Here is a 115,343-nt window from a genome sequence, read left to right as displayed (position 1 = left end):
TCCCATTCTTGCAAATGTTCAGGGAAACATTTTTTTATTACTTCTAGCATCACATGTACTGCAGTAGAAGCCCCTGGGGAAGCACCTAGTAAAGCTGCCACGGACCCATCCTCACCACAAACAACTTCTGTTCCAAATTGCAGTGTACCTTTGCCTCCATCTTCTGTATCTTTAATTACTTGGACACGCTGGCCAGCTATAACCACATCCCAATCTTTACTTTGTGCATTTGGAATAAACTCCCTCAATTCTTCCATACGCTTTTCATTAGATAAGACAACTTGTTGAACAAGGTATTTTGTTAGCGGCAATTCCTTCATTCCAGCAGAAAGCATGGTAAAAAGGTTATCCGACTTAACAGAATGTATTAAATCAAATAAGGACCCTGTTTTTAGAAACTTTGGCGAAAAACCTGCAAAAGGGCCAAATAGTAATGATTTTTCCCCTTCAATAAACCGCGTATCGAGATGCGGAACAGACATTGGCGGTGCCCCCACTTTAGCTTTACCATAGACCTTAGCATGGTGCTGCTCGATTACGTCGGGATTATTACATACCATAAATAATCCACTAACTGGGAAGCCTCCGATATGCTTGGATTCTTTAATACCCGTTTTTTGAAGTAATGGTAAACTTCCTCCTCCAGCACCGATAAAGACGAATTTAGCAGTATGATATTCAATCTTTTCATCCTTCATATCATGAACTTTTACTTCCCATAACCCTTCACTATTTCGTTTAATATCTTCTACACTATGATTGTAATTCACATCAATTTCTGTTCGATCTAATTCTTGAAACAAAAGACGTGTTAGAGCACCGAAATTAACATCCGTTCCAGAATCAATTTTTGTCGCTGCAATAGGTTCATTTGTGTCTCGATCATTCATAATCAGTGGCATCCACTCTTTTAGCATTTCTTTATCATCTGTGAACTCCATCCCTTTAAATAATGGATGATTCACCAGCGCTTTGAAGCGCTTTCTAAGGAAATTCACATTATTCTCACCTTGTACTAAGCTTATATGTGGTAATGCTCTGATAAACTCTTCAGGATTGCGTATCAACTTACGGTTTACAAGATAAGACCAAAACTGTCTCGAAAGTTGAAACTGTTCATTGATGTTCACCGCTTTATTGATATCGATGGATCCATCTTTTTTTTCGGAAGTATAGTTAAGCTCACATAATGCCGAATGCCCTGTACCAGCATTATTCCATTCATTGGAGCTTTCTTCTCCAGGATTTTCGAGCTTCTCAAATACTCTAATTTCTAAATCTGGTGATAGTTCTTTCAGAAGAGATCCTAATGTAGCACTCATAATTCCAGCACCAATTAAGATAACGTCTGCTTGCGTATGTTTGTTACTCATTTTATCCGTCCTTATCCCCCAAAATTTTAAAACTTAAATAAAACATTAACCCCTTATACCTCCATTATAAACCTATTATTAAAATTTTTTAATATATATGGAGTAAATATAATATTCAGATTTATAAGAATGAATAAAATCCCCTTGTCTACCGTAAAAATTCTAATTTCACTTTCATTAGTAAATAATTTTTTGGACAAAACTCACGAATTTAAAAAGCCCCTAGAAAACAACTAATGTTAAGTGTTTTCCGGGACTTCTAAGTTAATAGTTTTCCCATGCCTTTTCATATATTTGAATCAAGTGTGGATCAATTAGTGTATTTGCTTTTAACTCAAAATTCGGTATCTCTTGATCTTCATCCTTGCCAAACGCAGTTAGTGCTGACATCATATCATTAGTTAGGAAACTTGTAGAAACGGGTATTTCCATTGTATCTAAATCAATTTCCTCACGACTTGCCATGACAAATCCCCAGTTTCCAAAACTCGGTACATCTATATGCAAATTCTCCGTATTCAAATCAGTTGAACTAATCGTCTCTGAAATCGTCCAATATACTTCTCTAGCGAAGACTGGACTTGTCGCTTGAACCATAATCATTCCCTCAGGTTTTAAGTGATTGCGTACTAAGGAGTAAAATTCCTTTGTGTACAACTTATTTAGACTTTCATTATTTGGATCAGGCAAATCAACAAGAATAACATCATACCATTCCGATGTATCTTCTAAAAATTGAAAGGCGTCCATGTTTTTCACTTGTACATTTTCATCCATTAAAGCCCCTTCATTAATCTTTAACAAATGTCGATTTGTATTTGCCAACTCCACAACTGCTGGATCTAAGTCAACGAGAGTTATCTGTTTCACATCTTCATACTTTAAAACTTCCTTAGCCGCAATCCCATCGCCACCACCAAGGATAAGGACATTCTCTGGATTATCTACATTTGCCATTGCCGGATGGACGAGTACTTCATGGTAGCGATGTTGATCGACCGAGCTAAATTGCAAAGATCCATCCAAATAAAGTCGGATATCTTCTTCATCATGTGTAACTGTGATTTTTTGATAACTACTCTCTTCCATATGAATAATTGGATCTTGGTACAATTTTTGTTCAAAAGTAAACGCCATTTCTTCACCGAAGAACAACCCTACAATTAACAACACACCAATACCCACTCCAATTACAGCATGTACGATAAAATGCCGAATCTCTTTTCTGAACAGCCATAAGACGATTAATGCAACTGTTAAATTAATCAACCCAACTAAAAATGCTGTTTTGACCATACCAAAATAAGGACGGAATAAGAAGACAAATAATACCCCTCCAATTAAGCCTCCAGCATAATCAGAAAATAACACACGAGCCGTACTTTTATTTAATGTCACACCAATTTCATTTGCTTTACGAATTAAAATGGGTAATTCAACACCTGTTAAGGCACCGACAATTAACGTTATAGAATATAAGTAAAAAGCATCCGTTCCGGCTGGCGCAAAGGCGGTAATACCAAACATAATAAAACTAGAAAAACCACCAATGAGGGCTACACAAAATTCAATCCAAATAAATTTAATGATTAAGTTCCGCATAAACTTCTCACTTAAACTAGCACCTATTCCCATACCAGTTAAGAATAAGGAAATAGTTAGTGTATATTGTTTAACACCATCGCCTAAAATGTACGAACCTAACGCTCCAAATAAAACCTCGAAAATAATACCACAAATGGAAACAATTCCCGAGGACCAATAAATAATCTTACTTTGTCTAACTGCTTTCTCATTCAACATTCATCCACTCCACACCAGAAAAACAATAAAATAATAAACAGCCAAGCAAATACCTGGCTGCGATTTTTCTTATTTTTATGTAATCGATGCCCCGATTACAAACGCTAAGCCAATAGATACTCCTACTGACATAACTCCAACGGCAATATTGTTCTTCTTTAGCTCTTCTTCTACTGAGAAATTTCTTGTGAATAGATCGAATAGCCAATATGCTATCATTTGTAGTACCACACCAACAATACCCCAAATGATCGTATCGGTAAATCTACCACTATTATAGATTGCAAATGATAGAATAATACAGATTCCTACAATCTTTCCAATAACAGATAACGCAACTGCTATATTTCCATTTTTTACTTCTTCCATGTCCTTATATTTACGGGTCATGTTCTCAAATATAAATAAACCAGCTAAAACAATAATTATTGCGATAACAAAATAAACTAATGTAGATATGAACAATTCCATATAATCACCTTCCTTTTATTTACCTGTTCCTGGTCCGCCACCTCTAAATGTCGTATTTCCACGGCCAATGCCTCCAGAACCTCCATAGCTTCCCATACCAGAATAGTCCCCATTCGAACTACGATTCCAATTGTTTCCGAACATACTATCTAACAAGCGGATGGAAAAATATGTACCTAAAAAGCTTGGAGAATAATTTCTCCTTACAAATTCCTCACCAGCGACTTCAATTAACAATACTTCTTGGTCCGCTTCGTTTTTACGTAAGGTCACAAAGAAATCATTAAAAATAATGATCTGCTGATCATCCTTCACTTCACTAATCTCTTCCGTTTGGAACGCATTAGAAAGTAGAAGACTTAGCTCTGACAAAGTAAACCTGGTTGTTGCATAAACTTCCGAATTACTCGAGTCACCTTCTATAGTTGTCATCAGCGGAAATGCGTCTTCAATAACATCGTCAATTTCAACATTTTCGTTAGCAGCATTTTCAATTATTTGCTTGATTTCTTGTTTCTGTGGTTCTTCTGGGATATCCGCTGCCATGATTGTCTCATCCTCTGAAGAACACGCTGCTAACAGGATTAACAATAATATCCCTATACATAACACCCATCTTTTACACAAATCAATCCCCCTCCACCTTTAAGAAAGGGCAGCTATTAAAGCACTGCCCTTTTCTAGAACAACTTACTCTTTATTCATTTTGGCTTTTAATGCTGCTAACTCATCGTCAACACCATTCTGTTTATTTAATTCCTCAAACTCATCATCCAAGGATCGGCTTTGGTAAGACATTGCATCACTTGTCTCCGCTTCAGCCTCATAACGCATAACTTTCTCTTCCATTCGTTCAAATCCTTGTTTAGAACTATCACTACCAATAGAAGACATTGTACGATTAATTTTTGTTCTAGTTTTAGCTGATTCTGCACGCGCTTTTAAAGAATCCTTTTTCAATTGCATTTCTTGGTATTCCTTTTTCATTTCATCTAACTTGGATTTAAGAACTTCAGAATCATTTTTCGCTGTTGTCCAAGACTCATTCAAGCTAGTTGCAGTTGCTTCATGCTCTTTCTTATCTTGAAGCGCACGTCGAGCTAAATCATCATTTCCCGCTTCAATTGCTTGCTCAGCTTGTTTCTGACGTTTTTCCATCATAGACTTCGCATCATCAGCTTTGCGCTTCAACATTTTTTCATTGGATATTTGTTTTGCAACAGCAGTTTCTACTTCACGTATATCCTCTGCCATATCACGCATGTATTGATCCAACATTTTCACCGGGTCTTCTGCTTTATCAAGAGCAGAATTCAACTCTGAACTTACCACTGTCTTTACTCGATTAAAAAACTTAAACATATTACTCTCTCCTTCAAATTATATTCAATTTGTATTCATTTTTGTAGTCGTTATGCTATACGAAATAACTCATCGTTATGTTTCATTTATTTTACAATGAACCAGCCATAATTTTAATTTCATAGGATTCGATTGGATAGCCTACGCTTACTTCTACTTCAGATCCCCATACTTCTAAACTGATAAAATTTTCTTCATCTGCATCTGTATACTCTGCATATTCTACTTCAGATCCTTGTAAATTAGCACTTCTTCCTTCACCGATTATTCTAGCAGTACCAGCTTCATCAAAATAGTATTTATTCCCATCATGGCTAAGCTCTTTTGGAAATGGCTTAGAAACAGGCAACGTAACTTTTTTATAAATTCCTAATTCCAATTCATCATCCATTTCTGCTGCTAACCAAATTGTATTCTTTCCTTCTAGTAGTTGATAACTATACCATTCATAATTTCCAGATCGATATGTTATTTTCCCAACAACTTCATAATCGACTAAATCATAAGTTACAATGTCTCCAACTTTTATCGTCAATACATCTCTTTCTTTTGGTGCAGGTTCATTTTTCTTGCTTTTAGAAAAAATCCTCGAGAATATCCCCACATTTTCACCCCACATATCTATTCATTATCACTATTTATAAAAATTATATGAACTTTAATCCTATTATAATTCTAACTGATTGACCTAAAAAATAAAAATTTAAAGATACCTGTAGATCAAATTACTTATATTCAATCCCGTGTTTATCCTTCTTTATTCCTCCACAACTTAACCTGGAAAAATTGCATAAACAAAATAATCGGTTTATACTCATCTATATACTGGTCGTAAAATAATTATGTAAGGGGAAATTCATCACATGGATGTACTGGGAAGACATATCATTGCTGAATTGTGGGAGTGCAATTTAGATAAATTAAACAATATCGATTTTATTCGAGATACATTTATAAAGGCAGCAGTCATAGCCGGTGCAGAAATACGTGAAGTTGTATTTCATCCATTCGCACCATATGGGATAAGCGGTGTTGTTATTATCTCTGAATCCCATTTAACCATCCATAGTTTCCCAGAACATGGTTATGCAAGTATTGATGTCTATACATGCGGAGATAAAGTAGATCCGAATATTGCAGTAAAATATATTGCAGATGCTCTTGAATCGAGTTTAGGGGAATTTAGAGAAATTCCACGAGGGATGGGGCCAGTGAAGCCGAAACCAGTACAAAAAATAAAGTGAAAATAAGTAATACGGCTTCTGTACTTCCCCACATTAAACGAGCCTTATAACCCAATATATCCTTGTTTTATTGCTACCGATACGGCTTCTGATCGTGAATTAACACCTAATTTATTATAAATATTTGTTAAGCGCGACTTCACTGTTCTTTCCGCTATACCTAACTCAAAAGCAATTTCTTTGTTTCTATATCCCTTAGCAACTTTAGTGATTATATAAATTTCCTTTTTTGATAATTGTTGATTATTCATTGTGTCATTATTAATACTAAATGAAGCATCATTTATATGCAGTAATTTTTCCATAATCTCTGGTTGGATTAATGTTTCACCTCTAACTGCTGATTCTATCGTTCTATATAAATTATATCTATCCGTATCCTTTAATAAGTATCCTCTAGCGCCTGCCTTCAATCCTTTAATCATTAAATTATCCTCATTATATGTAGTTAATATAATAATCGGAATCTCAAGCTTTCTTGTTTTAATTTGATCCATGGTTTCCAATCCACTCATAATTGGCATTTTTAAATCTAGTAAAATAACATCTGGCAATTCATATTCTAAAAAATCTAAAGCTTTCTTCCCATTTTGCGCTTCTCCTATAACTTCAAATGATTCATTTGCTTCAAGAATTAATTTCAATCCTTCTCTCACTAGAAGATGATCATCAACGATAAGTAACTTAGTCTTCATTCTCTGCTCCTTTTTCAACAGGTACCTCTATCTTTAAACTCGTGCCATTTTTTGGTTCACTATTGATTCGTATAGATCCATTTAAAATACGTACACGCTCTCTTATTCCAATTAAACCATAATGGCCATTAATTTCTCCAATAGAATGAACATTAAATCCTCTACCATTATCTGATATGTTGACAAACAATACTTTATCTCTTAAAGCAACTTCTATTTCTACTTTACTTGCTTGTGCATGTTTCGCAATATTTATTAGGCATTCACTTAAAATATAAGATAAATGTTGTTTTATCAAAGAAGATAGCGCAGGAAGTACTTCAATCTTTTTATGTACTTGTATAGATGTTGCTTGTTCAAATCGAATGATTTCTTCTTCTACATCCATGACAAAGGTTGATTCTGAAATAGAATTAGTACGTAAATCATCAATTACTTCCCTTGCATCCTTTAAGGTTAATCTAGCTTCCTTCATGGATCCTTTTATTATGTAATGACATTTTTCATAATTCCCATTTTCTAAATGTATATCAACTGCTTCAAGTTTCATGATTAACCCAACAAGGCCTTGAGCTAAAGTATCATGCAAATCTCTAGCCACTCTTTTTCTTTCATTTTTTATGCTTAGTTCTTCAATAGTTTGATTAGCAGTCTCCAATTCTTGTATATAATATTCCATGCGCATCCAAGCTTTCTCTTCTTTTATATAAAGTATCGCATAAAATACTGTAATACCAACAATCGAAAATAAAATTGGGATGAAAATTACCAATTCTTGTATACCATAATTAATAATGATAGCTACTGTAAACGGTATATATAACAATAAAACCAGTAAAAACACTTTAAATGACTGCCCAAAAAAGATAATACTTTCAGCGATTAATAGCGGTAATAACCCAATTAAAATAACGGGGGATCCATGTGGCATTATAGATGCAGTAATAAAGATAATAGAGGATTGCAATAGAAAGTAATATGCACTTTTCTTATATTTAAATCGATATGAAAATCTATATAATACAATATGTAGGACAATTAATAATATGGAAACTATGGATGCAACAACCGAGACATTCTCTAAAAATTGTAACAAGGTAGCAGCAATAAAAACAAATACAATCCAAAATACCATTCTAATTCGATAAACATGTAGATTAACCATATGTTCTTCTTTATAAGGAATACGGTTACTTCTCAGTCTTAACAATGCAGAACCTCCCAGAAGTTTAAGTGTACAGAAGATAAGTCAATAATATAGCAAGTTTATCAAAAACCTAAAGGATAGTATATTTTAATAAATAAAATAACCCTACAAAATGATGTAAGGTTATTTATTCTGAAATAATTACTTCTTTTATGAGTTATCTTCACTCTCGTCAGATATAATAGGTTGACTTGATATTTTTATAGATTCAGATGGACATTCTTCATAAGCATCTTCTAAATCGTCTACTAGTTCATCTGGGATTTGACATATTCCTTTGTTTTCATCTAAGAAAACATATGCAACGCCTTCCTCATCAAAATCAAAAATTTCTGGAGCAACTTCACCGCAAGCCCCACAAGCTAAACATGTCTCTTGATTCACCTTTGTGTATTTTGCTGTCATAATCTCCTCCTAAAAATTAAGATATTGATCCCATTAAACTTGTACTGTGTTTTGGTTGGACACGAGATTTTGGATCTAAACATACTTTAGCATTACTTACTGCAGTTGCTACTTCTCCAAACCCAGTAGCTATTAAATTTATTTTTCCATCATAAGTACATATATCTCCAGCCGCATATATTCCTTCCAAATTTGTTTCAAATTTAGAATTTACTACAATTGAATTTTTTTCTATTTCAAGGTTCCACTGTTTAATAGGGCCTAGTTTTGATATAAATCCATAATTAACTAGAACATCATCCACTTCTACTTCCACAGTACTACTACCTTTTGTTTCTTCGAGAATCACCTTTTCTAAAGATTGTTGCCCTTTAAATTCTAATGGAATATACGGTGTAACTAACTCTACACTTGATTCATATAATTTTTTCACACTGTGTTCATGTGCACGAAATTCATTACGGCGATGAACGAGCGTCACATTACTAGCAATGGATTCGAGCATTAACGCCCAGTCAACAGCTGAATCACCACCACCAAAAATCATCACCTTTTTATTTAAGAAGCGATTCATGTCTTTTACAAAATAATGAATATTTTTGTTTTCTTCATACGTTGCCACATCAACTGGCAATTTTCTAGGCTCAAAAGCACCGTTTCCAGCAGTAATGATAATAGATTTAGTATAATGAGTCTCTGTATCTGTTTGGATGACTATAACTCCATCTTTTTTTTGTACTTGTAACACAGTTTGTCCTAAACAAATTTCAACTTTATCTTGAAAAATATTCATTTGTTCTTCTAAGTTATCGACTAGTTTTTGACCTGATACTTTCGGAAATCCTGCAATATCATAAATATACTTCTCGGGATATAGTGCAGCGAGCTGTCCTCCTATTTGAGGTAAGCTCTCGATTACTTTCACATTAATATCTCTCATACCTGCATAAAATGCACCAAACATTCCAACAGGTCCACCGCCAATAATTGTCATATCAACTACTTCGTTATTCATGTCTGTCCTCCTGTATTTCCAATAAAGGGAATATACTTTTATCTACTGTTATAAATTAGCCTTTTGCTTAATATTTAATACAATTTAAAAAGATATTGGTAAGGAGGACAATCCTTGTGCTGCCAACTTAAATTGCCATTGCACATTCTCACGAGGAACATTTAATTTCATGTCTGGCAATCGTTTTAATAAAGTAGTAAAAGCAATATCTCCCTCAATACGTGCAAGAGGTGCTCCTAAACACATATGAACTCCATGTCCAAATGCTACATGTCGTTTGATATCACGTGTGACATTTAGATCTTCAGAACTTGAAAAGACTTTCTCATCACGATTCGCTGATTTCAACAACGGAAAGACAATATCTCCCTTTTTAATATTTTGTCCACCAAGTACTGTATCTTTAATAACATATCTTGGGCCAGCAGTAGTAGAAGGACCATGAAAACGTAATAATTCCTCTACAGCTTTAGGCACGAGACTAAGGTCATTTTTTAAGATTTCTAGTTGTTTAGGATTATCCAATAACATCAATGTACCTGTAGAAATTAAATTTGAGGTAGTTTCATGCCCTGCAAATATTAATAATTGAACCAACGATAGAAGTTCTTTTTCGTGTAGTTTATCTCCACCATCTTCTATTGCTACTAGTTCACTTATCAAATCATCTTTAGGTTGTTTACGCCTTTCTTCAATTAATTGTTTAAAATAATCACCAAAGTCATCTAAGCTTTTTGATACTTCTTCATCTAATCTTCCTAATCCAAGACCATTAGCTATAGACTCAGACCAATGATAAATTTGTTCTTGATCAGAATTTGGAACCCCAATCATTTCCGAAATAACAATAATCGGAAGTTTATAAGCAAAATCTTGAACAATATCCATTTCACTTTTTTCTTGTACTTCATCAATTAAGTCATCAGCAATTCCTTGTACCTTTGGTCGTAAACTTTCCATATATCTAGGTGTAAATCCCTTTGAAACTAATCTACGTAGACGACGATGGTCTGGTTCATCTATTGCATTTAAAGAATTTGCAAGGAATAAATTTGAGTTTGGGTTATCGGAACTATTTGTCAATTCACTTCTTGTGTTACTACCTTTATTAATCGTAGATGGGTCTACACAGAAGGTATCTTGATCTTTTAAAACGGTTTTCACTTCATCCATTTGAGTCGCAATCCAAGTTTGATTATCAGTATTTCCAATTTGCATTGGAATCGGCCTTACTGGTCCATTTTCTCGCAATTCGTTAAAAACGAGAAAAGGATCTTTTTCACTTTTTCCACTTAATACTTTTAAAATCTCTTGTTCAGGAATTGCTTCTTGTGAATACATTAAATATCATCCTTTCATAAATATAGAAAGTATCTTTAACATATTAGATTTTATCAACTATACTAGCAATATAAAACGTACAAACGGGCATAATTATCATTGCCTTTAATACCTAATTTTTTCCATAAAAAAATCTATATCTAGTATATTTTAGCTATTATTAATTGAACCTTTGAGATTAATCAGCAATTCAAATAGGATATTTAAAGTTAATTGAGTAGGAGGCCAGTCATTAATTTGACTAGCCTCCCCCTCTCTCACCACAACAGCGTACGGTTTCGTACTGGGCGGTTCAGTAAATACAGTCTTGAAACTGCTTATATTTGCTTCGTTTACCCGTCCAGCTATGCTCTCTAAATTTATTCGTTTGATTTCGCATCTCTACTTGAATATAATATAAGCGATACTCTTATTTTCTGCACTATGCTTTCACGACTACTTCTAAGTTCAGACAGATATCTATTTACTGTTCAGTCCTTCTTTTTTGCTCTCACAAACTGTCTTCACTACTACGACTTCTGCTGACTTCTTACAATTCATCCTATTGTCACCAATAGAATTGTAAAGGTTTGTTTTCATTCAACTCGCACATCATCCTTATAAGACCTCCCACGGTAAAGCGTAACAACTTTCACTCCATGTCACCTCTTGATTTACAACACACACTTTTGGACAGTTTTTAGGCTTTGATTAGTTTTGCAATCTTATCCGTATGTGTTGCCTTTTATCAAGTTTCTTTTCGTAGGTGCAGAGCTTTGCTTTAGGCTTCCTTAAGATTCCTTGTCACCAAGGACATCCTTGCCATCAGCTAACACTTCTCACTGTCTAGCGTGTAGTGGACTGCACCACCTAGTTGCTACCCATGCAGGGCGCACAAAAAAACCGTTTCCCACAAATGTGAAGAACTGTTCATATTACGGTTTATTCACTTAAATTACTAATAATCTCAAGATACCCCGGTGGTCAGGGTATAAAAATCTGTATAAACCTTGTCATTATAAGGATTTTCACTTTACTTGTGTAAAAAATGTGTAAAAATTTCTAGATTGATCCTTATTTTTCACTACTTACTAAAACCATTTTTATAACTTTCAAGCTCTGATATAGAATCATATTTACCAAATATGTCTTAATTGACTTAATTAGACTGAACTATAATAGCATCAAAGGTTTTATTTAAGATGTAGAATAACTTATTTATTCTTAATCATAATTATCTTTATAAAGATCAATATATTTAAGAGCGAAGTTAAACTATTATCCTACCAATAGAAGTTCCAAGTCCTGTTTCCCAAAAGAAAGGTAGTATGACCATTACAACAAGCCAAGATATTCTCCAAATTTTATTGTTAAAACGTGCAAATTGAAGAAAGTAAAATAATCCCCATATTACAAATGAAGCTATTACCGCAAACCAAGTAACAAAATCAATCTCACCTTCACTCATACCCACCGAATAACACTAATAAATAGCTCTTAAAGAAGCTTTGATATAAAATCTAATTATTATAAAATAGTAACGATACACCACTGATTAGAATCGCTTATTCAGACAATAAATTTTAGAGGTGATTTTATTGAAATCAAAACTAGTTATTGGTTGTATAGGCTGCCTACAAAAAGCTAAGAAAAAGGTTGGATATACCATAAATTCTAATGGTTATTTAAGGACTCCAATTCCGACAACATTTGCTTATACTGAAACTTATATTCATGAATTATTCTTTGACAATTTCACCTGTCCCTATTGTTCTAGGTCCTTAACCTTCACACCTGAAATGATGGCGTTTGTTACAGATTTTCTTAAGAAACAATATCATATTGATTTTCAAACGAAACAGATTATTATAATAAACAACAAAGAGCAGACATTTAAAATCCCCAAAAACAAATCACTAATTCATGATGATATAAATGGATTGCAACTAGAGCCTCAAGAAATCTCTTGTCTCCTTAACGTCGCTAACGATATTGATAGTAAGAAGTGGACATTTTGGATTGACTCTGCTTCTTTAAATAGTCGCTATTATAGGAAAAGTAAACCTAATACAAAAGAAAAGGATATTTAAAATGGGAAAATTTATTAACTTATATGTAGATGATCTGAGAGACTGCCCAGAAGGATTTACCATAGCTCGAAATATAGATGAAGCTCTGCATTATTTAAATAATTTCAATGTTAATATACTATCACTTGATCATGATTTAGGTGAGGATAGTAAAGGAACTTGTTACCTACTGGTTATGATTTAGTAAAGATTTTTTGTGAAAAGGGACTAAGAGCTAATAAAATTTTTTTGCATACAGATAATGGAGTTGGGCGTGAGAATATGTATCATACACTAAAAGGCGCACAAAGAAGGGGATTTATAGATAAAGAATATTCTAGCAGTAATTATTTAATAAATTCCTGTAATTTACCCTATTACACTCTCACTTGTATTTTAAAACATACTCAAAGAGAGTAGTTTTATTGCTAGGAACGTTGTTATATAGGCATTTTATAAATTACTAATATTGAAAACGGGCTAATATATTTAGGATTAGATATTTTATATAATTATAATATAAAAGATTCATAATACTAATGTTTTTTTGGTAATAAATGATATAATATTACTAACTTTTACAAAAAAGGAGGTGTAAATATGAGAATAAGTGAGTACTTTAGCCTAGGTGTAAGTCAAAACGGATTAGATTTTGTCGATGTTAACTTCACTAAAGACGTTGAATTATTTATTGATCCATGTTGGATTCACACTAATGATGATGAATGGTGTATTGATGCTTCTGAAACTATTACTGACTTTTTTAATCATATACTAGAATTATATGAAAATGGTAATGATCAAGAAGCACGGGAGTTGTTTGATTATGCTCATGAACCTAATGAGATTTGCTTTGGGCTGTCTTCTAGCCAACCTGAAGGAACTGGCGCTTCTCGGGAGATGTTGAGTGAATTATTTGATGATATTCGTGAGAATAATATGATTGAAAATGGTTTAATTCAAAGGTTAGAAGATGTACATGTATTTGTAGATGGTTTTGGGCAGGATAGATTATCAGATTTGGTTACTAACATAATTAGAAAGCATTTAGTTGATTTTACAATTTATCAATGTGGGTTATGGGGTATAGAGACCAATACTGAGGAAAGACAACTCGCACATTATTGGAACCGTGAGAACCATACGTGGGAAGAATGTAATGAAAGCCCACTAGTTATCGACGGAAAAGATATTCTCCTCGTCCCTAAGTCAATAGTTGTCAAAAATTACAGGTATACTGCTGGACAATATTGCACTCATTTTGTTTTAGAACGAAGGAAACAATACCACTTAGAAAATAACACACACCTAGTAGAACGTACCCCCCGTAGAGATGGAACAATTGTTCCTAAAGTTTACAAAAAAGCAATCAGAAAAGAAGAAATAACTGATTCAGGACTAAATGAAAAGCAATACGTTAGAAGTATGACCGAAAGAAACAGAAACTTAATTCAATTATTTAGAGATGAAATCTCCAATAGGTTACTTAACCCAGAAACAACTAACAAATTAAACGATGAAACCCTTGAGGAGTATCTTGATCTTTAAATTCCACCTCTCTTTTAGAGAGGGTTTTTCTTTTTCTTAAACCAATCTCTATATGGAAGTTTCATAAGCATAGTTTCATTACTTACATATTAATAAAACAAACATTTAACTAGTAATGTTGTTTTATCAAGGATTCTATATTAAATTTTGGAAACGAAATATCTACTTTGTTTCCCATGTAAAGCGTCAAAACTTATAAGTTATGACACTGATTTGCGAGAGTTGGTATATCAATATTTTAGTTGATGTCATAACTTAGTGTCATTATTTATACTGTACTTTATCCGATCTAGAATATAATAATTCATAAAAAACGTTACTTAAATGCGTAGTATTTTTGTACTGTGCAGCGAATGATTTGTTGTTCTCTCGTTTGTCTTCTTTGAAATCATCATCCGGTAATTTTATACTATAAATATGAAAATACCTTCAATGCTGTTTTTTAACTGTCTAATCATTGTTTAAACTTAGATAAAATAAACTTCCAAAAGTAGCGGTGGAGTTCCATACTCAGTCATTCCTCCATATCTTAGTTACTTTATATGCAGACGATGTTGATCATTAAATTGTTTATCAATTTCTTGAGTTATTATACCTATACTCCTGACCGATGGATCTTCTTTATTTATATTCTTTCCTAAAAGATTAAAAGATATTGGTATTATACAAATAGTTATGTTTTTATTGACCTTAAATATTTTTGAGAATCTAATCAGTAATCCTATAAATCGAGCCTGTATAATAAAAAATCCTAGATTTTCTTTGTTTCGGTATTTTAAGGATAAATATATTGCCGAAAAAACATCTGTAATTACAATATCTAAATCGGACGATAACTTTACTTCATTAATATTTTTGTATTCACATAATTCCGTTTGAAAATGACTCGAGATATCTTTTGATATAAAATCGTAATAACCATATTTTTTAAAATAAATTATTCTTGTAGTAGACGACATAACACCTTTCTTTCTTTCCTGAAAAGAAAGAAAGGAATTTAAAGTACCACCGGAATTATATTTCTTTTGATACTCAATTGCTTTTTCTGAATTATCAATGATAGATTTTCTTTCGTAATAATGGATATTTGTATTTTTAACGGCAAAGTAGATTTTTTGTAATTCATAAATATATTCATATGTATTTGACATATAATTAAAATCATACTTATCCGTATACAACTCTATTAGTTTAGAGTTTTTTAATTTTGTTAAATACTCGAAGAATCTAGTGTCGTTGACAAAATAGCTTTCGTAGGAAAAAATTACATTTAAGCTTGCTTCTATGTTTCTAAGAGAACTACGAACAACCTCATTTAAGTTGCTTGGTTGCATGACAGGATCTGGAATGTAATAATTATTGCTAACTTTACATTTTTTATTCTTAAACGATCTTTCATACATAATAAACTGATAAGATGTTGTATCCCTTTTGTTGAACATAACCTTCCAGTCCCTTAATACTATTTCATCGAGTTCTTTATCAATTGAGAAAAAGTCTCTATTTATACTCAATATAGTTTCTATATTTGCTATAACTTTCGAAAGCTCTGCTTGAATTAGTTTAAAACCCATCCGTTTTTTTCTTTTCTCAGGGATGTAATCCACAATAAAGTAAATAATAAGGGCCAATAATATACCCATTGATGTATCATATAAAAGCTTATTATTATCTATTACCCCTCCACACCATAATTTGAGTATGGCAATAACACAACCTATAGCGATAAAGAATAACAAGTAGTTAATTTTCTCTTTCACAATAACATCCTCACATTTCTTACCGGGGACAGCCCGACTTCTAATCTTCAAACTAAATCTAAAACAGTAATAATGTATACACTTTAGTTCATTTTAGCACAAATTAACGTGATAGATTCAGACTTTGTATTGGAATTTATACTCATTTACATTAAGATTATTTAAAAGGGAAGAAGATTCTTGTTGCGCAGTAAGAGTCTACTGTGCAGTAATTGGTGCTGTTTTATAGTATATTTCTTGTTCCAAATTAGCCCCGTATAATAGAAGTAGGTTTGTTCTGTAACCTTGAATATATCATTGGTAGACTAAAGGTTGAAATGGAAGTACCCGAATACCAAATTGAATTTATTCAATCTATAGACAAGTGTAAGGAGTTTGCTGCCGAACAGAAAGAATTGAGAAAGGAGAATAGAGAATTGATCACTTAACTGTTTAAGAAAATCTGATCAAGCAATTTATAGAATATTTTAACAGTTTACTGTAAGATTATTTATAAAATTTTTTTGGAGATGAAATCATGTATGAAAAGATATTAGAACTCTTGGATGCAGGTGGAGAAACAAGAAATATTGAATTTAAAAAAAGTTATGATTGGGGAAATCCTCAACATAAAGCCAAGATAGTAAAATGTATTCTTGCTATGAGCAACACCAAAGATGGCGGTTATCTAGTATTGGGTATTGACGATGACAAACAAGGATTAGAAAAACTTTGTGGAATGGATTTAGAGCATTATCATAAAGTAAATTATGACCATATCGTGGTCGAAGTTAATAAGTTTGCTGATCCTCCTATTTCATTTCAAATGTATATGATTGAAGAGAATGATAAAAATTTTGTCTTATTTCGCATACCAGAATTTGCAGAATTACCAATACTTTGTAAAAAAAGTGGTGAACAAGGGTTAAAAGAAGGAGCAGTGTACTCTCGATCTAAGTCAAAGCCAGAATCTGCAATTATTAGATCTCAGTCTGAGATGAGAGAATTGATTGATATGGCTATAAATAAAGGAATCAAAGAATTCTATACTAGAGTCAGAGATTCTGGATTGCAAATAGCAGATGATAATTCTTCAGATAAGTATGCAGTTGAATTAGATGAAATTGAGAACCAAAATATATTTGACTCCATCAAACAAGGTGGATACTGGAGAATCGTTGTCAAACCAACACATTACAAAGAAAACAGAATAGAATCTTTATCAAAGTGTAAAGAGAGATTGTACCATAGTAAGTTAAGTTTAAGAGGATGGGATTTCCCACATTTCCGAGATTTAGAGAGTGGAAATGGATTCATACAGTCATCTGAAGATTTTGCTCAATATAAAGAGTTATTTAGATTCTTTAAAAGTGGTCAATTTATTTATTATAAAGCAATGTATGAAGAGCATATAGATGCCTCTTATAAGCAAAAAGTAAATGGAAAAGAGTTAGAAATATTAAGCACACTTCTATTATTCACTGAGATATTTGAGTTTGCTTCACGACTCTTCCAGCAGGAGGACATGGGAGATAAGGTAACTGTTCTTATTGAAGGCTTTGATCTTAAAGGACGTAAATTATTCTTTTATGATCCAGCTAGGACACTTTTCCGAGATTATATTTCCAACATCGAAGACAAAGCTAAAATAGAGGTAGAAGTAGACATTGAGAGGCTATTTTCAGAAAGTGGGAAATTGGCAATCAAAGCCGTAAATGAGCTATTTGAAAGGTTTGGTTGGGATACTGATGCCGTACAAGGACTTTTCAAAGAACAGCAGCAAAAGCTTCTAACAAGAAGAATTTGACCAATAGAGATATTTTTTGCATATTTTTGCCCCTTTCAAGCATTCAGTCATTTTGAAGGTAGCATAATTGTCTTAACAGAAACAAATGTGATACAACAAATGGATGCAAGGTGAAGCTCAGGTGTGAAAAAAGGAAAAGTAACAAAGTGTGGAACCTTTACTTTACTTGATACATACTACAGATGTAGTGGAAGTAACATGAGACTGTTTAGTCATAGGAATTAAATAAAGACCTAATTTGAATTTAATAGATTTCTACGTAAAATAAAATTAAAACAACGAAATATAAAATCCATTTTAATCTACTGGGAATCATACATAGTTGAAGTATAAGTAAAGTAATGTTATATTGATTATTAATAAATGACTCTCATTCAGTTGGAGTGCGAGTTTACTCTTAAGAGCAGCTCATTCATTTTGAATGCGTTGCTTTTTTCTATTATTTGAATATAAAAAGGAAAAAGCCATCCTAATTGTAATATCAATTAAAATGGCTTTTTCATAATGCTGATCCCCTTTGAAAGATCAATAGTACTCTATTTTAAAGATTCAAAAATATCAATCCCAGTTAGCATTAGTAAAGTGCATTTCCTTTGAGCAAATTAATTGTTGTGAACACCTTCAATTTGATCAAATTTCCGGTCATTAAAAAACTCACATAACCTCATATCAAATGCCTCAGCGACCATATAAAGAGTATTTATTTGAGGGGACTTGGTCCTTTTTTGCAATATTTCATTTAAAGTACTTTGAATGTTAAACTCATATTTCCTCTCAATTTTCTTAGCTAGGCCATAAATTGTAAGGTTATTCTGTTGACACAAATCCTTAATCCTAAATGTTATTGCTTCTGCACCATTAAAATATATAAATCTCTCATAGTTGCCTATTCCTGTTTCAAAATTAAATTCCTTTAATTCCATGGAAGGCGTATAACATCTAGAAAAGCCATTCTTTTGAGCAAAATTAATTCCCTCATCTGAAATGACTTGTTCTAATACCACTCTTTCAAACCCAACCTTTTTAGCATAACTCATTAACTCTTCTAATATTATGCTGCCAATTCCTTTTCCAGGTGGACTAACTTTTATTTTTACTACAACCAACGTATGGACTGGAGCATTATCTGATCATAATATTAGTTCAAATTCATTACTAATGAAATGCACTTTATGTTGAAGCGTTGAATTGTATATAACTTCTATTTCTGGATCATATTTTTTTATTAAACTCTCTAACGGATTTAACATACCTCTTTCAATTTTGATCCTGGTTCGTTTTCCTTCTCTCTTATAATAATTCATTAAATCGAAATAACAGTTTTTACTTTCTTCCAAATTCATTTCAATTCCTCCTTTAGTGTTTTACAACAGCTTTTTATTTTATAATCCTGTTATAACTGTTTACAGTTATATAAAATAAAAAGCTCCTCACAGATATTTCTGTGAAGAGCTTTTTTTGATAAACTAAATAAAATCAATTTCATGGTCATTACCTTCATTCTCAGTATTAGAAAAATCAGAACTATATATTTTGATTTGTATCTAAATACAAATTCTACTAAAATATTTTACCAGAATATATATTAAACTTCTATTTAATTGTTTGTTTACTTAAGCAAATATCAATCATTAAACAAAACAAATTTCATCAATTTCTTTCCCTGTTAGAGTTTGTAAATCAACGTTTGGTAATTTTTCAATGGATAAATTCATTTTAGTAGGAATGCTTAACGTAACAACAATAATATCACGTTTTTCCCAATTACGGCTTGAGATGGACCGTGCATAACTTGTTACATTCTGATATTTTAATAAATCAGAATCGGTTAAGTCTACAAGATAATATTCTTTACCATTTCTTTCAACAATGTAGGGGAATGATTGTCTCTCCCCTTCTTTTATTTTTGTACTTTTTAAAGTTAATTGGTAATAATAACACAATCGCTGCATCCATTCTACTTCTGTATGAAAGGAATTTGCAATCGCATAAAACACCTTACTTAAGAAAATCTTAATTGAGTGTCCAGTTGACAATAGTTCATTTGATTGCCCATTACTATGATTTATTGCATAATCAATAAAATCCTTATATGCATTTAAACCTTGTGAAATAATCATATAATCTTGTAATAACAAAGGAGAGTGTGCACTTATCTCAGATTTAATTTTGCCTATTGTTTTAGGTGTAGTATTTTTTCCCATAACATATAACCCATATTTCTTTTTTTCTGGTGAAATTAATAACCCTTGTATATTCATCCATTTGTCAAAGTTAAATACTTTTTTCACTTTCCTACTATCCCATATTTCCCAGTCAGTATTTGATAGTTCAGTTACAATATTATTCGCTAATAAAATATAAGGCACTTGGGATGGTTTTACATAATGATTAAACTCTCCCTCAACATTCGTATCGTGCTTTATCAAGCACTCCAATCCTGTTTCGGTCAACCGATGATACGAATATCCTTTTTTATGTTCTCTACTATTCTTAAGAATTCTCGATTTAATATATCCATTCTTACGCAATTTCCACAAGACCTTATTTACATACGTTCCTGAATTATTAAAGTGACGTTTCTTAATCTGCTCTGTTGTCATTACACGATAGTAATATAGATCTAACAAAATCGCTTGTTCAGTATTTGTTAATTTCGTGGTATAGTCATCAAGTAACACCTTAAGCTCTCCTTTCCTACATCCCTATAAAGGCTGTTTAGCGTTACGCTTTCCATTTTTTCAGAAAGCTAACACTAAACTAACCTCTAACAGACAAGTTATAAATTATCCATTACTAGATAGAAAAACATTGATACAACCAAATTCTTTTTAGTATTTATCAGAAAAAATCGTTGTAAAAATTAAGGTAAATATATCAGATTTCTAATTTAAAGATTTTTACTATAACAACCATTGAAAAAATTAAAGTAAAAATATATTTCTATTCAAAGAATTCTAATGCAATTCGCTCTCTTTCAAGTTTTTCTCTTACAGATTGAATCTTAGTTTTTTTATAAAACAAATGATCCAATTCTATTTTCAAAAATTCAATATAGTATTGATACGGAACTACATATAAATCAATTAACTCTTCGGAAGTTTCTACACCAATATTAGTAATACTTGATTCCTCCCATGTATCATCATCAATTACTTTTAATTTTCGGATTGTATCAATAAAAGGTTTATACGTATAATTATCCAAATCCCTGATAGCTTTACATTCTGCAAAACCGTGTACAATCACAAACATAACTTTATCAAAGACCACATAATTGGAATTAAAATCAAATTGCCTTGTTGTCTCTTTAGCAATATATTCAGGTAAATACATTCCTTCTTCGAGTACATATTCTCTTTTGTAACGTTTATTCCTTGTCTTTAAAACTTTAGTGAAAGGATATTTATATGTGAACTTATAATAAGGGATTGTTTTTCCATCATGTGCTTCAAAACAAAATTGTATGTCCATTTTTCCCCTCCTAATGTAAACACTCAAAACACTTAATATTACTGATCTTTTCTATAGATTTAAGTTAAAATGTAATCAACTTTTTCCCATAGAAAGGTTCATGTTTACAATATTTAATTGATTTATATTTTATCTTTAGAATGACTACGTTCTTTCTGTAAACATATTTCCTTTATCCGTAAACACCATTTCGTTATATGTGCATTTATTTAAGAAATCTGTTAGCATTTTACTGTAAACATAGGTCTTCTCAAATATTAATTTCATGCTATAATAATATTTAGATAGAATTTTTCGTTATCCTTACAAAGTTGAGAGCTTCTTTGTGAGGCTTTTTTATTATCTCAGGATTTATATAAACCGTCTTTCTTCGACCATTTTTAATCACTTTTAAAAGATGATGATCTTCTAGCTTTTCAAGCATCACTTCCCTATCTGCCCTATTTATTCGTTTTATATAATTATTTATTTCTGTTGATGATATTTTTCCATTTAAATGATGATCTTTATTAATTTCTAATAATCTACGAAAGAAAAATTGCAAATCAGCTTCCTTTACCGAATAATAATCTGTTTCAGCTACTCTTCTAAAATGTGTATAATAATATTTATACAACGTATGTGCCTTTGCTATATCTTTATCATTTAAAGCAATATTATCTAACCGATTATTGCCAATAACCTCCTCCACTATCTTAATTAAACATATAACTTTAATAACATTCCCGAATATTTTCATTAACCATTGCTGTGTTGTATAAGAAACATCTTCATAAGATTCATACAGTATTTCTTTGTAGAGATTATTAAAGTTATTCCAAGCATTTGGATCAACTGTTACAGTTCTAGCTGTATTTTCTACGTTTAACTCGAATAACTTTTTAATATTTTTATCAAATGTATCAGCTAAGCTTGGATACATTGTATTTTCCAAAGAAATTTTTTCTTTAGGATATCGATCTGGAACCACTACTAAGAATCGTTGCAACAACCCTCTTCCATCATGTTTTCTTAATCTAGTTATCTCTTGTGGTTGAGTAAACAAACATAAATTTAGAAGTGGATGTTCTAAATAAATATCATTTGTAGAACTTCTTAACTTTGAATAATTTGTACCTTCCCAGGCTTTTAAGTAAATATCTATACTATCTGCTTTATACCTTCCTTCTAAGTGATCAAACATCTCAGACGCTTCGGATGTTGCAATGGTTAAAGTTTCTTCATTTCTTTTTAATAACTCAGTTATTTTTTCCTGAGTAACATCTCCACTTATTATAAAAAAGCTTTTGTTTAATTCTGATTCAATACGCATGATGTCTTCTTTTAATTTTTTAAGCTCTTCATTTTTTGGTGAACTGTTCTTGCCTAAAGAGCTTTTACTTGAAATTAATTCTTCATATTGGCTTTTCTTCATATCTAATTCACTTAATAACTCTGGTTCTTGACTGATTGCTTTATCTATTAAATTTTTTTGATAATCTAGTAATACCTTAAATATTCTATTAATAACTGCATCTTTTTTAGATCCAGGATCACTCCCTAGTAACTGGTAGATGTTTAGATTTAGCACCCAATTTAAATTTTCGTATCTAAATTGGTATTTTTTCATAAGAAGGACTGAAAAGACAGATAATACTGCAGTTGCCGGTAAATCAATTTGAGTATTTTATTCCTTGGACAGTCCTTCCATATAATCCTTTGTCCAATCTGGAAATATATGAGTGGGGAAACTTGGCATAGTTCCTAAAGTTATAGGAACTGGATCTTTCCAATTTATTGTCACAATGAATCACCTCTATTAAGTTTTATTAAGAATCGAACTTCTTAATATAAACTATTGATACAACTAGACTTAACTTTAATTAAGAAAATTAAGAAGCTTTTTGTTTTCCAAAAATACGATAGAAATTCTCATCCAAAAACTTAGACATTTTTACTGCTTGAAACGTCCAAGTCTCGCCCTTCTTCTTTGGGTAGTAAACAAAACCATTATTCTCTACATCCAAAATTTTTCTGAACTGTGAAGGATATAAAATGTTCTCTTTTATCCATTCACTCTTTTTGTTAATTCTTTTCTCTAAATCTTTCATAGTCCAATACACTCCCTCTAATTCCTTTCTTCTTAACTCCTCAAGTTCAACTTGAGAAATTAATACTTGATCCTCTGGGATTGGAATAGATAGTTTTACATTAAGTTGTTGCATAATACTCCTCCTTTAAAGTTGAATACAAAAGTTGTAAGATATAAAACACTATCCTACAACTTTTGTGTTATGAAAATATAATAAAACACATAATTTGTGTTGTCAACTACAATCGTATTTTATAACACTGTTTTTGTGTTATATATTGATTTACAGCTTACAATCGTTTAAAATGAAAACAACATTAAATCAAAGGACGTGTATTAAATGACAACTAATAATGAATTGGGCAATTATATTAAGAAATTTAGAGGTAAGCATTCAATTAGAGAGGCCGCATCCATTGCCAATATTAGTCATAGTTATTGGTCAGATTTAGAGAGAGGTTATAGTAGGGCTTCTGGAAAACCCATAAATCCCAGTGTAGATACTATTACAAAAGTGGCTGATACACTTTATGAATTCAATAAAGATAATTTTAGTAGAAATGATTTTCTAGTAGATCTTTTAGAATTTATCGGTATTCCAGGTGATGTGAATAATCAGGAATTATATGATAATGATGAATATACTTTAATATACAGTGATAACACAGATTCTACTTTAAAAGCTGAAAGATTCAATTACCCTATTAATGATATAAAATACCATTTGATGGATGATCACTTTAATACAAAATTTTTCAATGGCATCCCTCTCAACCATGAAGAATTATTAAATTTAAAATCATTAATAGAAACTTATCTAAGGTCTTACACTAGAATTCCTTTAAATGCTTATGAAAAAATCACTTCATTAGCTGGTAGAAAAAGTGTTAAAGAAATTGAAAGAATCTATAATGTTTTAAGAGTTGCTTATTTAAATAAAAATCATATTACTTCTTTTGATTCTTTTATTCAAAATGCACTGATTGAAGAGACTGGAATTGATAACATTGATTCTAAAAAAGCATACGAAATTGCTGAATCATTATTTGAAGAATGAACTACTGAAATCATAGGTGATTTTTATGGCAAGTTTTCAGAAGCGAGGTAAAACATGGCAATACACCATTAGTAGAATGGTTAAGGGAAAGTCAAAGCCAATACGTAAAGGTGGATTTAAAACTAAAAAAGAGGCACAAATAGCAGCATCAGAAATGGAATTAGAATTACAAAAAGGCGTTACACCTAAATTAAAACCAATTTCTCTATATGATTATTTTGAGAATTGGTATAGGGTGTTTAAGTTTGATGTTACTAATAGTACGAAGACTCATTATGTTTATACTTTAAATATAATAGAGAAATATTTTGGACATACTCCTATCCAACAAATAACAAAAGAAGAATATCAAAAGTTTTTAAATTGGTTCGGGGAAACTCATGCAAAAGAAACAGCAGATAAAATAAATATTCATATTCGAGGGGCTGTAAGAGAAGCAATAGATGAAGGTATCATTCGAATTGATTTTACTAGAAATGCAAAAGTTATTGGGAAAGTACCTGCAAAAAAGAAAAGTGAAAAACACCTGAACTATCATGAAAGTCAACTTTTAATAAGCGAGCTTATAGAAAATTTATCAAACGGACTGGGATATTATTTATTACTACTAGCTATTACTACGGGGCTTCGTTATGGAGAACTGGTAGGATTAACTCATGAAGATTTTAATTTTGATAACAATACACTTCGGATTAATAAAACATGGGGTTATAGTCGTAAGATGCACATAGGTTTTGAACCAACTAAAAACCCACAGTCAGAAAGAGTAATTAGGGTTGATCATGTAACAATGAACTTATACCAAGATTTACTCAGTCGTTTGCCTAAAAATGAGTATGATTTAATTTTCTATAGCCATACTTCAAAATATAAAGTTATAAGCAATACCAATGCAAATAAATTACTTAGAAAGGTATTATTAAGCTTAGATATAAAACCTATTACAGTCCATGGTCTACGCCATACACATGCCAGCCTTTTATTATACAAAAGGAATTCTATATATTATGTAAGCGAAAGACTGGGACATGCAGATATTGAAACTACTCTTAGGGATTACGCTCATGTAATCAAAGAATTGAGAGAAGAGGATGAGTCATTGATGACAAATGCCTTTATTGAAATGTATAATTCCACATCTAGTAGTGATGCATTAACCACTATAAATAATTAATGAGAATCCATTTTGACAAATACAAAATGGATTCTTTTAATAAGTTAATTTTTCACTAATAATAACAATCACTTTATTCAACTTTTTTATGTATCATTTAAGTTAAATTTCTTTACTTCAATTTGTTTATCTCTTAAGTCTATAATTTCATCTTTAAAATATCTATTACTTATTAACTTCTTCACAACAAAAACTAAACTGTATTTTGCACGGGTAACACCCACAAAATATTTATGCGGACTGCTTAATTTTTTATTGGTGTCTTTCAAAAACTTTATTAATGGACCATTAGGGAAAATGACTACTCGTTCCATAGTCATCCCTTTACTAACACCAAAATTTAAAGCTGCATAACCTGATGTTGCAGTCCTTTTATCAAACCTTAAAACATTTGGTTGAAAAAAGCTTATATAGTCGTCTATATCTTTTTCCTTTACTTGATACACTCCCATATAATCATGTGAACCTTCTTTAATACTAATTATAGGATCTTCTGGATAGACAAGGTTTGCAAAATCAGCAATTTCTTGTATAAATCTCTTCGATTTATTACTCTTCATTATCTCCAAATTATGTGAGTCTTCTAAGGTTTCTAGATACTTAAAAATATGCTCTCCAGACTTTTTCTTGTTAGCTTTTGAGTTATGTGTTTTTAAAGTAGACTGTTTATAGTCGCCAACACAGTATACTCTAATGTTTGATTTTAAAAGAAGCTCTAATAGTTCAATGTCCCTTCCTGTTAAATCCTGTAATTCATCGATATAGATATGTGAATAAATTTCTTCAAGTCTCTTTATCACTGAACCATTTGACTTTGCATTTAAATAAACTGCGAACTCTGAAGCTTTATTAGCTTTAACATCACTATTTTTATTAAGGAAATATGACAAAGTATTTTTTTTCGAAAAATCTTTAATGCCGTACATATTTGTAAAGTCAAAAGACCTTATTCTGTTTATCTCTTTAAGAAAATAACTTTGATAAGGTTTAATTAATTCCTTTAAGAGAAATTGATACCAGGTAAGGATTTTTAAATGTTTATCAATTACTCCAACATTCTGTTTTTCATATTCTCTTTTTAGAGACTCCACTCCTTTGTTTGTAAAAGATACCATTAAAGCTTTTTTGGTTTGAAATGAGATCCCTAATGCATCTTGACAAATTCCCCACGTTTTACCAGAACCTGCACATGCCATAATTATTTTATTTTTTGATTGCATTATTAATGTAATCAGGGAATTCAACCTTCTCCTTGAAATCGAACACCCTTAACCCCCATTCAGCTTTATTGTTTTCCATAAATTTAATAACCTCTTCTCTTGATTTGTCCCTCATAGAACCACTCTTTGAGATAGCTTCCTTAAACCTTTTCAGAGTTTCTTGATCTTTTTCATTTACATCATACATACTAGGTTCTAAACTGTATAAAGATTCATTCTTTTCATAAAATACTTGGATAAAGTCGTACTTGTTTAGATAATCTCTATACTTTTGGTGAATGTTTTCTTCTATATCCCCATCATTATCAGTTACTATATTAATACTCTTTCCTACAAGAATAGCTAAATCACAGTAACGTTTAAAAGCCAAAGAATCGACAGTAATAATATCAGTTCCATCCTCAATTGGGAGCTTGCCATATCTATCAAAATATGCCCTCTGGACTATCAATTCATCAGTTGGTCCTTCAACCAATATAACCTTTTCAGCCAATAAGAATCTCACAGTATTATAACCTGGTAATTTCATAAAGAAATCCATCGTCTCTTGGTTCACTTGGTTTAGAGGTGTAATATTTCCTTCATGCAAAAGAATGATATTTTGAAGACCTATTTTATTTGCTACGAAACTACTATGTGTAGAAATGAAAACTTGTTTAGATTCTTCATTCTTGATTTTAGAGATTAATTTAGACATATTACTAAAAGATAAGTTATTTTCCGGTTCTTCAAATAAAATAAAATTAGATTTTTGAGATTCCTCATTTAACACTAGTTCCATCTTAATAAGATTTTGACTACCAAATCCTATGTCTTCAAAAGGTATTGCTTCGACATCTATAGAAACTTCATTTTTCCAAGCATCTAATACTTCTTCTTTAATTCCAAGTTTAATTTTTTTATCGTCTAAACGAACGTTTTTTTCTATTCTATCATTTAAGTTTTTTACACTTTCATTTGAATTAAAATCAAATTTCATTTTCCGATAATTTCTTGCCAAACTAGCTTTCTCTTCATCAGTCAAGTGCTCTGCTACACTTGAATTTACAAATCTATTTACTGAGTTACTGTAATCTTTCTTAGTGGTATCCAAAAGAGATACTTTAAAAGGTAAAGTTCTAAATACAACAGGATCTCCTGAAAAGTCTGTCCACTTAACTTCATAAAATTCAACTGGAATATCATATATTTCTTCAGCATCTAGCATTGTTTTAAATGCATCTGCATAAATTGAGTTAAAATTTACTGACATACGTATTCCAGGGCAATCTTCACCTAATGAATTGTTTGTCCCTTTTAATTCCGAATTAATTCCATCATCATTTAAGTATACTTCAACTATTATTTTGGGAAGTTCGTCGATGTTTTTTTGATCAAGTTTTTTTCTAAACTCATCTCTTATTTGCTGATTAAAACAAGAAGCCTTAAGCTGACGTTCGAAGGAATAGTTATTTAGTTTTCCACTTATCACTGTTTGAATTGCTTCTAACAGAGTACTCTTACCAGAGTCGTTATTACCGACAAAAATATTATAATCCGGATTTACGTGTATTACTTCGTCTTTAAACAATTTGTAATTATGTAAAAGAATCTTACTTATTTTCACGATCCACCACTCTTTCATTATGAATAGAATTTTTAAAATATATGTGAATTGGAAAAGCACGATTTAATAAAAAATCTTTGTGTAAAAAATGTGTAAAAAAAATATAAAACTAATCCTTTTCACTTGATTTCATCAAAATAAAAAAACACCCAAAAACATTGATATAGCAACGCTCATGGGTGTTTGAAGTTTCTTCAATTTTGTTCTACAAAAAGCTAAAAATACCGGTGGTCGGGGTCGAACCGACACTCCGTAAGGAACACGATTTTGAGTCGTGCGCGTCTGCCAATTCCGCCACACCGGCATATTGGAGGCGGTAACCGGATTTGAACCGGTGATAAAGGTTTTGCAGACCTCTGCCTTACCACTTGGCTATACCGCCACTACCTCTGGAGCGGAAGACGGGATTCGAACCCGCGACCCCCACCTTGGCAAGGTGGTGTTCTACCACTGAACTACTTCCGCAATGGCTGGGCCACCAGGATTCGAACCTGGGGTACACGGGATCAAAACCCGATGCCTTACCGCTTGGCTATGGCCCAATCACTATATTGAAATTTAAAAAAGGGCGACCGGTGGGGATTGAACCCACGAATGCCGGAGCCACAATCCGGTGCGTTAACCACTTCGCCACGACCGCCATATTGGCAGGGGTAGTAGGAATCGAACCCACATCAAAGGTTTTGGAGACCTTCGTTTTACCATTAAACTATACCCCTAAATATTTATTAAAAATGGTGGAGGGGGGCAGATTCGAACTGCCGAACCCGAAGGAGCGGATTTACAGTCCGCCGCGTTTAGCCACTTCGCTACCCCTCCGTAAAAATAAAAAAGTGGCTCGGGACGGAATCGAACCGCCGACACAAGGATTTTCAGTCCTCTGCTCTACCGACTGAGCTACCAAGCCATATGTTGTTTCTATAAACCAATTAATTTAGATGGCGGTCCGGACGGGACTCGAACCCGCGACCTCCTGCGTGACAGGCAGGCATTCTAACCAACTGAACTACCGGACCATTATTATTTGGTTGCGGGGGCAGGATTTGAACCTGCGACCTTTGGGTTATGAGCCCAACGAGCTACCAGACTGCTCCACCCCGCGATATGAGGAATACTATACTTTATATATGGTGGAGGATGCAGGGCTCGAACCTGCGACCCCCTGCTTGTAAGGCAGGTGCTCTCCCAGCTGAGCTAATCCTCCACATTATTATTGGTGACCCGTACGGGATTCGAACCCGTGTTACCGCCGTGAAAGGGCGGTGTCTTAACCGCTTGACCAACGGGCCATTGTGTAATGGCGGAGAGCGAGGGATTCGAACCCTCGAAGCCGCGGTAGCGGCTTACACGATTTCCAATCGTGCTCCTTCGGCCTCTCGGACAGCTCTCCATGGCTCCACAGGTAGGATTCGAACCTACGACCGATCGGTTAACAGCCGATTGCTCTACCACTGAGCTACTGTGGAATGATCCATAAATAATGATATTTATCTTTCATCGCTTGTCCTTAAAGGCAAACCCGGAAATAATAATTTAATATCGCCTGGCGGCGTCCTACTCTTGCAGGGGCAAAGCCCCAACTACCATCGGCGCTGAAGAGCTTAACTTCTGTGTTCGGCATGGGAACAGGTGTGGCCTCTTCGCTATCGCTACCAGACTTTCGTATAATATGTAGTCCAAAAAAATAAGGACAAGTTATATTATATGCATTCCTTAGACAAAATGCAACACTTTTTTTAGGATTGTACCCTAAAAACTAAATAAGAGTAACGTGACATCATTCTAAGAACTTAGATAAGTCCTCGATCAATTAGTATCCGTCAGCTGCACGTGTCGCCACGCTTCCACCTCGGACCTATCAACCTCATCGTCTCTGAGGGATCTTACTCACTCGAAGTGATGGGAAGTTTCATCTTGAGGGGGGCTTCATGCTTAGATGCTTTCAGCACTTATCCTTTCCACACGTAGCTACCCAGCCATGCTCCTGGCGGAACAACTGGTACACCAGCGGTGTGTCCATCCCGGTCCTCTCGTACTAAGGACAGCTCCTCTCAAACTTCCAACGCCCACGACGGATAGGGACCGAACTGTCTCACGACGTTCTGAACCCAGCTCGCGTACCGCTTTAATGGGCGAACAGCCCAACCCTTGGGACCGACTACAGCCCCAGGATGCGATGAGCCGACATCGAGGTGCCAAACCTCCCCGTCGATGTGAACTCTTGGGGGAGATAAGCCTGTTATCCCCGGGGTAGCTTTTATCCGTTGAGCGATGGCCCTTCCATGCGGAACCACCGGATCACTAAGCCCGACTTTCGTCCCTGCTCGACTTGTAGGTCTCGCAGTCAAGCTCCCTTCTGCCTTTACACTCTACGAATGATTTCCAACCATTCTGAGGGAACCTTTGGGCGCCTCCGTTACTCTTTGGGAGGCGACCGCCCCAGTCAAACTGCCCGCCTGACACTGTCTCCGAACCGGATTACGGTCCTGGGTTAGAATGTTCATACAGCGAGGGTGGTATCCCACGGGTGCCTCCACGTAAGCTAGCGCTCACGCTTCAAAGGCTCCCACCTATCCTGTACAAGCTGCACAAACATTCAATATCAGGCTACAGTAAAGCTCCACGGGGTCTTTCCGTCCTGTCGCGGGTAATGCGCATCTTCACGCATAGTATAATTTCACCGGGTCTCTCGTTGAGACAGTGCCCAAGTCGTTGCACCTTTCGTGCGGGTCGGAACTTACCCGACAAGGAATTTCGCTACCTTAGGACCGTTATAGTTACGGCCGCCGTTTACTGGGGCTTCGGTTCAAAGCTTCGCTCCGAAGAGCTAACTCGTCCCCTTAACCTTCCAGCACCGGGCAGGTGTCAGCCCCTATACTTCGCCTTTCGGCTTCGCAGAGACCTGTGTTTTTGCTAAACAGTCGCTTGGGCCTATTCACTGCGGCTCCTCCTTAAAAGGAGCACCCCTTCTCCCGAAGTTACGGGGTCATTTTGCCGAGTTCCTTAACGAGAGTTCTCCCGCTCACCTTAGGATTCTCTCCTCGCCTACCTGTGTCGGTTTGCGGTACGGGCACCTATGATCTAACTAGAGGCTTTTCTTGGCAGTGTGAAATCCGGAACTTCGGTACTTTATTTCCCTCCCCATCACAGCTTGAAATTGCCAGACGGATTTGCCTATCTGACTTTCTCACTGCTTGGGCGCACACATCCATCGGTGCGCATTCCTTATCCTACTGCGTCCCCCCATCGCTCAAACAATCATGAGGTGGTACAGGAATATCTACCTGTTGTCCATCGCCTACGCCTGTCGGCCTCGGCTTAGGTCCCGACTAACCCTGAGAGGACGAGCCTTCCTCAGGAAACCTTAGGCATTCGGTGAAAGAGATTCTCACTCTTTTTTCGCTACTCATACCGGCATTCTCACTTCTAAGCGCTCCACCAGTCCTCACGGTCTGACTTCACAGCACTTAGAACGCTCTCCTACCATTGTTCGTAAGAACAATCCGCAGCTTCGGTGATACGTTTAGCCCCGGTACATTTTCGGCGCAGAGTCACTCGACCAGTGAGCTATTACGCACTCTTTAAATGGTGGCTGCTTCTAAGCCAACATCCTGGTTGTCTGGGCAACTCCACATCCTTTTCCACTTAACGTATACTTTGGGACCTTAGCTGGCGGTCTGGGCTGTTTCCCTTTCGACTATGAACCTTATCACCCATAGTCTGACTCCCAAGTTTAAGTAACTGGCATTCGGAGTTTGACTGAATTCGGTAACCCGGTAGGGGCCCCTAGTCCAATCAGTGCTCTACCTCCAGTACTCATCATCTTGAGGCTAGCCCTAAAGCTATTTCGGAGAGAACCAGCTATCTCCGTGTTCGATTGGCATTTCACCCCTACCCACACCTCATCCCCGCATTTTTCAACATACGTGGGTTCGGGCCTCCAGTCAGTGTTACCTGACCTTCACCCTGGACATGGGTAGATCACACGGTTTCGGGTCTACGACCACATACTATATCGCCCTATTCAGACTCGCTTTCGCTGCGGCTCCGTGTCTTCCACTTAACCTTGCATGGGATCGTAACTCGCCGGTCCATTCTACAAAAGGTACGCCGTCACCCATTAACGGGCTTCGACTACTTGTAGGCACACGGTTTCAGGTTCTATTTCACTCCCCTTCCGGGGTGCTTTTCACCTTTCCCTCACGGTACTGGTTCACTATCGGTCACTAGGGAGTATTTAGCCTTGGGAGATGGTCCTCCCGGATTCCGACGGAATTCCACGTGTTCCGCCGTACTCAGGATACACTCCGGAGGAAATTCTTTTTCAATTACAGGGCTGTTACCTTCTTCGGCTGATCTTTCCAGATCGATTCATTTAAAGAATTTCTTTGTAACTCCAAAGGAGTGTCCTACAACCCCAGAAAGCAAGCTTTCTGGTTTGGGCTCTTTCCGTTTCGCTCGCCGCTACTCAGGAAATCGAGGTTTCTTTCTCTTCCTCCAGGTACTGAGATGTTTCAGTTCCCCGGGTCTGCTCCCTATACCCTATGTATTGAGGTATAGGTACTGCTCCATTACGAACAGTGGGTTTCCCCATTCGGAAATCCCCGGATCAAAGTTTACTTACAACTCCCCGAGGCATATCGGTGTTAGTCCCGTCCTTCTTCAGCTCCTAGTGCCAAGGCATCCACCGTGCGCCCTTATTCACTTAACTAAGTTGTTATTTCAGTAAATAAGCGTGCTAATTTAATAGCCTTGTTTCAAAAAAGTTTCAATCCAGCTTCAGCTCCTAGTGACTAGTGTAACTTCCTTCTCCTCCGTACGATAAGTCAACATCGATTCACATACGTTCATCGTGTTTTCTTTATCTCCTTCGGTTCAGTCCAGTTCATACGTCACTGTACAGTCGCTTCAGCTTTCTACTTTTTGATGTCGTTGTTACTCTTATTTAGTTTTCAAGGTACAAAAATGGAGCCTAGCGGGATCGAACCGCTGACCTCCTGCGTGCAAGGCAGGCGCTCTCCCAGCTGAGCTAAGGCCCCATATATCTATTATGTTAGATGGTGGGCCTGAGTGGACTCGAACCACCGACCTCACGCTTATCAGGCGTGCGCTCTAACCAGCTGAGCTACAGGCCCATCTCATATACAATGTTTAAAGAGAATTACTCTCTCAAAACTGAACCAAACAACCAAGTACGATTCCGTTAATACAGTCTAGTTCCGGCGCCTATCGACTAGCAGATTTCGATTTCCATCCTACGATAAGTCAACATCGAATTACATTCGTGTTTCCTTTATCTCGTCTGGAGATCTCCAATCTGTACATCGATAAGCAAGGCGCCTGCACTTCCTATATATATCCTTAGAAAGGAGGTGATCCAGCCGCACCTTCCGATACGGCTACCTTGTTACGACTTCACCCCAATCATTAGTCCCACCTTCGGCGGCTGGCTCCAAAAGGTTACCTCACCGACTTCGGGTGTTACCAACTCTCGTGGTGTGACGGGCGGTGTGTACAAGGCCCGGGAACGTATTCACCGCGGCATGCTGATCCGCGATTACTAGCGATTCCGGCTTCATGTAGGCGAGTTGCAGCCTACAATCCGAACTGAGAATGGTTTTGTGGGATTTGCTTGACCTCGCGGGTTCGCTTCCCTTTGTTCCATCCATTGTAGCACGTGTGTAGCCCAGGTCATAAGGGGCATGATGATTTGACGTCGTCCCCACCTTCCTCCGGTTTGTCACCGGCAGTCACCTTAGAGTGCCCAACTGAATGCTGGCAACTAAGATCAAGGGTTGCGCTCGTTGCGGGACTTAACCCAACATCTCACGACACGAGCTGACGACAACCATGCACCACCTGTCACTCTGTCCCCGAAGGGAAAACTCTATCTCTAGAGTGTTCAGAGGATGTCAAGACCTGGTAAGGTTCTTCGCGTTGCTTCGAATTAAACCACATGCTCCACCGCTTGTGCGGGCCCCCGTCAATTCTTTTGAGTTTCAGCCTTGCGGCCGTACTCCCCAGGCGGAGTGCTTAATGCGTTAACTTCAGCACTAAGGGGCGGAAACCCCCTAACACCTAGCACTCATCGTTTACGGCGTGGACTACCAGGGTATCTAATCCTGTTCGCTCCCCACGCTTTCGCTCCTCAGCGTCAGTTACAGACCAGAGAGTCGCCTTCGCCACTGGTGTTCCTCCACATCTCTACGCATTTCACCGCTACACGTGGAATTCCACTCTCCTCTTCTGCACTCAAGTTCCCCAGTTTCCAATGCACGTTTACGGTTGAGCCGTAAGATTTCACATCAGACTTAAAGAACCGCCTGCGAGCGCTTTACGCCCAATAATTCCGGACAACGCTTGCCACCTACGTATTACCGCGGCTGCTGGCACGTAGTTAGCCGTGGCTTTCTGGTTAGGTACCGTCAAGGTGCCATCAGTTACTATGGCACTTGTTCTTCCCTAACAACAGAGTTTTACGATCCGAAAACCTTCATCACTCACGCGGCGTTGCTCCGTCAGACTTTCGTCCATTGCGGAAGATTCCCTACTGCTGCCTCCCGTAGGAGTCTGGGCCGTGTCTCAGTCCCAGTGTGGCCGATCACCCTCTCAGGTCGGCTACGCATCGTCGCCTTGGTAAGCCATTACCTTACCAACTAGCTAATGCGCCGCAGGCCCATCTGTAAGTGACAGCAAAAGCCGCCTTTCAACTTCTCATCAGGAGATGAAAAGTGTTATCCGGTATTAGCTCGCGTTTCCACGAGTTATCCCAGTCTTACAGGCAGGTTGCCTACGTGTTACTCACCCGTCCGCCGCTCATTCCATTATCGTCACCTCTAAAAGAGGATCAGATAACTTCCTGCGCTCGACTTGCATGTATTAGGCACGCCGCCAGCGTTCGTCCTGAGCCAAGTTGTTTTGTTCAGTTTTCAAAGAGCAATTTCTGTGTCGCTCTCAAAAAGCGACTTTATTAATTTACCACGCATAAAAAGATGTGTCAACAACTTTTTTCGAGGAATTTCGCAAGGTTTATAGTTAATCTTGTCCTCAATTGGTGGATAACCATTGTAGCATCTATACTTAAAGAAGTCAACCCTGTTTATTTAAAATGTATCACTTAAATAAGCGAACTTTTATACTTTACTATAAATATTATTTTTTTACAAGCTTTTTTAAAAAAAACTATTAAAAACGTTAAATACTACAGTTTTTGCTATTGAGGTAGAAATATAAATATGTTTTCTAAAACTCGAATTTGTTCTAAATATAAAAAGATCCCAATTCTGTTTGGGATCTTTTTATATTAGAACAACACTCATTTGTAAAAACAAACGTTTCTAAAGTTATTTAGAAATTGTTTCACCTTTCCATTCTAGCATTCCACCGCTCATATTTTTCACATTAAAGCCTTGCTCTTGTAAAAATTCAGAAGCGTTATAACTTCTTCTTCCAGAGCGACAAATCATTATATATTCTTTATCTTTACTTAAATTCCCATATTCTTGTGTAATATCACCCAGTTTAATATGCTTAGCATTTTCAATGATTCCTTGCGCAACTTCATCATCTTCACGCACATCAACTAGTACTACATTATTTTCATTTTTTATCTTTTCTACTTCTTCCGGAGAAATTTCTTTAATTTCAGCCATGTTAATCCCATCCTTCTTAAAGTCAAGATTTTCTAATTTTAATATTACTTGGTTTAAGAATAGGATGCAATATCTTTGATTAAAATAAGCCTACTTAATAATTAATAAAAGGCGGTGACCACATGCTGTACTTTTTTTCACTTCTATTAACTCTTTCTATGATAAGTCCTGTAGTTGAACAGCCGACAGATCCGATTTCTATTCATTCATATCATGAAGATGTAACCGGTGATGGTCAGAGCGATACAATTGATTTAAAAGGCGAACTATTTGCTCCTGATGGCCAATATTATCAGCATATATGGGCTGATATTACCGATGTAAATAATCATTCTTGGACAATCCCTTATGGCGGAGGTTATGAACCTTCTTTACAATTCGTTGATTTAAACCATGATAACCAAAATGATATTTTTTATCAGAGTGCTACAGGTGGTAGTGGTGGTTTATATACAAGTAAACTCCATACAATCGAAAATAATCAGTTGATAGAAATTCCATTACCAAACAATCAGTCAATAGAAGGAAAGTTTATTGATAATTTCAAGGCATCAATATCTTTACTTCCTGGAGAAGATCCAATTATTATTGATTTATCTGATCGCAAAAAAGAATATATCCGACTCAATATTTATGATGACAAAGGAAATTTATTAGAACCTACTTCATTAATGATAGACCCAGTTGCTATGTTTGAACCTGTAGATCTCAGTGAAAGAAATGGATATGGTTTAAAAAGTTATCAACAAATTAGTGGAGCTTATCATGCAGATGGAATCGGTGTTGTAGAATCACTATGGTATTACGAAAAAGGAAAATGGAAATTATTAAAAACCACATGGAAATCAGATAACGCAACGGAAGAAATACCAGAGGAAAATAAAAATGAATAATCATTAAGAAAAGAAGCATTGGCCAATTACATGCCAATGCTTCTTTTCTTAATTTGCTACTACATTTACAAGCTTTCCTGGCACAACGATAACTTTACGAATAGTTTTTCCTTCTAACCATTTTTGCATGCTTTCGTCATCTAGTGCTGCTTTCTCAAGAGCGTCCTTGCTAATATCAACAGGAACGTGAATCTTAGATCGAACTTTACCCATAATTTGTAGAACAACTTCCACTTCATCTTCCACTAACTTTGATTCATCATATGCTGGCCATGTAGCCTTACTAATCGATTCAGAATGCCCAAGTTTTTGCCAGATTTCTTCACTTAAATGAGGTGCAACTGGCGATAACAATTTAACAAAGCCTTCCGCATAATTTTTAGGGATTTTATTCGCTTTATAGCACTCATTTATAAATACCATCATTTGCGAAATACCTGTGTTGAAATGCATATTCTCAAAGTCATCTGTCACTTTTTTCACAGTCTCATGATAAATCTTATCTAATTCCGTTGATTCATCATCAATAATTTTATCTGTAAGGGCACCATCATCACCTACATACAATCTCCATACACGATCTAAAAATCTACGTGATCCATCTAATCCATTTGTGGACCAAGCAACCGAAGCATCTAGTGGTCCCATAAACATCTCATATAGACGTAGTGTGTCTGCACCATGAGAATCGATTATATCATCAGGATTTACTACATTTCCTTTTGATTTACTCATTTTCTCGTTGCCTTCACCAAGAATCATTCCTTGATTATATAGCTTCTGGAACGGTTCTTTTGTGGAAACAACACCAATGTCAAATAAGAATTTATGCCAGAAACGAGCATACAGCAGATGGAGTACCGCATGTTCTGCTCCCCCAACATAAATATCAATAGGAAGCCATTCCTCTAATGCTTTTGGATCTGCCAATTGCTCTGTATTATTTGGATCAATGTAGCGTAAGAAATACCAGCAGCTCCCTGCCCATTGTGGCATTGTATTTGTTTCACGGCGACCTTTCATACCAGTCTCCGGGTCAACTACATTCACCCAATCAATATTATTTGCTAATGGCGATTCTCCCGTTCCTGAAGGTTTAATCTCAGAAACCTGAGGAAGTGTCAGTGGCAATTCCTCATCCGGAACTGCCGTCATTGTACCGTCTTCCCAATGAATAATCGGAATCGGTTCCCCCCAATAACGTTGACGAGCAAACAACCAGTCACGTAGACGATAAGTTATTTTCTTCTCGCCACTACCTTCAGTTTCAAGCCAATTAATCATTTTTGTAATTGCTTCTTCTTTGCCCAAGCCATTTAAGAAATCAGAATTAACATGTTCACCATCACCAGTATAAGCTTCTTCATCTACATTACCACCAGTAACTACTTCTTTAATAGGTAAAGCAAATGTATTTGCAAATTCATAATCGCGTTCATCATGTGCAGGAACAGCCATAATTGCACCCGTCCCATAACTCATTAATACATAATCCGCCACCCAGATTGGCATTTCTTCTCCATTTACCGGATTAATTGCATAAGCACCGGTAAATACACCTGTCTTATCTTTAGCTAAGTCTGTTCTTTCCAAATCTGATTTGGTCTGTATTTCATCTAAATAGTTGTGAACTGCTTCTTTTTGATCTGTCGTTGTAATTTCTTTTACTAATGGATGTTCCGGTGCGACAACAGCATATGTTGCTCCAAATAATGTATCAGGACGAGTAGTAAATACAGTAAACGTACCTTCATTTCCTTTAATAGAGAAAGTAACTTCTGCACCTTCTGAACGTCCAATCCAATTTCGTTGCATTTCTTTTAGACTATCTGGCCAATCTAATTCATCCAAATCTTCTAGTAAACGATCTGCGTATGCAGTAATTTTTAGCATCCATTGTTTCATTGGCTTACGGATTACAGGGTGCCCGCCTCGTTCACTCTTGCCATCAATCACTTCTTCATTTGCAAGAACAGTACCAAGGGCTGGACACCAATTCACCGCTACTTCATCCATATAGGCTAGATCGTTTTCATATAATTTTTTAAAGATCCATTGCGTCCATTTATAGTAATTTGGATCAGTTGTATTTATTTCTCTATCCCAGTCGTAAGAGAAACCTAATTCTTTTATCTGACGTTTAAACGTATTGATATTTTGATTTGTAAATTCTGCAGGACTATTACCAGTGTCAATTGCATATTGCTCGGCCGGGAGACCAAATGCATCCCAACCCATTGGGTGCATTACTTCATATCCTTGCATACGTTTCATACGGGCTAAAATATCTGTAGCGGTGTATCCCTCCGGATGTCCTACATGTAATCCTTGCCCTGATGGATAAGGAAACATATCTAATGCATAAAACTTTTCCTTATTGGAGAACGTATCAGTTTTAAATGTTTTATTATCTTCCCAATAATTTTGCCATTTCTTTTCTATTTGACGATGTTGAAAACTCATGTGAACCCTTCCTTTCATAGTTAAACTGTGTACACTATAATCGTAAGTAAACTAAAAAAAGCTACTCATCCCTCATAAATAGGGACGAGAAGCTTTTATTTCCCGCGGTACCACCCAAATTAGTGTCTTATTGGACACTCACTTGACATCGATAACGTTGATGAAACGGCAATAGTTACTTAAGTTCACTACTGCAACATCCAAGGTGAGTTCGTATGATTATCATCAACAGTTTTCACCAACCACTGTCTCTCTTTTCCGATGAGTTACACACTACTAGTCCTTATCATAGTCGTTAATTGATTTAATGGAATTATAATTAAAATAATTTACAATGTCAAGAAACGATCGAAATATAATCATAGTATATACATTTTTCTCAAATTGGAAACCTACTTTTATTTATTTATCAATATTAGGCATGCTAAAATATAAGTATTATCAAAGTAAATGGAGGATAATCTTCTTATGTTAAAAGGGATATTACATTTCGCCCATTATTTATTAGAGGAATCGATCGACGAAGGTGAAGTTGTTATCGATGCCACATGTGGTAATGGTAATGACACGTTATTTTTGAGTCGAGTAGTTGGAAAAAGCGGTCATGTTTATGCATTTGATATTCAACAGCAAGCAATTCAGAATACAAAACAAGAATTGGAGAAATATCATAGAGAGAATGTTACTTTAATACACGGTAGTCACTCGCTAATTGATGATAATGTACAGCAAGATGTTATCGGAGGAGCCATTTTTAATTTGGGGTACTTGCCACGTAGTGACAAATCAATTATAACAAAACCCGATTCAACGATAGAAGCTATACAAAAAATATTAGAAAAGCTGAAGAAGGATGGACTCATTGTAATTGTTGTATATTATGGTCATGATGGTGGTGCTAATGAGAAAGAGGCAGTTTTAAAACATGTGGCTAATTTAGATCAAAAATTATATAACGTCTTACAATATGGATTTGTGAACCAAAAAAACAATCCTCCTTTTATTTTAGCTATACAAAAAAGGTGAGATATCACTTTTTCTTAAGGCAGCTGATGATCTCCTCAGGTTCATAAACTGGAGTCCCAGCTTGCCCTTTTTACTATAGAGGTTCTAACCAAACTTATAATAATTATTATGTTTAATCTCTTTATCTTCTAACTTGTCGTCCCATAAAATAGTAATATAAACAGCAGGTTCATAAAATGACCAACGGTTAGAATTATAAAAAGAAACAAACCAGAAATTAGAACTTTTTTTAGTTGGTTTTTAATTTGTAATACGATACGTAACAATATATAAAATGAAATCAACATAAAGGGTATCGAAAATAAATATCCAAATACAGTTACCCAACTAAATAAAGGATTTTCTGCCACTTTAATAATCGTTTCGCTTTGCTCTATAAACGCTAAGCGCTGATTATATCCTATAATAAAAATGATAGATAATATGCTGTAGTAAGCAAATGAAACTATCTTTAACCATTTCGCTTCATCATTTGTTAATATATATAAACCTATAAAAAATAATATGCCAATAATCAATTGGATCATCATCCAATACCGCTCCACTTCTATATCTTGAATTTCAACTTTTTTATTGTATCATAAAATAAAATTCAAGAAAGAGGAATTTTTCACTACCAAGTCGTTTTTACTTCCTCTAATTCTTCTAAAGTGATGGCTGAACGTTGCATTGAAGGTGGACAAACCGTATTATATTCTTTAATGCGCTTATTAATTTTTTTTAATTCCTTTTCATTACTGACGTTATGAAGTTGTATGGCAATATCTTTTTGAAGCTTTAACCAATAAGGAAGATAACCAGCATCCTTTGCGATCTTCTGGAAGTTCTGAAATAAATTACGTTTCACATAATCCTTCGGCAAAGGTTTCCCCATTCCCTTTAAATCTTTTCTATCCATTTCACCAGAATCCTTTAAAATATCGCCTATCAAGTCATTATATTTTCTATCCATCTCTTAACTCCTTTTTTCGAATTGGCCAATCGAACCATTCACCATGGGGATGAGTATCAATTTTAAGTTCTTCATTCCTGCTACCATTGATATAACTCTCTACATGCAACTGCCCATCCCAAATATTATTATAAATATGAAAAACATCTCGTCTTTTCCCAATTTTAGAAACACTCTCTAATAAAGTGTGACGTTGTTCAATAGTAAGTTGATTCGCAACATGTGTATGAAAGATACAAAGTAAAGATTCAGTATCACATTCTATCGCAAGTTCTTCTAGACAACTCAAGGCATCCGCTTCTATTAACCTTATTGACTCATCCGACTTATTAAATTGAGCAATAGCTTTATCCAACACTTCTATTCTATGCAGATTCTCTGGCCAAACTAATGATTTTAACCATCTTACATCATCTTCTTCTAATAGATTCAATACATGTAAATCAATACCTACCCTATCCTTGATTGGCAATTCTTTCGATAAAAAAGATGGGATATCTCCTTCTCTTACAAGTGATCTTAGTGTCAATTCAGAATTAATATTTCCAACTTTGTTTTTACTATTATTATATGCATATGCATACTGATCACATAATAGTTGCAATCCAGCACTTGTACCAATTTCAATTAAAGACAATCGGGTGCCTATTTTTTCATAAATATAATGCAATACAGGAAATAAATAAGCGCATCTGTTCACTTCATTTGTTTGTACGTAATTTGTAGTTAGCCGTTGGATGACATCTTGTTTATTATTTATTACAAAATCCTTAAAATAAGGGTAAGAATCATGAGGAACTTTCACCTCTTTTGTAAATTCTGGGTAATAGTTTTTTAGTGGATGATTATTTTGTATATAAAGTAAATCTTTAACTGAAGCAAATAATAAATTCGCTACAGGCTGACCCTCGGGGATAACTGAACAGATATCGATCATTTCAGTATCTTCGGCAATTTGTAAAGATAAAATTGAATAAAGTGGGCTTTTATCTTTTACTTCAATTTCACCAAAATGCTTGAATCTATCCTCTAAATTCATTATTCCATACCTCCAATGTGTAAGTTCGATACATTTATATATTCGTCAATAATTCTTTAACACCTCTATTTAACTTTTTTCGTTACATTTTAAATTTGATATACTTTAAAATATTGCTAGTACACAGGAGGTTTTATTGTGATTGAACAGTATAATAATATCTACCCAACGATTCATCCCACAGCATTCATTGCAAAAGATGCTGTAGTTAATGGAGATGTAATGATTGAAGAAAATGTAAGTATTTGGTTCCATACAGTAATACGTGGTGATGTATCAAAAACAACCATTGGAAAGCGTACGAATATTCAAGACCTCTGCATGCTTCATCAGAGTCCAGGGCAACCACTTGTCATTGAAGATGATGTAACAGTAGGACATCAAGTAACACTTCACTCTGCAATTGTTAGAAAAAAAGCTTTAATCGGAATGGGATCAATCGTACTAGATGGAGCAGAAATTGGCGAGAATGCTTTTTTAGGTGCTGGTAGTCTTGTTCCTCCGGGTAAGAAAATTCCTGCCCATACCCTTGCAATGGGAAGACCTGCTAAGTTTGTACGTGAATTGACAGAAGATGATTATAAAGAGATGGCACGTGTCAGAAACTCTTACGTAGAGAAAGGTCAATACTATAAAAAAAATACAAATATGGGGAAATAATAGGCTTTATTCACTAACGAAATAACTGACACTCTTAAGGATACACTCAAAAAACCAAATATCCTTAAGGAGTGTCGCCTATTTTAATCATTCATGATATCTTTTCTCTTATTTTCTCTTCTATTGTAATTCCTGTTTACTCGCAAAGTATTTTAATTTCTTTAAAGCACGGTAAGATAACGACTTTGTGGTACCATATGGAATGTCTAATTGTTCTGAAATTTCCTTGAAACTGAAAGCGTAATAAAATCGGAGCATAATAATGGTTCTTTCTTTTTCATTTAGACGATCTAATAATTGCTCCACTGTTACCTTTAAGGGAATATCCAAATCATAATAAGCTTTAGTAGACACTTTTTCTGGTTCCATCATGATCATTTTTTTATTTTTCCTGATCGTATCAAGTGCACAATTTATGGTTATTTTCGTTATCCAAGTATTGAAATATTTTGGGTTTCTTAACTCTGGTAATTTTTCATACGTTCGATAGGCAGTCTCTTGGATTACATCATATGTATCATTAGAGTTCTTAACATATGTATTTGCAATCCGGTATAAATTTTTCTCACAACTATGAAATAAAGTCATAAATGATTCTTGGTTACCTTTCTGTGCTTCTTCTACAAGTTCAATGATACTACCACCTGCTTTGCAATATATAATATAATATTTGTCATAATATCATATTAAGCAGTTATGAATTTTCATAAATCAGTAAACTTACCAGAAGAATTTAACATAATTTCATATTTTTCAGATAAACATATGAAAATTTTCCTCTATATTAAGACAATATTATAAAATTCTATTAAAAATTGACGTTTAGTTGAAAATTAATTATTTATGACAAATGAACGTCACAATGTTACTCGGTTTGATTGCTAATAAAAAAACTACCATCCTACAAAGAGATGATAGTTTTTTAAATCAATAAATCAATTAATTATTTATTTAGTTAATGCAATAAGCTCTTCCGTTTTATCTGTTTTTTCCCATGGGAATAAAATATCTTTTCGACCAAAGTGACCATATGCTGCAGTATTTTTAAAGATAGGTTTTCTTAAATCGAGCATTCGGATAATTCCCGCTGGACGGAGATCAAACAATTCTCGAACAGCTTCTACTAAACGATCTTCACTAACTTTCCCAGTTCCAAATGTATTAACTGCAATGGATACTGGTTGTGCCACACCTATAGCATAAGCTAACTGAACTTCACAAGATTTAGCAAGTCCTGCGGCAACAATATTCTTAGCAACATAGCGCGCAGCATATGCTGCCGAGCGGTCTACTTTTGTAGCATCTTTACCACTAAAAGCACCCCCACCATGTCTAGCGTAACCACCGTATGTGTCTACAATAATTTTTCTTCCGGTTAGCCCTACATCACCTTGTGGACCTCCAATTACAAATCGACCAGTTGGATTAATAAAGTATTTTGTTTTATCATCTAACAATTCATTAGGAACAACTGCTTGAATTACTTTTTCAATCATATCTCTTTCAATTTGTTCATTTTGAATCTCTGAATGATGTTGTGTAGATATAACGATAGTATCAATACGTACAGGTTTGTCATTCTCATCATATTCAACGGTTACTTGTGTCTTACCATCTGGACGAAGGTAATCCACAATCCCTTCTTTTCTTACATCCGCTAATCTTTTAGATAATTGATGTGCTAATGAGATTGGTAATGGCATTAATTCTTCAGTTTCATCACAAGCATATCCAAACATAAGTCCTTGGTCACCAGCACCAATAGCATCAATTTCTTCTTCACTCATTTTACCTTGTCGAGCTTCAAGTGCCTGATTTACTCCCCCTGCAATATCTGCAGACTGTTCATCAATAGCAGTTAATACCGCACAAGTTTCAAAATCAAAGCCATATTTAGCACGTGTATACCCAATATTTTTTACTGTTTCACGAACAAGTGCAGGTATATCTACATAAGTAGAAGTGGAAATTTCTCCTGATACAAGAACAAGTCCTGTAGTTACTGTTGTTTCACATGCAACCCTTGCATTCGGATCTTTTTTTAAAATTTCATCTAAGATAGCATCTGATATTTGGTCAGACATTTTATCTGGATGTCCCTCAGTTACTGACTCTGAAGTAAATAAACGTCGATTTGCAGCCATAAGGCTAAACTCTCCTTTAATATGTTGTTACGGATCTCTTTATAACTTCTATCCTATTCAAAGTGCCAATAAAAGCACCTCGTCCTTTCAAAAACGTGGTACCAAAAAATATATATTGAAAACAAAAAAACCTTCCCTTCAAAACATGAGGAAAGGAAGAATTATGGCCTTTCGCTCTTATTGTTCAAGGAATTATTATCCTTGCATCAGGTTAGCACCTTTTCACCGTAGTGATGGTTGCTGGGCTTCATCGGGGCTGTCCCTCCACCAACTCTGAATAAGAGTATCCGTTCAAGGTTAAGATTAACGAAAGGTGAGTTATCTGTCAACTAATATAGACCCTGTCACATCGAAAAAAATAATGCATAAAATAAATCTCAATAATAGTATGGACTATTAATTTTAATGTGTTATACTAATAATCAGATTTAGGTATATAAAGACCGTTATGAGTTACAAATTAAAACTACTATCACTAACAATAAGGAGATTATACCATGAAAACCGTTGATAAGTCTTATATGAAAGAACTTCAAACAAACCATATCCACCATAATTTATCGGTAGCACAACTTGTTGAAAAAATTCTTTATAGACAAGAAGGAGTACTTACATCTACAGGAGCAATTCGTGCCACTACAGGAACATACACTGGTCGATCTCCGGAAGATAAGTTTATAGTGAAAGATAAGGTTTCTGATCTACATGTCAATTGGGGTAAAGTAAATAAACCAATTCAAGAAGAAGTGTTTAATCAATTATTATCAAAAGTAATCAATTATTTAAATGAAAAACAAGAAATATTTAAATTTCAAGGGTTTGCTGGATCTGATCACACTTATCGGCTTCCTATTCAGGTTATCAATGAATATGCCTGGCACAATTTATTTTCTAGACAGTTATTCATTACTCCAACAGAAGAGGAATTATCCAAACACCAAGCAGAATTTACAGTTATTTCAGCTCCCGGATTTAAGGCCGACCCAGCTATTGATGGAACAAATTCAGAAACATTTATATTAATTTCTTTTAAAAAACGAATTGTACTTATTGGGGGCACCGAATATGCTGGAGAGATTAAAAAGTCAATCTTTTCTGTGATGAATTATTTATTACCACAGCAAGATGTGCTTTCTATGCATTGTTCTGCTAATGTTGGTCAAGAAGGAGACGTTGCATTATTTTTTGGTTTGTCCGGTACTGGTAAAACAACATTGTCTGCAGACCCTTACCGTAAACTAATTGGTGATGACGAACATGGTTGGAGTCCTAATGGCGTATTCAATATTGAGGGCGGATGTTATGCAAAATGTATCAATCTCTCGCAAGAAAAGGAGCCACAAATTTATAATGCGATCCGATACGGTTCGGTCTTAGAGAACGTAATTTTAGATGATAATAGTAGAGAACCTGATTACGATGATACATCATTAACGGAAAACACACGTGCTGCTTATCCGTTAGAGAATATTGATAACATTATTAACCCTAGTGTTGCAGGACATCCAAATACAATTATTTTCTTAACTGCCGATGCATCTGGCACGTTACCTCCAATTAGTAAGCTAACGAAAGAACAAGCGATGTACCATTTTCTAAGCGGATACACAAGCAAGTTAGCAGGAACAGAACGCGGGGTCACAGAACCAACAGCAACTTTCTCTGCTTGTTTCGGCTCTCCATTCTTACCATTAGCTCCATCTAAATATGCAGAAATGCTTGGTAAGAAAATAGATATGTTTGATACAAACGTATTTTTGATTAATACCGGATGGACTGGAGGATCATATGGAGTAGGTGACCGGATAAAACTTTCTTTCACCAGAGCAATGGTCCACTCTGCTTTAGAAGGAGAATTAAATTCAATAGAAACAATTACCGATGAAATTTTCGGGTTACAGATTCCTGCCCATGTCCCTGGAGTTCCTGATGAATTGTTAGTACCTAAACAGACATGGGGTAACAAGGAAGCATACGTGAAAGAAGCACAATCGCTAGCATTAAAATTTCATGAAAACTTCAAGAAATTCACACTAGCTAGTGACACAATCAAGCAAGCTGGTCCTTTCTATAAAGGATAAGCTAAAAGTGTTTACTCATCCCATTTAAGGATTTATATAATGAGTGAAATATTTGTTCGATACATGCGAACAAACCAGTCTCCACATGAGGCTGGTTTTTTTGATTCGTTTATCTCCGAAGGCTCTGTCCAGTCGGTGTCGCTTATCGGTGAGAAATGCTTTTGACACGGCTAGCATTTCTCACCAGCGACTTCGCAACTTCCCTCCCCTTCCTTCGATAACTCATCATCCTCTATTCTTTCTGTGATTCGTTTATCTTCGAAGGCTCTGTCCAGTTCGGTGTCGCTTATCGGTGAGAAATGCTTTTGACACATATTTATATTTGGGCGCATACACTATTTTGATAAATTTTTTCACATTAGTTGAAGGGAACGGTGGGAATGCGTAAGAAGGGTTTTATAGTTAGTTTTATCGCTGTTCTAATCCTCTTGTCCGCTTGTAATCAAGAAACAACCACAAAAATAAAATTAGCAGAAGTAACAAGATCTATATTCTATGCTCCACAATACGTAGCTTTAGAAAAAGGTTTTTTTGAAGAAGAAGGTTTAGAGGTAGATCTACAAACCACTTGGGGTGGAGATACAACAATGACTGCATTGTTGTCGGATGGGGCTGATATTGCTTTAGTTGGTTCCGAAACATCAATGTATGTATACGCACAAGATTCAAAGGATTATGCAATAAACTTTGCTCAACTTACACAAACAGATGGAACGTTTCTTGTTGCAAAAGAAGCAGATGAAGATTTCTCTTGGGAAGATATAAAGGATAGTACATTTCTTGGCCAACGTGTCGGCGGAATGCCGCAAATGGTAGGAGAATATGTATTAAAAGAGAATGGAATTGATCCCCATGGAGATTTAAACTTAGAACAAAATATTGACTTTGCAAATATTGCTGGAGCATTTGCATCTGGAGATTATGATTATGTACAGTTATTTGAACCTACTGCTAGCGTATTTGAAGCAGAAGGTCAGGGGCACATAGTTGCTTCATTCGGCGAAGAATCTGGAGTTGTACCGTATACCGTATTTATGACCAAACAAAGTTTTATGGAGGAAGAAGATGATGCGATTGAAGCATTTACTAGAGCAATTTATAAGGCACAACAATGGGTAGATGAACATAGCGCTGAAGAAATAGCAGATGTAGTCGCTCCGTATTTTGAAGAAACCGATATTGAAATGTTAGCTTCATCAATCGATCGCTATAAATCACAAGGTTCTTTTGCCACAGATCCAATTCTTGATGAAAAAGAGTGGAATAATTTACAAGAAATTATGGAAAAATCTGGTGAACTACCAGAAAATATTCCGTATGAAGATCTTGTGAATACAGATTATGCAGAGCGTGTCATGTCAGAATAAAGAGGAGGAACTATCTTGTCATTTCTGACACTTGAGCATGTAACCCATTATTATTTTTCAAAAGAATCGTATGTAAAGGCATTAGATAATATCTCTTTTACTATGAAAGAAGGAGAATTTGTATCGTTATTAGGTCCTAGTGGTTGTGGAAAATCAACACTGTTATCCATTATTGCAGGCATTATACCTCAGACACAAGGCCAGGTACGCTTGCAGCAAGAAGAATTAATAAAACAAAACCAAGCGATTGGTTATATGCTTCAACAAGATTATCTTTTTCCTTGGAAAACTATAATTGAAAATGTACTAATCGGACCAAAGATTCACAATAATATAACAGATGAAATAAAACAATATGCAAACACATTACTAAGTGAAGTAGGACTTAAGGATATTGAATCAAAGTACCCTTCTGAATTATCTGGTGGAATGAGGCAACGTGTAGCTTTGGTTCGGACCTTGATTAATGATCCAAAAATCTTATTATTAGATGAACCTTTCTCAGCTTTAGATTATCAAACCAAATTAAAACTAGAAGATCTTGTTTCCAACTTGCTAAAAACCTATAAGAAAACTGCAGTACTCGTTACACATGATATTGGAGAAGCAATCGCAATGAGTGACAGAATCATCTTATTAGATTCCCATCCTGGTTCCATCGCTAAAATATATGATGTTCCATTAGAACTTAGGGATGAAACTCCTTTTAACGTAAGAAAACATCCAAAATACCAATTACTTTTCGATAAAGTTTGGGAGCAACTAGAACAAAAAGATGATTCTTCAACAATAAGGGATGATAATCATGAATGATAAACAACTGTTTTTTAATTACCAACGAGGCTTAAAACGGGAAAGTAAAATCGTATTGACTTGGCAACTATCCATTCTCATTATTTTTATTAGTTTATGGGAAGTTTCAAGCCGATTGTACTGGATAGATCCTTTATTATTTAGTTCCCCTAGTAGAGTTTTTCAATTAATTATTCAACGATTCGCTAATGGTTCACTATTATCTCATATTCAAGTTACCCTGTTAGAAACAATCTTAGGATTTCTAATTGGAACCATAGGAGGAATAGTAATCGCAACCTTATTATGGGCTTCTAGACGCTTTGCAAGAATAATGGATCCTTATCTTGTTATCATGAATGCAATGCCAAAGGTTGCGTTAGGCCCAATTCTCATTGTTGCATTAGGTCCTGGTTACCTTTCCATTATTGCCATGGGATTCATTATTTCCGTTATCGTTACAACACTAGTAGTGTATTCTGCTTTTAATGAGGTCGATCCGAATTATCAAAAAGTAATGCTTAGTTTTGGAGCAACCAGGTGGCAATGCTTTAAAGAAGCTATTTTTCCTTCTGCATTACCCGCAATTATCTCAACGCTTAAAGTAAATGTTGGATTGTCTTGGGTAGGTGTGATTGTAGGGGAATACCTTGTTTCAAAACAAGGGTTAGGTTACCTCATCATCTATGGTTTCCAAGTGTTTGATTTTACTCTAGTGATGTCTAGCTTAGTAATTATCGCTATACTTGCGACGATTATGTATAAATTTGTAGAAAAAATTGAACAGTTACTCATACGAAATAGAAGCGTGTAAGCCATTATGACTTACACGCTTCTATTTATAAAAAGATTGATTTTATCCGCCTCATACAAGTATGAAGTACATCGTCTTTCATAATAAAACTATATCCCTTTCGTTTACGTACATTCTTTGGTATTACTGATAATAAAACTGGACCTTTCGTTTCATAATAAGTCTCCTGTTCAGTTAGCTTATGAATAATAGCAAAATATACATTTTTTATCACTGTATCATTTCTTCCATCCACTTTATATTGGCCAATATAATGTAGTGTTCCTACAGAACCGCCAGTTTCTTCCATAACTTCTCGAACCGCCGCTTGTTCTGCTGTTTCTCCAGGCTCTACCTTTCCACCAGGAAATTCAATCCCTCGTTCCTTATGTGCGGTTAGTAACCACTTATCTTTATAACGACAGATAACCCATACGTGCTTTGGCTCTCTCGAAAATGGATGATCCAAAAATGATAATTGTACTGTATTATTATAGAAATCCTTAAATCTATTCAAATCTTCCACTACTTTCTTTGATTGAAAATTACTGATATGTTACCTTAGAAATTTTCCAATCATGTTGAAACGTGAAATCCACTACCAATGTATATTCTCCCACCATTTCATTATAATTTCGTTGAGTTAATTGGATAGTATTTTCATCTTTTTTAATCATATCATAATCGTTTTCCTCTTGAAACCAAGATGGTGCATCCATGGGAATAATGTACATACCGTCTTGCTTTTCTTCAAAGTAATACGATACAAATTCTGAAGCCAATGTTTCTGTGGTATATTGTTCAAATGCGTGAATAAGTTCATCTTTCGTTTGATAAGCTTGTACTTTATAATTGCTGTCGACTTCTTGTATTAACGTATCCATAAAACCATTCATTTTTTCTGTTATAGTAGAATGATCGAATATTGATGATTCTTTCTCTAATTGAACAGAATTACTATTACTATGATTTTCAGCATTAACTACTTCTTCATGATTAAATGCGGAGAGTATAATTATACCTAAAAATGCAACTACACTAATTGGTAATATATAATACGTTTTTTTGTTCATTTTTTAAATACTCCTCCCATAAGTTAAGTATAAGCACTTAGTAGTCTATACCTTTCTTTCAGATAAGTTAAACCTACAGATTGTTTTTACTGTAGCCCAACTATACGTGGACTACAGTAAAATTTTTTTCTACAAAGTTTTTTGCACATTATAAATGTTTATCTGATAATATTCCCATAGATTGAATATGATTCTTGGTTTTTTCATCACCTAGATCGTATAAAATTTGAAAAGTTTCTGTCATTGTATCGTCGTATATATCATTTGCTTCATCGTTGTGATATGGCATAAAGGGAATATGCGCTCGTTTAAAAGAATCAAAACTTGATTCATGCATATCTTCAAACTTCGATCGTAGTAATGTAATCTCATCTTCTGTTGCATAAATAACAAAATCATCATTATTTTGATAACGAACTTGAGATATTTCACCTTCACCCACACTTATAAAGTATTTTTGTTTATCCAACTCTAACACCTCCTAGTATATAATCTGTGTCTTTTTTGTTTATTCATCCAAATAAAAAAGAGTATCTTACTTATTTAAAGTAAATACTCTCTCACCACTATATATTTCCTAACATTGTCTGGAACTTATTTTCCTAATCTATGGCGCACAAGCTTATTGGTAGCATTTCTAGGAAGTTCATTAATTACATGAATTTCTTTCGGATGTTTATACTTTGCTAAATACTTCTCTAGATGTGTATTAATCACTTTCATATCTATGGGTTTACTACATACAATAAATGCAGCAGGAACCATTCCCCATTCTTCATTCGGAATACCCTTAACCCCTGCTTCTTCAATTCCGTCAATTTGTACTAACACATTTTCTATTTCAGAAGGATAGATATTTTCTCCACCAGAAATAATTAAATCATTTCGCCGATCAACCACATATAAATAACCTTGTTCATCCAAATATCCCATATCTCCAGTGTGCAGCCAATTATTTTCAAATACTTCCTTATTCGTCTCTGTTCGTTTATAGTATCCCTTTGTAACCATTGGACCTTTTACCATAATTTCTCCAATTTGATTTGGTTCGTTTTTATTGTGATCAATTTTAAGCTGAGCGGGAAAAAGTGGTTTGCCCGAAGAACCAATCTTATTTAATGCCTCTTCGGGAGTCAATGTAACGATTTGTGACGATGTTTCTGTCATACCATAGGACTGAAAAACTGGTATGTTTCTTTTCTTTGCTTCTTCTAATAATGACTTAGGAGCTGGACCACCGCCTAGAAGCATACAACGAAAACAATTCGGATAATGATTGTTTCCGAGTCGCTTAACTAAGTGTTGCACCATTACAGTAACAACGGACACAATCGTAACATTGCGATTCATTATGGCATCATGAACCTTTTCTACATCGAACTTTTCTAGTACATAGATTGGCATTCCATAAATCACACTCTTTAACATGGTGGACAAACCACTTACATGAAATAGAGGCAAGGGTATTAACCATTTATCATTCTCATGCAGTCCTAAATTTAGTACAGAACTAGTTGCACTCCACCAATGATTGCCATAAGTTTGCTGAACAGCTTTGGGGAATCCAGTAGTACCAGATGTATACATCATTGTAAATATATCATCTAAACAAATTTCTTCGTTTAAGGTTATACCAATTTGTTTTTCCGATACAGATTCTAAATCTCTATAATTAATTTGTTGAATTGCAAATTCTTTTGACTTGAAAGAACCGGAACTAATAATCATCTTAGCATCAGAATCAAGTAGCTGTTGATTTAGTTCGTTCAATGTCAGCTTAGTATTTAACAAAACGACTACTGTACCCAAGTAACTACATGCATAAACAGCTTGAATCATTTCGACACTATTCGTAGAAAGAATAGCAATGTGATCACCTTTTTGTAAGCCAAGTTTTGCTAACTTTTTCGCATAGGATTGACTTCGATGAAATAATTCAAGGTACGTAATAGAACTCCCATCCTCAAACTCAATCGCCTTTTTATTTGGGGATAGATCTGCTCGTTTTGTTAACCAATGTGGAGTTGTTTCACTCATAACATTCTCTCCAATCTTGTACACTATACGATAAAGAAACCTTTGCTCACAAGGAACAAAGGTTCTTCTAGATACTATTACCTCTTAAGGGAAACGAGGGAATTGTTTAAAGTTAGGTTTTCTTTTTTCTTTAAACGCATCGCGCCCCTCTTTAGCTTCATCCGTTGTATAATACAATAATGTAGCGTCTCCTCCTAGTTGCTGCAGTCCAGCTAGGCCATCTGTATCCGCATTAAATGAAGCTTTTAAGAAACGTAAGGCTGTTGGAGATTTTTCTAGAATTTCCTCACACCATTGGATAGTTTCTTCCTCAAGTTTTTCTAGTGGAACAACCGTATTTACAAGCCCCATTTCATAAGCTTCTTCAGCATTATATTGACGACATAAGTACCAGATTTCACGTGCGCGTTTATGACCAACTAGACGTGCTAAATAACCTGCTCCATATCCCGCATCGAAACTACCCACTTTTGGACCAGTTTGACCAAAAATAGCATTGTCTGCAGCAATTGTTAAGTCACAAACTACATGTAGTACATGCCCTCCGCCAATAGCGTAACCAGATACCATTGCAATTACAGGTTTTGGTATAGTACGAATTAGTCTTTGTAAATCTAAAACATTCAATCGCGGAATCTCGTCCGTACCAACATAACCTCCATGTCCACGTACAGATTGATCTCCACCTGAACAGAAAGCTTTTTCACCTTCACCAGCTAATACAATAACACCGATAGTAGAATCATCACGCGCATCAATAAATGCATCAATCATCTCTTTTACCGTTAATGGTGTAAATGCATTTCGTTTTTCAGGACGATTAATGGTTACTTTTGCAATACCATTATATTTTTCATAAATTATTTCTTCATAGCTATTTACTTTTTGCCATTCTACAGACATATATATGCTCCTTTCAAGCAACAAAATTATGTAGCAATTGGGTTTCTATTTAGAAACTCTTCTACTATTTTACCAAAGATTTGTGGATTTTCCACATGAACTGCATGACCAACATTTTTACATACTGTTAACTCCGCATTTGGAAGTTTTTCTCTCATTTTATTATTAATTTTTACAAATTTAGAATCTTTTTCTCCTACTACTAACAATACCTTCATAATCATTTGTTCTAAATCGTTCCAAAATGAAGGTTGTGCTCCTGTCCCCATAGAATGAAGTGAATGTACTAACCCTTCTGGTTGATGAGAAAGACGTTCATTTCTAATTTGTTGCTGCTTTTCTTCAGAAAGTTCCTTTTGTGATAAAAATAAGGGAATATCTTGCCAATAATTAACAAATTCTTCTATACCATTTTGTAATATATAGTTTGCCAAATTCTTATCATTTTGCTGTCGCTGACTTTGCTCTAATTCAGAGGATAAACCAGGGGAAGCACTTTCTAAAATTAATGATTGTATCATATCAGGAAATTCATTAGCAAAATGAATTGCGGTACGTCCTCCCATAGAATAGCCGACTAAGTGGAATTTCATTATATTCATTTTATTTAGCTGTTTTCTAAGTTGCTTACAACATGCCTTCATCGAGGTCAGAGAATATCCCTTCGAACGACCATGCCCTGGAAGATCAAATAAAATTAATTGATAGTCGCTTAAAAAAGTCTTTAATGATCCCCAAGTATGACGTGTTCCTGTAAACCCATGTAACATCACAATCGGTTCACCATCTCCAACTATTTCATAGTACAATTCATTATCTTCCAAACTCATCTAACCATCCTTTAAAATAGCTTTCTTAATCGATTGCCATTTTGCTTGGTGCCATAGAACATTTTGTTCGCGATCTGTTTTTACCTCAATAATTGATAGACCATCAAGTCGATAACTTTCATATAAAGCTACTTTTAATTCTTCCTCTGTGTTCACATGATTGTAATTTGCATCATACAGTCTCGCCACCTGTTCAAAGGACAAGTTCATTGGAGTACCAAACAAAGCTTCAAAATGTCGCTTATCCTTCGCTTGAGGCAAGAAGGAAAATATCCCACCACCATTATTATTGATTAACACAATTGTAATTGGTAATGTATAATGTTTTGCAGCAAATAACCCATTCATATCGTGAAATAAAGATAAGTCACCAAGTAATAATGTTACCCTTTCATTATCTGCAGAAGCTCCTACTCCACTTGAAACCATACCATCAATACCGTTAGCGCCACGATTCGCTAATATATTTATTGATTTAGGTGAAGTCATATAAAACGTATCTACATCTCGAATTGCCATGCTATTCCCAACATACAAAGTGCTTCCATCTGGGATTACTTCAGCTAAACCTCGAACAGCCTCTCCTTCAGTTATTTGCTCTTCGATACCTTCTAAAAGATAATGCTTAGCAATTTGATTCATCTCTTGCCAAGTCTTTAGCCATTCAATAGATACATCTTGATTCTCAGTCATTTGATTAAGTTGTTCACAAAATATAGTTGGTTCTGCAAATAAAAATGTTCCTTGATTAGACGAATGATCTCGTATTCCCTCCGAAGGCTCGATTACGTACTGCGGTATATCCACATTTTCCATAACATAAAATAAATACGCTTTAGAAACTGGCATAGCTCCAAACCGGATAATATAATCGGGCTTTAGTTTATCTCTAATTTCCGGTTCTCTTAAGAACGCATCGTACCCATCAATTACATTGTCCTTATGATGCTTTCCCGTTCTTATCTGTGATAAAGGGTCAGCAACTACAGGAATCCCCCACTTCCCAGCTAATGAAGTGACTGCATCCGCAAACTTAGCATCTGTCTGTGGTCCACATACAAACAATCCTTTTTTGTTTGGACCGAGCTCCTCTAGTAACCTTTGCAATTGCTTTGTAGTTAATTGTTTTGTTCCCTCTTGCATAATATTTTGTCTAGTATAGCTGTTTGTACTCCAAATAGAATCCAAAGAAAAATTAGGTGTTAGCGGTTCGCGTAATGGGAAGTTTAAATGGACAACTCCAGGATTCCCTTCCTCTGCAACGTGTTTCGCATGAGATGCTTTATTACGAACATAATGCAACATCCTATCTGTTGCTTCCGGCAAAGCCATTTCATGAAACCATTTTGTATAGTCACCATACATTTTAATTTGTTCAATTGTTTGAGGAGCTCCGATATGTCTCAGCTCATGCGGACGATCAGCAGTTAATACAAGAAGTGGTACACGACTATAATGCGCTTCCACAATTGCAGGATAATAGTTTGCTGCTGCTGTTCCTGAAGTACATACTACTACCACTGCACGATTTGATTTCTTCGCTAATCCTAAAGCGAAAAAAGCAGCAGAACGCTCATCGACGATAATCCACTCTTTTATGGATGGATGCTCTGTAAATACAAGAGCAAGTGGTGTAGAACGAGATCCAGGAGAAATCACCACATCCGTCACACCACTTTTTGCTAATTCATCTACAAAATTCGCGACATAGCGCGTTAACTTTTCTGTATAATCCATCGTCTATCCTCCTAAAACAGAGAGCATTGGCATCAATTTAATATTTGTTTCTTCATATTCACTCACTGGATCTGAATCTGATACAATTCCGCAGCCTGCAAAAAGTGACGCCTCAGTTCCTTGAATCATGGCAGAACGTATAGCTACGGCAAACTCACCATTATTATTACTATCTAGCCATCCAATAGGAGCACCGTACCAACCTCTGTCTAACCGTTCATTATTTCTAATAAAAGACATGGATTCTTCCCTAGGTGTTCCACCTAAAGCTGGAGTTGGATGAAGTTCCTCTATAATAGAGAAGATACTATTGCTATTCATTAATTTAGCAGTTACAGGTGTATAAAGATGTTGTAATGTCTTATAGATATACACTTGTGGTTCACTAGGAATATCTACATTAGTACAGTATCTTTCAACTGCTTTTCTAATCATTTGAACAACATAGTCATGCTCTTTTCGATTCTTTGGATCTGTAAAAAGATCCTCAGCAATTTTTTGGTCTTCTTTAGTTGTCTTTCCTCTTGGTGCAGTACCTGCGAGACAAGTAGAAAATAATTTATTTCCTTCCACTTTAACAAGTCGTTCAGGAGTAGCCCCTACAAAACAATCGCCGTCAATCTCATATGCAAAAATATAACTATTCGATTGCGTTTCTAATAGTTTTCTTATAATCGAGGGAATATCTGCTCGTTTATCAAAACGTAAACGAATCTCTCTTGCCAATACAATCTTATTGGTAATGGAAGTTTTCATTTCTTCTGTTGCTTTTTGAACAGTCTGCATCCATTGTTGTGGATTTACTTCTTTCTTTTCAATCATGTTAATATCTTGTTTTAAAAAATTCGATTCTCCTAATAAATAAGACTCCAATTCTTTGTATTCTTCCATTAATTGAAAGCCATGATCATTTGTATGCAAATACATATTGAAAGTTAAATAACATTGATTGTCTACTATTGTAACCATAACTTGAGGTATCGTTAATTGACCAGCTGGAAAATTACGCCACAAGTGTGTTGATTCTTTTTTTGGATCAAATGCAAAACCACCTAGTCCTACAATTCCAGTTCCTTGCTTTTCAAAAGGATTGTGAATAGTGGCTCTTTTCAACAACTCATTCCAATCATTTTCTATTGATCGAAAACGTTGACCTTCCGCTTGTATGGTAACTGCCTGTCCAGCACCAAGAATGGTTACATCGTTCGAATTACTCGACCAGAAACTTCTTGTTAATTTCCTATCTCCTGCTAATTGCAAAAAAGAGTATATGTTAGGATGGTTAATTTTTTTCGTGTAACTAAACAACTTAGCTTGATCTTCAGATAACATTTCATTAATTGCTTTATCAACAAGAATTGCTAGTTGTTTTTCTTCTATTCCAATCATTCCTATGAACCCCCGACATAATATCGTAAATTAATTATATCCTTCCTTATTTTATGCTCTTTTTACGAGTTTCTCAAGAAAAGCCTATTATTTCGAAAAAATTCCTGATTATAACATACATTGACACCTTCTTAACCTTTCCATAAAATTAATATGATATAGACAAATCAGGAGGCTTATTTCAATGCAATCAAAAGATACATCGAATATGAAAAAATTATTAAATGAACGTGAAGGAATTCACGTTTGGTGGCGACTACTTCGACCACACACTTTGACCGCATCATTTGTCCCAGTTTTTGTTGGAACAATGATTGCATTTAATGAAGGTACCATTAACTGGTTGATTTTCATAGCAATGTTAATAGCTTCTTTATTAATTCAATCAGCTACCAATATGTTTAATGAGTATTATGATTTTGTTCGTGGATTAGATAATGATCAATCTGTTGGGATTGGAGGATCTATTGTACGTGATGGGATAGATCCAAAACATATTCGAAATTTAGCATTCCTATTTTATGGAATATCTGTTTTACTGGGAATATACATTTGTGTGATGTCTAGTTGGTGGGTTGCAATAATTGGTTTAATTTGTATGATAATTGGTTATTTATATACTGGAGGCCCTATTCCAATTTCATATACTCCATTTGGAGAATTATTCTCAGGAGTATTGATGGGATCCGTGATAATTGGTATTACTTACTATATTCAAACGGAGACGATAACTTCGGAAATAATTTGGGTTTCAATACCTATTACTATCTTTATCGGTTGTATCAATTTTGCAAACAATATCCGAGATCGCGAAGGGGACAAACGCGGTGGTAGAAAAACTATTGCAGTCTTGATTGGCAAAGAACGATCCGTTGCACTACTTGGGACATTAATGGCGTTGGCGTATATTATGACCTTATTGTATATCTTTATCGGGTTCCTTCCGATTTGGTCCTTTATCACTTTCTTAAGTGTCCCAAAAGCATATGGAGTCATTAAGAAATTCCAAGGTAAGAAAACATCGATTGAAATGATGCCGGCGATGGGCGCTACTGCAAAAACAAACACAATGTATGGAATGTTATTAGGGCTATCACTACTTATAACAGCATTGTTATAACTTTGAAAGGATGGAACTATGACAAATAAATTAAGTAAAGATAAGTTAAATTATTTTAAAAAGAAATTACAGCAAATGAAAGAAGATTTAGAGGATAGACAAGACAATAATACGAGTTCTGATGAACTCACTAATTTTGATAATCATCCAGCGGATTTGGGTACAGAACAATTTGAACAACAACGAGATGCTGGTCTTAATCTGATGCGAGAAGATCAATTACAAGAAATTGAAGATGCATTGCAAAGGATCGAAGATGGTACGTATGGGATTAGTGAAAAATCAGGTGAACCTATTCCAGAAGAACGATTAGAAGTAATGCCCACTGCCCGTCTTTTAGTATCAGAGGAAGAAGAAAACTATTAAAAAGCACTTCGTTTGTGCCAGAAGTAGTTGGTTCTCCACCGCACATAAATTTCAAAATTCCTTATATATCACAAAAAGCTTCGCTACCATTGTGGTTGCGAAGCTTTTTAATTTATTTTAGAGAAAACCTTGTTTGTTGTTGTTGAACCCAGGCTTGTAATTTTATAAATAATGGAATAAACAATACTGCAATAAATACACCTTTTAACATATTAAATGGTAATACACCTGCTATAACAGATATCCATTTAACTTGATTAGACATTTCCCATCCCATAAACCAACCATAAGCCGGTAAAATCAGATAGTAATTCATAACACTCATTCCAATTGCCATCACAAGCGTACCAATAACTAATCCAGTTAGTAATCCTTTCATACCTTTAACTCGGTGATAAATCATAGAAACTGGAACAACTAACATTACGCCTGCAATAAAGTTTGACATAACTCCAATTGGATCTGCAGATCCGGAAACTGCAAGATACAATAAATTCTTAAAACCAACTACTACAATGCCTGCAATTGGGGAGAAAATCAATGAAGCTATCAAAGCAGGTACATCACTAAAGTCTACTTTTAAATATGGTGTCGGTAAAAATGGTAATGGAAAATTAATAAAAAATAATACCAATGAAATTGTACTTAATAACGCAATGATAATTAACTTTAATAAATTGTTTCTTTTCGATTTTTGCATCTGTGTCTCCTCCATCAATTCATTCGACTCCGATCTTGTGATGAAGGACGATTACCTGTTATGTGTTTCATTAATAAAACCCTAGAGCGGAGCCCTAGGGTTTGAATACATCGTCAAATAATGCACACAAAAAATGTGTAACACAAACATGATCGACATCTTCTCCCATCCAGACTATAACTGTCGGTACTGGAATCTAACCAGATCAACCACAATACGTATGCAGCTCGCGGACTTTACCGCCGGTCGGGAATTACACCCTGCCCCGAAGATTGGAATCGAATATTTATTTGTTAGAAACCATTATACCTTCACATTGAATTTTTAGCAAGTATATTACTATCTTTTGATGAAGTAAGTAACAACGCTAACACAATTGCTGAAATACCAGAAGATAACTTTCCTATTATCATCGCAATCACCATGGATGATTCTATACTTGCAACAAAACCTAAATGGCCACCAAATACAAATGCACCACTCACTGCAAAAGCTACATTCATAACCTTTCCACGTTCATTCATTTGCGTTAATAATGCTAGCATAGGAATCACATGAGCTACAGATGCTATAAGCCCTGCCGTAGAAGCTGAATTTATTTGTAATCTATTACCAATCTTTTGTAAATGTTTCGAAGCAAGTTTTGTAATTACTGCAACAAATGGAAAGGCACCAGCTAACACAATTGCGATTAATCCGACTATTTGGATACCATCTTCTAGAGGAGCTAACCCCGGAATAACTGTGATTTCAGTAATGGTTTCAATACCAATCGCTAATAATCCAATTAACGCAATTGTTGTTACTGTTTTACCTAACCAATGAAATAGTATCATCATATTGTCAACAAAAAATAGTAGTCCTATTAAAATACAAATTGAAAACACAATTGGAATTACAAGATTTCGAAACATCATAGACCAGTCAAGTTCAGCATAAAATCCTCCAATTAAGCAACCAATAGGGATCGTACTAATTCCAATCATTATCCCCTTCGCAAAATACGAATGATCTTGTTTTGTAATCATACTAAGTGCAACTGGTATGGTAAATGAAATCGTTGGTCCGAGCATAGTACCTAAAAATACCCAAGCAAATAACGCAGCTTCATTGCTTTCAGCCATTTGTTCTGCAAGTGCTTGTCCACCCATATCTAATGCCAATATTGTATTCGCAAATGTAGATGGGTCTGCCCCAATCCATCTGTAAAAAGGTGTTACGATCGGAGTCAAAATATTAGCAATTACTGGAGCTAAAGAGACTATTCCTACTATTACTAATGCTAACGTCCCCATAGACATAATTCCTTCTTTAAATTTTTCCCCCAAGCCTAAGCGATTACCAGCTAAATAATCAATACCACCAAGTAATAAAAAAGCTGCTAATATCAACATTATAATTTCATTTATATTCATACCTTTCCCCTTATGTATATCCATATAAAAAATGGTTATTCTTAACCCAGCATACACTATATCAAATATAGATTAAACAATACATTAATAGAATTTTTAAAATAGAAAAAAGTCTGTAGGAAAGAAATTTCTTCCTTTTCTACAGACTTTTACTGTAACAAGCTATTACTATTCTTCTAGATTAATAAATAGTTTTCCTTCAGCTTGTTCTCTTGTTTCATTACCGAAGCTATCTTTTGCAATAACTTCAATAACTGCACCATCTGCAACTGCATTACTCGTAGCAGTCCAATAACCAACATACTTACCTTCTGAAACTTCCATCATTGGAAGTTCAGTTGCATTCGTAAGTCCAAGGTTCGTTAATGGCATATGAATAACATAAGTTGCACGTAAACCTGGATCAGCTTCAAACTCAATTTTCACACTTTCTCCCGCACTGAGATGTACATCTTCTGTTGGAGTTACATTTTCAATTTCAGGAGCAGTGTAATCCGCTTCTATAGTGACTGATTCAGTCGTTGTATTTCCAGCCAAGTCAGCGGCAACAACTTCAATTGTATTTTCGCCTTCATCAAGTAAAATACGCTTAGAATAAGCACCATCTTCTACAGATGCTTGCTGCCCATTAACTTCGACATAGTCTAGGTTTTCATCTGCAACAGTACCTTCTACTGTCACTGTTTCACGATTAGTCTTATCCCCATCTGAAGGATTATCAATCGTTAATTCTGGTGATTCAGTATCTAGAGTAACCGTTACAGTATCCGATTCTCCAACAACGACATCTTCCATAATTGTTTGAGCTTGGAGTTCGTTTGCACCTTCCGTTAAATCAACTGGAATAGAGAACTCTCCACTATCTCCAACTTCTGCAGTACCAACATCTTCTCCATTGTTCAACAGTTGTAAGGTTGTTGTAGGTGAAGCAGTTCCTGCAACAGTTAATTCTGATTCATTTGTAATATAATCTTCTGCAGGAGTAATAATAATTGGATCATCTACACCGTAAGCTACTCGAGCACGAATCATATAGTTGCCCTCAACTTCAGGTGATGGAGACCATGCTCCTGCCACACTTTGGTAGCTTCTTCCTGCATTTGGGCCATTCTCATCCGTAGCAAGTCCTGGTACATTAGGATTTACTCCAGTTTGAACATATACCATATAGAAGTCCCCTTCTACTTGGATTGCATGTTCAGATAAATCAACTACAGTCCATTCATCAAGGCTTCGAATTGCTTCTGCTTCTACCGGACCTGCAATAAGTTCACCAGGAGTGCCATCTGGACCAGTCGCATCCCATACTTCAACTGCAAATTCTGTTCCGCCTGGATTTGGCCAGTCTGTACCGTGGAATTGGAACACACCATCAGTAACAATTGCAGATTCTCTACCTTCATCTAAAGACATTTTTACTGCCCATTTGTTTCCTGCATCATAGTAAGCACGAGCATTCTCAGCAGTTCCATCATCATAACCGATTTCTCCACCTGGAACGGTATAGAATGGTTCTAATGAGATATTTACTTCAGCATCTTGACCATCTAAGTCAACTTCAACTTCTGTTGGATGATATCCTTGAGCTAACACTTTTAACGTGTAATTCCCTTCATAAGCAGAAAGTGAGAAGTTACCATCTGCATCAGTTTCAACTGGTGCAATGTTTGCATCTTCTACTAAAATTACCGTAGCACCTTCTACTCCCTCACCGGTATCTTCATCTGTTACAGTACCAGTGATAGTATATTGATCTATTTCTTCTAATGTAAAGTCAGCTGTTGTAGATGCATCATCTTCAATAGATACAGATTGTTCTGCAGAATGAAAGCCATATGCTTCTGCAACTGCAGTATAGTCACCAGCAGCGTGCATAAATGAATAAGAACCGTTTGCTGGATCTGTATTCACTGATCTACCTGATTCTAAAATACTGACTGTCGCATTTATTGGCAATAACGTCGGATTAATTGATTCTTTTTTGTTGTCCTTTTCTACTATTGGCATAGCAGGTGTGATCTTATTCGGATCAACTTTTTCTTTTTTCGTAACATCTTTTTCAACTGCAACGTTAGATTCTTTCTGATCAATTGTTAATGCATTTGATCCTTTCACTTCTTTCAGACCAACTGCATTGGAAACAGAAGCATCAGATAGGCCAACATCATCGATATACCAACCATCACGTGTTACACTTCCATCTGTATCAAGGTTAAATCCAATATATACACGTTGACCACTATACTCTGATAAATCCAACTCTACTTGTTGCCAACCGTCAGATATATTTGTTATACGCAACAATTGAGTCCAGTTCTCTTGGTCTGTAGAAATAAATACATGACCAAAATCCCAGTTATTTTCGATATTAAACCAATGCTGGAACTGTAAATACGATTCACCTTCTGGAAGATCAATAGGCGGCATTAATAATGTGCTATTTTCATTGTTTGTATATTGTCCTTCAGTGTTAGTAGCATACACATAATCTCCAGAGAAAGCTTCTCCAGGTCCAGAAGTCGGTTCTCCTCTGTTCCAGCTAGCATTATCGCCAGATACTAGCCATCCAGATGGATTGGATTCGAAATCAGTGAAGTATCCTACACTAATTCCAGGCAATACATCTAGTGAATATTCATCAGTTGTTACTTCATTTCCTCCAAAATCATTAATAACAAAGTGATAAGAGAATGAATCTCCAGTAATACTATCACCCGGTATAGTTACCGCATACTCTCCAGATTTGTAATCACCAGACACTCGTTCTGCGGATAATGTTTCATCTCCAAATACAACATCTACAGAAGAGACACTGATATTATCTGAAACGTTAATGGTTAATGGTAAATCCATTCCTTCGTACGTTTCTACTGGAGCTTCGTGTTCGTAAGTAGGAGCTTCGTTATCTTCTCCTTCTTTTGTAACTTGTCCTTCAAGTGTACCAAGTCCAGACACTACAGAAGAAACTGCATCATGTGCATTTACAAGACCATATCCATATCCCATATTTGGTGATTCTGGGAAAGCCCCATCAGTAAGTGGCTGTGCTGTATTTATAAGAATTTCCTCTAAATCATCCACTGACAAACTTGGATCTGCTTGTATTAATAAAGCCGCTGCACCTGATACAGCAGGACCAGCCATTGATGTTCCATTCCATCCACCTTCATATCCGCCACCAGGTACAGAGGATCGGATATTTACACCAGGTGCTGAAATGTCAGGTTTAACATCCCCTTCATATGGAGAGGGTCCTTGTAATGAGAAGGATGCTAAGCTATCATTTATATCCGTTGCACCAGTTGCAAATGATTCTGGATAGTTAGCTGGAACTGCAACCGATCCAGGACCACCTGGATTCGTTAACGTAGTATTACCAGCAGAGAATTCAGGGAAGATTTCCGCTGCTCTCCAAGCAATAACAACATCACGATACCATTCATCTAATCCCGGTCCGCCACCCCAAGAATTATTGACAACATCAGGTGCCATTGAAGCATCTCCACCAGGAGCAAGAATCCACTCTGCAGCATCTAGCAAATCAACATCTGTTCCACCAGCTGCAGTAAATGCCTTAACAGCGATCCACTGAGCACCAGGAGCAACACCTACTTGGTTAGCACCATCTGGCTCACTACCAACCATCGTTCCAGTTACATGCGTACCATGGCCTTGGTCGTCATAAGGTATTTCTTGACCAGCAGTGGCATCATACCAACTATACGTATGATCTACTTCACCAGATGCCGAATCATACCCACGATATTTTTCTGCTAATGCAGGGTGATCAAATTGTGCACCAGTATCAATACTAGCTACAACAACACCAGAACCATCAAATCCCATGTTCCATGCAGCTGGAGCACCAACTCTTTCAACGTTCCATTCTACATTAGCCACATCAGATTTTGGTGTTTCTGCATCTTTATCTACAGTCGTATATAATTCACGTGTTTCGTTCGGAAGTACCTTTTCTACTTCAGAAAATGTAGCGATTTTTTCTGCAACCTCTTTCGTTGCTGTTACTGCAATACCATTGACAATATGATAAGATTTGAGATCTTTTGCATTCCCTTTTTCAATTTCTGATTCTAAATATTCAATGACTTCTGCTTGGGAATCAATGGAAGTAGCTTTCAACTCCGAGATTACAGCAGAGCGTTGGATATGTTCCAATTTAGCTGCTGATAAACTCGCTTTTTGTGCAGTACTCCTTGCTTCTTTAGCAACTTTTTTAACGTCTGCCTTCTCATTGAATTTAACAAGGAATGTCACCTTTTCATCATCTTTAAAGTTTTTCATCAATCGTTCACTGACTTTAGCTTCGGTCACTTGATTGGAATCATTTAAAGAAAGACTTGTTTTCCCACTTTCTGCATAAGATAGTCCAGGTGTAATTAGAGATAACGTCATTGCTACTGTAGCAACAAGACTAAATGCTTTTGTCTGACGTTTTTTCTTTTTTCTCAAATCTTTTCCTCCCCTCATTTTTAGAACAAGTTGCATAAAATCGACGGATAATTCTATAAAAAAACAACACTTCCCCCTTTTTCTAAATTGTCGATGATATGCATATTTGTGTAAGTTGTTCTTGCTGTTAATGCAAGTATAGTAAATGAAAGGAATGATTTTTGTCGATTTGAGTCGAATTAAATCAGAATATTCTAAATTGATAGAAATGTAGGATTTTTTCACTGGAAATTACATAGACTTTATAACTACAATTAGGTAGACAAACCTTATTTCACTTATTATCAGAAAATTTTAGATTACAAAAATGAATCAGAGGTACTAAGTAATGTTACAATTAATTGTAATACTTTTCTAAAAAGTAGAAATTTAATCATAAAGTTACAGAAATCACGATGAAATTCATGACATTTTTAATAGATTATAAATTGAAATATAAATTTATAGTTCATTATATTCATAGATAAGAATCAAGGAATATCTTCATATATAGCTATCACATCGCTTTATTTTACAAAACATTACAATTCATTTCTGAAATATATCACTTTTGTTAAAATTTATAAATACTCCCTCACGTATCACTACGAAAAAGAGTATATTGGTTAGTTTAAGTTTTAATCATTTAATGGATTTAAACTCTCTTTCCCTGAAAGATTAGATAACATGGATACCATTAACTGCACTTCTTCTTCCATATCCTGTTTGCTTGCTGTTTCGACAGGTGAATGCATATAACGTAACGGTAAAGAAACCAATGATACAGGAACACCTTTACCAGTAAGTCGCATTCGATCAGCATCCGTTCCTGTCATACGTGGTGTTAGTTCGTATTGAACTTTTATATTTGCTTCCTTAGCTGCATTTTCCAGCCAAAGATTTATTTTTCGATTAATCGGTGCACCCTTTGCTAAAACAGGTCCCCCTTCTAAATAAACTTCACCATATTTTTCTTTATTCACTTTTGGGTAATCTGTTGCAAAAGTAACATCAACAGCAAGTGCCATCGTTGGCTGAATAGCAGCTGCAGCAAAATAGGCTCCTCCCATATTTGTTTCTTCATTAACTGTACTAACTGCATAAACACCGATAGGAAGATTTTTTTCTGATAAGATACGGATCACTTCTGCTACCATAAATGCTCCTGTACGATTGTCTAATCCTCGCCCCGCAATATATCGATTTTGTAATAGCTCTGGCTCCGTTTTATAGACAGCTAAATCACCTATCTGTACATATTTAGTTGCCTCTTGTTTTGAAGTAAAACCACAATCAATAAATAAATCTTCTAGATCAAAATCACCTTTTAACCCCCCATGATGTTGTGCATTGACACCAATTACCCCTGTTATTATTTTTTGATACCCTAATACTTCTAGTTTCATACCAACCGCTGCTTTTGGATTGATTCCCCCCATTTTATCAATGTAGAGAAATCCATTATCATCAATTCGATTTATAACTAATGCAATCTCATCACAATGCCCCGCTAATAAGACCTTGAATTCCGCTTCCGGATTTAATACAGCAACTGCATTTCCGGCATTATCCGTACGTATTTCGTCAGCATAAGGCTTAACATATTCCATCCATTTCATTTGAATATCCATTTCCATACTAGATGGAGATGGAGTTCTTAGTAAATTCATCAAAAAATCGTACTGTAATTTTTCCATTTGTTTGTCCTCCTTAAGTAATGAAAGCACTAATTCCTAGGCACTTTAGTTTACCATCCGTAAATTAATGGGTACACTAACTATATCAAATTATGTAAAAGAGGTGTACATACATGCAATTAAATGACTGGTATAATAAAGGTATGTCAGTAGATGACTATATCGAATCAATGACGATTCATAAGGAAAGTCTCTTACATATCTATGACCATTTTCAGTTACCGGAGAAATTGTCACTTGATAATCAATCCCTTCGTGTCATCGTTTTAACAGAAGATTGGTGTGGCGATGCTATGCTTAATATTCCTGTACTTTTACGTATAGCAGAGAAAAGTGATATGCCCGTACGAATTTTATTACGAGATGATAATCTCGAATTGATGGACCAGTATTTAACAAACGGGAAATCACGTTCTATACCTATCTTTATTTTTATTGATGAAGACGGGAAAGAAGTAGCTAAATGGGGACCTCGTGCAGAAAAAATACAAGAATTTGTAGATAATGCACGAGAACAACTTCCTTCAAGAGAAGCTACTGACTTCGAAGAAAAACAGAAAGAAATGTATCTTTTCCTAACGAAATCTTATAGAGATAATCAAGATATGTGGAATGCTGTCTACAGCAGTATTAAAAATACCTTAGTTTAGAAACTCCCCCACCCCTCACTGTTATTTTAGAATAAGTATCTAACTAAAACGCACATACTAGAACAAAGCGCAAGCGCACGTTTAGAAACGTAGCGAGTAAAAAACAGTGAGGTGGATCCTTTATGAATATCCGCTACATAAAACGTATTTATTTTCGTATACCAATTATATTGAAATTATTAATGATTGTATTAATTACAATGATTTTCTTTGGGATAATTATACATTTTATTGAGCCTTTACAATTCCCCACAGCGTTTGACGGAATTTGGTGGGCTTTTGTTACTGCGGCTACGGTAGGTTACGGTGACTATGTTCCGCTCACTCCTACAGGAAGAATCATCGGCATACTATTAATATTAACAGGTGGTGGGCTTATAGCTTTTTATATTTCTTCATTATCCACTACTACATTAAAAAGAGAGCAAGATCTCGAGAATGGTCGCTTAGCATTTCATGGACATGATCACTTCATATTTGTTGGTTGGAATGAACGCACGAGACAACTTATGAAACTCGTCTTAGAGTATTATCCAGGCAGAAGAATCGTCGTAATAGATAAAACCGTAAACAAATTAACGTATAAAGAATATCCAGTACACTTTATTCAAGGTGACGCTACCGAAGACGACACGATCAAAAAAGCAAACATTGCGAATGCTAACTGTGTACTTATCACTGCAGATATCACTAAAGACGAAAAACAAGCAGATACCTATTCTATTATGACTACTATAGCCATGAGAGGGAATCATATGACTCTTCCTATTGTGACAGAAATTTTATCAAAAAAACAAATCGAGAATGCCATACGTGCAGGTGCTACAACGATTATTCGCTCTAATGATTTTATGAGCAGTCTTTTCTTTCATGAATTAGACCATCTCATGCAGGCTACACCTTTTGAAGATATTGATCAGCTTTTAGTACAGCAGCAATTCTCTCATCAAAAATTACCGCTTGATTTAGAGGAAGAGACATTCAGTAAAGTAGTTAATAATTTCTTACACCAAGGTTATCTAGTACTAGGTCTCATAAGAGATGATGCTTATACCATCCATCCAAAACCAGATTTTATAATGGAAGAGAACGATATTCTTATTACGATTACAAATTGGTGATTTCGTCGCCTTTGCTGATTTTTTTAAAGTATGTTATAGTATTTTATTGTGTTCAAAGAATCGAATATATAAGATATAGGAGTTGTTCAGCATGACTAACAAATTAGAAGCTGGTCAGATTATAGAAGGTAAAGTAACAGGAATTCAACCTTATGGAGCATTTGTTTCTGTAGATGAAGAAACACAAGGTTTAGTTCACATCTCTGAAATTACACATGGATATGTAAAAGACATTAACGAACATTTATCTGTAGGAGATGAAGTTAAAGTAAAAGTTATTAACGTAGATGATGAGAGAAATAAAGTATCTCTTTCTATTCGTGCTACAGAAGAAGCGCCAAAAGCTAATACAGAAAAACCTAAAAAGCAAGCTGCTTCCACACAATCAAATGATTCAGCTGGTTTTAATACGTTAAAAGACAAGCTACAAGAATGGATTAATCAATCCGATAACAAATAATGATTTTTAAAGACTCTACACCAATTATGATGTAGAGTCTTTTTATTTGTAAAGGGCTTGTTCTTGATTTCACAAACGGTATCGCTTAAAGTTAAATTATAGAAATAATTGCTTTAACAGAGGAGGAACTACCATGACACATGTATCCTTTAACTATGAAAAGGCATTGTCATTTTTCGAGAAACAAGAAATTACAAATTTAGAACCATTTGTTCACACTGCACATCAAATGATTCATGAACGTATTGGTGCAGGAAAGGACTTCTTAGGTTGGCTTGACTTACCTAGAAATTATAACCGTGAAGAATATAAACGAATAAAGGCTGCAGCTGATAAGATTAAAAAAGACTCCGACATTTTACTTGTTATTGGAATTGGTGGCTCATATTTAGGCGCTAAAGCAGCACTTGAAATGTTAAATCATTCTTTCCAAAACCTTCTTTCTAAGGACAAACGCCAAGTTCCACAAGTTATTTTTGTTGGTCATCATTTAAGTTCAACCTATATGTCTGAGCTTTTTGATATTCTTAAAGACAAAGATTTCTCCATTAATGTTATCTCAAAGAGTGGAACGACAACGGAGCCTGCAATTGCTTTTCGTATTTTCAAAAAATACCTCGAGGAAAAATATGGTCAAGACGAAGCGAAAAAGCGTATTTATGCAACAACTGACCGTGCCAAAGGTGCTTTAAAAACAACTGCAGATTCTAATGATTTTGAAACGTTTGTAATTCCTGATGATGTTGGAGGGCGATACTCCGTATTAACAGCAGTAGGTTTACTTCCAATCGCTGCTAGTGGCATCAACATCGATGACATGATGGAAGGTGCTAAAGCTGCAATGGAAGACCTTGCTAATCCAGTCGTATCTGAAAATCCAGCATATCAATATGCAGCCGTAAGAAATATTCTTTACCAAAAAGGAAAAGTTACCGAGTTATTAATCAATTATGAGCCGAGCTTACAATACTTCTCTGAATGGTGGAAACAACTATTTGGAGAAAGTGAAGGAAAAGACCAAAAAGGGATTTATCCTTCATCAGCAAACTTTACTACAGATCTTCATTCACTTGGACAATACATTCAAGAGGGACGTCGTAATATATTCGAAACCATCTTACACGTCAATGAACCAAAAAAAGATTTAACATTAGAAAAAGAAGAATCAGATCTAGATGGATTAAATTACTTAGCTGGTAAGTCAATTCATGAAATTAACGATAAAGCTTTCCAGGGAACACTGCTTGCGCATACGGACGGAGATGTACCAAACTTAATCGTAGAAGTTCCTAGATTAGATGCATATACTTTTGGGTATCTTGTCTATTTCTTTGAAAAAGCATGTGCAATAAGCGGATATATTTTAGGTGTTAATCCGTTTGATCAGCCTGGAGTTGAGGCATATAAAAAGAATATGTTTGCTTTACTAGGAAAACCAGGGTTTGAGGATCAAAAAGAAGAATTAGAAAAGCGTTTGTGATAAGAAAAAGCGAAAATTTTGACTCAATGATAAAGAGGCTCTTAAGATGGAGCCTCTTTTGTTTTGGTTCTATCATATATTCTATTTATTAACCAGATACCTTCCTGCTTAATTAACTCAATTGAAATCTGAAAAGTCTCCTCTTCAGTATATATATTAGGAAAAGATATGAAATCATAAACCGCTTTATCTTCTTCATTCTTTAATTCAATAAAATAATAACTATTTCTCCAAATGTCATACCAGTCATAACTCGCTATTTCTAAACCATTCTCCGTCTTTAATTTGTTAACAAGCTTTTCATCTGGCTTCACGGAAGCATACATAAAAAGTGACAATACCTCACTTGCAGACGCATCAGATAGAGCAGTAAGCGACTTATTCTGTTCAATATAATTTTGATAAATGTCATGCGTCGTATCTACAACCGGCCACTTATCCAAAGATAAAAAGCTATCCTCCGTTAAATTTTGATAGGGTTCTACAAAAATATACCAATACTCCCGATGTGCCAATTCCTCTACAGGAATCCAATTATTTCTCTGTAATTCTTGAACTACTTCATTTACTACACCCCAATAGATAGAATCATGATGGTTGTGAACAAAGAATAGCAGCTCTCTTTGATGCTCTTCAGATAACGGATTTGTTGTATCTATTTCATAAGAGCTAAATTTATCTCTTACAAATAAATAATCTATTAACACATACTGACCGATTAAAGCTAATTCTTGTTGAACGAAAATTGTATGACGATCACCTGGATATGTTGTATAAATTTCTTCTATTCGTAAGAGAATATCTTTTAAATTAATAGGTTCTCCATTGTAATAAGAGTCTAAGTCTTCTTGGATGGATATCACATGTACATATGGCTCAGAACCATCAACATCTTGAATATACTGTATAGCCCAACTTTCATCTACAGTCAAACTAAGACTTGTAGCATCCTCTAATTGCTCGATGATATAACCGTTATCTTTAATTGCATCTATAGCTGATACGATATCTTCTGGTACATCTATTTCATCTATACTTTCTTGGTTATTTATAATTTCTTGTTGGAGGTCCTTATCAAGAGAATGTTTTTTAAACAAACTGCTTAAGTAATGTTCTAGTGAGGTGTGATTACTAACTTGTATGGTATAATAATCTGGATGATTTAGAAATATCGTGTTCTCCTTTCTCTGTTCCTCTGCAAGTTGTTTAGGCGTTGTTAAAAGTGTCATAATCATATCTTTGTACCATTGAATGTCATCTACATCAGTATCTTCACCTGTAACTAGCTTATCCCTAAACAGAATAACTACATCTTTTGCTTGTTTCACCTGAATAAAGTTGTCTACACTTTCTACACCAAGGCTTTACTTATATTCTTCTTTTTTCCGCTCAAAATACTGTTCCATTTTTTCTTGTTCGGTTATGGTAGGTTGTTGAAAATCATCAAACATTGGAATTGCAAATAATACAAATAATACTAAACCAAATATTACAACAATCTTCGGGATCCAATTTTTCTTCTTTTTTTCATTTTGCCATTTTACAGCATGAAGAAGTTGTTGTGTAGAAGTCTTTTCTGGAAGTTTCTTATACTCTTCATTTAAGGACTTTAGCCATTTATGTATATCATTCATTTCTGTAGTAAACTTCTTTTTTAATGATTCTCTGCCGAGGTTAATTTTATTTTCTACTGCATCTGGTGATATTTGTAAAATAACAGCAATCTCTTCATATGATTTATCATGAATATAATAAAGAATAAGTGCAAATTTATATTTATCTTCTAATTGTTGTATACATTCATGCAGTAGAACGTGAATTTTGTTTTCGAAATAATCAGTCAAAAATTCGTGTTGCTGTTTTAACTTCTCCTCCGAATTACGTTTTCTTTTTTCTTTACGCTTGTAGTTTTTAACAACATTTAATGTAATCTTATATAGCAAAGTTGATAAGTTTGTATCTTGATCTGGATAATTTTTGAAGCTCTTACTGATTTTTAAAAATGCATCCCGTACAACATCTGAAGTTTTATTAGGATGAACACCTAATTGAAAAACAAATCGTTCTACGATCGAACGATATTTCTCTATGAATAACTCGATTCCTATTTCAAATTTATTATTTAAAAAATAACTTATTATCTGTTGATCTTCCAAACAAATCCCCTTTCTAATGTTTAATATACATATATAACGTTATAAGAACCATTTTTGTTCCAAAATTTCTAAAAAAAATTCTACTTTTCTTGTTTATAATTTTGTACATGGGGTAATACTATAACTGTAAGACTTTCTCGTATTCCCCCTGTAGGCAAGGCGCTCGAACGCTTTGCTTTTTTTTTGCCTTTTTCCCCATACTCTTTGTTATAATAGTAACATTACATTTACATAGGTAGGAGGTTTCTCAATGAGTATTTTTGAAGAAGTATTTGATAGAAAGCAAACCAGATCCGTTAAATGGGATATGGTACAAGAAGTTTTTCAATCCAATGATGTATTGCCAATGTGGGTAGCAGACATGGATTTTAAAGCTCCTGAAGAAGTCAATCAGGCATTAATAGAACGTGCAAAACATGGAATTTATGGTTACACAGCAATTGATAGTGATGTAAGTTCTGCTGTTGTCAATTGGTTACACCGTAGGCATGATTGGTCTATTGATCCATCTTGGTTATCTTATAGTCCTGGGGTAGTGAATAGTCTACATATGGCGGTTCAAGCATTTACTGAACCTGGTGACAATATCTTAATTCAAACACCAGTGTATACACCCTTTTATAATTTGATTAAAGAATTAGATAGAGAAATAGTAAAGAACCCGCTTGTTTATGAAAATCAATATTATACTATTGATTTTCATGATCTAGAGAAAAAATTAGCAGATGGAGTAAAAGCATTTATTCTTTGTTCTCCGCATAATCCAGTTGGTCGAGTATGGAAAAAAGAAGAGTTACAAAAAATGGCGGAATTATGTTTGCAGTATGATGTGATGATTTTTTCCGATGAGATTCATGCAGACCTAGTTTTTCCTGGTCAAAAGCATATACCTATTGCTACGTTATCTGAAGAAGTAGCTGATAATACGATTACATGTATGGCACCTTCAAAGACATTTAATTTAGCTGGTTTAGACGCTTCTTATGTGATTACTTCAAATAAAGAAAACCGTCAAAAGTTAGATAAAGCGTTCCATCGTCAAGGTTTTCATAATATGTTAAATACGATGGGAAATACAGCTATGGAAGCAGCCTATCGCCATGGAGATTCCTGGTTAGATGAGTTAGTACAAGTGTTAGAACAACATGCACATTATGTACGTGAAATGTTCGAAGCACATGCACCTGATTTAAAAGTTACGCATGCGGAAGGCACCTATTTGCTATGGGTGGATTGTTCTTCGCTAGGATTAAATAAGCAGGAATTAAAGAAATTTATGGTTGAACAGGCTCGTGTTGGATTAAACGCTGGACAGGATTATGGCATAGAGGGTGACACGTTCATGCGTATTAACATCGCTTGCCCAAGAGCAACATTAGAAGAGGGCATCAAGCGAATTATTTCTGCCGTTCAATCAATGTAATATAACGTAAAAGTTCATTTAATTAGGGGTATTACTGCGCGTTACATGTGGATTAAAAATTAGGGGCTAGTACAAAAGTATTTATTCAAAAGATAATTCGAATAAATAGCTTTTAAAAAGCCCGCTCTAGAAATATACTCCGCTTTTTGCAGATGGCTGGTGAGCCTCGGGATACTTATGAATCGAGGTCTCACCTAGTCTCCCTCTCCCACAGTTTACATGTATTGCAAAAAGCAACATGCACCACAGAGAATGAAAATGGTTATTTTCATGATAGAAGTCTACGTATATTTCTTACGCTTATTCTAGCTTTCATCCGTCTTTTGACCAAAAACTTATTATTATGTGCCGACTTAATACATTTACTTATTCTTCTTGTTCATCATTTTGCTCCGTTGGATCAGTTGGGGCTTTTTCAGATTCTCCTGATTCCTTTTCTGCATGAATCTCCCCACAAACAATTCTAGTCCCGGAATCTCCACCCGGTTGGCTCATTCCATCGTCTTGACCTTCATGGACAATTAATGCTGTCCCATTATTATTTATTAATGAGTTTTTCCCTTCTTGCAACGTTGCTCCTGAAAGTTCAAGTTCAGCATGTACTAGACCACCAGCATCTGCTTCAATATTTGGCAAATCTCCTAAGTGTGGACCTTCTGGATGCATCATTCCATGTTCCTTACCTTCGGGATTCAGATGATTACCAGCTGTAGTAAAATCTGGGCCTTCGCACCTTCCATATTCATGAACATGTATGGCATGAAATCCTGGTTGAAGCCCTTCTAAGTCCAATTCAATAGCTACAGCATCTTCTTGTTCACTTAATAAAGCTGTTCCTACTCGGTCACCATCTATATTGTACATTTCTACAGTTAGCGATTTCGGATTATGAAGTAAGCACGCAGATAATAACAATGAAAGACTCATTGTTAATCCTAATACTAGAGGACGCATATCATAGACTCCTTTCCTCTTTTATATCAGTATCTGCAATGTTTGATAATCTAAACAAAAATCAGTGAAATGTTTCCATACAATTATTTTGAATGTGATTCTGTCTGTTTCGCTTGTTTTATTTCTTTACTATATTTTTCATTAAACTTCTTTTCATCGTTTCTTGATTTTTTCATCATCAATCGCATGGCAACTACTGCCAAAACAATAAATATCGCTAGAGAAATCACTGCTGGTATATATTCGGTTTTATCTTCTGGAAAATAAAGAAACGGCATTAAAATTATCATTTTCATCAATGTATTCACACCTTTCCCACCTATTATAACAAACATGACTCCGTTTCCAAATATTAGATAACATCGTTCGCATTTTTATCTTATTTTTGGCAAAATGAATAAAGGGAGTGATGTAAATGAGTAACTTTAATAAAGGCGATATTGTCAAAGCACATTATAAATCCGGAACTTATATTGGAATTGTCCAAGAAGATCGTGGACAACAATATCTAGTGGAAGTAAGAGCAGTATTAAAACACCCTCTTCAAGGAGATCTACATAATTATGGTCAAACTGGTGAAGATGTTTTCTTTCATGAGCGGAAAGCACTATCATTTAAAGAAAAAATGAATGTCAAAAAACCAGCTGTTCACGCCTATTCTACAGAAGAAATACCTCATTATGACGAATCATTACAAACAGCAGTTACTACTTATAAAGAAAAGCTAAGCCAAAATCCAACAGCGTTCGATTTACAATGTCTAAGGAAGTTAGAACAACTCGAAGCAACTCATTATAAGAAAAGCCCTCATGACTAAAAGAAACCCTTGTAACGGAATACATCCGTCTACAAGGGTTTTTTTAACATTATATGAAAACAAATTATTCACCAAGATGTTCTTTAATTACTTCTGCTACACCGTTAAGTGCGTCTTCCTCGTCTTTACCATCAGCAGTAACTTCGATTTCTGCGCCTTTTGGAATACCTAAAGACATAACGCCCATTATCGATTTCAAGTTAACTTGCTTGCCTTTGTAAGAAACTTCGATTTCAGAATCGAATTGTCCAGCCTTATTTACTAATAAAGTTGCAGGACGAGCATGAACTCCAGTTTCAGCAGTAATCGTAAATGTTTGTGATTTCATTACATTTCACCCTTCCACACCATATTTTCTCTATGATTGTTTATGCTTGTCTATATACTCAACGTTAAATATTTCACATAAACCTACGTTTATTATATACAAAAATCGTAAAAGATGAAACCGATAACTAAATTTTTATTAATATTGAATTTAATTGTTTTTCAAATACGATTATGATAACTTTAATCTAGAAATAGCAACTATTTCAAGGAGGCAAGAACATGAGTGTACATATTGGAGCAAAACAAGGAGAAATTGCAGATAAAATACTTTTACCAGGAGACCCACTCCGTGCAAAATTTATTGCAGAGACTTTTTTAGAAAAACCAAAATTATATAATGAAGTTCGAGGAATGTATGGCTATACTGGTACCTATAAAGGTGAACGTATATCTGTTCAAGGAACAGGAATGGGCGTACCTTCTATTTCTATCTATGTAAATGAATTAATACAAAGCTATGATGTGAAAAAATTAATTCGAGTAGGTACATGTGGTGCTATTCAGAAGGACGTTAACGTTCGAGACGTCATTTTAGCCCAGGGAGCTACAACAGATTCTCAAATGAACCGACTTATTTTTAACGGAATCGACTATGCACCAATTGCAGATTTTGAACTACTAAAAAATGCATATGACGCCGGAGTAGATAAAGGACTTCAATTACGAGTCGGTAATGTGTTCACAAGCGATACATTCTATCGTGATAATGCACAGCAGGTGAATGAATTACTGGCAAAATATCAAGTACTTGCTATTGAAATGGAATCTACAGCTCTATATACACTAGCAGCTAAATATGGTAGACAAGCACTTTCTGTATTGACGGTTTCCGATCATATTTTAACTGGTGAAGAAACATCTGCAGAAGAAAGACAAACAACATTTAATGAAATGATGGAGATCGCCCTAGACACCATTATAAAATAAACTACTTCGCCCGGCATATGATTGCTGGGTGTTTTTTTACCCAACATTGTCACCCTGAATAAACATAAGGTTGACAAAATTTATGAATCTAACTATAGTAAAACTATCAGAAAGGAGGAACGATAATGCAATCATTTCGAGCGATACATATAACCTATACTTCATTATTTGTATGTCTTATGGTAATTGGTGCCAATATTGCTATTTGGTTTCCATTTTTAACTGTACCAATTGGTGGAGCTTCTGTCCCACTTTCTTTACAAACATTCTTTGCAATTTTAGCTGGTATGATCTTAGGAAAACGACTCGGTGCTTTTGCAATGATTGTATATATATTAATTGGTCTAACCGGATTACCTGTTTTCGCAGGTTTAAAAGGTGGATTCTATCCAATGATTAGCCCAACCGGAGGATTTATTATTTCATTTGTATTTGTCGCTTTTATTGTTGGCTGGATATTAGAAAATAAATCAATCTATTCCACAAAGAACTTGATTGCAGTTGCATGTATTGGATTGGTGATAAACTATACTATAGGTGTTACATATATGTATATAGCTATGAATGAATGGTTAGAGCTTCCAATTTCTTATTTAACTGCATGGATCGGAATGGTTCCTTTTCTAATTAAAGATGGAGTATTAACTATCGCAGCCTCAGTTACAATGATCGCTTTACAAAAACGGATATCTTCCATTCCAGTAATCCAAAACATTTCACGCTAATCGGTTGTTTCTTTATATTCCCAGGTCTGTGTGATAAAATAACAGAAACATTTATACAAATACATGTGCTTTTGCAGGAAGGATGTTTCGTCATACATGACTCTGTTTTCCAACTTCCCTCTTTGGGCTGCTTTATGTGCAATCATTTTTGCACAAGTAATAAAAATACCGATTAAGTTAATTTTCACCAAAGAATTCCAACCCGGTTTGGCATTCAGTACCGGTGGTATGCCTAGTAGTCACTCTGCTGCAGTTACCGCATTAACAACTGCTATTGGCATTACGGAAGGAGTTTCTTCCAGTGTATTTGCTCTAGCTTGTATTTTCAGCGTTATTACAATGTTCGATGCGTCAGGAGTACGAAGACAAGCAGGTGAACAAGCTGTAGTTATTAACCAATTAATTCGAGATTTCCAGTTGATTACAACAAGTGCAAAAGATTGGAATAAAAAAGGTGAATCAGAAAAAATGCAAGAATTAAAAGAACTGTTAGGACATCAACCAATTGAAGTATTTTTTGGAGCTTTAACAGGAATTATTTTAGCTTATTCCATTGCACCATTATTCACCTACTAAAAAATAAGGTTGAGACTTTAGTCTAATCAAAAAATAGATCCAAACTTACTGGTATATTTTGAACAACACTATTTAAAGTCTCAACCTTATTTTATTCTAATTGAACTGTTGACGAAAAGCTTGCATTGATTCTTCTTCATTCAGCTCGATGAGTGTTTCTTCTGTCAATGTTCCATCTCCCAATTCAATAACATACACGTCTACTTCTTTCTTTCCCCATTGTTCATATACATCATCTACAGTGTGATAATATAAATCAATTTTATTTCCCGTTATAGCGCTACCTTTGTCAGCCACAACGCCGAATCCATAATCTGGTATAAATAGAATTGTTCCTATTGGATATACATTTAAATCAGCAGCAATAGTAGAATACAAGTCTCGTTTCACTTGAACACCAGAAAAAGTAATTCCATATTCCGGATGGTCAGCAGTTTTACCTGTTGATTCTATTCCAGCAGTATAACCAGTTGCCATTACCGTATTAACAGGAAATTGTTCTAAATCAATCGCTTCATCTATAGACGAAGGACCTTCAATTTCGTTATTACTTAACAGTGTTTCTTTTGCCTTTGTAACGTTGAGTCCTTTAGGTTTTAGGTTAACATTTTTAAACTGTTCTAAAATACCTTCTGAAGATGGAATAAGTTCAATGGGATTTGCCTTCACATGCTTTGGAATGAATAAATTTGTAACCGATGTTATCTCCAATACAGATAAGCAAATAATAGATAACATCCCTACATGTTTCATCCAATTTTTGATTTTCATGATTAACACCTCTTTGGATGTCATCATTTCCAATCTATTAAAATTTTATTCAAAAAAGTAGTTAAAACATTTGGTAGCCACTTTTTCGTAGAAACTTAATAACGAATCCCGATACGATTGTACCTACAAATCCGGCAATTAAAATTACAATATCTGCGAATGCTATATTAAGTAATCTCGTACCTAAATCATTAAACGCTGTTGCAGTATTGGTGAAGTATTGTGTAATTCCTACATTATCAATTATTAGTATGACAACAATTGGATATAAAAATGCCATCAACCAGGTTTGTCTTAACAGCATATTTAATATGAATGCGATCCCAAAAAAGATAACAAAATATAGAAATACCGAAACAATTAATTGGACCATGCTACTCTCTCTCCCTTTTTCGTCCTATGTACACATACATGAGTCATTTTATAATAAATAAAGTAAAAAGCAAAGGCTTAGCTAACTTACCTTTGCTTTATAAACTAATGAAATATATTAAATTTTCCTTTTTTCATTAATAATTGAATACCGCCTAATTTAAATAAGTACCAATTATCGGCGAACCGCTTTAATACTGCAGCTTTCCATCCAAATAATATTCGGTTAAATATTTCAGCTATTCCATCATCCTTGCCAAGAGAAGTTATCATCCCTGAAATGTCTGGGAGGAAATCTGTCATCTCCTTCCCTTTTATCTTTGCATTAATATTTCGAGCAATAAATTCTCCTTGTTGCATAGCAATTTGCGCAGTTGAAGGTAATACATTACCATTTTGATCATAATGAAGCGAACAGTCACCAATTAAATATATAGAGTCGTCTTCTATAGAACGCAAATCATTCCGAACCTTCACACGACCATGGTCCATAGATAAATTTAAACGCTCTACAATACTATTTGCTTTTGTACCAGCCGTCCATATAACTGATTTAGATAATATTTTATACTCTGATCCAGCCTTTTCATAAATAATACCGTCTTCTGTACAAGCTTTTACAACAGCATCATTTATAATTTCTACCCCTCTAGATTGTAAAGAATTCATAGCATATTGAACAGCAGATTCATCATATCCAGAAAGGACACAGTCTTTGCCTTCCAGTAAAAATACCTTAACTAAGTTTTTTTCGATGTCGTATTCTTTACATATGGTTGGAATATGGTTAATTAATTCACCAGCAAATTCTACACCTGTTAATCCTCCACCTCCAATTACAATATTTAATCGTCCATCTTTTGATTTTTTTTCATTCGTGTATAATGCAAAATTATATTCTACTCTTTCACGAATTAGCCGAGCACTGTTAATATCTTTGATAGAATATGCAAATTCACTTAATCCAGGTATTCCATACGTTGCAGGTTCGAAACCTAGACTAACGATTAAAATATCATAGTAAAGATCGCGATTTTTAAATTTAACTCGTTTTTCTTCTCTTTTTATAGAGACCACTTCATCTAAAATAAGTTTTATTCGATTTCGATCAATTACTTCTTTAATATCAATTTTAGAACGATCGTGATGAAGTGTTCCTGCTGCATTCTCATGTAGCCAAGTCGTCTGATAGTGATAATCATGTTTATTTACTAACGTAATTGTTGCTTCATTGGGATGTATCATTTTTTGCATTTTTGCTGCAGCCATCATTCCCCCATAACCCGCTCCTAAAATTACGATATGCGGTTTATTCATTACACTCACAACTCCCATAAAATTAAATTCCCGTTATATATTTATCATGGTATGTAATCACCGTTATATCCCTCTATAAACCTAATGAAGAACTACATGAGTGCCTAGATAACAACATCAACATCCATAATTTTACTCCTAGTCACTAGTGGAAACCATCTGATAAATTACTGTTACCAAAATAATTTCTAATTGTAATCAAACTGTAATAAATCACTTCATTATACTACATGGTTTGATTCAATTTTTCAACCTTAAAATTACCCATTTTTAAGACTATGACTTGACCTTGATTACTATTCTTCAGTGCGGAAAAATACCAACATAATTCAGTTTATGATACCATTGAAATGGTTATAAATTGTATATAGAAAAGAGGGGACATATGGATAGCAAAGTTCTAGATGTAACAATTATCGGAGCAGGGCCAACTGGTTTATTCACTGCTTTCTATGGTGGTATGCGGCAGGCAAGTGTTAAAATTATTGAGAGCCTTCCTCATATAGGTGGACAACTAACAGCCCTATATCCAGAAAAATATATATATGACATTGCTGGTTTTCCAAAAGTACATGCCCAAGAGTTGATCGACCGACTTGAAGAACAGGCAAAATTATTTGATCCGGAAATTGTACTTGGACAAGCAATCGATAAAGTAGAACGTCTAGAAGACGAGTCATTTCGACTAACCTCTAATACTGGGGAAGTTCATTTAACGAAAACGATTATTATAACGGCAGGAAATGGAGCTTTCCAACCTAGACGCTTAAATATAGGAAAGAGTGAATCGTTTGAAGGAAAAAACCTTCATTATTACGTAAGAGATATGAATCAATATAAAGATAAACGCGTAGTATTATTGGGTGGAGGAGATTCTGCTGTTGATTGGGCGTTAATGTTAGAAAAAATTGCTGCTAAAGTAACACTTGTCCATCGACGGGACCAATTTCGTGCGCATGAACACAGTGTCAATCAATTGAAAGAATCATCTGTAGAAATTTTAACTCCTTATGCTCCTATTAATATTGAATCATCCGATAAAATTGAAAAGATTCAGCTTCAGGAAGTAAAAGGTGAAAAAATTATTGATATAGAAGTCGATGATATTATTTGTAATTACGGATTTATATCAAGTCTAGGTCCAATAAAAGACTGGGGATTGGATATAGAGAAAAATAGCATTGTTGTTAACTCAAAAATGGAAACGAATATTCCAGGTATTTATGCTGCTGGAGATGTCTGCACATATGACGGGAAAGTAAAATTAATAGCAACAGGTTTTGGTGAAGGACCAACAGCAATAAATAATGCGAAAAACTATATTGATCCTAAAGCAAGAATTCAACCAAAACATTCTACTGCAATGTTTTAATAGAAAAAAGCATGGAATATGATGATTCCATGCTTTTTTAAGATAAGGTATTCTCCTGTGTTTCTAGATATTCACTAATAGTTACTAATTCGTACCCTTGATCTACTAGTTGTGGGATTGCAATGCGCATCGCTTGAGCAGTAGCTGGATGTATATCATGTAATAAAACTATTTCACGAGGTTGTATGTTTTCTAACATATTTCCAGCAATTACATCTGCATCTAGAATTTCCCAGTCTAACGTATCGTATGTCCAGAGGATTGACTGTAGTCCTATCCGATCAAATAAAAATTGCGCCTCAGCTGTGGAGAAACCATATGGTGGGCGTACATACTTAACAGGTATACCAAGAAGATCTTCTAATAGCAGTGTACTATCTATTAATTCACGATACACTTCGTAAATCTCTGTTTCCTGAAAATTAGGATGACTCAAGGAATGCACACCTATATCATGCCCCTCTTGGACGATTCTTCGAGTAAGATCGGGATGTTGAATTGCAATATTTCCTAACACAAAAAAAGTGGCTCTCGCCTGATTCTCTGATAAAATGTCTAATATTTCATTTGTTGGTCCAGGTTGAGGTCCATCATCAAATGTTAAAGCGATCATTCGGTCTTGCCTCTGAAACATCATGCCTTCTCCTCTCCTGTATTAATATATTCTATGCTTTTCACCCAGCCTTAGTGCAATTAAGAGAGTAATTGAGTTAACAAAGAAAAAAGGCGCAAGCACCCGTTTAGCAACGTAGCGAGCGCTCCCTGTTTTTCAAGGGTGGTTCCTTATTTCTTCCTTTAGAGTTAAAGAATAACGGTGAAGTGACGAACCCATAAAGACTTTCACCCCCAAAGGGTATAAGTGCGACCACACCTCATAAATTACATTCGGCAAATCTTCTTTGTGTAGGGCGATTTCATGAAGTCGCAGTTGCTGGACGATGGAGTCGGTCGTGGATATTCAGTTATTATTCATAAACAAATTTATATTTCCTAGACAAAAAAACGATTTTCTCAACGCAAGCGATAAGAAAATCGTTTATATATGTTTTAAAATTAACAATCACCTGGTGTTCCAACTTTGTCTTTCGTACGGAAGGAGGATCCACAACCACAAGAAACAATGGCATTTGGATTATCAATACTAAATCCACCACCCATTAAATTTTCTTTGTAATCAATCGTGGTACCTTCAATAATTGGAATATCCTGATTAAAAAAAACGACTGAAATACCATTAATATTTTGAACAACATCTAATTCTTCATTAATATCTTCATCAAAACCTAAGGAATAAGACAAACCACTGCATCCTCCACCTTTTATTCCAAAACGAAGATGCGATTGATCAGATTCGTCTTTTTTCATTTCCTTAATTTGCTCGCTCGCACTATCTGTTAAATTTATAATCATGACGAACCTCCTTAAATAGTTCCTTATTTTTAGTATACACATGTTCTACAGAGTTTCAACCGTTTGAATTATTCATTTACCTTTGTAATAAAATAGACCAGATGCAATTACCTCTGCTGGACCAGTCATCCAAACATGGTTATCTTCTTTCCATTCAATATTCAAATCTCCCCCAGCAAGATGAACAACAATCGGGTGTGACTTCGTTACTTTTTCATTTAGTGTCGCGGCAACCACGGCAGCACATGCACCCGTACCACATGCCTGAGTTATACCAGATCCTCGCTCCCATACACGAAAATTGATTTCAGTCGACGAAACAACTTCTATAAATTCTACATTTATACTTTCTGGAAAACGCATATCTTTTTCTATTGTTGGTCCAAGAGTTTCCAGTGGAGCTTCAGCAATATCATTCACAAAAAACACTGCATGTGGATTTCCCATTGAAACTGCAGTAACATATTGCGTTTCCCCAGCTACAACAAATGGTTCATTTACTACTTTTGAATCGTTATTCCCCATCATTGGAATTTCATTTCTTGCTAATATAGGTTCTCCCATATCGATTGTTACTTGATCTACTTTATTATTATCTACAGACACTTCTGCTTCAACAATATTTGCTTTTGTTTGTATGTGAAACTTCCGATTTTGAACAATTCCATTTTCATAAGCATATTTTGCTGTACATCGTAGTCCGTTTCCACAGCTTTTACCTTCTGATCCATCCTTGTTAAAAATTCGCATGCCCACATCTGCAGCAGTAGTTGGATGAATCAAAATCATCCCATCCGAGCCAATTCCTGTATAAATATCTGACATATGGATGGCTAAATCAGAATAAAGTTTTTCATCAATTTCATAATTAAATAAGTCAATATAAACATAATTATTTCCTAGACCATGCATCTTTGTAAAAGGTATTTGCATCCCTAATCTCCTGCTTTCTTTTTCAATAATTAATTAACAAGTGGTAATCCTAGATCATCTAAAGTTCGATATATAGGCTTTAGTGTTGGGATACCTTCTGCAACGATTTTATCATTAATAAAAATGATTGGATAAAACATATCCTCTTCTATCATTTCTTTTATAAATTCTTGATGTATAAGTTCTTTTTGTGGTTCATTAATATCAATATACGAATAATCCACTATACCAACATCATATTTTCTACCAATTGCTGCTTGAAGCCATTCATACGTATCTTTTGATCCGGGTGCACCTACACAACTAGCACATATTTGTTTACTACCATATACGGTAATCATAATCTTCTTGCTCGTCATTTCGTCTCCCCCACTTTACATGTTTACCTATATCTTTTATTTTACAAAATTGTTCTATAAAGATAAAATAAAAGTAGTTGCTAATTGAAAATAATTTTCAAATAGATTTTTTGTATCATTCCATTTATAATAAACATATGGGAAAGGAGTAGATGAAAATGCAAGAACAAGTGCAAGAAGTATTGAATAAACTCCGTCCATTTTTATTGCGCGACGGTGGCGATGTTGAACTAATTGATGTAGATGAAGACGGTGTTGTATTACTTCGTTTAATGGGAGCATGTGGTAACTGTCCTAGTTCTACAATCACATTAAAAGCTGGTATAGAACGTGCTTTAATGGCAGAGGTTCCTGGTGTACGTGAAATTGAACAAGTATTTTAATTCCATTTATCATATGTAAAAATGATCTCTGTGAGTTATACAGAGATCATTTTTGTGTTAGTTATTAACAGGTGTAATTGCTTTTTTATTAGCAGTGACTTCTACTATATTTTTCATACACAGATGTACCATTTCTGTACGTGTCTCATTACTGGCAGAACCTATATGCGGTAGACAAACAACATTATGCATATTAACTAGTGGATGGTCTGCACGAATCGGTTCCTCATAAAAAACATCCAATCCTGCCGCTTTTATTTCGCCTTTGTTTAAAGCGTTAATCAACGCTTCTTCATTAACCACTTTGCCTCGAGATATGTTGATAAAAATTGCTGTCGACTTCATTTTTTTAAATGCAGAATGATTAAATAATTCTTCTGTTTCTTCAGTTAAAGGAACTACAGTGACGACAAAATCCGACGTTTTGAGTAACTCTTCAAAACTAACATAGGAAGCCTGTAATTTTTCTTCAGCTTCTGGTTTCCTTGTTCGGTTATGGTATTGAATTTTCATATTAAATCCAGTTGCTCTTTTTGCTAACGCTTCTCCAATTCTACCCATCCCTACAATTCCTAAAGTTTTATGGTGAATATCTGTACCCGCTAATAAGAAAGGAGCCCACTGTTTCCAATTGTCTTCCTTAACATAAGCATTCGCTTCTGTAATTTTTCTTGCGGTGGCTGCTAATAATGAAAAACCTAAATCAGCTGTTGTTTCTGAAAGCACATCAGGCGTATTCGTAACTGTAATACTATGATTTTTAGCTGCCTCGATATCTATATTGTCATATCCAACAGCCATATTCGCTACTACTTTTAAATTTTTTGCTTCTGCTAATAAAGATGCATCAATACGATCCCCTAATACTGTAAATAATGCGTCTACTTCTTTTGCTTGACTTCTTAGTATTTTTTCTGGAACAGGCTCTTCTTCCTTATCCCACATACGAATGTCTAACATTTCTTCATAATCTTTCACTAGTTCATTTGATAATTTTCTCGTAACAAATACCTTAGGCTTGCCCATTAAAACATCTCTCCATTTTATTTATTTACAGCCAGTTTACCACAGGTATTTGCCAATCAGAAGTATTCACTCCTACAATTTGATAAAATTCTCGAAGCTGTTTTTCATAACTTTCTTGAATGGTTTGCATTTTAATTAGCATCGACGTATCTCTTGAAGTAAACCCTTCTTCCAGTAAATCGTATAAATGAATAGGAAATAGGAGTCTCGCATAGATAATGCGCCAACCAAAAATAGACAATGGTTGATAAGATTGATAATCATGGAGAAATCGTATCATGTTATCTTTGTTTTGATGATTAACAAAACACCATCGAATATATTCTGCTATATCTCTAGTCGGATGATCAAAAACGAAACCATCCGTCCATAATACTTGGTTTCCTTGGGGATTCCAGCGAACAAAGCAACATGTACCTTGATCCGTTTCCAGTATGCGTTGCTCTTTTTCACTTTCTTGCAAATATTGAATTGCATTTTCACTAACACCTACAATGTAAGGTACTATATCCATTAATTCTCTATAATAGTCACCCCGTTGTTCCTTTGCTTGTTTTTGGATTTCTTCTTCAAAAAAGGTAAGTTTCTCGATCCATAACTCTTTCCATTTTCCATAACTAGATATCGTCTTAGGTTCATATTGAAAAGAAGAGCCAATTTGATGCATACTACCTAATTGAATTCCTGGATCTTTCGTATTTCTAATACTACTCACATCTAATTCTAGAACCATCCAATTATCATCACCATAGGAAGTGAACCAATCTCCATTTGAATTGGCAATGGGATAAGCAACATTTGCAACACCATTCTCTTTGAGATGATAAGCTAATGTCGCTTGTTCCATTAATATTGTTTCCCTGTTCTTTCCTGAAATGGTAAAATAAATATATTCTCCTTTTGTATATCCTTCTCGATTATCAATGGTGCGTTTACCTTCAGATTGAATGGAATACAAACTACTTAACATTTCCGTAAGTGGCACAATCATCTCCCCCTTTACTCGTATACAATAATTATATGAATCGTTATTGGATACATTAACTATAAAAGAGAAAGGTGATAATTATGGCAAATTATACAAAGAAAAGTGAACTCGAAGTAAAAGCTAGACAATTACTGACTGAACGCGGTGTTGAACTTGATGATATTGCGGAGTTAGTATATTACTTACAATCAAAATATCATGAAAATTTAACGTTGGAAGTATGTCGTCACAATGTTGATCGAGTTTTAACAAAGAGAGAAGTACAAAATGCGATTCTTACAGGAATTGAACTAGACATGCTGGCCGAACAAAAAAAATTAGTTGAACCGCTTCAAAAAACAATTGAAATCGATGAAGGACTTTATGGAATTGATGAAGTAATTGCTCTTTCCATTGTGAATGTGTATGGTTCCATTGGCCTTACCAACTTTGGATATATCGATAAACAAAAACCAGGTATCCTACAAAAGCTAAATGATAAATCAAGTGGTCAAATTCACACATTCTTAGATGATATTGTTGGTGCAATTGCAGCTGCTGCATCTAGTCGATTAGCTCATAGCGATGCTGAAGATGAACATACAGAATTGGATAATTAACCTATAATAAGCAAATGGCAAAGATTTCTTGTTATGAACTAATAAAGAGACTAGGATAAAAAGGTTTGTCGGATGTCTTACCGTCAGAATCTTTTACCCTAGTCTCTTCTTCATTAAATATTACCCATATGTCGTTATATGTATGGAATCCATTCTTTTAAAGTTTTTACAGTATAAGTTGGTTGGTCATTGAATGTTAGTAACTGTTCTTTCGTTGTTACTCCTGTTTCTACATGTAACGTATCCATATTTGCACGTATTCCAGCCTGAATATCGGTATGATAATTATCTCCTATCATGATAACTTGTTCACTTGACATACCTATGGATTTTAAAGCTTGTTGCATAATGATTGAATCTGGTTTACCGACAAATAACGGTTCCACTTCTGTACTTGTAGAAATAAGGGCGGTAATAGCTCCATTTCCAGGTCCCATTCCTTTCTCAGTTGGAATAGCATGGTCTCTATTAGTTGAGAGAAATGTTGCACCATTACGAATCGCCAAGCAGGCGCCCTCCAATTTTTTATACGTAATCGAACGATCTAACCCCACAATGACATAGTCACTATTTATGTCATTCGTCAACTCTACACCTATTTCATTTAAAGCCCGTTTTAGACCTTCTTCTCCAATGCAATAACAAGTCACTTTTCTTCCTGAATGCTTAGATTGAATATACCCTGCTATCGCTTTACTACTTGTTATAATTTGAGAAGCTGAAGCACGAATTTGCATATCTTGAAGATATTTAGCTACATCTTCCGCAGTTTTTGTAGAATTATTCGTAACAAAAACATAAGGGATGTTTTCCTGATATAACTTTTCAATGAATTCCTTTGCTCCATCTATTTCTTCATTTCCTCGGTACATTGTACCGTCTAAATCAATTAAATAGCCTAAATATTTCTGCATTCCATTTTCCTCCAAAATCCAACCATGTCAAGTATTACTAATGTTGATTTTCCATTTGCAGCATATACCACCATCTGTTATTAAAGAATGTACAGTTATTTTCCCTTCTGAAAATAAATCGGACAACATTCGCTCTTCATGTTTACATATCGATGGATATTTAACAGCAGCCTCTTTAAAGGGACAATGATAATTAATTAATAGAGTAGAACCATCTGTACTGATAAACCTTTCAAACATATATCCTTTTTTATTTTGTTTCTCCATAAAGATATGCAATTTCTCTTCCGTTTTTGTCTTCCCCAAATCATTCTTTAGCATTTGTTCGAATCGATCTATTTGTTTCTTTAATATTGCATTTACAGCATCTTTCCCATATATATCTTCTATATCTTCTAACAATTGCACAGAAAGTTGTTGGTATTGATTCGGAAAGTATTCATGTCCTTTTTCAGCTAATTGGTACGTATGATACGGCCTACCTATTTCTTGTTTATGTTGAATGATATTTACAAATTTTTGACTAACTAATCCTTTTAAGTGTTTTCTTATTGCAATTTCCGAAATAGAAAAATGTTGCATAATTTCCTCAATAGATAATTCATGATTTTTCTTTAAAAGTTCTAACAGCTGTTCTTTCACAGGTGTTTGTTTCTTCATCAAAATTACCCCTTTGGATTAGAAAAAGCATTAGCAACTCCTAATTCATTTTGTAAATAGGATTGAATATATTTACTGAACTGAGATATTTCTCCTAAATGAATATTCAGCAATTTGAATATCTGATTATGATCAACTTCTTTATAGTTATTTACAATCTCTTTTCTTAATTCAATAATCTTTTTATAAGCATGTTCATGTTCCGCTTCTAACACATTTTCATCCAATAATATATCAATAATGTCTTCATAGCTACCAGGATCACGCATAATAAATCCATCTATCATCATATTTCCGACATCTAAAATACTCTCTATAACTATATGTATCATTCTTTCTTTTGCCATCTTATCTAAAAACGTGGTACTTGAAGAATGCTTTCTTAATTCAACTATCACTTTGTCCATGTATGTAAGAATTTCTTCAATTTTTTGTTGATCCACAAAATACATTTATAATTACCTCCAAGATGAGTAAATTGAGTATATAAGGATATCATATCATATTCTATAGGTGGATTTGTAAAAACGTGATATATTAAAAGTAATAACAATACATCAGCGAGGAGTAACCACATTATGGATGATACACAAATAATCCAAATGGATGCGACGCAGCTTTCAAAAGCTATTTTAAGTTCGGAAATTACAAGTTTGGAAGCAGTTGCTGTATTTATCAAACATATTCATGAAGTAAACCCAATTATAAATGCCGTTGTAGAAGAACGGTTTATTGAAGCTATCGAAGAAGCAAAGGAGTATGACAATTTATTAAAGAACGGACAAAAACTTGGGCCATTACACGGCGTTCCAATAAGTATCAAGGAGTCTCTTCACGTTATGGGACTTAAAACGACTGGAGGATTAGAACATAGACAAGATTTAATCGCAATTGAGGATGCAGCTGTAGTAAAGAAATTAAAGGCAGCTGGTGCGATTATTTTAGGAAAAACCAATACTCCAGCACTGTGTTTTTGCCAAGAGACGGACAATAAATTATATGGCCGAACAAATAATCCGTGGGATATTTCTATGTCAGCAGGTGGATCAAGCGGTGGTGAAGGTGCATTATTAGCAGTCGGAGGAGCAGCGGTTGGTATTGGTTCAGATGTTGGGGGATCCATTCGTTTCCCAGCCCATTTTAACGGTGTAATTGGTTTTAAACCCGGCAAAGATCAAATATCTACTGATGGTCATTTCCCTAGTATACAACATGAACTACAAGCACGTATGTTGACGATTGGTCCAATGGGGAAATCCGTACAAGATATGAGGTTACTATACGAAATACTAAGTAACTCCAATGTACATACACAAAAATTAAAGGATTTTAAACTGGAAATCTTACCTGGCAATTCCGGATATCCTTTATCAAATGAAACCGTTGATTTATTAAATCAATTAGAATATTTTCTAGAAAAATCTTTTCCAACTAAACGGGTGGTTCCTCCATACTTTAAAGGCAGTGCATTAATTTGGCAAGAAATCATGTCCATTAATGGTAGTAAACTAGTAGAAGATGAAGCATTTAACAATGATCGTTCAGGAGTATATACTTCTTTTTTCAAAGAAAAATTAACACAAAGAACATCGGTTCATCCGTATTTATCCCGGGCAATTATTGGTGCTAAAATGTTTAAGCCATCTCGTAAAAGAGTGCAAGAAATCATAACGATCATAGAGCAGGGCGATGAAATGTTAGAAACATACTTAGATAATCGGCTCCTCATATTCCCAGTGTATCATGAAACCGCATTACCTCATGGAAAAGTATTTAAAGAAATCTTTTCAATGCGTAAAACTTATCTACAATTTATGCCATATGTTGCCTATGCGAATGTGTGGGGACTTCCATCGTTGACAATTCCTATTGGTGAATCTAACAATGGGCTTCCAATTAGCATTCAAATAATGAGTAAGTCTGGAAATGAAGATGCCATCTTTCGGTTAGCCAAATTAATTGAGAAAAAATATCGTGGATTTAAAATAGCACCAATGCCGAATTTAAAATAGTGTAGTCTTCCTTCATATTTTTCAAGGGTATGCGCATACTGAAAAATATAGGGGGAGTGTTTTAATGAAAAAACAAAAATATGAAGAAATTTCTAATGTTGAAAAGCAAAAAGAGCGTCTTATACCAGAAGAATTTCCTGAGGGGGCTTACGGTTCAGATATAAATCAAAATGAACCTGTTCAAGGAAAATCAGAACCGTGGCAAGAAGGTCAATATCGTGATAGTGCATTTGTCTATCCAGATCGAGAGAACCATGAAAAAACAGAGCGTCGAGTTCCTGGTTCACATCCATTAGAAGATGAATCTGAAGAATAAAGCGTGGGGACATTGTTTTGTCCCCTTTTTATTTTGGTAATTTTTTCAATACAAAATAAGAACAGCCAAAATTACAGTACTCAAGTAAATAATCGTCTAGCGCCGTAATTTTTGAATCAATCGGGGCTTTTGAATTCCTTTCACCATAAAATCCTTTTAAACGGAGCTGGTCATATCCCCAATCACCAACGATATAATCGTACTTTGCTAATATATCGGAATACCGTTCTTTAATTGTATCTTCTTGAAAACCATCTTTAATATTTTCGATCATTTCATATTTCTTCCCATTCAATTCAATCATGAATGATCCACTCCTTTATGTGCTTTTAGTTTATCATAGTCGATATCACAAAAACCAGAAAAAATTACCTGCATGATTTCTAGGATTTTTATAAAAACTACAAATACTAAAAGTATGGGAGGATATAATGAAATGATGAAGATGAAATTGTTAATACCATTATTTTTAATCACCGGCTTATGTTTAGTAGGATGTGGTACAGATGATGCTGCGGATGATACCTCACCTCAACTAGACCCAAATAGAAATCAAACAGAACCAGCTGAAACTAATAATAAGTTAGGTTTTGTTCGCTATACAAAAGATGAATTTGCTAATGATGAATCACATGAACATCGTGCAATCACTATTGACCGTCGGGAAATGGCTGATATGATTTCACGAATTTTATTACAAAATAATCAATATGAAGAAGTTGCTACATTAGTTACTGATGAAGAAGTTCTAATTGCATTCGAACATTCAGAAAATATCGCAATAGACGAAGCTATGATAAATGCAAGGAAAACGGCAGAATCCGTGTTACCTCGTTATTATGATATTTATACATCTGGTGATAAGTCGTTGATTCAAGATATACAAACCCTTCATTACTCACTGGCGAACGATCCAAATTTCGATTATGATCAAACGGTACAAACTATTATAGAAGAAATGAAACAAGATGGAACGCCAGATGACGAATAAGCAATAGCATTTTAATTAAAAAAGGAGGTGACAACGTGTATCCAAAACAAATGCTCACACTATTGGGATTCATACTTTTTATTACTAGTCTCCCATTAACTGTCTTGGCTGAAGAAAATAAAGAAAATGATATTTACGAACAACGTATGGCTCTTTTCAAAAAAACGGAAGCAATAACACAAATTCCATGGTATTATTTTGCGGCGATTGATAATTACGAAAGAAATATAATTAATAGTGATGAACCTGAGAAAGTAATATCCATTGATTTTACAGATGAAATTTGGTACGGACTAGGTAATGCTGCTAAAGCTCCTGAAATGGAAATCATTCAAAGTTTTGGTGGTATTGGAAAAGATGGTAATGGTGACGGTAAAGCACAAATAGACAATGAGGAAGATATTTTATATTCTATGGGTATGTTTATCGAAGAGTATGGATTAAATGAAGATGACATCAAGATTGCTCTTTGGGAATATTACAAAAGGGATTTGACAGTGCAAACCATTATGAATACATCTAAAGTATTTAAGGAATTTGGTCACGTTCACCTTACTAATCGAGCATTTCCAGTAGATACGAATTATAATTATAGTTTCAATAATACATGGGGTGATCGACGTGGATTCGGTGGTTTACGAATTCATGAAGGGACCGATATCTTTGCCTCTTACGGCGTTCCAGTTCAATCAACAACATACGGTGTAGTAGAGATGATGGGATGGAATCTTTACGGTGGTTGGAGAATAGGGATTAGAGACATCTACAATATTTATCATTATTATGCACATATGAATGGTTATAGTGACGATTTAAAAGTAGGTCAAGTTGTACAGCCGGGTGATGTTATCGGTAGTGTTGGCTCCACAGGATACGGACCGCCTGGAACATCGGGTAAATTTCCACCACATTTGCATTATGGTATGTATAAAGACAATGGATATAGCGAATTCTCATTTGATCCTTATCCTTACTTAAAAAAATGGGAGCGTATGTCTAAATAAAACGAGTTAAATTCAAGATGGTAAAAAATCCACTACCTATTGTTGTTAGAAAGTGGATTTTTTCTTAATTATTTTCCGTTTTACCCTTTCGAATGGTATTCCATATACTAGCCGCTAATCCGCCCCAAAGAATTACCATTCCAATTATCATTACTGTAATTGCACTAGCCGACATTTATTTTGCCTCCTTATCTTGTTCGGTATATTCAGTCAATTCATCGGATTTCCATTTTGTTAATGACAGAACTATACCGATTACTAATGCCGCGATAGCTACTGTCCATCCTCCAAATGCAACAAAGGCATTTGCATATCCCTCATAATTTCCTGTAGCTGTATCAAACTCTCTTAACAAGTTTTGCTTAAATAATCCGAGCATCATATATCCCATTACAATCGGAGTAATAATTGTTAAACAAATAGTCCACCATGATCCTAATCGGATATCCGAAACACTATTAGCATGCGACTTTAATACATTTGACTTGCGTAATATCCAAGCAATTAGTACGACCTCAACCAATCCTAACATCGCTACTCCAAATTGATTGATAAAATAGTCCACTACATCTAAGAAATGTAATCCTCCACGACTAGCAAATAATAGTGAAATAACTGCAGCTAATCCACCACCGAATAATACTGCTTTTGTACGTGTAATTTTAAATTTATCTACTAAAGCTGATACATATGCTTCTGTAATAGATACTAATGATGTTATTCCTGCTAAAGTTAAGGATACAAAGAATAATACACCAAACAAGCCATTAAATGCGGGTAATTCATTAATAATAGCTGGGAAAACAACGAAAGCGAGTCCTACTCCACCAGCTACAACTTCATCTACTCCTACTCCTGAAGATGCAGCCATAAAACCTAATACACCAAAAACTCCAATTCCTGCTAGTAATTCAAAACCAGAGTTACCGAAACCAACAATAAAAGCATTATTTGTGATATCTGATTTTTTCGGTAAATAACTAGAATAGGTGATCATGATTGCAAAAGCAATGGATAAACTAAAAAAGATTTGGCCATATGCAGCAATCCATACATCAGGTTCAAGTATTCTGCTAAAGTCTGGAGTAAAGAATGCATTTAAACCTTCTGCTGCTCCAGGCAATGTTACTGCACGGATAACAATTACTAAAAACACTATAACTAGAAGTGGTATAAATATACGGTTAGCTACTTCAATACCTTTCTTTACACCACGGAATAAAATTCCCAATACAAGAACCCAAACTACAATCAAAGGTATTAATACTCCTGGAACTAATCCGCCTACTTGGCCAGGTACATCTGCTAGATGTAAATAATCTCCAAACAAAAATCCTTCTGTATCTTCTCCCCAAGATAGATTAAATGAGAAGAAAGAATATGAAATTGCCCAGGCAATAATGACAGAGTAATATGTCGATATAACAAAGGCAACTAAAACCGCCCACCAACCTACGAATTCTGATTTCTTGTTCATTCTACTAAATGTCAATGGAGCTGATCCTCTATATTTATGCCCCATTGTAAATTCCATGATTAATATCGGTATTCCGGCAGTTAATAATGCAAATAGGTATGGAATAAAAAACGCTCCTCCACCACTTTCGTAAGCCACGGAAGGAAATCTCCATATATTACCCAAACCAACTGCAGAACCCACTGCTGCTAAAATAAATCCAGCACGTGTTCCCCATTGTGACCGATTTTCCATTTACTTTCCCCCTTAAAATCAAAAATAGTAATAGCCTGTTTCTTTATTAATATGTAGAATAATATCAATTATTATTACTTTCAGACTATTATAATTGTATTATATCTTGTTCTCCTATTTTGTCAAACGGTTCTGATAATTTAGAAGGAGTTTTGTAAAGATTAAAAATCACATGAGCAATAGGGATCCTATACGCTCATGTGATTCTTTTAGTCATTCTTTATTCATTAGTTGTTTTTTCTTTTCTTCGGTCAACTACTACTTTCTTCAGTATTAATACAATAATACTCATTAGTACAATTGTGACTAGTAAGGAAAGTAACGTAGAGTGAGTGTAACCTACTAAGGTAAATCCGACTATTGCGGATACTGCAGCTATCGTCGCATAAGGCAATTGTGTAAGTACATGGTCTATATGATTTGCACCTGCACCTGTAGAGGATAGTACAGTAGTATCTGATATTGGAGAACAATGATCACCAAACACTGCTCCAGCAAGTACTGCTGCAAGTGCTGGTAACAATAAACTACTATCCGTATTAACCATAATGTTAGCAGCTATTGGAAGCATAATACCAAATGTTCCCCAAGATGTTCCTGTTGATAAAGCCATTATTGCGGATATTATAAATAATATAACGGGTAACAACGACACATTAATTGAAGCATTTTCAACTAATCCAGCTAAGTAATCTCCTGTTCCAATACTTCCAATAATTGCTCCAATCATCCAAGCTAGTAGAAGAATATTTATTGCAGGAATCATAGTTTTTGCACCTTCAATTAATATTTTTCCTAACTCTGAACGCGGTACCTTTTGAGAAAAATAGAACACAGCGGCAACTACTACAGACGAAAGACCACCTAATATTAAGGATAGATTAACATCTGTATTTGCAAAGGCATCAACTAAGCCATAACTAGACGCCGCTATTACACCTGTGGTATACATTGAACCAATTGTAACAATAAATAACACAATAATTGGTACTAATAGGTGGTATACTTTACCATCTTTATGTGGATCAAAAACATCACCTAAATCTCCGGCAACACTGTCTTGTTCTGGGTTAAGAAGCTCTCCCTCTTTTTCAGCTCTTTTTTCATGTGTATGCATTGGTCCTAAATCCAAACGGAAATACGCTACAATAAATACAAGTATAATTGCAGATATGGCATAGAAATTCAAAGGAATCATTTGTATGAATGCTTCAAATGGTTGATACTCTGTAATTTCATTAGCCGCGAATAAAGTCCCTAACGTCCCAATAATATATGCTCCCCAACTAGAAATCGGGGCTAACACAGTAACAGGAGCAGAACTAGAATCAATAAAATAAGCAAGTTTTGCACGCGATATTCGATGTCGGTCTGTTAACGGTCTAGCAATTTGACCAACTGCTAAACTATTAAAATAGTCATCAATAAAAATAATTATTCCAATAACAGCTGTCATTACTTGTGCACCAGTTCTTGTCTTTACTCGTTTCATCATCCAATCCCCAAATGCTCTACTTCCACCTGATGCTTGTAAAAATGCTGTTAATATACCTAGAAGTAATAAAAATCCTAGGAGAAATATATTTCCTACTTGCCATCCGTCTTCAGCATAAAATATGGTGTAAAATACTTCCCAAATCTCTGTGATTGAGGATAAAATATTAAAATTGTGAATTAGTAGTGCCCCTACAATAATTCCAGTACCTAATGATATTAATACATTACGTGTAATAATCACTAAAAGTAGCATAATCACTGCAGGAATCAGCGAATAAATCGTACCTTCCATAGCTTTTACCTCCAAATAAATATTTGGTGATGGAGATAATACTCGAAATGCTCTTGATGTGAAGCAACGTTGCTATTTTTAAGCACAAAAAAAACAACGACAGAAAATAACCATCATTGTTTTACCAACAAACGTTATCCTCCATTTCGATCAGTAGTTCTCCATGCACATATTCTTGCATGACAGTGCATCTTTTATTCAAAGATGTACCAGCAATAATAAGCGTGACCCTTATTATGCTTCGGCAAACAACCCTTCCACCAACTTTCATCGTTGTCATCCTCTTGTTGATTACTAATGTTGTATGCTCCTCTACCTCACCGATCTGATAAGGCATTATTCAATTACTAGTAATATACTATATTATTCATCATTCTGCAAATCATCCTTTGGTATTGCTATATCTGGTAATCCATCCCCACCATAGAAATCGGGTACTTTCCCCATGATTGCACCACTATCTAAATATAGTTCTGTATGAACGGTTGTTACATCTGAAGTAAATGGAACAATGATTTGTACATCTGCTTCTACATTCACATACAAAGTAACCCATGATCCATTAATGCCAAATTCTTCGGTTTCTCTTACTACATTTGTTCTCACATTTCCAATTACTTGCATATTAATTGGTATTCTCGGGCCAAGATTAGATAGTACCGAATTACCTGTCACTTGTCCAAGAGGGATCTCAATGAGAGTTGGATCAATAGTAGCTCGACCCTCAGGACTTCCATCATCGTTCAATGGTTCTTCCAGATTATATTCAAAACTTAAAGGCTTCCCTTCATTTACATGTACAAAAAACTCTTCTACTCTGTCCGTAGCCACACGGTTTATCTCACTAATGATCGCAGCGTTTTGGTTGTATGTGACAAAGTTACCTTCATTATCATAAGTAATATCTATTATATCTTCAAAACTATATTCGCCTACAAAGTTTACCGCGGAATTTATTGCACGTGTGGCAAATTCTTCAGTTTTCCTTTTTGCAATGTCTTTAACTATAGGTTCAATCTTGTCATTAATAATCCAAAAACTAAAGGCCATGGATACAACAAATATGATAAGGGTCATAATCACTAAAAATTGACGATGTGGAGGCCTTCTGTATGATTTTCTTCGGATGCGATATCTTCTTTTGAACCTCAACCTTCATACCCCCTCTACACAATGTATGCTTGTTCTTAGAGAAGGTAGAACTATGGATTATCTATTTTTAATAACTTCCTTAATAAGGGTATTCATCACTTTTCCTAAATTTAATTCATACGGATTATCCAGTATCTTCCCCTGTACTTCTGTCACACGAATAATCGGCCGATCACATAAATGTTTATTTTGTCTTATTACTTTTCCAGAACTACCATCACTCAAATTAACCATTAACCCTTCCGGATAAACAGCAATACTTTTTTTAAAAGCCTCAATTATTGTTATATCAAATTCCCTAACTGCACCAGCATATAAAATTTCCAACGCTTCATGTGGTAATAAAGCTTCTCGATAAACTCGGTTACTAGTTACTGCATCAAAAACATCTGCCACAGCTATGATTTTCGCATAAGGAATAATATCTTTGTCATATAAGCCTAAAGGATAACCAGAACCATCTAGTCTTTCATGATGTTGATAGGCACATTGCGCAACGTTTTTAGGAAATCCAGGATAGCTTCGTAAATAATCAAATCCTAATTTTGTATGACTTTTGATAATTTGAAACTCTGTTTCATCTAGGCTAGAAGGTTTATTTAAAATTTCCGATTCAATAAAAATCTTACCTACATCGTGTAATAACGCACCGATACCTAGTTCTTTTAATTGTTCGGAAGTATAACTTAATTGTTTTCCGACCGCAATCGAGTATATAGCTACATTTAGAGAATGTTGTAAAATATAATCATTGGTGATCATAATATCTGAAAGCAATGTTAACGAACTTTCATTCCCTTCAACTTCATACAAAATTTGATCAACAACTTCTTTTAACTCCATTTCTTTTGTTTGAAGTACGTAAGACTTACTTAGAAGGCCTGCTTGTTTTATTCCTCTAAATGTATCATTAAGTGTATGTACTGCTTTTTGACGAAGTTGATCGGAAATAATTGGTTCGTAATACTGGTCATCATCAATATCACCTTCAATATATACATAAGTAATCCCACGATCTAGCAGCTTTTGAATAACGTTTGACGTCAATTTCATTCCTCTTGCCAATAAAATTACTCCTTGCTCATCATATAATGATTGAGCTAATGTATCTTCAGACTGAATAAGTTTCGTACTTACTAATTTCATAGATTTCTCCTATAATCCGACATCTTTCAACATTGTATTAGTAATATCGTACCAAATATCACAACCTATGCCTATCTTAATTTTCCTTATAATTTAAAAAGCTTTTCCTGTGAAAGAAAAGCTTTTTAAATAGTTATGATATTTTTAATAAAGCCTCTTTCCCAGTCATTCCAACTTCCCATCCATATTCTTTAGATGCATCAGTGATTTTTTCTAGTGGTGCGTGAAGCAACTGATCGATTGTTCTAACTCCCATTGCACGGCCAGCTACGACATTCCGTTCTTGAAGTTTAGGTATTTCATTAAAAATATCGACATCCAGTGCTGCACACATGATATAACCTACATCATTACTAATCGTTAATAATGTTGTCTTTGGCAATTCCACACTTACAGCTGTAAATATAATCCCATCTACCTCGAGAGGTTCTATTGTAATCATTCGTACATTTGCCCCCTTTATAAAATTCACTATAAGTGTATGCAGGAGGCATAAAAAGCGTCACATTCTAAGAGGGATATTGCTGTATTAAAGTTTCTGCAAGAAGATCTCTTAAAAATTCAGGTACGAAATATTGCTTGGTAGTTGATTTTGCAATTTCTGGTAATAACCTCCCAAATGTAAATGTATCCGCAGTAGCTACATAGTAGGTTTTGTCTGGATCAATCTGTTTTCCATTTTGTTCATAAACCGCTTTTACATATTCACCACCATTACGATGAAAATCTGTTATAACATCTAAACCAGAGAATATCATTTTTCCTAGAATTTCACCGCGAAATCCAAACCCTTTTAGCTTTAATTCTGTAAAATCCGTAGATAAAGATGCTCGTATTACCTCTATAAGTTCATCGCCTTTTAAATCAACTAAAACAGGATTAATCGGATGAGGACAAATACGATGGATATCCCCATATGTAATGGGACCGGCAGGAAGGCTTTCCAACAATACTCCTGCATTTAACATGGCACAATCCGCTTTTGTCCATTTCCTTAACGTGGTCGTCAGACTTTGAATGATTGGTGTATTAGCAAACCATTTCACTTCAATGGGTTTGTTTGCTTTGACAATTACATTATCTAGATACTTCCTCGATTGATCAAATAGTGTTTGTATATATTGTTCTGTATGTAAATCTGGAATTGTATCACGAAGATCTACTGCATAACCGTTAAGCTTCGTAATACGATTCTCCTCATGATTCCATTCTACAGTGACTTCCCCTACGTAAAAGCAGTGTTTCCCAGCTGCTGTAATTAACGTATGATTAACCATCTCTCCCTTTTCTAATAAATGATGAGTATGTCCACCCATTATTATGTCGACAGCAGGATATCTTCTAGCAATTTCTTGATCAACACTAATTCCTAAATGAGACAGCAGTACTATAATGTCTGTTTCTTTTTCTAATTCATTTATATAACGGTCTAACACATCAAATTCATTATCAATATGCCAATCCAAAAGCTCATAAAAAGCATTAAACGGAGCAGTAAGACCTAAAAAACCGACCTTAATACCGCTAGCTGTTTCCTTAATTTCCGTGCGTTTCAACCACGCTGGTAATTGACCGTCCAAACTTTCTAGATTAGAACATACTACTGAAAAATTAGCATGATCATACAGATGATATAATTCATCATGGGACAAAGTGATCCCCTCATTGTTTCCTAGTGTTACGACATCGTAATTTAATTGATTAAGTAAATCTATATTTGCTTTACCACGGCTTGCTTCCGTTATCGGGTGGGAACGATCAACGTGATCTCCTATATCCACCGTCCAAAAAATATCTCGATTCTCTTTATGTATTTCTTGTTTGTGAAGTAAATACGCCGCTACTTTTGGCCATTGTAAAAAATGACTATGTAGATCATTTGTAAAGTAAAACGTTAACTGTTCTTTTGACATTTATACTCTCCTAACCAATGCCTTGCATGATCATTCGTATACCAACTAAAATTAGCATAATCTTTAATACTAACTCTAGTACATTGTTTGATAAAAAATGGTTTACCTTTGCTCCAAGTTTACCACCTATCCATGCTCCAGGTATAAAGAAAAGCACATACTCCCAAACAACATTCCCTAAATATATATGTGTGATCGAACCCATGAAACTAACAAATATAATCATGAACATGGAAGTTGCAGCGGCCAAATGTGCTGGAAATCCAAATAATAACATCATAACCGGCACCATTATTGCTCCTCCGCCTATTCCGAATAAACCAGACAACATTCCTACAAATAAAGCAATGCTAATTGCAGATATGAAAGATAATTTATATATGTAAACTTCTCCTTTTAACTCAAAACTTCTGACACCTGGCTCATGAATGTCTACATTACGTCTTAGTTTAGAGGCTTTGTTTCTTAGGCTCATTATGATAGATATAACTATGATTAACATACCAAAATAAAGATAGAAACCATCCGTATTTACAAATTGATTTAACCATGCTCCAAACATACTACCTGGAATACTACCAGCCAGAAAGATACTACCTGCATAAAAGTCAACTTGCTTTTGCTTTGCATAAGAAAGTACCGAAGAAATTCCAGTAAAAACCATTACAACTAAAGACATCGCAACTACCGATTGTGGACTTACCCACTCAAAACCAGTAATGTATTGGCTGGAAAGTAATAGTAATGGAATAAGAACAATTCCACCCCCCAGGCCTACTAATGAACCAATAAAGGCCGCTAGAACAGCGATAATAAAACAGATTATAGCCACAACCATTTCTACCGTCTCCTTCATTATTTTTCCTTTATCATATCATAGGTATACGGATTTAACGTAATAGTGCGAATTGAAAATGATCATCAATATTAAAAATGCATGAAATCTAATGAAAGATATCATGCATTCTGTGTTTCATTCTTATCTATTAACCCATTACAAGTATAAAATAAAGATAATCGTTAATTCCAGTGTACATATGCTTTGATGAATAATAGAAGCTGTAGTATTCCATCACAGAAGCTATAATTCACATTATACTTTCGCTTCCTCCTGATTGAGTAGATTTGCTGCATTTAAATAGCCTGCTCCCTGTACATTAGGAGATTGTCCCAAATCTTCACAGGCAGCCATTAGTTTTTCTTTTACTTGATCGGGAGTTAAGCTAGAATCACTTTGAAGTAATTGAGCAACTATCCCAGCACATATTGGTGTTGCCATGGAAGTACCAGATAGAGAGATATAATTTCCATCTACACGAGCTGATTTATTCGTTTTATCAATGAAAGAACTTGGCGCTCGTAAGGATACAATATCTACGCCAGGAGTTAATAAATCTGGTTTTGTTAACCCGTCAATGGTAGGCCCCCTGCTTGAAAACTCAGCCACTGAATCGTCAGAACGCTCAGCTGTATTACTATCATCTGCAGCACCAACAGTAATGACTTTTGGACTTATACCCGGACTTCCAATAGTCTTTTCCCCGGGGCCAGAGTTACCAGCAGCAACACATACTACCATTCCATTATCCCAAGCTGTTTCAACAGCATTAACAACAGGATCATCTTCAGCAGGCTCAGTAGCATCTGAACCAAGTGATAGAGAAAGAATATTTATATTATATTTAGACTGGTTCTGAATGCACCAATCAATACCTTCTATAACCGTAGATAATGACCCTGAACCCATTTTGTTTAATACTTTTACACCGACTAAATTTGCTTCTGATGCTGGACCCTGATACTGTCCATCCGATAATGCACCATTACCAGCAGCATCTCCAGCACAATGTGTCCCATGCCCATTATCATCATAAGGATTTGTTTGACCCTTTACAAAATCTGCAAACCCAATGATACGCCCTTCTAAATCTTCATGTGGGTGTATCCCAGTATCGATAACTGCAATGGTAGAACCCTCACCTGTCAATCCATTATCCTTTAAAACATCTGCATTTACTGAAGATGAAGCAGTATCTAATAAAGAAAAAACTTTCCTATCATAATAGATTTTCTCAATATGATTACAGTTTTCAATTAAATGCTCAATCTTTTCTGCAGAAAACTTAGCTGAACAACAGGAAATGGAATGAAATTCACGAAGCGTTTTATATTTGGTATTTTTCACTTCATGTAATCCGCTAGTAAAATTGTCGGGTTTAAACTTAATGACAACAGGTAATTTTTTTGTTTTCTTTCTAACTCGTTCTATGGGACTTTGTAAGAAACAAGGAATATAACGAAACGGTTTATAAAAATTCACCATCTCTTGTCTGATGCCTTTGTCCATCTTTTTACCATTACGACGAACCAAATTAATCATTGAAAAATTTAACATATGGAATTCTCCCTCTCGTTGATTTACGATAATGTACGCAAATCTTGTAAAGAGGGAGTAGTGAAATAGTATAAAAAATAGAAAAAGAGGTAGATATCTAGCATACAATTGCTTGTTTTATGGGGGGTATAACATAAAAATATGCTTATAAAGGAATATAATAGCTGGCTGATAATGAAGAAAGAATTGAGTTCATATTTTGCCAACTGTTGAGTATTAAAGAGTTAGTTAGGTTTATAGACAATTGACTTAAGATGATGTTGCTTTAAAATTAGGATAAATAAAGTAAAAAGGATGGTTATAGAAAATGTTAATTTGGCTTTCTATTGGTTTTATTTTAATTGGTTTTTGTGTCCTCATTTCAACGAAAAAGAGCATGGAAAATAAAATAGCCTTTATAAAATCAAATGTAGTAGATCAAAATGTTACAAAAGTAACCAATTCCGTTATATGGTGGATAGTAGGAGTGTTCGGTTGGGGATTAATAAGTATTATTCTAATCACATTAACGTTTCAAGATCTTTTTGGGTAATCGCAGTATTTTATCACTTTAAATCATCATTAACTGAAATATTTTTAATTTATAGAAAAAAGAAGTTAGATTCAATTTATCCGCAATAAATTGTACATAAATAATAACCTAGATCCTGAGAATGGGAACTATTCACTAGTTTCATCGATTTCTGAAGCTAGTTTAGTTTATAGAGCACGTCTATTCAACACTTTATCGGATTCCCAATGTAGTTTTGGTTTATAGAGCATGTCTATTCAACACTTTATCGGATTTCCAATGCAGTTTTAGTTTATAGAGCACGTCTATTCAACACTTTTTTGGATTCCCAATGTAGTTTTGGTTTATAGAGCATGTCTATTCAACACTTTATCGGATTTCCAATGCAGTTTTAGTTTATAGAGCACGTCTATTCAACACTTTTTTGGATTTCCAATGCAGTTTTGGTTTATAGAGCACGTCTATTCAACACTTTATCGGATTCCCAATGTAGTTTTAGTTTATAGAGCACGTCTATTCAACACTTTTTTGGATTTCCAATGCAGTTTTGGTTTATAGAGTTAGTATAAATAAATCAAGATAGAATAGATATTCAAAATCCAAATATAATTTACAATGTACCTGAATTTTGTATTTAACTAAACCGTTTGATACTTCCATATCGAACTTGATTAATTACATATTCCAAAGTGTATCAAATTGTAATAAAAGGAAATTAGCATAATAAATTAAAAAACTGTACCAGAATACGGTACGAGTATTTGGGGTTATATAAAATTATAGGGGAATGAAAAAATAGATGAAACTTAGTTCAGTAAACGGATTCAATGCTTTTTGGATTGCTTCAACCAGTACTTATTTTGGAACATATGTTACTACATTTGTGTTACAAGTTTTAATTGTTGTGCATTTAGAAGGTTCTGCTATAGATGTTGGTTGGATAAATGCCTCTAGGTGGCTACCATATGTTTTTTTGGGATTAATAATAGGTGTATTAATTGATAGAACCAATCGACAATTGGTTATTGCAACTACAGATATCTGTCGTGGTATCCTATTAATACTTATTTTCTTACTGTACAGCTTTGATATGCTCAATATGATAACTATCTATTCAATAATGATTTTGTTTGGAATTCTTTCCATTTTTAACGATTCAGCATACCAATCATTTCTACCTCAACTAGTTCCTCGACAGCTATTAACAAGGGCAAACGCTCGTTTAGAGCAAAGTGGAGCAGTAGCCGAAACTAGTGGACCAGCGTTAGCGGGTTGGATAACGTCTTTAATAACTGCACCATTTACACTTATAATTAATTCTGCATCTTACTTTCTTTCAGGTATTATTATATCTTTCATTAAACATCCTCCTAAACCAATCAGTTCTGTTTCCACTCTAACCTTCAATCAATTATTAAGGGAAGGTATAAGTTGGGTTTACGGACACAAATTTCTACGAATACTAGCCTTAAATACACATATTTGGTTTCTTTTCCATAGCATGTCAACAACTGTCTTCATTACTTATGTACTACTTGAGCTAGGGTTAAATTCTTTTATTCTTGGCGTTACATTAGCCTCTGCAGGAATTGGAGCTGTAGTTGGGGCAACTTATGCTCCTTATATTGGTATTAAATTAGGTGTGGGGAAAGCAATATCTCTAGCCCGTATACTCTATTTCCCTGCAGTTATTCTAATTATTTCAGCGCAGTCTGTTCAAGCAAATATGGTCACGGGTACAATTATATTACTTATGATTGGACAATTTATATATGGTATAGCTATGGGTATAGAAGGTCCAAACGAGATGGGTTACAGACAATCTATAACCCCATTACGATTACAAGGACGAATGAATACAACTATGCGGTCTATTAACCGTAGCATGATTATTATAGGTGCTCCTTTAGGTGGGTTCATTGCTGATGAATTTGGTTCACGTAATGTTTTAGGGATATCCGCAACCGGATTAGCAATTTGTGCAATTTGGCTTTTTCTCTCACCTATTCGAAAAGTTAAAATTGATTAACCTATGTAGAAATAAACTAAACTATGATTACCGAATAATTCTATTAATTATAAAAGAAATAAATACTAACCAATAATATCTATAAAACCCAGACCAAATAAAAGAAGACGAACTAGAAAAGTTCGCCTTCAACCTGAAAGAGGTATTCTGAACCAAAACAAAATCAGCATGTTTCAAAATCCTCATATTTAATTCTTTCATCATCCCCATACAAAGGGTGGCTTATTAACCAATAGAACCTTCCATTTCTATTATCATATAGGGAAATCGTTGATTTTATATGATGTTAATGCAGTTAAATCAACATTTCTGCAATTTATGAAATTGATTGAATTGGAAATTAGAAATATATCGTTATCATTTTAGTTATCATAAATCAATTTTCTCTTAATTATTTCTTGCATTCTCCACTTCATCCATAAACTTACCAAACTTACCCTTTTCTTTTTGGCTCGCAACTTCTTGATGGTTATCACCGGTTAATTTCATTAATGTATCTTTTTGAACTTGTAACAAACGAATAATTTCAGCAAATCCAAACATCATAATCCCACTAATTATTCCTGCACCGATCCAAGTAAATAATACTGTATAGTTCTTTTCCGTTAAATAATCATAACCAGCTAGCGGAGTTTCATAAGATATAAATCCTAAAACAATTCCACCTAGTATCGCTAATCCACCTACTACAAATAAAGTAGTTGCTATTTTATTCAACTAATTCCCCTCCATATCTTTTTACCTACATGTTACCATATATTTCATATTTGATGGACGACTTTTCACAAAGTTCTTTTAACCTTTTTTTACGAGTTAATGATAATGTATACCATATCAATGTTGGTCTATGGTTGTATTGTTGGTGAATGACATATGAGAGATCTTTGTACTTTAGTATCTTATCTTTATTAGTGGACATGGTCTGTTGATTATCTATTTCAATGAAGTAAAACTCTCCATTTCGTTTAAATGTTGCATCTGGTATTAGTTTATTTTCACCCCAGGTAACAGGACGTTCTTTCTTCCAATCTTTAGGCATCCCTAACTTAATATAAAGATCATTACGCATTAATGCGTGGGCGACTTCCTTCTTATTTAATTGTCCTTGATTTGAACCGATTAATTGCTTACCTCTATTGGACAGATAATATATTTTCTTTTCCAGTCGTGCAGATAGTAATAATTTATCTTTTTCCATCCTGGCAAGTATGCGTTGTGCATTACGATCACCACCAAGATTATTTATGATTTGTAATTGTTCTCTTGTGGCATACGTCAATTTATCCAAACTCAACAGTATCTGTTCGTCTCTCTGCTGTCTTTGTAGTTGAGCTAACATATTCCTTAAACCTCCCTTTTATCTCATTGTCACTTACATATGGCACTTGAATTAATTGTTTATCAGAAGTACGATATATTGCCCTTCCTTTAACATTAATATCTTGTGCACCTTGTTCATCAATGGATATTCTTGAAGCCAACTCTGTAGGTACACGAAAACTTATTTTACAGTCCGCATTTTGCTTTATTTGACGTGGTAAAGTATCAGCAGTTGGATATTGAGTAGCAAACACTAAACAATAACCTAACGCACCAGACACCCTTGCTATATTGGATATAGCGTATTGGCAGTAATCCATCTTTTTCCGTACCTCTTTATCCATAAATTTATGCGGTAATAGCTCTGCTCCCTCATCCACAATAATAAATTTTCTGCGCTTGATATTGGTATTCAATACATTGTTATATCCTTTTTGCTTGAAATGAGCCATATCTAATTCAATATCTACTGATAAGTCCTTTAATAAGTCATAGGCTTGTAATGGACTACTCGCCACCTTTTTGACTTGCTTGTAATTATGCTGACTAAATTCCAATCCTCCTTTTAGATCAATAATGTAAAACTCCACATCATCAGGATTAGAATAAATCAAATGAGATAAAATCAGTTTTAACAATACAGTTTTACCCTGTCTAGTCATCCCTGCTATAGTCATGTGTGGTATCTTATCAAAATCATGCATTACTGGACCATCTAATGATTGACCAATAGGTAAAGTCCACCCATCTGATTTCAACCAATTGTAAGCAATATTAGTTGGTATTCGATTCTTATATACTTTAATGTGCAGCTTAGTCTTAGCAAATGTTATTTTAACTGGTTTATTTAATACCTTTTCAAGTACCTGTAATTTATCATCGTCCACAAGTCCATGCGGTACATGGTAGCTATATAAAGTGTAGTCATCAGTACGATGTGTTTTAAAATGCTTCGGTTCATAGTCTTTTGTTTTATAGTTTAAATTGCGGAATGTATGCTTAATTTTATCTTTATCTGATTTGTTCCATTTTGTAGCTGCATAAAGAGTAAAAGCAGACAAACACCCTCCTATAAGTAATTCCATATTCGCACCCCCTATTCGTACGTATATACGCTTTGGTGTTCGTAGTGTTACCTATTCGTGCGTATATTCGTTTGTTGATATATCTATATGTATCAGTTCTAAAAATGATTCCATTTTTGTGTCATAAAAATAAAACTAATATGGTGAAGGAAATGAAATAATAATGGAGAATTATATACATAGGTGATGATATGAAAATAAGAAGTAACATTGATTACTGGATAGATAAAAGTGGGTATAAGAAAAAGTGGATTGCAGGTAAATTAGGAGTAAGTCAAAATGCTTTATCTAGATGGATTAACAATCGAGGAATGCCTTCAGTAGAAAAACTCTTTATGTTAGCTAAAGTGTTAAACTGTAAAGTAGACGACCTATACACTTATGAGGATGATATTGAAGTATAAAAAAAGACCCCGTTGCAATAACGGGGCGTATTCACATCTAATCTACAAAAGGGGTAGTAGTTAGCTTGTATAATATTTATACTACAATATATCTCGACAAAAAGCAAACATTTGTTCTAATATTATGTTATGTTTAATTATGAAGTTATCATATAGATATCGTATTATATTTTTAAACTTATGAAGATAATTAATGGAGGTATATAGTTATGGAAGGTTCATGGATTGTTATTGCAATCGCGGTTGCAGTAGCACTAGGATTATTTGATTCAAAGAAAAAGAAAAAAGATGATGGTGATTAAATGAATGATCTTGTACTAAAATACATATGTATGCCATTAGCGATTAACACACTGAAACACAACGAAAAATTATACGATCAAGATAAATTTAAAATCGTACCTCCTTATTTAGATTTGCATGAATCATTAATTAAAGCCATTGAAAAAGATTTCCGACAACTGAAAAGCGATATGTATAGTAAATACCATTTAGATATACGAAAAGTATCAAATAATACTTACACTATTAATAAGGAAGAAAGAGAATTTTCATCAGAAGAATTAAGAGAAGGAACAAAAAATGTTATTCAGTCTTATATGTATGGAGAAAATATGATTGAGATTGAACATAAGGATATATCTTTAGAAACGAGGTATATACCACCAGATGTGGATAGAGAGGATAATAGATAAACAAAGAGGTGAAAAAACTTGGATTTTTTGAATGCAGTGTTACCTTTAATTGGGGTTGTGGTAGGTGGTATAATTACTTATCTTACACAAACTAAACATCATAAGGACAATGAGTTGAAGAAAGAAAGGTCAGATAAATTAAGAGCATATAATGAAATTTTGCGTTTAGAAGCATATTCACCTCTTATATATCCGACACATCATTATGAACAGAAAGAATTTGCTTGGAAATTATATGAGAAAAACTCAAGAAACATTCTATTTAAGAATTTACATTTATTTGATGAAGAGATTATAAAAAGAGTCTTAAAGATAGATGGGATTTTTCAAAAAATTGAGGCAGTTGGAATTGATGAAGATGAATTAGATAGTGTAATTTTATTTGACAATTACAATGAAATAATTAAATACATAATTAAAGATTATGAGAATCTTATAAAAAGCCCCGATTAAGTGGGGTTTTTTTAATGAAAAAAGTTGATAATTATTAAAATATGCTTGCAATTATATACTATCGATAGTATAATTAAAGTATAGAGAGGAGGGAGGAAGTGTTAGAAGGTCTTACTAAAACAATAGAAGCGATAGCAACGTTAATCACGGCTACCGCTTCACTTATTACAGCATTAGTTGCCTATAAAATATCCAAAAAGGATAAAGAATAGGTAACGAAAACAGTAAGGAGCCACTAACTCCTTACTGTTACTATAACAGTTTAGAAAGGGGTTTTCAATATGGCGTTCATATTAGCACTATCCTCTTTTATCATTTCTTTATGTGTATTATTTATAGTTTTAAAAAAGAGAAAATAAATAAATGACCTTCTAACATGATTTTATGGATAAAAATAATCAGACGAAAGCCAATAAAAAATGGCAAGAGAAGAACAGAGAGCACACAAGGTATTTAAGAAACCGATCAACTGCACGAAATTTCATTAAAAAACAAGCAACATTAGAAGATATTGAAGAACTTGAAATACTTTTAGAAGAACGACAATATAATCTCAAGGAGGATAACGATGAATAAATATTATGTAATGTACAATTCAAATGATGCTATTTGGTGCTGGGAAAAAGAAGCTTTTGAAAAAATGACTATGGGATGGAAATTGCATGCTATTGCTCACAGTGAAGAACAGGCGAATGAACTAACAGAGGAAGCTTGTTATTTGTAAAATACTTGGATAACATCTTAATAAAAAAGTCCCACTAAAAATAGTGGGAAGAAAAAAGAATTTTTAGAAATAAACACCATAGGTACATTGTATCTATATCTTTTTCTATTTTCAATGGTTTTAATATTTTTAAGTCAATAAAATTGTATGTGGCTTAGCCGAAGCTAAGCGTTAAATAATTTCCCAAGACCCTTAGATAAAAATCCCCTAGTGAAAATATCACTAGGGAACCACGTTGTGAGTTAACCCATCCACAAGTTAACTCTTAATAACATGTTACTGTATATTGTGTTCTTATGTAAAGACATTTGATAATATGTAAAGATAAAATGAAGAAACCTGCATCACGGTAACCAGTAAGGCTAGTTATGGACATAATGGTAGTCCACGTGGATGCAGGGTTTACTCTTCATTATTAATCTTCTCTCTCCAATTGTAAAGATATGTCTGTCAATTTCTCTTCAACTCTATCTTGTATCTCAGCACCAATACCTGCAATAAAATTCAATTGATGATCAACCCCCCATGTCTCATCCTCTAAATGATTATTATAAGCTTTCTTAACACTAGGAAATATTTCTAAGACAAATAACAAAAGTAAACTGGCTTTCTTTATAGTCTCGTCTGCTTCAAAGAAATACTTACCTATATGACTTTCAATGTTAAATTTAAAAGTACCACTTAATGTTAATTCAACTTCTAAGTTTTCATCATCAATCTTGAAATCTGGGGTTAATGATTTCAAGCTATCGTTATTAAATAGGAATGCTAGCGTCACAAGGATTTTTGAAATTCTACTTCCTTTCCCCCACATATCATTAACTGAATCTCTTGTAGATCCACTATAGCCGGTTAGCGCATCTACAAAAATATTAGTTTTGTGGTGTAACTCCTTGCCATTAAAATTCATGTATCTTTGAAAAACCCAATAAAAGAAATCTTCATTTATTTCTAAATCATCATTGGTAATATCGTTATTTTTAGTGCAATTTGTTGCTGCTCTTAGAGCGGTTAAAGTATTTCTACTGTTACCTCTCAAAACTAAAAATCTTACTTTACCCATAAATTCATATACGTAAAATGTTATATCAGTTAATTTAATACGTTTATCTCTTTGTGGGTTATTAGCTTCCTTTGAATATACTTTCTCTCTTCTATACTGCACTTCTACAAATCTGATATTTTTATTGTTAAATTCATAAATGTAATTTTCATCTTCTTTAACATCGATTAAAAATTCAAGATTATCACCATCAAATGGATCAGTTTCAATGTTAGCCCAACTTTTATATGTTTTATATGTATTAATTACTTCCAAAAAATTTTGTTCTTTATTTAGATCCCATATTGAAAAAGTTTCCATTACCCATATCCCCTTTTAAAATTACATTATACTAATTTTATAATCTTTGAAATTACTATGTGTATTCATTTTATTCCAAATAGTATTATTCACTATTCTCCCTTGTAACCGCCCGCTCTTACTACTAATTATGCTAGGAGCAATTTTTAAGTTTAAATCATATGTTCCATCATCTATTATATTGGGATTTACTAGATAATTAGGATTAATACTTATTTGGTTCTTATCCTTATCATTGTATATTGCATCTGCAACATCCTGATCATATTCTATCTCAAGAGTTATCCATTTAGGGTAATTAATTAAGAGCGTATTAGGAAATTCTTTTCTAATTTTTTGGTTATTAATTGAAATCTTACACTGTACAGAAATAACATTTTCTGCCTCTTGTTTATTTAAAACGATTTCATTTTGACCTTTTTTATCGCAAATATTAATTTCGTAACATATATTAGGAGTTAATTTAGACTGAAAAATATCGTATATAATATAGAATAACGAAGTATTAAATGCTAAATCGATAGCCCATTTTATATTTTCATCGTAGATGTTATCAAATGGTTCTAACCAATTTGTAATTCTAAATAAGTAAAAAGAAAAAACTGCTGCAACAAAAGGGAGTAAATATTTGACTATTTTACTAATTATTACCATATTATTCTCGATAATATTAAGTCTTTAATTCTTTTCATTTCATCTAACTCCCCTATAATTACACCATTATTATATAACTCAACCTTTTGCCTTTTTTCTTTGTCAAAAATCACAATAGACTTTATATCTATACTTTCACTATTAGCAAATCTTTCTAATTCTTTACCAAGTAAATTGATAAAAATTCGTTTCTTTTTATTAACATTTATTTCAGAGATAAGATCTTTAACCTCTGTAAATTCTTGTTCGTCTAGGCATTCCATAAAATTAATTTCAGCTAGATATAAATCAGCTTCATACGTCTTTTCAATCAGCTTTTTAAATATTGTCGTAGTAAAAATTATCTGTTTTAAGTTATTTTCAAAAGCATATTCTAAAACTTTTCTATATTCATTTTGTGAATAGTTGTAGGTAATTAATTCGATTTGTTGTATTGAGTTAAAAAATAATTTAGCTTGACTCTCCATAATTTATACCTCCTTTTTTGGAGTTAAATTAAATATAACAATAATATTAGTGTTAGTCTTCTATTTTAAAGTATTAAAAATATATTGTAACTTAAATTATTATTTCGACAAAATATAATAAATTCCTTTAATTTTACATAAAAAAGCCCCCACTAGGAGGGCTTTTTGTTTTATTTATCTTACCCGTAACCTCTGACCAGGCCGAATAATATCACCAGTCAATCCATTAAGGCTTCTGATTGCGCTAA

General features: G+C 34.5%; 113 protein-coding genes, 16 tRNA genes, 3 rRNA genes, 3 riboswitches and 1 other annotated feature (1 of these 136 running past the window's edge). Of the genes, 40 read left to right on the top strand and 92 right to left on the bottom strand.

The window, feature by feature from the left end:
• From mqo to AQ616_RS10170, 6 genes are all read right to left on the bottom strand, one after another.
• A protein-coding gene (gene mqo / locus AQ616_RS10195) for a malate dehydrogenase (quinone) (protein ID WP_069685729.1) crosses the window boundary here: on the bottom strand, positions 1-1,373 show its 5' portion. It extends 136 nt beyond the left edge of the window; the window shows 1,373 of its 1,509 coding nt (coding positions 1-1,373); its start codon is at positions 1,371-1,373; its stop codon lies beyond the left edge, outside the window.
• A gap of 264 nt (positions 1,374-1,637) precedes the next feature.
• Positions 1,638-3,176 (bottom strand): polyamine aminopropyltransferase, encoded by a 1,539-nt coding sequence (locus AQ616_RS10190; RefSeq protein WP_069685728.1) that lies wholly within the window; start codon positions 3,174-3,176, stop codon positions 1,638-1,640.
• Positions 3,177-3,251: 75 nt separating this feature from the next.
• On the bottom strand, positions 3,252-3,647 hold the full coding sequence (locus AQ616_RS10185) for a DUF350 domain-containing protein (RefSeq protein WP_017796078.1): 396 nt from the start codon (positions 3,645-3,647) through the stop codon (positions 3,252-3,254).
• 15 nt (positions 3,648-3,662) lie between these two features.
• Positions 3,663-4,274, bottom strand: coding sequence for a DUF4247 domain-containing protein (locus tag AQ616_RS10180; protein ID WP_069685727.1), 612 nt, complete (start codon positions 4,272-4,274; stop codon positions 3,663-3,665).
• Between the two features lie 63 nt (positions 4,275-4,337).
• Positions 4,338-5,009 (bottom strand): PspA/IM30 family protein, encoded by a 672-nt coding sequence (locus AQ616_RS10175; protein ID WP_017796076.1) that lies wholly within the window; start codon positions 5,007-5,009, stop codon positions 4,338-4,340.
• Between the two features lie 91 nt (positions 5,010-5,100).
• On the bottom strand, positions 5,101-5,613 hold the full coding sequence (locus AQ616_RS10170) for a DUF4178 domain-containing protein (protein WP_069685726.1): 513 nt from the start codon (positions 5,611-5,613) through the stop codon (positions 5,101-5,103).
• A 259-nt stretch (positions 5,614-5,872) separates the two neighbouring features.
• Between AQ616_RS10170 and speD the strand changes: the two genes are divergently transcribed.
• Positions 5,873-6,253, top strand: coding sequence for an adenosylmethionine decarboxylase (gene speD, locus AQ616_RS10165; protein ID WP_017796074.1), 381 nt, complete (start codon positions 5,873-5,875; stop codon positions 6,251-6,253).
• Between the two features lie 44 nt (positions 6,254-6,297).
• On the opposite strand, the gene AQ616_RS10160 is transcribed toward speD, so the two are convergent.
• The 6 genes from AQ616_RS10160 to AQ616_RS10135 form a co-directional block, all read right to left on the bottom strand.
• Entirely contained in the window at positions 6,298-6,948 is a 651-nt protein-coding gene (locus tag AQ616_RS10160; protein ID WP_069685725.1) for a response regulator, read from the bottom strand.
• Entirely contained in the window at positions 6,938-8,158 is a 1,221-nt protein-coding gene (locus AQ616_RS10155) for a sensor histidine kinase (RefSeq protein ID WP_069685724.1), read from the bottom strand. The genes AQ616_RS10160 and AQ616_RS10155 overlap by 11 nt, the downstream gene beginning before the upstream one ends.
• A 147-nt stretch (positions 8,159-8,305) precedes the next feature.
• Positions 8,306-8,560, bottom strand: a complete 255-nt coding sequence (locus AQ616_RS10150; RefSeq protein WP_069685723.1) for a ferredoxin — start codon at positions 8,558-8,560, stop codon at positions 8,306-8,308.
• Positions 8,561-8,576: 16 nt separating this feature from the next.
• Positions 8,577-9,575 carry an NAD(P)/FAD-dependent oxidoreductase gene (locus tag AQ616_RS10145; RefSeq protein WP_069685722.1) on the bottom strand — a complete coding sequence of 333 codons (999 nt, stop codon included), beginning with the start codon at positions 9,573-9,575 and terminating at the stop codon, positions 8,577-8,579.
• Positions 9,576-9,659: 84 nt separating this feature from the next.
• Positions 9,660-10,916 (bottom strand): cytochrome P450 family protein, encoded by a 1,257-nt coding sequence (locus AQ616_RS10140; protein ID WP_069685721.1) that lies wholly within the window; start codon positions 10,914-10,916, stop codon positions 9,660-9,662.
• Positions 10,917-12,165: 1,249 nt separating this feature from the next.
• Positions 12,166-12,363 carry a hypothetical protein gene (locus tag AQ616_RS10135; protein ID WP_069685720.1) on the bottom strand — a complete coding sequence of 66 codons (198 nt, stop codon included), beginning with the start codon at positions 12,361-12,363 and terminating at the stop codon, positions 12,166-12,168.
• A gap of 130 nt (positions 12,364-12,493) precedes the next feature.
• Between AQ616_RS10135 and AQ616_RS10130 the strand changes: the two genes are divergently transcribed.
• The 4 genes from AQ616_RS10130 to AQ616_RS10120 all read left to right on the top strand — a co-directional run bounded on the left by AQ616_RS10130 (position 12,494) and on the right by AQ616_RS10120 (position 14,512).
• Positions 12,494-12,985: a hypothetical protein gene (locus AQ616_RS10130; protein WP_069685719.1), complete on the top strand. Its 492-nt coding sequence runs from the start codon at positions 12,494-12,496 to the stop codon at positions 12,983-12,985.
• Between the two features lies 1 nt (position 12,986).
• Positions 12,987-13,169 carry a cyclic-phosphate processing receiver domain-containing protein gene (locus tag AQ616_RS20150; RefSeq protein WP_346421767.1) on the top strand — a complete coding sequence of 61 codons (183 nt, stop codon included), beginning with the start codon at positions 12,987-12,989 and terminating at the stop codon, positions 13,167-13,169.
• On the top strand, positions 13,145-13,384 hold the full coding sequence (locus tag AQ616_RS20145) for a cyclic-phosphate processing receiver domain-containing protein (RefSeq protein ID WP_346421766.1): 240 nt from the start codon (positions 13,145-13,147) through the stop codon (positions 13,382-13,384). Before AQ616_RS20150 ends, AQ616_RS20145 begins: the two co-directional genes overlap by 25 nt.
• A gap of 180 nt (positions 13,385-13,564) precedes the next feature.
• Positions 13,565-14,512: a hypothetical protein gene (locus tag AQ616_RS10120; protein ID WP_069685718.1), complete on the top strand. Its 948-nt coding sequence runs from the start codon at positions 13,565-13,567 to the stop codon at positions 14,510-14,512.
• Positions 14,513-15,045: 533 nt separating this feature from the next.
• Here the strand turns inward: AQ616_RS10120 and AQ616_RS10115 are convergent.
• Positions 15,046-16,272, bottom strand: a complete 1,227-nt coding sequence (locus AQ616_RS10115; RefSeq protein ID WP_069685717.1) for a hypothetical protein — start codon at positions 16,270-16,272, stop codon at positions 15,046-15,048.
• 517 nt (positions 16,273-16,789) lie between these two features.
• Between AQ616_RS10115 and AQ616_RS10110 the strand changes: the two genes are divergently transcribed.
• Entirely contained in the window at positions 16,790-18,058 is a 1,269-nt protein-coding gene (locus AQ616_RS10110) for an AlbA family DNA-binding domain-containing protein (RefSeq protein ID WP_069685716.1), read from the top strand.
• Positions 18,059-18,660: 602 nt separating this feature from the next.
• Here the strand turns inward: AQ616_RS10110 and AQ616_RS10105 are convergent.
• From AQ616_RS10105 to AQ616_RS10080, 6 genes are all read right to left on the bottom strand, one after another.
• A complete protein-coding gene (locus AQ616_RS10105; RefSeq protein ID WP_139136355.1) occupies positions 18,661-19,164 on the bottom strand; it encodes a hypothetical protein in 504 nt (167 codons plus the stop codon).
• Positions 19,165-19,188: 24 nt separating this feature from the next.
• Complete coding sequence (locus AQ616_RS10100) at positions 19,189-19,401, bottom strand: hypothetical protein (protein WP_069685714.1); 213 nt, start codon at positions 19,399-19,401, stop codon at positions 19,189-19,191.
• 288 nt (positions 19,402-19,689) lie between these two features.
• Positions 19,690-20,739, bottom strand: a complete 1,050-nt coding sequence (locus AQ616_RS10095) for a replication-relaxation family protein (RefSeq protein ID WP_069685713.1) — start codon at positions 20,737-20,739, stop codon at positions 19,690-19,692.
• A 262-nt stretch (positions 20,740-21,001) separates the two neighbouring features.
• Positions 21,002-21,532, bottom strand: coding sequence for a hypothetical protein (locus tag AQ616_RS10090; protein ID WP_069685712.1), 531 nt, complete (start codon positions 21,530-21,532; stop codon positions 21,002-21,004).
• 280 nt (positions 21,533-21,812) lie between these two features.
• Entirely contained in the window at positions 21,813-23,189 is a 1,377-nt protein-coding gene (locus AQ616_RS10085) for a DUF3987 domain-containing protein (protein ID WP_084822460.1), read from the bottom strand.
• A gap of 214 nt (positions 23,190-23,403) precedes the next feature.
• Positions 23,404-23,736: a DUF771 domain-containing protein gene (locus AQ616_RS10080; RefSeq protein WP_069685710.1), complete on the bottom strand. Its 333-nt coding sequence runs from the start codon at positions 23,734-23,736 to the stop codon at positions 23,404-23,406.
• A 207-nt stretch (positions 23,737-23,943) separates the two neighbouring features.
• Here AQ616_RS10080 and AQ616_RS10075 point away from each other — a divergent pair, with 207 nt between their 5' ends.
• Complete coding sequence (locus AQ616_RS10075; RefSeq protein WP_069685709.1) at positions 23,944-24,660, top strand: helix-turn-helix domain-containing protein; 717 nt, start codon at positions 23,944-23,946, stop codon at positions 24,658-24,660.
• Positions 24,661-24,685: 25 nt separating this feature from the next.
• Positions 24,686-25,834, top strand: coding sequence for a site-specific integrase (locus AQ616_RS10070; RefSeq protein ID WP_069685708.1), 1,149 nt, complete (start codon positions 24,686-24,688; stop codon positions 25,832-25,834).
• An 86-nt stretch (positions 25,835-25,920) separates the two neighbouring features.
• Here the strand turns inward: AQ616_RS10070 and AQ616_RS10065 are convergent, their stop codons facing one another.
• From AQ616_RS10065 to AQ616_RS09960, 22 genes are all read right to left on the bottom strand, one after another.
• Positions 25,921-27,054: a UvrD-helicase domain-containing protein gene (locus tag AQ616_RS10065; protein ID WP_069685707.1), complete on the bottom strand. Its 1,134-nt coding sequence runs from the start codon at positions 27,052-27,054 to the stop codon at positions 25,921-25,923.
• Positions 27,038-28,678 carry an ATP-dependent nuclease gene (locus AQ616_RS10060; RefSeq protein WP_139136354.1) on the bottom strand — a complete coding sequence of 547 codons (1,641 nt, stop codon included), beginning with the start codon at positions 28,676-28,678 and terminating at the stop codon, positions 27,038-27,040. The genes AQ616_RS10065 and AQ616_RS10060 overlap by 17 nt, the downstream gene beginning before the upstream one ends.
• A 204-nt stretch (positions 28,679-28,882) precedes the next feature.
• Positions 28,883-28,964: transfer RNA gene (locus tag AQ616_RS10055), tRNA-Leu, on the bottom strand.
• A 4-nt stretch (positions 28,965-28,968) separates the two neighbouring features.
• Positions 28,969-29,042: transfer RNA gene (locus AQ616_RS10050), tRNA-Cys, on the bottom strand.
• 8 nt (positions 29,043-29,050) lie between these two features.
• A tRNA-Gly gene (locus AQ616_RS10045) sits at positions 29,051-29,125 on the bottom strand.
• 2 nt (positions 29,126-29,127) lie between these two features.
• Positions 29,128-29,202 (bottom strand) — tRNA-Gln (locus tag AQ616_RS10040).
• A gap of 25 nt (positions 29,203-29,227) precedes the next feature.
• A tRNA-His gene (locus AQ616_RS10035) sits at positions 29,228-29,300 on the bottom strand.
• Positions 29,301-29,305: 5 nt separating this feature from the next.
• Positions 29,306-29,379, bottom strand: a tRNA-Trp gene (locus tag AQ616_RS10030).
• Positions 29,380-29,395: 16 nt separating this feature from the next.
• Positions 29,396-29,479, bottom strand: a tRNA-Tyr gene (locus AQ616_RS10025).
• 15 nt (positions 29,480-29,494) lie between these two features.
• Positions 29,495-29,567, bottom strand: a tRNA-Phe gene (locus AQ616_RS10020).
• 32 nt (positions 29,568-29,599) lie between these two features.
• Positions 29,600-29,676, bottom strand: a tRNA-Asp gene (locus tag AQ616_RS10015).
• Between the two features lie 9 nt (positions 29,677-29,685).
• Positions 29,686-29,762, bottom strand: a tRNA-Met gene (locus tag AQ616_RS10010).
• A 26-nt stretch (positions 29,763-29,788) separates the two neighbouring features.
• Positions 29,789-29,864, bottom strand: a tRNA-Val gene (locus AQ616_RS10005).
• 10 nt (positions 29,865-29,874) lie between these two features.
• A tRNA-Glu gene (locus tag AQ616_RS10000) sits at positions 29,875-29,949 on the bottom strand.
• A gap of 9 nt (positions 29,950-29,958) precedes the next feature.
• Positions 29,959-30,050: transfer RNA gene (locus AQ616_RS09995), tRNA-Ser, on the bottom strand.
• A gap of 1 nt (position 30,051) precedes the next feature.
• Positions 30,052-30,126: transfer RNA gene (locus AQ616_RS09990), tRNA-Asn, on the bottom strand.
• A 75-nt stretch (positions 30,127-30,201) separates the two neighbouring features.
• Positions 30,202-30,317, bottom strand: a 5S ribosomal RNA gene (rrf, locus tag AQ616_RS09985).
• Between the two features lie 133 nt (positions 30,318-30,450).
• Positions 30,451-33,371, bottom strand: a 23S ribosomal RNA gene (locus AQ616_RS09980).
• 255 nt (positions 33,372-33,626) lie between these two features.
• Positions 33,627-33,699, bottom strand: a tRNA-Ala gene (locus tag AQ616_RS09975).
• 19 nt (positions 33,700-33,718) lie between these two features.
• Positions 33,719-33,795: transfer RNA gene (locus AQ616_RS09970), tRNA-Ile, on the bottom strand.
• A 230-nt stretch (positions 33,796-34,025) separates the two neighbouring features.
• Positions 34,026-35,592: ribosomal RNA gene (locus tag AQ616_RS09965) — 16S ribosomal RNA — on the bottom strand.
• Together the 16S, 23S and 5S rRNA genes with 16 tRNA genes alongside form the textbook arrangement of a ribosomal RNA operon.
• Before the next feature lie 411 nt (positions 35,593-36,003).
• Positions 36,004-36,312, bottom strand: coding sequence for a rhodanese-like domain-containing protein (locus tag AQ616_RS09960; protein ID WP_017797419.1), 309 nt, complete (start codon positions 36,310-36,312; stop codon positions 36,004-36,006).
• Between the two features lie 122 nt (positions 36,313-36,434).
• On the opposite strand from AQ616_RS09960, the gene AQ616_RS09955 reads away from it, so the two are divergent.
• Positions 36,435-37,205 carry a hypothetical protein gene (locus tag AQ616_RS09955; protein ID WP_017797420.1) on the top strand — a complete coding sequence of 257 codons (771 nt, stop codon included), beginning with the start codon at positions 36,435-36,437 and terminating at the stop codon, positions 37,203-37,205.
• 48 nt (positions 37,206-37,253) lie between these two features.
• Here AQ616_RS09955 and leuS read toward each other — a convergent pair whose 3' ends face one another.
• Complete coding sequence (gene leuS, locus AQ616_RS09950; RefSeq protein ID WP_069685705.1) at positions 37,254-39,668, bottom strand: leucine--tRNA ligase; 2,415 nt, start codon at positions 39,666-39,668, stop codon at positions 37,254-37,256.
• Between the two features lie 77 nt (positions 39,669-39,745).
• Positions 39,746-39,967, bottom strand: a binding site (T-box leader).
• A gap of 169 nt (positions 39,968-40,136) precedes the next feature.
• Here leuS and mnmM point away from each other — a divergent pair.
• On the top strand, positions 40,137-40,694 hold the full coding sequence (gene mnmM / locus AQ616_RS09945) for a tRNA 5-(aminomethyl)-2-thiouridylate-methyltransferase MnmM (protein WP_069685704.1): 558 nt from the start codon (positions 40,137-40,139) through the stop codon (positions 40,692-40,694).
• Between the two features lie 128 nt (positions 40,695-40,822).
• On the opposite strand, the gene AQ616_RS09940 is transcribed toward mnmM, so the two are convergent.
• The 3 genes from AQ616_RS09940 to AQ616_RS09930 form a co-directional block, all read right to left on the bottom strand.
• Complete coding sequence (locus AQ616_RS09940; protein ID WP_017797423.1) at positions 40,823-41,224, bottom strand: hypothetical protein; 402 nt, start codon at positions 41,222-41,224, stop codon at positions 40,823-40,825.
• An 83-nt stretch (positions 41,225-41,307) separates the two neighbouring features.
• Positions 41,308-41,646 (bottom strand): DnaJ family domain-containing protein, encoded by a 339-nt coding sequence (locus AQ616_RS09935; RefSeq protein ID WP_017797424.1) that lies wholly within the window; start codon positions 41,644-41,646, stop codon positions 41,308-41,310.
• Entirely contained in the window at positions 41,639-42,685 is a 1,047-nt protein-coding gene (locus tag AQ616_RS09930; RefSeq protein WP_069685703.1) for a DUF2332 domain-containing protein, read from the bottom strand. Before AQ616_RS09930 ends, AQ616_RS09935 begins: the two co-directional genes overlap by 8 nt.
• A 138-nt stretch (positions 42,686-42,823) precedes the next feature.
• On the opposite strand from AQ616_RS09930, the gene AQ616_RS09925 reads away from it, so the two are divergent.
• Positions 42,824-43,345, top strand: a complete 522-nt coding sequence (locus AQ616_RS09925) for a gamma carbonic anhydrase (protein WP_017797426.1) — start codon at positions 42,824-42,826, stop codon at positions 43,343-43,345.
• Between the two features lie 120 nt (positions 43,346-43,465).
• Here the strand turns inward: AQ616_RS09925 and AQ616_RS09920 are convergent, their stop codons facing one another.
• Entirely contained in the window at positions 43,466-43,933 is a 468-nt protein-coding gene (locus tag AQ616_RS09920; protein WP_069685702.1) for a sigma-70 family RNA polymerase sigma factor, read from the bottom strand.
• A gap of 359 nt (positions 43,934-44,292) precedes the next feature.
• A complete protein-coding gene (gene metK, locus AQ616_RS09915; protein ID WP_017797428.1) occupies positions 44,293-45,489 on the bottom strand; it encodes a methionine adenosyltransferase in 1,197 nt (398 codons plus the stop codon).
• A 174-nt stretch (positions 45,490-45,663) separates the two neighbouring features.
• A riboswitch (SAM riboswitch) is annotated at positions 45,664-45,773 on the bottom strand.
• Positions 45,774-45,986: 213 nt separating this feature from the next.
• Here metK and pckA point away from each other — a divergent pair.
• From pckA to AQ616_RS09895, 4 genes are all read left to right on the top strand, one after another.
• Positions 45,987-47,570, top strand: coding sequence for a phosphoenolpyruvate carboxykinase (ATP) (gene pckA, locus AQ616_RS09910; protein ID WP_017797429.1), 1,584 nt, complete (start codon positions 45,987-45,989; stop codon positions 47,568-47,570).
• 380 nt (positions 47,571-47,950) lie between these two features.
• A complete protein-coding gene (locus AQ616_RS09905; RefSeq protein ID WP_069685701.1) occupies positions 47,951-48,937 on the top strand; it encodes an ABC transporter substrate-binding protein in 987 nt (328 codons plus the stop codon).
• A gap of 15 nt (positions 48,938-48,952) precedes the next feature.
• The gene (locus AQ616_RS09900; RefSeq protein WP_069685700.1) at positions 48,953-49,750 is read left to right on the top strand and encodes an ABC transporter ATP-binding protein; all 798 of its coding nucleotides are present in this window, start codon (positions 48,953-48,955) and stop codon (positions 49,748-49,750) included.
• A complete protein-coding gene (locus tag AQ616_RS09895; RefSeq protein ID WP_017797433.1) occupies positions 49,743-50,543 on the top strand; it encodes an ABC transporter permease in 801 nt (266 codons plus the stop codon). Before AQ616_RS09900 ends, AQ616_RS09895 begins: the two co-directional genes overlap by 8 nt.
• 25 nt (positions 50,544-50,568) lie before the next feature.
• Here the strand turns inward: AQ616_RS09895 and ytkD are convergent, their stop codons facing one another.
• The 8 genes from ytkD to AQ616_RS09855 all read right to left on the bottom strand — a co-directional run bounded on the left by ytkD (position 50,569) and on the right by AQ616_RS09855 (position 58,491).
• Positions 50,569-51,039, bottom strand: coding sequence for an RNA deprotection pyrophosphohydrolase (gene ytkD / locus AQ616_RS09890; protein WP_017797434.1), 471 nt, complete (start codon positions 51,037-51,039; stop codon positions 50,569-50,571).
• A gap of 28 nt (positions 51,040-51,067) precedes the next feature.
• Positions 51,068-51,595 carry a hypothetical protein gene (locus AQ616_RS09885; RefSeq protein ID WP_017797435.1) on the bottom strand — a complete coding sequence of 176 codons (528 nt, stop codon included), beginning with the start codon at positions 51,593-51,595 and terminating at the stop codon, positions 51,068-51,070.
• Positions 51,596-51,743: 148 nt separating this feature from the next.
• Positions 51,744-52,064, bottom strand: a complete 321-nt coding sequence (locus AQ616_RS09880; protein WP_017797436.1) for a hypothetical protein — start codon at positions 52,062-52,064, stop codon at positions 51,744-51,746.
• A 125-nt stretch (positions 52,065-52,189) separates the two neighbouring features.
• On the bottom strand, positions 52,190-53,632 hold the full coding sequence (locus AQ616_RS09875) for an o-succinylbenzoate--CoA ligase (protein ID WP_017797437.1): 1,443 nt from the start codon (positions 53,630-53,632) through the stop codon (positions 52,190-52,192).
• Positions 53,633-53,716: 84 nt separating this feature from the next.
• On the bottom strand, positions 53,717-54,535 hold the full coding sequence (gene menB / locus AQ616_RS09870; protein ID WP_017797438.1) for a 1,4-dihydroxy-2-naphthoyl-CoA synthase: 819 nt from the start codon (positions 54,533-54,535) through the stop codon (positions 53,717-53,719).
• A gap of 26 nt (positions 54,536-54,561) precedes the next feature.
• Positions 54,562-55,365: a 2-succinyl-6-hydroxy-2,4-cyclohexadiene-1-carboxylate synthase gene (gene menH / locus AQ616_RS09865; RefSeq protein WP_069685699.1), complete on the bottom strand. Its 804-nt coding sequence runs from the start codon at positions 55,363-55,365 to the stop codon at positions 54,562-54,564.
• The gene (gene menD, locus AQ616_RS09860; RefSeq protein ID WP_069685698.1) at positions 55,366-57,102 is read right to left on the bottom strand and encodes a 2-succinyl-5-enolpyruvyl-6-hydroxy-3-cyclohexene-1-carboxylic-acid synthase; all 1,737 of its coding nucleotides are present in this window, start codon (positions 57,100-57,102) and stop codon (positions 55,366-55,368) included.
• 3 nt (positions 57,103-57,105) lie between these two features.
• Positions 57,106-58,491, bottom strand: coding sequence for an isochorismate synthase (locus AQ616_RS09855; protein WP_069685697.1), 1,386 nt, complete (start codon positions 58,489-58,491; stop codon positions 57,106-57,108).
• 184 nt (positions 58,492-58,675) lie between these two features.
• Here AQ616_RS09855 and AQ616_RS09850 point away from each other — a divergent pair, with 184 nt between their 5' ends.
• Positions 58,676-59,611, top strand: a complete 936-nt coding sequence (locus AQ616_RS09850; protein ID WP_017797442.1) for a 1,4-dihydroxy-2-naphthoate polyprenyltransferase — start codon at positions 58,676-58,678, stop codon at positions 59,609-59,611.
• An 18-nt stretch (positions 59,612-59,629) separates the two neighbouring features.
• A complete protein-coding gene (locus AQ616_RS09845; RefSeq protein WP_017797443.1) occupies positions 59,630-59,977 on the top strand; it encodes a TraR/DksA C4-type zinc finger protein in 348 nt (115 codons plus the stop codon).
• Positions 59,978-60,089: 112 nt separating this feature from the next.
• Here AQ616_RS09845 and AQ616_RS09840 read toward each other — a convergent pair whose 3' ends face one another.
• The 4 genes from AQ616_RS09840 to AQ616_RS09825 all read right to left on the bottom strand — a co-directional run bounded on the left by AQ616_RS09840 (position 60,090) and on the right by AQ616_RS09825 (position 68,238).
• Complete coding sequence (locus tag AQ616_RS09840; protein WP_017797444.1) at positions 60,090-60,677, bottom strand: ECF transporter S component; 588 nt, start codon at positions 60,675-60,677, stop codon at positions 60,090-60,092.
• 153 nt (positions 60,678-60,830) lie between these two features.
• Positions 60,831-60,954: riboswitch (FMN riboswitch) on the bottom strand.
• 34 nt (positions 60,955-60,988) lie between these two features.
• Positions 60,989-62,092 (bottom strand): ethanolamine utilization protein EutH, encoded by a 1,104-nt coding sequence (eutH, locus tag AQ616_RS09835; RefSeq protein ID WP_069685696.1) that lies wholly within the window; start codon positions 62,090-62,092, stop codon positions 60,989-60,991.
• 168 nt (positions 62,093-62,260) lie between these two features.
• Positions 62,261-66,580 (bottom strand): S8 family peptidase, encoded by a 4,320-nt coding sequence (locus tag AQ616_RS09830; RefSeq protein WP_069685993.1) that lies wholly within the window; start codon positions 66,578-66,580, stop codon positions 62,261-62,263.
• Positions 66,581-67,179: 599 nt separating this feature from the next.
• Complete coding sequence (locus tag AQ616_RS09825) at positions 67,180-68,238, bottom strand: M20/M25/M40 family metallo-hydrolase (RefSeq protein WP_069685695.1); 1,059 nt, start codon at positions 68,236-68,238, stop codon at positions 67,180-67,182.
• A 113-nt stretch (positions 68,239-68,351) separates the two neighbouring features.
• Here AQ616_RS09825 and AQ616_RS09820 point away from each other — a divergent pair, with 113 nt between their 5' ends.
• The 4 genes from AQ616_RS09820 (at position 68,352) to AQ616_RS09805 (ending at position 71,949) form a co-directional block, all read left to right on the top strand.
• Positions 68,352-68,888: a thioredoxin family protein gene (locus AQ616_RS09820; RefSeq protein ID WP_069685694.1), complete on the top strand. Its 537-nt coding sequence runs from the start codon at positions 68,352-68,354 to the stop codon at positions 68,886-68,888.
• A 122-nt stretch (positions 68,889-69,010) separates the two neighbouring features.
• Positions 69,011-70,009, top strand: a complete 999-nt coding sequence (locus AQ616_RS09815) for a potassium channel family protein (protein WP_069685693.1) — start codon at positions 69,011-69,013, stop codon at positions 70,007-70,009.
• Positions 70,010-70,100: 91 nt separating this feature from the next.
• Positions 70,101-70,469, top strand: coding sequence for a S1 domain-containing post-transcriptional regulator GSP13 (gene yugI, locus AQ616_RS09810; protein ID WP_069685692.1), 369 nt, complete (start codon positions 70,101-70,103; stop codon positions 70,467-70,469).
• 133 nt (positions 70,470-70,602) lie between these two features.
• The gene (locus AQ616_RS09805; protein ID WP_069685691.1) at positions 70,603-71,949 is read left to right on the top strand and encodes a glucose-6-phosphate isomerase; all 1,347 of its coding nucleotides are present in this window, start codon (positions 70,603-70,605) and stop codon (positions 71,947-71,949) included.
• A 41-nt stretch (positions 71,950-71,990) separates the two neighbouring features.
• Here AQ616_RS09805 and AQ616_RS19910 read toward each other — a convergent pair whose 3' ends face one another.
• A complete protein-coding gene (locus tag AQ616_RS19910) occupies positions 71,991-73,277 on the bottom strand; it encodes a hypothetical protein (protein ID WP_240490492.1) in 1,287 nt (428 codons plus the stop codon).
• A 36-nt stretch (positions 73,278-73,313) separates the two neighbouring features.
• The gene (locus AQ616_RS19905) at positions 73,314-74,105 is read right to left on the bottom strand and encodes an RNA polymerase sigma factor (RefSeq protein WP_240490491.1); all 792 of its coding nucleotides are present in this window, start codon (positions 74,103-74,105) and stop codon (positions 73,314-73,316) included.
• A gap of 250 nt (positions 74,106-74,355) precedes the next feature.
• Between AQ616_RS19905 and AQ616_RS09795 the strand changes: the two genes are divergently transcribed.
• Positions 74,356-75,528 (top strand): MalY/PatB family protein, encoded by a 1,173-nt coding sequence (locus tag AQ616_RS09795; protein ID WP_069685690.1) that lies wholly within the window; start codon positions 74,356-74,358, stop codon positions 75,526-75,528.
• A 366-nt stretch (positions 75,529-75,894) separates the two neighbouring features.
• On the opposite strand, the gene AQ616_RS09790 is transcribed toward AQ616_RS09795, so the two are convergent.
• On the bottom strand, positions 75,895-76,482 hold the full coding sequence (locus AQ616_RS09790) for a superoxide dismutase family protein (RefSeq protein WP_017797454.1): 588 nt from the start codon (positions 76,480-76,482) through the stop codon (positions 75,895-75,897).
• Between the two features lie 83 nt (positions 76,483-76,565).
• Positions 76,566-76,790: a hypothetical protein gene (locus AQ616_RS09785; protein WP_139136353.1), complete on the bottom strand. Its 225-nt coding sequence runs from the start codon at positions 76,788-76,790 to the stop codon at positions 76,566-76,568.
• Between the two features lie 107 nt (positions 76,791-76,897).
• Between AQ616_RS09785 and kapB the strand changes: the two genes are divergently transcribed.
• Positions 76,898-77,299, top strand: coding sequence for a kinase-associated lipoprotein KapB (gene kapB, locus AQ616_RS09780; protein ID WP_017797456.1), 402 nt, complete (start codon positions 76,898-76,900; stop codon positions 77,297-77,299).
• Positions 77,300-77,363: 64 nt separating this feature from the next.
• Here the strand turns inward: kapB and AQ616_RS09775 are convergent, their stop codons facing one another.
• Positions 77,364-77,627 carry a phosphocarrier protein HPr gene (locus tag AQ616_RS09775; RefSeq protein WP_017797457.1) on the bottom strand — a complete coding sequence of 88 codons (264 nt, stop codon included), beginning with the start codon at positions 77,625-77,627 and terminating at the stop codon, positions 77,364-77,366.
• Between the two features lie 221 nt (positions 77,628-77,848).
• On the opposite strand from AQ616_RS09775, the gene deoD reads away from it, so the two are divergent.
• From deoD to AQ616_RS09760, 3 genes are all read left to right on the top strand, one after another.
• Positions 77,849-78,556: a purine-nucleoside phosphorylase gene (gene deoD / locus AQ616_RS09770; RefSeq protein WP_017797458.1), complete on the top strand. Its 708-nt coding sequence runs from the start codon at positions 77,849-77,851 to the stop codon at positions 78,554-78,556.
• Between the two features lie 125 nt (positions 78,557-78,681).
• The gene (locus tag AQ616_RS09765) at positions 78,682-79,281 is read left to right on the top strand and encodes a biotin transporter BioY (RefSeq protein ID WP_017797459.1); all 600 of its coding nucleotides are present in this window, start codon (positions 78,682-78,684) and stop codon (positions 79,279-79,281) included.
• 96 nt (positions 79,282-79,377) lie between these two features.
• Positions 79,378-79,857 (top strand): divergent PAP2 family protein, encoded by a 480-nt coding sequence (locus AQ616_RS09760; protein WP_069685689.1) that lies wholly within the window; start codon positions 79,378-79,380, stop codon positions 79,855-79,857.
• 96 nt (positions 79,858-79,953) lie between these two features.
• Here the strand turns inward: AQ616_RS09760 and AQ616_RS09755 are convergent, their stop codons facing one another.
• The 3 genes from AQ616_RS09755 to AQ616_RS09745 all read right to left on the bottom strand — a co-directional run bounded on the left by AQ616_RS09755 (position 79,954) and on the right by AQ616_RS09745 (position 82,317).
• Positions 79,954-80,628: a 3D domain-containing protein gene (locus tag AQ616_RS09755; RefSeq protein WP_017797461.1), complete on the bottom strand. Its 675-nt coding sequence runs from the start codon at positions 80,626-80,628 to the stop codon at positions 79,954-79,956.
• A 61-nt stretch (positions 80,629-80,689) separates the two neighbouring features.
• Complete coding sequence (locus tag AQ616_RS09750; protein WP_069685688.1) at positions 80,690-81,001, bottom strand: YuiB family protein; 312 nt, start codon at positions 80,999-81,001, stop codon at positions 80,690-80,692.
• 104 nt (positions 81,002-81,105) lie between these two features.
• Entirely contained in the window at positions 81,106-82,317 is a 1,212-nt protein-coding gene (locus AQ616_RS09745) for an NAD(P)/FAD-dependent oxidoreductase (protein WP_017797463.1), read from the bottom strand.
• A 385-nt stretch (positions 82,318-82,702) separates the two neighbouring features.
• Between AQ616_RS09745 and AQ616_RS09740 the strand changes: the two genes are divergently transcribed.
• Positions 82,703-83,689, top strand: a complete 987-nt coding sequence (locus AQ616_RS09740; protein WP_069685687.1) for an NAD(P)/FAD-dependent oxidoreductase — start codon at positions 82,703-82,705, stop codon at positions 83,687-83,689.
• A 37-nt stretch (positions 83,690-83,726) separates the two neighbouring features.
• Here AQ616_RS09740 and AQ616_RS09735 read toward each other — a convergent pair whose 3' ends face one another.
• The 4 genes from AQ616_RS09735 to AQ616_RS09720 form a co-directional block, all read right to left on the bottom strand.
• Complete coding sequence (locus tag AQ616_RS09735) at positions 83,727-84,323, bottom strand: polysaccharide deacetylase family protein (RefSeq protein WP_069685686.1); 597 nt, start codon at positions 84,321-84,323, stop codon at positions 83,727-83,729.
• 419 nt (positions 84,324-84,742) lie between these two features.
• A complete protein-coding gene (locus AQ616_RS09730) occupies positions 84,743-85,099 on the bottom strand; it encodes a HesB/IscA family protein (protein ID WP_017797466.1) in 357 nt (118 codons plus the stop codon).
• Between the two features lie 72 nt (positions 85,100-85,171).
• On the bottom strand, positions 85,172-86,032 hold the full coding sequence (gene dapF, locus AQ616_RS09725; RefSeq protein ID WP_017797467.1) for a diaminopimelate epimerase: 861 nt from the start codon (positions 86,030-86,032) through the stop codon (positions 85,172-85,174).
• A gap of 29 nt (positions 86,033-86,061) precedes the next feature.
• Positions 86,062-86,391: a YuzD family protein gene (locus AQ616_RS09720; RefSeq protein ID WP_069685685.1), complete on the bottom strand. Its 330-nt coding sequence runs from the start codon at positions 86,389-86,391 to the stop codon at positions 86,062-86,064.
• Between the two features lie 158 nt (positions 86,392-86,549).
• Here AQ616_RS09720 and AQ616_RS09715 point away from each other — a divergent pair, with 158 nt between their 5' ends.
• Positions 86,550-86,774: a NifU family protein gene (locus AQ616_RS09715; protein WP_017797469.1), complete on the top strand. Its 225-nt coding sequence runs from the start codon at positions 86,550-86,552 to the stop codon at positions 86,772-86,774.
• Between the two features lie 57 nt (positions 86,775-86,831).
• Here the strand turns inward: AQ616_RS09715 and AQ616_RS09710 are convergent, their stop codons facing one another.
• Both AQ616_RS09710 and AQ616_RS09705 read right to left on the bottom strand, forming a co-directional pair.
• Positions 86,832-87,800, bottom strand: coding sequence for a 2-hydroxyacid dehydrogenase (locus AQ616_RS09710; RefSeq protein WP_069685684.1), 969 nt, complete (start codon positions 87,798-87,800; stop codon positions 86,832-86,834).
• A 25-nt stretch (positions 87,801-87,825) separates the two neighbouring features.
• Positions 87,826-88,791, bottom strand: coding sequence for a protein kinase family protein (locus tag AQ616_RS09705; protein WP_240490490.1), 966 nt, complete (start codon positions 88,789-88,791; stop codon positions 87,826-87,828).
• 77 nt (positions 88,792-88,868) lie between these two features.
• Between AQ616_RS09705 and AQ616_RS09700 the strand changes: the two genes are divergently transcribed.
• Positions 88,869-89,387 (top strand): phosphatidylglycerophosphatase A family protein, encoded by a 519-nt coding sequence (locus AQ616_RS09700; protein ID WP_017797472.1) that lies wholly within the window; start codon positions 88,869-88,871, stop codon positions 89,385-89,387.
• A 134-nt stretch (positions 89,388-89,521) separates the two neighbouring features.
• Here AQ616_RS09700 and AQ616_RS09695 read toward each other — a convergent pair whose 3' ends face one another.
• From AQ616_RS09695 to AQ616_RS09685, 3 genes are read right to left on the bottom strand one after another with little or no spacing between them, the layout of a single operon-like run.
• Complete coding sequence (locus AQ616_RS09695) at positions 89,522-90,301, bottom strand: TIGR01457 family HAD-type hydrolase (protein ID WP_069685683.1); 780 nt, start codon at positions 90,299-90,301, stop codon at positions 89,522-89,524.
• Between the two features lie 27 nt (positions 90,302-90,328).
• Positions 90,329-90,961 (bottom strand): helix-turn-helix transcriptional regulator, encoded by a 633-nt coding sequence (locus AQ616_RS09690; protein ID WP_069685682.1) that lies wholly within the window; start codon positions 90,959-90,961, stop codon positions 90,329-90,331.
• 5 nt (positions 90,962-90,966) lie between these two features.
• Positions 90,967-91,413: a DUF86 domain-containing protein gene (locus AQ616_RS09685; RefSeq protein ID WP_069685681.1), complete on the bottom strand. Its 447-nt coding sequence runs from the start codon at positions 91,411-91,413 to the stop codon at positions 90,967-90,969.
• A gap of 126 nt (positions 91,414-91,539) precedes the next feature.
• Between AQ616_RS09685 and AQ616_RS09680 the strand changes: the two genes are divergently transcribed.
• Both AQ616_RS09680 and AQ616_RS09675 read left to right on the top strand, forming a co-directional pair.
• On the top strand, positions 91,540-92,973 hold the full coding sequence (locus tag AQ616_RS09680; protein WP_069685680.1) for an amidase: 1,434 nt from the start codon (positions 91,540-91,542) through the stop codon (positions 92,971-92,973).
• Positions 92,974-93,037: 64 nt separating this feature from the next.
• The gene (locus AQ616_RS09675; RefSeq protein WP_069685679.1) at positions 93,038-93,289 is read left to right on the top strand and encodes a hypothetical protein; all 252 of its coding nucleotides are present in this window, start codon (positions 93,038-93,040) and stop codon (positions 93,287-93,289) included.
• Between the two features lie 28 nt (positions 93,290-93,317).
• Here AQ616_RS09675 and AQ616_RS09670 read toward each other — a convergent pair whose 3' ends face one another.
• Entirely contained in the window at positions 93,318-93,593 is a 276-nt protein-coding gene (locus AQ616_RS09670; RefSeq protein ID WP_017797478.1) for a YutD family protein, read from the bottom strand.
• Positions 93,594-93,725: 132 nt separating this feature from the next.
• On the opposite strand from AQ616_RS09670, the gene AQ616_RS09665 reads away from it, so the two are divergent.
• Both AQ616_RS09665 and AQ616_RS09660 read left to right on the top strand, forming a co-directional pair.
• Positions 93,726-94,280 (top strand): YhcN/YlaJ family sporulation lipoprotein, encoded by a 555-nt coding sequence (locus AQ616_RS09665; protein ID WP_069685678.1) that lies wholly within the window; start codon positions 93,726-93,728, stop codon positions 94,278-94,280.
• A gap of 35 nt (positions 94,281-94,315) precedes the next feature.
• The gene (locus tag AQ616_RS09660) at positions 94,316-95,284 is read left to right on the top strand and encodes a M23 family metallopeptidase (RefSeq protein ID WP_017797480.1); all 969 of its coding nucleotides are present in this window, start codon (positions 94,316-94,318) and stop codon (positions 95,282-95,284) included.
• A gap of 64 nt (positions 95,285-95,348) precedes the next feature.
• Here the strand turns inward: AQ616_RS09660 and AQ616_RS19210 are convergent, their stop codons facing one another.
• From AQ616_RS19210 to AQ616_RS09620, 9 genes are all read right to left on the bottom strand, one after another.
• Positions 95,349-95,459: a methionine/alanine import family NSS transporter small subunit gene (locus AQ616_RS19210; RefSeq protein WP_017797481.1), complete on the bottom strand. Its 111-nt coding sequence runs from the start codon at positions 95,457-95,459 to the stop codon at positions 95,349-95,351.
• Positions 95,460-96,995 carry a sodium-dependent transporter gene (locus tag AQ616_RS09655; protein ID WP_069685677.1) on the bottom strand — a complete coding sequence of 512 codons (1,536 nt, stop codon included), beginning with the start codon at positions 96,993-96,995 and terminating at the stop codon, positions 95,460-95,462. It lies immediately after the preceding gene.
• A gap of 220 nt (positions 96,996-97,215) precedes the next feature.
• Entirely contained in the window at positions 97,216-98,784 is a 1,569-nt protein-coding gene (locus AQ616_RS09650; RefSeq protein WP_017797483.1) for a Na+/H+ antiporter NhaC family protein, read from the bottom strand.
• A gap of 146 nt (positions 98,785-98,930) precedes the next feature.
• A riboswitch (Lysine riboswitch) is annotated at positions 98,931-99,107 on the bottom strand.
• Positions 99,108-99,147: 40 nt separating this feature from the next.
• On the bottom strand, positions 99,148-99,936 hold the full coding sequence (yunB, locus tag AQ616_RS09645; protein ID WP_069685676.1) for a sporulation protein YunB: 789 nt from the start codon (positions 99,934-99,936) through the stop codon (positions 99,148-99,150).
• Between the two features lie 57 nt (positions 99,937-99,993).
• Entirely contained in the window at positions 99,994-101,082 is a 1,089-nt protein-coding gene (locus AQ616_RS09640) for an HD-GYP domain-containing protein (RefSeq protein WP_069685675.1), read from the bottom strand.
• A gap of 133 nt (positions 101,083-101,215) precedes the next feature.
• On the bottom strand, positions 101,216-101,524 hold the full coding sequence (locus tag AQ616_RS09635) for a YunC family protein (RefSeq protein WP_069685674.1): 309 nt from the start codon (positions 101,522-101,524) through the stop codon (positions 101,216-101,218).
• A 67-nt stretch (positions 101,525-101,591) separates the two neighbouring features.
• Positions 101,592-102,995, bottom strand: a complete 1,404-nt coding sequence (locus tag AQ616_RS09630) for a bifunctional metallophosphatase/5'-nucleotidase (RefSeq protein ID WP_069685673.1) — start codon at positions 102,993-102,995, stop codon at positions 101,592-101,594.
• Between the two features lie 10 nt (positions 102,996-103,005).
• Positions 103,006-103,833, bottom strand: coding sequence for a sulfite exporter TauE/SafE family protein (locus AQ616_RS09625; protein ID WP_017797489.1), 828 nt, complete (start codon positions 103,831-103,833; stop codon positions 103,006-103,008).
• Positions 103,834-104,088: 255 nt separating this feature from the next.
• Positions 104,089-105,390 (bottom strand): S8 family peptidase, encoded by a 1,302-nt coding sequence (locus AQ616_RS09620; RefSeq protein ID WP_017797490.1) that lies wholly within the window; start codon positions 105,388-105,390, stop codon positions 104,089-104,091.
• A gap of 307 nt (positions 105,391-105,697) precedes the next feature.
• Between AQ616_RS09620 and AQ616_RS09615 the strand changes: the two genes are divergently transcribed.
• Together AQ616_RS09615 and AQ616_RS09610 are read left to right on the top strand one after the other, a co-directional pair.
• The gene (locus AQ616_RS09615; protein WP_017797491.1) at positions 105,698-105,922 is read left to right on the top strand and encodes a hypothetical protein; all 225 of its coding nucleotides are present in this window, start codon (positions 105,698-105,700) and stop codon (positions 105,920-105,922) included.
• Between the two features lie 778 nt (positions 105,923-106,700).
• A complete protein-coding gene (locus AQ616_RS09610) occupies positions 106,701-107,930 on the top strand; it encodes an MFS transporter (protein ID WP_017797492.1) in 1,230 nt (409 codons plus the stop codon).
• Between the two features lie 387 nt (positions 107,931-108,317).
• Here AQ616_RS09610 and AQ616_RS09605 read toward each other — a convergent pair whose 3' ends face one another.
• The 3 genes from AQ616_RS09605 to AQ616_RS09595 are packed head-to-tail and all read right to left on the bottom strand — an operon-like array spanning position 108,318 to position 110,335.
• A complete protein-coding gene (locus AQ616_RS09605) occupies positions 108,318-108,647 on the bottom strand; it encodes a hypothetical protein (RefSeq protein WP_069685672.1) in 330 nt (109 codons plus the stop codon).
• Positions 108,648-108,672: 25 nt separating this feature from the next.
• Positions 108,673-109,269, bottom strand: a complete 597-nt coding sequence (locus tag AQ616_RS09600; RefSeq protein ID WP_069685671.1) for a replication-relaxation family protein — start codon at positions 109,267-109,269, stop codon at positions 108,673-108,675.
• Complete coding sequence (locus AQ616_RS09595; RefSeq protein WP_069685670.1) at positions 109,211-110,335, bottom strand: FtsK/SpoIIIE domain-containing protein; 1,125 nt, start codon at positions 110,333-110,335, stop codon at positions 109,211-109,213. The genes AQ616_RS09600 and AQ616_RS09595 overlap by 59 nt, the downstream gene beginning before the upstream one ends.
• Positions 110,336-110,526: 191 nt before the next feature.
• Here AQ616_RS09595 and AQ616_RS09590 point away from each other — a divergent pair, with 191 nt between their 5' ends.
• The 5 genes from AQ616_RS09590 (at position 110,527) to AQ616_RS19620 (ending at position 112,611) form a co-directional block, all read left to right on the top strand.
• Positions 110,527-110,739, top strand: coding sequence for a helix-turn-helix domain-containing protein (locus AQ616_RS09590; protein ID WP_069685669.1), 213 nt, complete (start codon positions 110,527-110,529; stop codon positions 110,737-110,739).
• Positions 110,740-111,041: 302 nt separating this feature from the next.
• Entirely contained in the window at positions 111,042-111,434 is a 393-nt protein-coding gene (locus AQ616_RS09585) for a YhjD family protein (protein ID WP_069685668.1), read from the top strand.
• An 18-nt stretch (positions 111,435-111,452) separates the two neighbouring features.
• The gene (locus AQ616_RS09580; protein WP_069685667.1) at positions 111,453-111,887 is read left to right on the top strand and encodes a hypothetical protein; all 435 of its coding nucleotides are present in this window, start codon (positions 111,453-111,455) and stop codon (positions 111,885-111,887) included.
• Positions 111,888-112,271: 384 nt separating this feature from the next.
• The gene (locus AQ616_RS09575) at positions 112,272-112,463 is read left to right on the top strand and encodes a hypothetical protein (protein ID WP_069685666.1); all 192 of its coding nucleotides are present in this window, start codon (positions 112,272-112,274) and stop codon (positions 112,461-112,463) included.
• Positions 112,456-112,611 carry a hypothetical protein gene (locus AQ616_RS19620; protein WP_168156642.1) on the top strand — a complete coding sequence of 52 codons (156 nt, stop codon included), beginning with the start codon at positions 112,456-112,458 and terminating at the stop codon, positions 112,609-112,611. Before AQ616_RS09575 ends, AQ616_RS19620 begins: the two co-directional genes overlap by 8 nt.
• 415 nt (positions 112,612-113,026) lie before the next feature.
• On the opposite strand, the gene AQ616_RS09570 is transcribed toward AQ616_RS19620, so the two are convergent.
• The 3 genes from AQ616_RS09570 to AQ616_RS09560 are packed head-to-tail and all read right to left on the bottom strand — an operon-like array spanning position 113,027 to position 115,095.
• Entirely contained in the window at positions 113,027-113,974 is a 948-nt protein-coding gene (locus AQ616_RS09570) for a hypothetical protein (protein WP_069685665.1), read from the bottom strand.
• A 21-nt stretch (positions 113,975-113,995) separates the two neighbouring features.
• The gene (locus AQ616_RS09565) at positions 113,996-114,628 is read right to left on the bottom strand and encodes a hypothetical protein (protein ID WP_069685664.1); all 633 of its coding nucleotides are present in this window, start codon (positions 114,626-114,628) and stop codon (positions 113,996-113,998) included.
• A complete protein-coding gene (locus AQ616_RS09560; protein WP_069685663.1) occupies positions 114,622-115,095 on the bottom strand; it encodes a hypothetical protein in 474 nt (157 codons plus the stop codon). Before AQ616_RS09560 ends, AQ616_RS09565 begins: the two co-directional genes overlap by 7 nt.
• Positions 115,096-115,343: the final 248 nt, after the last annotated feature.

The organism is Oceanobacillus sp. E9, assembly GCF_001741975.1.
Classification (GTDB): Bacteria; Bacillota; Bacilli; order Bacillales; family Amphibacillaceae; genus Oceanobacillus; species Oceanobacillus kimchii.
This window is presented reverse-complemented; position numbering and strand designations above follow the sequence as displayed.

Coding starts and splice junctions, on each gene's coding strand:
- AQ616_RS10190 (WP_069685728.1), bottom strand. CDS start 3,176: ATGTTGAATGAGAAAGCAGTTAGACAAAGTAAGATTATTTATTGGTCC.
- AQ616_RS10185 (WP_017796078.1), bottom strand. CDS start 3,647: ATGGAATTGTTCATATCTACATTAGTTTATTTTGTTATCGCAATAATT.
- AQ616_RS10175 (WP_017796076.1), bottom strand. CDS start 5,009: ATGTTTAAGTTTTTTAATCGAGTAAAGACAGTGGTAAGTTCAGAGTTG.
- speD (WP_017796074.1), top strand. CDS start 5,873: ATGGATGTACTGGGAAGACATATCATTGCTGAATTGTGGGAGTGCAAT.
- AQ616_RS10160 (WP_069685725.1), bottom strand. CDS start 6,948: ATGAAGACTAAGTTACTTATCGTTGATGATCATCTTCTAGTGAGAGAA.
- AQ616_RS10150 (WP_069685723.1), bottom strand. CDS start 8,560: ATGACAGCAAAATACACAAAGGTGAATCAAGAGACATGTTTAGCTTGT.
- AQ616_RS10145 (WP_069685722.1), bottom strand. CDS start 9,575: ATGAATAACGAAGTAGTTGATATGACAATTATTGGCGGTGGACCTGTT.
- AQ616_RS10140 (WP_069685721.1), bottom strand. CDS start 10,916: ATGTATTCACAAGAAGCAATTCCTGAACAAGAGATTTTAAAAGTATTA.
- AQ616_RS10135 (WP_069685720.1), bottom strand. CDS start 12,363: ATGAGTGAAGGTGAGATTGATTTTGTTACTTGGTTTGCGGTAATAGCT.
- AQ616_RS20150 (WP_346421767.1), top strand. CDS start 12,987: ATGGGAAAATTTATTAACTTATATGTAGATGATCTGAGAGACTGCCCA.
- AQ616_RS10120 (WP_069685718.1), top strand. CDS start 13,565: ATGAGAATAAGTGAGTACTTTAGCCTAGGTGTAAGTCAAAACGGATTA.
- AQ616_RS10110 (WP_069685716.1), top strand. CDS start 16,790: ATGTATGAAAAGATATTAGAACTCTTGGATGCAGGTGGAGAAACAAGA.
- AQ616_RS10100 (WP_069685714.1), bottom strand. CDS start 19,401: ATGAATTTGGAAGAAAGTAAAAACTGTTATTTCGATTTAATGAATTAT.
- AQ616_RS10090 (WP_069685712.1), bottom strand. CDS start 21,532: ATGGACATACAATTTTGTTTTGAAGCACATGATGGAAAAACAATCCCT.
- AQ616_RS10080 (WP_069685710.1), bottom strand. CDS start 23,736: ATGCAACAACTTAATGTAAAACTATCTATTCCAATCCCAGAGGATCAA.
- AQ616_RS10075 (WP_069685709.1), top strand. CDS start 23,944: ATGACAACTAATAATGAATTGGGCAATTATATTAAGAAATTTAGAGGT.
- AQ616_RS10070 (WP_069685708.1), top strand. CDS start 24,686: ATGGCAAGTTTTCAGAAGCGAGGTAAAACATGGCAATACACCATTAGT.
- AQ616_RS10065 (WP_069685707.1), bottom strand. CDS start 27,054: ATGCAATCAAAAAATAAAATAATTATGGCATGTGCAGGTTCTGGTAAA.
- AQ616_RS10060 (WP_139136354.1), bottom strand. CDS start 28,678: ATGAAAGAGTGGTGGATCGTGAAAATAAGTAAGATTCTTTTACATAAT.
- AQ616_RS09960 (WP_017797419.1), bottom strand. CDS start 36,312: ATGGCTGAAATTAAAGAAATTTCTCCGGAAGAAGTAGAAAAGATAAAA.
- AQ616_RS09955 (WP_017797420.1), top strand. CDS start 36,435: ATGCTGTACTTTTTTTCACTTCTATTAACTCTTTCTATGATAAGTCCT.
- leuS (WP_069685705.1), bottom strand. CDS start 39,668: ATGAGTTTTCAACATCGTCAAATAGAAAAGAAATGGCAAAATTATTGG.
- mnmM (WP_069685704.1), top strand. CDS start 40,137: ATGTTAAAAGGGATATTACATTTCGCCCATTATTTATTAGAGGAATCG.
- AQ616_RS09940 (WP_017797423.1), bottom strand. CDS start 41,224: ATGATGATCCAATTGATTATTGGCATATTATTTTTTATAGGTTTATAT.
- AQ616_RS09935 (WP_017797424.1), bottom strand. CDS start 41,646: ATGGATAGAAAATATAATGACTTGATAGGCGATATTTTAAAGGATTCT.
- AQ616_RS09930 (WP_069685703.1), bottom strand. CDS start 42,685: ATGAATTTAGAGGATAGATTCAAGCATTTTGGTGAAATTGAAGTAAAA.
- AQ616_RS09920 (WP_069685702.1), bottom strand. CDS start 43,933: ATGACTTTATTTCATAGTTGTGAGAAAAATTTATACCGGATTGCAAAT.
- metK (WP_017797428.1), bottom strand. CDS start 45,489: ATGGCTGCAAATCGACGTTTATTTACTTCAGAGTCAGTAACTGAGGGA.
- pckA (WP_017797429.1), top strand. CDS start 45,987: ATGAAAACCGTTGATAAGTCTTATATGAAAGAACTTCAAACAAACCAT.
- AQ616_RS09905 (WP_069685701.1), top strand. CDS start 47,951: ATGCGTAAGAAGGGTTTTATAGTTAGTTTTATCGCTGTTCTAATCCTC.
- AQ616_RS09895 (WP_017797433.1), top strand. CDS start 49,743: ATGAATGATAAACAACTGTTTTTTAATTACCAACGAGGCTTAAAACGG.
- AQ616_RS09885 (WP_017797435.1), bottom strand. CDS start 51,595: ATGAACAAAAAAACGTATTATATATTACCAATTAGTGTAGTTGCATTT.
- AQ616_RS09875 (WP_017797437.1), bottom strand. CDS start 53,632: ATGAGTGAAACAACTCCACATTGGTTAACAAAACGAGCAGATCTATCC.
- menB (WP_017797438.1), bottom strand. CDS start 54,535: ATGTCTGTAGAATGGCAAAAAGTAAATAGCTATGAAGAAATAATTTAT.
- menH (WP_069685699.1), bottom strand. CDS start 55,365: ATGAGTTTGGAAGATAATGAATTGTACTATGAAATAGTTGGAGATGGT.
- menD (WP_069685698.1), bottom strand. CDS start 57,102: ATGGATTATACAGAAAAGTTAACGCGCTATGTCGCGAATTTTGTAGAT.
- AQ616_RS09855 (WP_069685697.1), bottom strand. CDS start 58,491: ATGATTGGAATAGAAGAAAAACAACTAGCAATTCTTGTTGATAAAGCA.
- AQ616_RS09850 (WP_017797442.1), top strand. CDS start 58,676: ATGCAATCAAAAGATACATCGAATATGAAAAAATTATTAAATGAACGT.
- AQ616_RS09845 (WP_017797443.1), top strand. CDS start 59,630: ATGACAAATAAATTAAGTAAAGATAAGTTAAATTATTTTAAAAAGAAA.
- AQ616_RS09840 (WP_017797444.1), bottom strand. CDS start 60,677: ATGCAAAAATCGAAAAGAAACAATTTATTAAAGTTAATTATCATTGCG.
- eutH (WP_069685696.1), bottom strand. CDS start 62,092: ATGAATATAAATGAAATTATAATGTTGATATTAGCAGCTTTTTTATTA.
- AQ616_RS09830 (WP_069685993.1), bottom strand. CDS start 66,580: ATGAGGGGAGGAAAAGATTTGAGAAAAAAGAAAAAACGTCAGACAAAA.
- AQ616_RS09825 (WP_069685695.1), bottom strand. CDS start 68,238: ATGGAAAAATTACAGTACGATTTTTTGATGAATTTACTAAGAACTCCA.
- AQ616_RS09820 (WP_069685694.1), top strand. CDS start 68,352: ATGCAATTAAATGACTGGTATAATAAAGGTATGTCAGTAGATGACTAT.
- AQ616_RS09815 (WP_069685693.1), top strand. CDS start 69,011: ATGAATATCCGCTACATAAAACGTATTTATTTTCGTATACCAATTATA.
- yugI (WP_069685692.1), top strand. CDS start 70,101: ATGACTAACAAATTAGAAGCTGGTCAGATTATAGAAGGTAAAGTAACA.
- AQ616_RS09805 (WP_069685691.1), top strand. CDS start 70,603: ATGACACATGTATCCTTTAACTATGAAAAGGCATTGTCATTTTTCGAG.
- AQ616_RS09795 (WP_069685690.1), top strand. CDS start 74,356: ATGAGTATTTTTGAAGAAGTATTTGATAGAAAGCAAACCAGATCCGTT.
- AQ616_RS09790 (WP_017797454.1), bottom strand. CDS start 76,482: ATGCGTCCTCTAGTATTAGGATTAACAATGAGTCTTTCATTGTTATTA.
- kapB (WP_017797456.1), top strand. CDS start 76,898: ATGAGTAACTTTAATAAAGGCGATATTGTCAAAGCACATTATAAATCC.
- AQ616_RS09775 (WP_017797457.1), bottom strand. CDS start 77,627: ATGAAATCACAAACATTTACGATTACTGCTGAAACTGGAGTTCATGCT.
- deoD (WP_017797458.1), top strand. CDS start 77,849: ATGAGTGTACATATTGGAGCAAAACAAGGAGAAATTGCAGATAAAATA.
- AQ616_RS09765 (WP_017797459.1), top strand. CDS start 78,682: ATGCAATCATTTCGAGCGATACATATAACCTATACTTCATTATTTGTA.
- AQ616_RS09760 (WP_069685689.1), top strand. CDS start 79,378: ATGACTCTGTTTTCCAACTTCCCTCTTTGGGCTGCTTTATGTGCAATC.
- AQ616_RS09755 (WP_017797461.1), bottom strand. CDS start 80,628: ATGAAAATCAAAAATTGGATGAAACATGTAGGGATGTTATCTATTATT.
- AQ616_RS09750 (WP_069685688.1), bottom strand. CDS start 81,001: ATGGTCCAATTAATTGTTTCGGTATTTCTATATTTTGTTATCTTTTTT.
- AQ616_RS09745 (WP_017797463.1), bottom strand. CDS start 82,317: ATGAATAAACCGCATATCGTAATTTTAGGAGCGGGTTATGGGGGAATG.
- AQ616_RS09740 (WP_069685687.1), top strand. CDS start 82,703: ATGGATAGCAAAGTTCTAGATGTAACAATTATCGGAGCAGGGCCAACT.
- AQ616_RS09735 (WP_069685686.1), bottom strand. CDS start 84,323: ATGTTTCAGAGGCAAGACCGAATGATCGCTTTAACATTTGATGATGGA.
- AQ616_RS09730 (WP_017797466.1), bottom strand. CDS start 85,099: ATGATTATAAATTTAACAGATAGTGCGAGCGAGCAAATTAAGGAAATG.
- dapF (WP_017797467.1), bottom strand. CDS start 86,032: ATGCAAATACCTTTTACAAAGATGCATGGTCTAGGAAATAATTATGTT.
- AQ616_RS09720 (WP_069685685.1), bottom strand. CDS start 86,391: ATGACGAGCAAGAAGATTATGATTACCGTATATGGTAGTAAACAAATA.
- AQ616_RS09715 (WP_017797469.1), top strand. CDS start 86,550: ATGCAAGAACAAGTGCAAGAAGTATTGAATAAACTCCGTCCATTTTTA.
- AQ616_RS09710 (WP_069685684.1), bottom strand. CDS start 87,800: ATGGGCAAGCCTAAGGTATTTGTTACGAGAAAATTATCAAATGAACTA.
- AQ616_RS09705 (WP_240490490.1), bottom strand. CDS start 88,791: ATGATTGTGCCACTTACGGAAATGTTAAGTAGTTTGTATTCCATTCAA.
- AQ616_RS09700 (WP_017797472.1), top strand. CDS start 88,869: ATGGCAAATTATACAAAGAAAAGTGAACTCGAAGTAAAAGCTAGACAA.
- AQ616_RS09695 (WP_069685683.1), bottom strand. CDS start 90,301: ATGCAGAAATATTTAGGCTATTTAATTGATTTAGACGGTACAATGTAC.
- AQ616_RS09690 (WP_069685682.1), bottom strand. CDS start 90,961: ATGAAGAAACAAACACCTGTGAAAGAACAGCTGTTAGAACTTTTAAAG.
- AQ616_RS09685 (WP_069685681.1), bottom strand. CDS start 91,413: ATGTATTTTGTGGATCAACAAAAAATTGAAGAAATTCTTACATACATG.
- AQ616_RS09680 (WP_069685680.1), top strand. CDS start 91,540: ATGGATGATACACAAATAATCCAAATGGATGCGACGCAGCTTTCAAAA.
- AQ616_RS09675 (WP_069685679.1), top strand. CDS start 93,038: ATGAAAAAACAAAAATATGAAGAAATTTCTAATGTTGAAAAGCAAAAA.
- AQ616_RS09670 (WP_017797478.1), bottom strand. CDS start 93,593: ATGATTGAATTGAATGGGAAGAAATATGAAATGATCGAAAATATTAAA.
- AQ616_RS09665 (WP_069685678.1), top strand. CDS start 93,726: ATGATGAAGATGAAATTGTTAATACCATTATTTTTAATCACCGGCTTA.
- AQ616_RS19210 (WP_017797481.1), bottom strand. CDS start 95,459: ATGTCGGCTAGTGCAATTACAGTAATGATAATTGGAATGGTAATTCTT.
- AQ616_RS09655 (WP_069685677.1), bottom strand. CDS start 96,995: ATGGAAAATCGGTCACAATGGGGAACACGTGCTGGATTTATTTTAGCA.
- AQ616_RS09650 (WP_017797483.1), bottom strand. CDS start 98,784: ATGGAAGGTACGATTTATTCGCTGATTCCTGCAGTGATTATGCTACTT.
- AQ616_RS09640 (WP_069685675.1), bottom strand. CDS start 101,082: ATGAAATTAGTAAGTACGAAACTTATTCAGTCTGAAGATACATTAGCT.
- AQ616_RS09635 (WP_069685674.1), bottom strand. CDS start 101,524: ATGATTACAATAGAACCTCTCGAGGTAGATGGGATTATATTTACAGCT.
- AQ616_RS09630 (WP_069685673.1), bottom strand. CDS start 102,995: ATGTCAAAAGAACAGTTAACGTTTTACTTTACAAATGATCTACATAGT.
- AQ616_RS09625 (WP_017797489.1), bottom strand. CDS start 103,833: ATGGTTGTGGCTATAATCTGTTTTATTATCGCTGTTCTAGCGGCCTTT.
- AQ616_RS09620 (WP_017797490.1), bottom strand. CDS start 105,390: ATGTTAAATTTTTCAATGATTAATTTGGTTCGTCGTAATGGTAAAAAG.
- AQ616_RS09615 (WP_017797491.1), top strand. CDS start 105,698: ATGTTAATTTGGCTTTCTATTGGTTTTATTTTAATTGGTTTTTGTGTC.
- AQ616_RS09610 (WP_017797492.1), top strand. CDS start 106,701: ATGAAACTTAGTTCAGTAAACGGATTCAATGCTTTTTGGATTGCTTCA.
- AQ616_RS09600 (WP_069685671.1), bottom strand. CDS start 109,269: ATGTTAGCTCAACTACAAAGACAGCAGAGAGACGAACAGATACTGTTG.
- AQ616_RS09595 (WP_069685670.1), bottom strand. CDS start 110,335: ATGGAATTACTTATAGGAGGGTGTTTGTCTGCTTTTACTCTTTATGCA.
- AQ616_RS09590 (WP_069685669.1), top strand. CDS start 110,527: ATGAAAATAAGAAGTAACATTGATTACTGGATAGATAAAAGTGGGTAT.
- AQ616_RS09585 (WP_069685668.1), top strand. CDS start 111,042: ATGAATGATCTTGTACTAAAATACATATGTATGCCATTAGCGATTAAC.
- AQ616_RS09575 (WP_069685666.1), top strand. CDS start 112,272: ATGGATAAAAATAATCAGACGAAAGCCAATAAAAAATGGCAAGAGAAG.
- AQ616_RS19620 (WP_168156642.1), top strand. CDS start 112,456: ATGAATAAATATTATGTAATGTACAATTCAAATGATGCTATTTGGTGC.
- AQ616_RS09570 (WP_069685665.1), bottom strand. CDS start 113,974: ATGGAAACTTTTTCAATATGGGATCTAAATAAAGAACAAAATTTTTTG.
- AQ616_RS09565 (WP_069685664.1), bottom strand. CDS start 114,628: ATGGTAATAATTAGTAAAATAGTCAAATATTTACTCCCTTTTGTTGCA.
- AQ616_RS09560 (WP_069685663.1), bottom strand. CDS start 115,095: ATGGAGAGTCAAGCTAAATTATTTTTTAACTCAATACAACAAATCGAA.